This window comes from Pseudonocardia hierapolitana (genome assembly GCF_007994075.1).
Lineage (GTDB): Bacteria > Actinomycetota > Actinomycetes > Mycobacteriales > Pseudonocardiaceae > Pseudonocardia > Pseudonocardia hierapolitana.
This window is the reverse complement of the sequence record NZ_VIWU01000001.1, coordinates 8407369-8519291: the sequence shown is the minus strand read 5'-3', so window position 1 is coordinate 8519291 and position 111923 is coordinate 8407369. Positions and strand designations below refer to the sequence as shown.

The window sequence follows — 111923 nt, the reverse complement described above, 5'->3', positions numbered from 1 at the left end:
GGCGCTCACGAGGTGCGTCCGTGGTACACGCCTGTCGGTGGCTCCGCCGCCGTTGCGCAGTCGTGACGAACGATCGCGATCGGGCAATCGGCGTGATGCAGGACGGTCTGGCTGACCGAGCCGAGCACCGTCGCCAGGATGTGCCCCCGGCCCCGTGATCCGACGACGACGAGCGCAGCACCGCGCGATGCGGTGACGAGGGCCTGAGCCGGCTCGCCGCGCGCGAGTTCGGTGACGACGGGGACGTCGGTGTACTCGTCGCGCCACCGGGCGAGCCCCTTCTCGGTGCCCCGGCGGGCAAGAGCCTCGGCCATCGTCGCGCTGCCGGAGATCGCTTCGAGGTCCGCGGGTGGGTCCGGGGTCCAGGCGTGCAGGGCGGTGAGGGGAATTCCACGTTGACGTGCGGCCTGGAACGCGAACCCGATCGCCCGTGTGCAGGTCGACGCCAGGTCGACGCCCACGACGACACGGGCGGCGGCGCTGGCGGCGACGCTGGTGTTGTTCGCGGGGCGGACGACGACGACCGGGCAGGAGGCGTGCGCGGCGACGTGAATGGACGTCGATCCGGCCAGGAGGCCGCGCAGTCCGGATCGACCGTGGCTGCCCACGACGAGCAGCTGGGCGCCCTCGGCTTCGCGGAGCAGCGCCCATCGCGCTGACCCGAGTACCAGTCGTGTCGAGACGGCGAGGTCGGAGGCCACCGACCGGGCGCGACCCAACGCGTCCCGCAGCACCGACTCGGCCGCGGCATGCGCCGGGCCGAAGCTGTCGATCATCGGGGCGACCCCATGAGGGTCCGGGGGCAGTGGAGGGCGCAAGGCGTGCACCAGACGCAGCGGCAGCGTCGGGTTGCGGCCTCGGCGGCCGCCCAGTCCACCGCGTAGCGGGCGGAGCCGTTGTCGTCGACAGCGACGACGACGGCACCCTGCTTCCAGCCCCGGTTCATCGGCCGGCGACCGCGGGCACCGCCGATGCCGATGCCGGGACCGGCGCCGTGGGCGGTTGGCCGCTCATAGCGGGCATCTCACTCGCCCCGTCGTGCTGCCGGCCTTCGACCAGGCCGTCGGTCGAGGCGGGCGGCGATGCCGCGATTGCCTCGGGTGAGGGCGTCGCTGTGGCGGCCTCGCCGGGTGTTGCTCGTTCGAGGAAGCGCAGCAGCTCGACGGGGAAGGGCAGCACCAGGGTGGAGTTCTTCTCCGTGGCGACCTCGACGACGGTCTGCAGCAGGCGCAGCTGCAGTGCGGCCGGGTGCGCTGCCATCACCTCGGCGGCCTGCGCCAGCTTCTCCGAGGCCTGCAGCTCGCCTTCGGCGGTGATCACCCTGGAGCGTCGTTCGCGTTCGGCCTCGGCCTGGCGGGCGATCGACCGCTTCATCGACTCGGGCAGTGCGACGTCCTTGATCTCGACGCGGTCGATGTGCACGCCCCAGTCCAGCGCCGGGTTGTCGATCATGAGTTCCAGGCCCTGGTTGAGCCGTTCCCGGTTGGACAGCAGGTCGTCCAGGTCGCTCTTGCCGATGATCGAGCGCAGGGAGGCCTGCGCGACCTGGCCGATGGCGTGGTCGTAGTTCTGCAGGTCGACGACCACCTTCACCGGGTCGATGACGCGGTAGTAGACGACGGCGTCGACCTTGACCGTGACGTTGTCGCGGGTGATGCCCTCCTGGGCGGGGATGGGCAGCGTGACGATCTGCATGTTGACCTTGTGCAGGCGATCCGCGAACGGGGTGATCAGCGCGAGCCCGGGCCCGCGGATCGCCGAGCGCAGTCGGCCGAGGCGCAGAACGACGCCGCGCTCGAACTGGGTGATGACACGAACGCTCGACCCCAGCAGCAGCAGGCCCACTGCCAGTGCTGCGATCAGGACATACATGACGATCATCTCGTCCTCCGATGCTCGCGTGCGATTGGGTTGAGGTGAGCTGCTCGGCGTTCGACGTGCACGGCGAGGGTGGTCGTGGTTCGCGAACTGCTACGGGGTCTGTCGGTCGGTGCTGGTCGACCGGTGTCGCATCGCCCAGATGATCAGGCCGGTCCCGGCCGCGACCACTACTGAGCTTCCGAGCGACCCGGCGACCAGCAGGAACGTGGTGAGCAGGGCCGCGGCCACGACCGCGAGGGTGAGCCCCAGCTGGTGCGGATGGCCCGCCAAGCGGGTCTGACCGGCTTCGAAGGCGCGGGTGAAGTCCGGATCGTCGGCCATGCACTGGCGCTCGACCTCACGCAGCGTCTTCCGCTCGTGATCACTGAGCACGATCCACCTCCTCGAGATGGTCACCGCCCGGCCACATCCCCGTGCCCGGCAAATGTATCGTAACACGATATATTTGGCCGAGACCGCAACGAGAGGCACGAGACCGAGGGGCGTGGTGTCATGGTGGGTGTGACGGCCGAGGACGGGCGAGCGGGCTCGCGGCCGCTGACGAAGCAGGACTTCGAGGCGTTGGCCCGGTTCCGCTTCGGGATCCGCCGCTACCTGCGCTTCAGCGAGGAGACCGTGCGCACCCACGGCCAGACCCCGCAGCAGTACCAGCTGCTGCTTGCGCTGAAGGGGTTTCCGGACCGGGAGTGGGCCACCGTGCGGGAGCTGGCCGACGGGCTCCAGCTGCGCCACCACAGCGTGGTCGAGCTGGTCGACCGGGCACAGAAGCAAGGGCTCGTGGACCGGGCCGGCCACCCCGACGACGCGCGCGTAGTGCGGGTGCTGCTGACCGAGGACGGTGATCGGATCCTGGCTCGGCTCAGCGCCCTGCACCGCGACGAACTGCGCCGCATGGATCGGACCCTCATTCCTCCGATGTGGCACGACCAGCAGGACGAGCCTTCTCCGGATCGGTGAGGGCGTGAGCGGGAGTCACCGGTCGGTTCGGTCGCGATGCCCGCGACGGCCGCGATGACGCCCCACGAGCTGGTGGGGCGCAGCCGGGGCGCGCGGCTGCCCGGAGTCGGCAAACCTCGTCGGGCAAGTTGGCCGGCTGCAGACGGTGCCGCTGGGCGCGTGGGCGAGGCACGTTGGGGCTGTGCCTGAGCGGGCCCGGCGGGAGCGCTCCGAGGTGTGAGCGCAGTAGCCGCGTGGTCGGCGATGCCACCCCGGATTCGACCGGTGCCGGGTCGAGCGGGCCTTCGGAGGAGGTTTCGTCATGCTCAGTGATCAGGAGCGACAGACGCTGGACGAGGTCCAGCGCCGATTCGTCACCGAGGACCCGCGCTTCGCCGCGTCCTTCAACCGAGTCGGGCCGGGCGCGTCGAGTTACACCGTCCGATGGGTGCCGCGCTGGGCGTACACAACCGCGATGTTCGTCGCAGCGGCGTTCGGGGTGCTCATGCTGATCGCCGGGGCGCCGGGGACTGCGCTGGCAGTCGCGGCGCTGGCCACGGCGATCTCCCTGCTGCGCCCTCGCCGGAACCAGACCGGCCGGCGGGAGTCGTGAAATCGGTCGATCAGCCGGCGACTGCGTGGACAGCCGACGTCACCATCCGCTCCCACCCCTCGGATCAGAGGCCATCGTGACCGCCACCACCCCGCGCCCGGAGCCGGTCACCATCCACCCCTACTCGGTCCGTCGGGTGCCGAAGGGGTCGACCTTCCTGCGGATGCTGCGGACCACCGATCCCAAGGACATCGGGATCCTGTACCTGGTCACCTGCATCGGCTTCTTCCTGATCGGTGGCGCGATGGCGCTGCTGATGCGCGGCGAGCTGGCGGTGCCCGGGCAGCAGTTCCTGTCCAACGAGCAGTACAACCAGCTGTTCACCATGCACGGCACGATCATGCTGCTGCTGTACGCGACACCGATCCTGTTCGGCTTCGCCAACTACATCGTGCCGCTGCAGATCGGCGCCCCCGACGTGGCGTTCCCGCGGCTGAACGCCTTCTCCTACTGGCTGTTCCTGTTCGGCGCCCTGATAGTGCTGTCAGGCTTCCTGACTCCGGGCGGCGCCCCGGACTTCGGCTGGACCGGATACGCCCCGCTGTCCGGCGCACTCCACTCGCCCGGCGCAGGCGCCGACCTGTGGATCACCGGCCTCATCGTCGCCGGGTTGGGCACGATCCTGGGCGCCGTCAACTTCATCACCACGATCGTCTGCCTGCGGGCCCCCGGGATGACGATGTTCCGGATGCCGATCTTCACCTGGAACATCTTCGTGACCGCGATCCTCATCCTGCTCGCGTTCCCGGTGCTCACCGCCGCGCTGCTGGGCCTGCTCGCCGACCGACACCTCGGCGCCCACGTCTTCGACCCGGCCAACGGCGGGGCGATCGTCTGGCAGCACCTGTTCTGGTTCTTCGGACATCCCGAGGTCTACATCGTCGCCCTGCCGTTCTTCGGCATCGTCACCGAAGTGTTCCCGGTGTTCTCCCGCAAACCGCTGTTCGGCTACAAGGGCATGATATTCGCAACCCTGGCGATCGCGATGCTGTCCGCGGCGGTGTGGGCCCACCACATGTTCGCCACCGGCGCGGTGCTGCTGGCCTTCTTCTCCCTCACCAGCTTCCTGATCGCCGTGCCGACCGGGATCAAGTTCGTCAACTGGATCGGCACCATGTGGCGCGGCAACCTGACCTTCGAGACCCCGATGCTGTTCGCCGTGGGCTTCGCGGTCACCTTCCTGTTCGGCGGACTGACCGGCGTGATGCTGGCCTCCCCGCCACTGGACTTCCACATGACCGACACGTACTTCGTGGTCGCGCACTTCCACTACGTGCTGTTCGGCACGATCGTGTTCGCCACCTACTCCGGCATCTACTTCTGGTTCCCCAAGATGACCGGCCGCATGATGGACGAGACGCTGGGCAAGTTCCACTTCTGGCTCACGTTCGTCGGCTTCCACGGCACCTTCCTGGTGCAGCACTGGCTGGGCAACCAGGGCATGCCGCGCCGGTACGCCGACTACCTGCCGATCGACGGGTTCACCACGCTGAACGCGATCTCCTCCATCTTCGCGTTCGTACTCGGGGCGTCCACGCTGCCGTTCGTCTGGAACGTGTTCCGCAGCTACCGGTACGGCCGGGTGGTCACCGTGGACGACCCGTGGGGCTTCGGCAACTCCCTGGAGTGGGCCACGTCCTGCCCGCCGCCGCGGCACAACTTCACCGAGCTTCCGCGGATCCGCTCGGAGCGTCCGGCGTTCGAGCTGCACTACCCGCACCTGGTCGAACGGTTCCGCGAGGAGGCCCACATCGGGGGGCGGCCGGGCCGCACCCGGGCAGTTCCCTCGGAAATCGCGGCCCGAGCCGTGCAACACGACATCGAGGAGGATCCCCGTGCGCGGTGACATGAGCTTCGCCGAGCGTGTCTGGGAGAACGAAGGCGGACATCTACGGCGTCCGGAGAAAACGGCGACGGCGCCGCCGGGCCCTGCGAGTGTGCGGGTGCGCCGCATCTACGAGCCGGCGACCGAGCTGGACGGCATCCGCGTGCTGGTCGATCGCCTCTGGCCGCGCGGTATGAGCAAGTCCAGGGCCGAGATCGACGAATGGTGCCGCGACATCGCCCCGTCGACCGCGCTGCGCCGCTGGTACGCCCACGACCCGCAGCGCTTCACCGAGTTCCGCCGCCGCTACCGGCGCGAGCTCGCGACCGGTGAGCAGGCCGCCGCCCTGCTCCACCTGACCGAGCTGGCGGACGGGCGGACCCTGACGCTCCTGACCGCCAGCAGGGACCCCAAGATCAGCGAAGCCATGGTCCTCGCCGAACTCCTCGAGAATGGGCCGCGATCGCGCTGATCGGTAGTCACCTCGTCAGGACCGTGTCGGCACTGCAGACGCGGTTCGATCAGGAAAGATCTAGCTGGAACACTGCCTGCTCGCCCCGTTGTTGCCGGCGGCATTCCGTGTCCTCGTGCTGGTCGACGCTCGAACCTTGACCACACATTGCCGAGATTCGGCACGGCGTGGGTCCGAAGTATGCGAGCCGACGCCGATGTGTGTGTTGCCGCGACACGGCAGACTCGGCACAAGGGTGATACGGCAGGACGCGGGGTCCGATATTTGCACTGTCCCGGCAGCCCATGGTTGCCATCACCGCAGAAGCTTCCGCTGGCGAGAAAGAGATATCAATGATGGCCGAGGGAATGTACCCGGTGGCGACCCGCGAGATCGCCCTCCGACGCAAGCAGCTGGCCCCGGAGATCAACGAGGCCTTCGAGAACTTCAGTCGCGCCGTCTTCACCGACGGGGCCCTACCGGAGAAGGTCAAGCAGCTGATCGCCGTGGCGGTCGCGCACGTGACCCAATGCCCCTACTGCATCACCGGGCACACCCGACTCGCGCACCGCAAGGGGGCGACACCCGAGGAGGTCATGGAGGCGATCTGGGTCGCCGCCGAGATGCGGGCCGGCGGCGCCTACGCCCATTCCACGTTGGCGCTGCACGCCCTGGGTGATGGAGCGGCTGAACCTGCCACCGACCGGGCGAGCTCCTCGAGTCGGACACGCGGAGGTGACGGATCATGACTGCGGCGCCCGAGCGCGCGGCGGCGATCAGCGACCGGTCGCCTCGTCAGGTCGCTGACGTCGACCCGGCGGAGACGCAGGAATGGCGGGACTCACTGGACGGTGTGGTGGACCACGCGGGCCGCAATCGCGCGCGTCACCTCATGCGGAGCGTGCTGCAGCGAGCGCGGGAGCGGCAGGTCGACGTGCCGGGCCTGGGCAGCACCGACTACATCAACACGATCCCACCGCAGTTCGAGCCGAGCTTCCCTGGTGACGAGCGGATCGAGCGACGGATCCGGGCCTACATCCGCTGGAACGCCGCGATCATGGTGCACCGGGCGCAGCGGCCAGGGATCGGCGTCGGCGGGCACATCTCCACCTACGCCTCGTCCGCCTCGCTCTACGAAGTGGGGTTCAACCACTTCTTCCGCGGCCACGACGCCCCGGGCGGCGCGGACCAGATCTACGTCCAGGGCCACGCGTCCCCCGGTATCTACGCGCGGGCGTTCCTGGAGGGCCGGCTGTCGGAGGGCCGCCTGGACGGCTTCCGCCAGGAGCTCTCCCACTCCGGCGGCGGGCTGCCCTCCTACCCCCATCCCCGACTGATGCCGGACTTCTGGGAGTTCCCGACCGTCTCGATGGGCCTGGGCCCGCTCAACGCGATCTACCAGGCCCGGTTCAACCGCTACCTGCACGCCCGCGGCATCACCGACACCAGCGCGCAGCGGGTGTGGGCCTTCCTCGGGGACGGCGAGATGGACGAGCCGGAGTCCCTCGGCGCGATCGGTGTGGCGTCCCGCGAGGGGCTGGACAACCTCACCTTCGTCGTCAACTGCAACCTGCAGCGCCTCGACGGCCCCGTCCGCGGCAACGGCAAGATCATCCAGGAGCTGGAGGCGTTCTTCCGCGGCGCCGGCTGGAACGTGATCAAGGTGATCTGGGGGCGGGAATGGGACCCCCTGCTGGCCGCCGACCGCGACGGCGCCCTGGTCGAGTTGATGAACGCCACCGTCGACGGCGACTACCAGACCTTCAAGGCCAACGACGGCGCGTTCGTCCGCAAGCACTTCTTCGGCCGCGACCCCCGCACCGCCGCGATGGTCCGGCACCTGTCCGACGTGCAGATCTGGAACCTCAAGCGCGGCGGGCACGACTACCGCAAGCTCTACTCCGCCTACCGGGCCGCGACGGAGCACACCGGCGCACCGACGGTGATCCTGGCCAAGACCATCAAGGGCTGGACGCTGGGCTCGCATTTCGAGGGCCGCAACTCCACCCACCAGATGAAGAAGCTGACCCGCGAGAACCTGCGGGGCCTCCGGGACCGGCTCTACTTGGACATCCCCGATGACGCGCTCGACGATACGCTGCCCCCGTACCACCGACCGCGCCGCGGGTCGGAGGAGCTGGCCTACCTGCACGAACGCCGCCGCGCCCTGGGCGGCTACCTACCGGCCCGCTCCGTGACCAGCACACCCTTGATCCTGCCCGGCGACCCGGTCTACGCGGTGGCTCGACGCGGTTCTGGCGCCCAGCAGGTCGCCACCACGATGGCGTTCGTCCGGCTGCTCAAGGAGCTGATGAAGGACCCCGAGATCGGCCCGCGGTTCGTCCCGGTCATCCCGGACGAGGCCCGCACCTTCGGGCTGGACGCGTTGTTCCCGTCCAGGAAGATCTACAACCCGCACGGTCAGCACTACCTGTCGGTGGACCGCGACCAGTTGCTGAGCTACCAGGAGGACACCGCCGGTGTGCTGCTGCACGAGGGCATCACCGAGGCCGGTTCGGTGGCGTCCTGGACGGCGGCCGGAACCTCGTACGCCACCCATGGCGAACCGATGATCCCGGTTTACATCTTCTACTCGATGTTCGGCTTCCAGCGCACGGGCGACGGGCTGTGGGCCGCCGCGGACCAGATGACCCGCGGCTTCCTGCTCGGCGCCACCGCCGGACGGATCACCTTGAACGGGGAGGGCCTGCAGCACCAGGACGGACACTCGCTGCTCCTGGCCTCGACGAACCCCGCCTGTGTTGCCTACGACGCGGCGTACGGGTTCGAGCTCGGCCACATCGTGCGCGACGGGCTGCGGCGGATGTACGGAGAGCGCCACCCGGGGGAGGACCCGAACGTCTTCTACTACCTCACCCTCTACAACGAGCCGATCCTCCAGCCGCCCCAGCCCGACGACGTCGACATCGACGGCGTCCTCGCCGGGATGCACCGGATCTCCGCCGCGCCCGAGGGCGACGGGCCGAGCGTGCAGATCCTGGCCTCCGGCATCGCCGTACCGTGGGCGCTGGAAGCGCAGCGGCTCCTGGCGCGCGACTGGGGGGTGCGCGCCGACGTGTGGTCGGTGACCTCCTGGACCGAGCTGCGCCGCGAGGCCCTCGCCACCGACGAGTGGAACCTGCTGCACCCCGAAGGCCCCCGCCGGATCCCCTACGTCACCCGACGCCTGGGCGAACGGCCCGGACCAGCCGTGGCCGTGTCGGACTGGATGCGGGCGGTACCCGACCAGATCGCGCCGTTCGTGCCCGGCCCGTGGACCTCACTGGGCACCGACGGGTTCGGCAGCTCCGACACCCGACCCGCGCTGCGCCGACGCTTCCACGTCGACGCGCCCTCCATCGTGCTGCGAGCACTCCAGCAGCTGGTCGATCACGGGGAGCGCGACCGCTCGGTCCTGAGCCAGGCGATCGCGACCTACCGGCTCGACACCCTCGCCGCCCCGGCTGGACGGGTGAATGGAGGCACCGGATGAGCAGCGTCACCTTCACACCAAAGAGGTCACTGGTTCGATCCCGGCCGCCGAACAGCTCCCGGACCGTGACGGGCAACCGGACGATGCCGCCGACATCGTCCGCGGCGGGTGAGACGTCACTGCAGGACCGTCCGCACCTGACCGGGCGAAGCGGCAGTCGCGGCAGGGGCGCCCGCGGCGGGGCCGGGTTGCGTCGGTCATCTCGTTCGCAACGGGCGAGGCCGGATGCGCCGGATGCGGGGGAGGGTCGCGGTGCTCGCGACGAGGGAGCCCGAGGAGGAGAGTGCCGTGTCCGGTCCCATGGCCTCCGCGACGCCGGAGTCCGCCGCCGCGCCGTCGGCACCGCCGGTCGCAGATGGCGCCACCGCAGCGGTCGGAACGGCACAGCCTGAGGTCGCGAGGCAGTCGAGGTGGCGCACCGTCGGCGTGGTCGCGCTCGGTCTGCTGATCGTCTTCTACGGGATGCTGGTGATCAGTCTGCGCCCGGCCGCGCTCGCCGGGGTGGCCGTGCTCGCCGGGATCGCGCTGATCGCGGGCGGTGTCGCACAGATCGCGCTGGCGGGCGAGCTGGAGCGCCGGTGGCGGTGGCTGGGGTACCTCGGCGGCCTCGTCGGCGTCGCCGCCGGTGTGGCCGCGTTCGCCTGGCCCGCCCTCACACTCGCCGTGCTCGCCGTGCTCACGGCGTGGTCGCTGGTCGTCAACGGGGTCTTCCGGATCGTCGGCTCCGTGGCCGACCGCGACCGCGAGCTGTGGTGGGTCGGCCTGCTGGCGGGTGCCGTCGAACTGGTGCTCGGGTCGTGGGCAGTCGCCGCACCGGGGCGGGAGCTGTTGCTGATGGTCAACCTGATCGGGATCTACGTCATCATCGCCGGCCTGGACACGGCCGTTTCCGCGCTGCGCGATCGACGACTACCCGATCTGCGATGACCGCGACCGAGCGCGGCGAGCGGGCGATCCGCGATCCGTCGGTGGCCGATGCCGTCATCCCGCTGGTCGCGCTGGTCGTGCTGATCGGCGGGTCGCTCGCCCTGTTCGGCCTGGACGCGCTCGACGGTCCGATCCAGGTGGCGCTGGTGCTGTGCGCGATGATCGCCGCACTGGTGGTGCTGAAGAACGGGCACCGCTGGGAGGACGTCCAGGCCGCCGGCCAGCGCGCGGTCTCCTCGATCACCAGCGCGATCTTCATCCTGCTCGCCGTCGGCGCGCTGATCGGCACCTGGAACCTGTCGGGCACGATCCCGACGCTCGTCTACTACGGGATCCAGGTGCTGTCGCCCACCTGGTACTACGCCGCGACCGCGCTGATCTGCGGGATCATCGCGATGTCGATCGGCAGTTCGTGGACCACCGCGGGCACGATCGGCGTCGGGCTGGTCGGCATCGCGGCGATGCTCGGCATCTCACCGGGCATCACCGCCGGGGCGGTGATCTCGGGTGCCTACCTCGGCGACAAGCTCTCCCCGCTCTCGGAGACCACCGTCCTGACCGCCCAGCTCGTCAAGGTCAACGTCTACGAGCACATCAAGCGCCAGGCCTGGACCTCGGTGCCCGCCTTCGTGATCGGGTTCGTGCTGTTCCTGCTGATCGGGCTGTTCTGGGGGCCCGCGGCGACCGACGTCGGCGACACCGGCAGCGAGCTGAACGCCCTCGGCGACATCTACTGGATCACCCCGCTGAACCTGCTGCCGCTGCTGTTGTTGGTCGTGCTGTCGGTCCGCAAGACCCCCGCCTCGCTCGCACTGATGGCCGCGGCGCTCTTCGCCGGTGCCCTCGGGGTGTTCACCCAGTACCCGGTCGTGCGCGACTTCGTCGCCGATCCCGGTCTCAACCCGGTGCGCGCCGCAATCACGGCTGTGTGGCAGGCGATGGCGACCGGCTTCTCGATGGACTCGGGCATCGCCGACATCGACCAGTTGCTCTCGCGCGGCGGCATGGACAGCATGCTGCTCACACTGTGGCTGATCATCGGCGCGGTCACGTTCGGCACCCTGCTCGAGGAGTTCGGGCTGATCGGCCGGCTGATCGATCCGATGATCCGGGCCGCGAAGGGCACCGGCCGGCTGTTCCTGACCGTGTTCGCCACCGCGTTCGGGCTCAACGTCGTCGCAGGCGACCAGTACATCGCCCTCGTCATGCCGGCCAAGGTCTACCGGGCCGAGTTCGCCAAACGCGGCCTGGCCCCCACGAACCTGTCCCGGCTCACCGCCGACAGCGGCACCGTCACCTCGCCGCTGGTGCCATGGAACTCCTGCGGAGCGTTCATGGGCGCCGTGCTGGGCGTACCGACCCTGGTCTACCTGCCCTTCTGCTTCTTCAACATCGCCAGCCCACTGCTATCCGTCGTGTACGGCTTCACCGGCTTCCGGATCGAGAAGGTGGAACCGGCCGGCAGCGGACCGGCCGGCAGCGGACAGGCCGGCAGCGGACCGACCGACAGCGGACCGACCGACAGCGGATCGACTGACGGCGAACCGGCCGCGACGTGAACGGGATCCCACGATGACCACGACCGAGTCCAAGGCCGTACAGAAGCTGCCCCTGATGACCCTGACCGCGATCATCGCCATCGTCGGCGCCGAACTCGGCCGCGGCGGCGGGCACTGCATGCCCTGCCCGCTGATCCGCGACGCCGTCGACCACTGACTCGTGGGAGGCCCCGTGGCAGCACCTTCTCCCGCATTCGGGCCGGCCGAGTGGGTCGTCCTCACGTTCCCCGGCACGGCGTTGCCCGCCGCCCGGGTGCTGTTCAGCGATCAGGACCTCGTCTCGATCGCTGCCGAGACCGAACGCGACACGACCACCCTCGTGTTGGTCTGGGTGAACCGCTGGGCCGCCGAGTTCGCCGACACGACCCAACGCCACCAGGCGCCCGCTTGCCCGCCATGAACGTCGGCGCACCGCTCGACGCGTGCGGCCCGCGCACCCGCGTGGTCTGCGACTGGGTCTACGAACGCACCGACGGCAACGCGACCCTCGCAGCCCTCGCTGACTGGCTGGTAGGCCGGCCGTTGGCGATCGGCGCAGTACTCCTGGGCGCGTGGGTGCTGCGGTGGCTCATCCGTCGGATCGTCGCCCGCGCCGTGGCGCGCCTGCTGTCGGCACAGCCACTGATCCTGCGCACGAGCTCACCGGGGGATGGTGGGCCACCGACCGGTGTCCCGACCCGCGAGGAGGCACGACGTGGCGAGCGCGCACACGCGGTCGCCACCGCGGTCTCCAGCTTCCTCGCCGCACTCGTGTGGGTCGTCGCGCTCATCACCATCGCCGCCATCCTCGGGCTGGACCTCGGACCGCTCATCGCGAGCGCCGGACTCGCCGGCCTCGCCCTGGCGTTCGGCGCGCAGAGCCTCATCAAGGACATGCTCGCCGGCCTGTTCATCCTCCTCGAGGACCACTTCGCCATCGGCGACGAGATCGAGATCGGCGGCGCGACCGGCACCGTCGAGAAGATCACCCTGCGCGAGACAGTCCTGCGAGACCTCGACGGCACCGTCTGGCACGTCCGCAACGGCGAGATCGACCGCGTCGGCAACCACTCCCAGGTCTGGTCGGCCGCAATGATCGACATCGACGTCGCCCGCAGCACCGATCTCGCCCGAGCCCGCACCGTCCTCGATGCCGTCGCCGCACAGGTCTGCAACAGCCCGCCCTTCGACCGGGAAGTCCTCGAACCACCGGAGGTGCTCGGGGTCGAGGCACTGACCGCCGACGGCGTCGTCCTGCGGTTGCGCGTCAAAACCCTCGCCGGCCGACAGTTCGCCCTGCAACGGGTCCTCCTCGAGCGGATCGCGCGGGCCTTCGACAGCAACGGCCTCGCCTTGGCGACCCGCCAACTGATCGTCCGAACACCCGGCGTCGGGTCCCCGCCGGCCACCGCCCCGGCGGAACGGGCGTCGCCACCGCCCACGGCATGATGTCGGACCCAGCGGACACTCAGGGGACAGGCACGCCATCCCTCGGCCGACAGCCGGGTCAGCCGATCTTCCTCGCGAGCACGGCGATACCGACTGAGATCGACGAGCACAGGGCGACCAGGACGACCTGGCCAACCACGTTCGCCGTCTCCGCAGCCGAGTTCTGCTCGGCTCGCGAGTACTGCGGGACACGGCGCATCATGCTGATCTCTGATGTCTCATGGAGAACCGCGGCGGCTCTGGCGTAGCCGGGCGCCCACCAGGACACCGATGAGCAACGAGCCGATCATCGCCACCGCAACACCGATGCCCGGCTCAGAGCGTGCCGGACCTGCTGATGGTGCTGCGCTCGGAACCACGACCGGCGCCGAATCGGGTGCGGGCTCCTGGTTGCCTCGCACGGTGGCGGCCCACGCTGTCATGAAGAGTACGAACCGGGAGACGAGGTAGGCGAACACCAACAGCCCGAGCGACGTGCCGAAGATGGTCCCGCCCGGGGAGCCGGTGATTCCTCCCAGGTAGATCGTCAGCCCCTGCTTCAGCACCTCGAGGCCGATCGCACCGAGTAGGGCCGCCCGCGCTGCGCCCTGGATGTGTTGTCGCGTCCGGGGTAGGCGGGTGATGATCCAGAAGAAGATCAGCCAGTCGGTCACGAGGCTCAGGAGCAGGCCGAAGCCCGTACGGGTGAGCTGTGACCAGTCGGCGCCCTGCCACCCGAGCAATCCGAGAACGGTTTCTCCCAGTCCCGTGCCGACGGCGCTGATGGCAAGAGAGCCGATCACAGCGATCCACAGGCCTGCGAGAGCGGCGATGTCGGAGAGCAGACGCCGCGGCGACGCCGGATTGCGCGGTGGGATCGTCCACTGCGCGGACACTGCTTCGCGGAGGTTGAACATCCACCAGGTGCCGGCCCACAGAGCTGCGAGCAGACCGATGCCCGCGACGGTGTTGCGTTGCGCGATGGCGGCGTGGACGACCGGTTCGATGGTGTCGGACAGTTCGGGCGGCACAGCGCGGGCGATGCCCGCATCGAGAGCGGCGAGCAGCGAGGAGTTGAGGGCGAGCACGTATCCGGCCGTTGCGTAGGCGATCATCAGCAGTGGAACCGCGTTGAGGATGCTGAAGAACGTGATCGCGGCCGCGAAATGGTTCCCGTGCCGCTCGTGGTATCGGACGCCCGCACGCAGCAGGTGGTCGATCCACTCGTGCCGGGCTCGTAGCCCAACGACAGCTGCCTGAAGACGTGCCACGGACGAAGAGCGGCTCATCATGCTCCCCGCCTCCATCTCGTTCACGCCGATCGGTCGGCGCCGGATCGGGACGGAGCACACCGATCCGCCGCCCAGCCCCATGACCGGGGCTTCGCTGCCGAGTGGGCCTGGGCCGCGAGCTGGGCGTGCACCACGAGCGCGTGGTGGAGTGGTCTACGGGGCACTAGCTGGTTTCGACGGCATCGTGCGTTCGACGCCTGCGCCCGCGGAGGCGCCGCAGCAGGAGATAGCCCAATACGGTCACAGCGGAGGTGAGTCCGATGGCGAGCCCGCGGCGCTCCTGAACCGCTCCCTTCACCGCTGGGGCTTTGTCCGAGGCAATCTCCCGGGCGTGCGTGACACCGGCGTGGACCTTCTCGGTGGCGGCGGTGCGCCTGTCGCGCAGCGCGTCCTTCACCGCGGGTGCTTTCTGCGAGGCGGCCTCCCGGGCGTGCGTGACGCGGGCGTGGACTTTCTCGGTGGCGGCAGCGCCTTTCTCGCGCAGCCGAGTCGGCACGGTGCTGTGGCCGGGCGGCTTCTCGGCCGAGCCGGCGGCCCCGGCCGGCGTCGCAGCCGCGGGGGTATCGGGCGGGGTGTCCTGCTGTGCGGAGGTTGCGTTGCTGGAACGTGGGTCGGTCATCGGGACACCGCGCCTTTCGAGTTTCGTGAGTGCAAGGTCGGGAAACGGCCTACCCCGGCGATGTCGGAGTAACACCGGTTGCCCCGGTCGGGCGAAAGGCCTGTCACCTCGGGTGCCAGGACGCGGGAGGACCAGCCCAGTACGGGCGGCGCCTGCACGCGGGCACGCGGGTCCGGCCTTCGGAGAGTCTGGGAATCCGATGTGCCGATCAGAGCTCTGGTCGTCCGCACGGCGGCATCGACCGGACCTGGCTGCGGCACCTCTTTCTCCATGAAACCGACGTGGCCGATCCCCTTGATCACGGACGCTTTCATGTCCGCCTACCCTCCTCGAATGGTCGACGGGGTCACTGGCTGAAGGCGGGACGGTCGGTGAGGGTGAGCTGGGTCGTGCGTTCCTGGCCACCGGGTCCGCGGACGGTGATGTTGATCGTGTCGCCGGGGTTGCGGCGGCGCAGCGTGCCGAGGAAGTCCTCAGGCCGCCGGGTCGGTTCGGCGTCGACGGCGAGGATGAGATCGCCGGGTTGCAGGCCGGCGTTCGCGGCGGGCCCGCCGGCGACGATCGCAGCGACGATGACCCCGTCGGTTCCGGGGAGGTTGAGCTGGGCGGCGATCTGGGGGGTGATCTGGGTCGGTTCGAGCCCGGCGAAGGCGTGCCGGGCGCGTCCAGTGGTGAGCAACTGTTCGGCAACGTCGACGGCGGTGGCGGCAGGAATGGCGAAGCCGATGGACACCGCTCCGGCCTGTGGCGGAATGTAGGCCTCGCTGATCCCGATCACTTCGCCGCGGGCGTTGACGAGGGCGCCGCCGCTGTTGCCTGGGCTGATCGGGGCGTCGGTCTGGATCAGGTCGACCAGGGCCTGGGTCTCCGCGGCGGTGCCGGGGATCTCGCGGTGGAGCCCGGAAATGACGCCGGCGGTGACGCTGTTCTCGAAGCCCAGTGGGCTGCCGATCGCGATGGCGAGCTCGCCCACCACGGGTAGCTCGGTCCGGAATCGGGCCACCGGCAGATCGCGGCGGTCGGTCTGCACCAGAGCCAGGTCGGTGATGACATCGACCGCCTGGACCGTGCCGGGGTAGCGCCGGCCGTCGGCGAAGCCGAGCTGCACGGTCGACGCACCGCGCACGACGTGCTCGTTGGTGAGGATGAGCCCGTCGGCGGTGTAGACGACGCCGCTGCCGTTGCCGCCGCTCGTGAGGACCTTGACCACGCTCGGCAAGAGCTCTGCCGACACGGCGGGTACGTCGGCCAGGCTGCCGGCGGGCGCAGGAGCGGGCACGGCCGGAGGGGTCGGTGGGGGTGCCGTCGGTTGCGCCGGCGGAGCCGTGCAGGACGCGGCGAGGAACAGAGCCACCAGCCCGGCGGCCTTAGTAGTCGACTGCATCACGTTGCAGGGGGCAGGTCATGCAGTGTCCGCCTCCGCGGCCACGGCCGAGCTCGGCGCCGACGATCGTGATGACCTCGATGCCGGCCTTGCGCAGCTGGGAGTTGGTGTACGTGTTGCGGTCGTAGGCGACGACGACGCCGGGTTCGAGTGCGACGAGGTTGTTGCCGCTGTCCCACTGGCTGCGTTCGGCGGCGTAGGCGTCGCCGCCGGTCTCGACGACGCGCAGCTTCGTCAGGTTCAGGGCTTCGGCGACGACGTCGAGGAAGGAGATCTTCTCCTCGGTGACGTCCACCGGATCCTTGTCACCGGGTCGCAGGGAGAAGGTGTGGATCCCGTCGGTGATGTCCGGGTAGACGGTGACGCAGTCGCGGTCGGCGAAGGTGAACACGGTGTCCAGGTGCATTGCCGCGCGCAGCTTCGGCATACCGGCGATGATCACCCGCTCAGCGGCGCCCTCGGCGAACAACCGGGCGGCGAGCTGTGTGATCGCTTGCCGGGAGGAGCGCTCGCTCATCCCGATCAGGACGACCCCGTTGCCGACCGGCATGACGTCGCCGCCCTCGAGGGTGGCCAGGCCCCATTCCTGCTCGGGGTCGCCCCACCAGATCCGGGCGCCCGTGAAGTCGGGGTGGAAGGTGTAGATCGCCTTCATCAGCAGGGTCTCGTCGTGGCGGGCGGGCCAGTAGAGGGGGTTCAGCGTGACGCCGCCGTAGATCCAGCACGTCGTGTCGCGGGTGTAGAGCATGTTGGGCAGCGGCGGCATGAGGTACTCGGGAACGCCGGTGGACTCCCGGGCGAGTGCGACGTAGCCGGGCCGGAAGTCGTCCGGGAGGTCGGCGGTGGACAGCCCTCCGACGAGGTGTTCGGCCAGCTTCCGGTTGTCCATCTCGTCGAGGTAGGCCCGGGTGTCCTCGACGAGGCCGACGCCGACCTCGTTCGCCACGATCTTGCGGTCGAGCAGCCAGGTCTTCGCTTCCGGGATGGTGAGCATTTGGGTCAGGACGTTGTGCAGCTCGACGACCTCGCCCCCGCGTTCGCGGATCTTGCTCATGAAGTCGAAGTGGTCCCGGCGAGCGTTCTGCACCCACATCACGTCGTCGAACAGCAGCTTGTCGCAGTTGGTGGGGGTCAGGCGCATGTGGGAGAGCCCTGGCGCGCATACGAGGACCTTCCGCAGCGTGCCGACCTCGGAGTGCACGCCGTACGCTGCGGCCGGCCGCGGTGTGGTGGCGGTCATGGGCGGTTCCTCCTAGATGGTGATCAGGCCGGCGAGGGCGGTGAACTCGACACCGGTATCGCCCATGTCGGTCGCGGGCGGCCCCAGAACGAGCCGGGCGACGACACCAGCGCGAGCTGGAGCGGGCCGTCCAACGCGTCCAAGCCGAACAGCGCGAGTGAGCCGCCGATCAGGACGACCAGCGTGACGACGGGGATGACCGCGTCGACCACGGAGGGGTCGCGGACATCCTCGACCCTGGTCATCGCGCCCGGCCTGCGCCCGCCTGTGCACGTTCGCCGCTTCGCTCGGCGGTCAGTGCGACCACGATCGCGTCGACGCCGGCGATGATGACGTAGATCCCGATCAGGTTCACCAGCAGGAGCAGTTCCCGCCCGGGTGAGCTGATGGCCCACAGACCGAGTCCGAGCTCCACGACTCCGGCGAGCAGCCCGAACCACCACAGCTCCCGAGCCCGGGTGGCTACGGAGTCGACGATCCGGACGACGCCGTTGATGACCAGCGACCAGGCCGTGACCAGGGCGAGCACGAACAGCGTGAGGGTCGGCCAGAAGAACGCGGCGAGGCCCGCGGCGATCCCGACGACGCCGCCGAGGTACGCGAGCCACCGCCAACCCTTCTCGACCTCGGAGGCGAGCCCGAGCTGGACCACACCGCCCACGACCAGCGCGATCCCGGCGAGCACGGCCACGGACGCGAGCGCAGCAGGGCGCAGGCTCATCACCAGCAGCCCGTACACGACAGTGAGCAGCCCGAACACGACCAACCCCAGCCGACGCCACGGCAAGATCGGCCGCCGCGTCGGCCGCTCGCTCGGCGGCCCGATGGGCTGCGTTCGGGCCTGCTCGGCAGCCGGCGGCTGGACTCCGTCCGGGGCCGGCGGCTGCGAGGAAGCTGATGTGGGAGAGGTTTGCGGACCGGACACGGCGCACTCCTCCATCTGATCCACCGCGTGCAGCGCAATGAGCAGGAAGCCCACTGTCGTCCCTGCTCGGCGCGCCCGACGTCCTCCGCAAGGGGTGAATTCGCCCCGCGCCGCGCACCCAGCCGGGCCGGGGGGACGGTCGCCGGCCCGGCGGTCACGCCAGAGCAGTAGTCCCGACGGGCAGCCCGAACTCATCCCGCGCGGACGACCCCCGGCGCGCGCCGGACGGGCAGAGTGACCCTTACTGGGTCCGCTCCCGCTGCTCGTGGGGTGTCCGTCGACGTCGATTCCTGCGCGGCTGGGCCGAGGCGTTGCTGCGGACTACAGCGGGGCCCACACCGACTCTGCTGTGCCAGTGCCTGCGACCAGGTAGGTGACGATGGAGGCGGAACAACCCGATGACCCTGACATGGCGCAGGCCGAGATGGCGGATCAGGCGGCCTCCCAGAACGGCGTTCCAGTCGATACCGGCCGGGCCGCGGTGGCCGTCCTTGCTGGTCGCGGCCGTCGTCACGCTTGCTGGCTGCGGAACTGTCGATCCGCCCGAGTTCGTCAAGACCCGCGACAGCAACTACGGCCAGATCGGTGACGTGCGCCTGCTGCACGTGCACGTGGCCACTCCGCCGCGGGAGGGTTGGCAACCGGGGGGCACCGCGCCGCTGCACCTGACGGTCACCAACGACGGTTCCACGGGGGTCGCGTTGACCGGAATCAGCAGTCCCCGCGCGGCCCGCGTGGTGCACGAGGCCACCGGCGGAGCGACCGACGTGATCCGCATCCCCGTGGAGCCGGGCGACACGGTGTCGTTGCAGGAAAACGACACCGATCGGCTGGCGCTCGAGGGGCTTACCGAACGGCTCCTGGGCGGGCTCACCATGCCAGTCACGTTCACCCTCGACACCGGGGAAAGCGTGACGCTCGCGGTGCCGGCCCAGATCTCCGACAAGCCGGCGCGCTGATGCAACCCCTCCCGATCCGAAACGGCCAGACGACCGGGCTCGCCGCCGAACTCACCCCCTACGGACGATCCCGCAGCAGCATCCACTGGGCAGGGTGATCTCGCCCGATTTCGGCACCGAAAGACGCAGGCCCGGGGAAAGGAGTCGCGACGTGTTTCCACGACGCGTCTCCCCGACGCCACGAGTTCCGGGTGGCCGGGCGGCTGTCCGACGAGACTCGGGGGCGTTCCCGGACATGAAGGTGATTGACGTTCCCGGCGAGACACTCATCTGCGGCGACGTCGTCGACGAATCCCACCGGCTCGGGGTGTTGGCGCTGATCCAGAACCTCGGACTGCGCGTCGTGTCGATGAACCAGGTACAGGACTGGTCAGGGTGGAACCGCCGAGAGGATACCGCGCCGTTCTTCACCGTGTTCGCGCGCGCCGTTCGCCGTCTTCTGCTTCATGCGTCCGGCGCTGAGCCTGCTGCACGGAGTCACCGCAAGATCGAGGACGTCGAGCGGGTGGCGACCCACCAGTCACCAGGACGGGAGTGAGCTGACCATGGCCGACACGGTTCCCTCGGCTGCCGACACCTCGGTCGCGCCCACCACCTCGGGCGCCGACACCTCGGTTACCGCGCAGGGCAAGATGAGCCTGCCCACCCTGACCGGCATGGTGGTCGGCGGCATGGTCGGCGCGGGCGTGTTCTCGCTGCCGGCGCGCTTCGGCGTGGCGACCGGCATCCTCGGGTCGCTGATCGCCTGGGTGATCGCGGGGGCGGGGATGCTGATGCTCGCCTTCGTCTTCCAGAACCTCGCCATCCGCAAGCCCGATCTCGATTCCGGGGTCTTCATCTACGCAAAGGCCGGCTTCGGTGACTACGTCGGCTTCAACTCCGCGTTCGGCTTCTGGGCCAGCGCGGTCGTCGGGAACACCTTCTACTGGGTGTTCATCACCGCGACCCTCGGCGCGTTCTTCCCCGCCTTCGGTGACGGCGACACCGTCGTCGCGGTGGCGCTCTCCACCGTCGGTGTCTGGCTGTTCCACTACATGATCGCGCGGGGAGTCCGCGACGCAGCCGTGATCAACCGGATCGTGACGGTCTTCAAGATCCTTCCGATCCTCGTCTTCATCGTCGTGCTGTTCTTCGCCTTCGACGCCGGCATCTTCTCCGACAACTGGATCGCCACCGGCTACGGCGACCTCGGCTCGCTCGACGAGCAGGTTCGCAACACCATGATCATCACGACGTTCGTCTTCCTCGGTATCGAAGGCGCCAGCGTCTACTCCCGCTACGCCAAGAAGCGCCAGGACGTCGGCAAGGCGACCGTCCTGGGCTTCCTGAGCGTGCTGTCGATCTTCGCCCTGGTGACGCTGTCGAGCTACTCGGTGATGACGCAGCCACAGATCGCCGCGACCCGCCAACCCTCGATGATCGGCCTCTTCGAGCACGTCGTAGGAGACTGGGGCCGCTGGTTCATCAGCGCCGCCGTCATCGTCTCCGTCCTCGGCGCCTACCTCGCCTGGACCCTGATGGCCGCCGAAGTGATGTACATCCCGGCCCGCAACGAGGACTTCCCGGCCTTCCTCGGCAGGGAGAACGACAAGGCAACGCCGATCACCGCTCTCGTCGTCAGCTCGCTGGCGGTCCAGGCGCTCCTCGCCGTGACCGTCGTCCTGACCGACGCGCTGAACTTCATGCTCGATCTGTGCACCAGCCTTGCGCTGATCCCCTACTTCCTCGCCGCCTCGTACGCGCTGAAGCTCGGCCTCACGGGCGAGTCCTACGAGAACGTTGACGCTAGGACTCGCCGCAAGGAGGCGATCATCGCCGGGGTCGCGACCGCTTACACGGTGTTCCTCTTCGAAGCCGCCGGTTTGAAGTTCCTGCTGCTGTCGACCGTGATCCTCGCCCCGGCCACGCTGCTGTACATCAAGGCGCGCAGCGAGCGGGGCCGCCGGCTGTTCACCGCCACCGAGATGGCGCTCTGCGCCGTCATCGTAGCCGCCGGCATCACCGGGGTCGTCGGCCTGTGGACCGGCTTCATCACCATCTGAGCCAGCGTCGTGAGCCCACCGTGTCCAACTCGAGCCTGATTCGAGCGAGCCCGATCCTTGGAGTCGACATGAACCGCATCGGAGTCGTGGGGACGATCGTGCTCAGCCTGCTGGTGCTCGCCGGCTGCAGCTCGGGGCAGGCCGGCTCCCCGGCCCCCGACCGGGCGGGGATCGAGCTCGACGGCGTCGACGGGCAGGTGGGCCAGCTCCGGCTGCTCGGCGTCACCGTCGCATCCACCGGTGGACGAGGCAGCATGCACATCGCCGGGGACAGCGCCGCACTCCTCCTGACGATCGCGAACGATGGCAGGGCCGAGGACGCGCTCACCGGGACCAGGACCGATCTCGCCGACCAGGTTGTTCTCCTGAACGGCGATGCCTCGCCGGCTCCTCGCGTGGACGTGCCCGTGCCCCCCGGTTCGGTCGCGGTCCTCAGCGAGGTGACCGGACCGCACCTGGAGCTCTCCGGGCTGCGCGAGACCCTGCGCAGCGGCGTCAGCATCCCGGTCACCTTCGAGTTCCGCGACGCCGGCTCGGTCACCCTCGAGGTGCCGGTCCGCACCTACACCGACGTCCGACCGGACAAGTACCTGGAGCCTGCCTGACTCGTCGACCCGGGCGTGCGGTCGCTCACCGAGTGCCGCCTGCCGAGCCGCGTCCTGGTGCCGACCCCGCGCGACTCGCTCCGACCGGCTCACAACCGGGTGCCGAGCAGCCAGACCATGTACGCGACGTAGGTCGTCACGAACGCTGCTCCCTCGAGTCGACCCAGTCGTCGATGGGTGAGGAAGACAGGCACGCACACGACCGCGGCGGCCACCATGAGGACCAGATCCAGCGCCAGTACGTCCTCGGGTACCGGCACGGTCCCGGGTGCGACCAGCACGGTGGGCCCGAGGATGAGGGCGATGTTGAACACGCTGGAGCCGATGAGGTTCCCGAGGGCGATGGATCTGTCGCCTCGCACGGTGGAGACCAGGGTGGTGACGAGCTCCGGGGCCGAGGTGCCGACGGCCACGATGGTCAGGCCGATCACCGCGTCGCTGGCGCCGAGGTCGCGAGCGATCTCGACGGCGCCGTCGACCAGGTACTCCGATCCGATGACGACGACGGCAAGGCCGAGGACGAGCAGCAGCGCCCGGACCGCAACCGGCCGGGCCCGGGCTGGAGGAGTACTGGCCGTGTCGGGGTCGGGGCTCGGAGATGGGCCGTCGTCGGCGACGACGGCCGGCTGTCGTGACTCGCGGTGGGCGAGCGCGGCGAGTAGCGCCAGGTACGCGGCGCCGTAGAGGCACAGCCAGAGGCCGTCGGCGGTGGTGAGGTCACCGTCGACGGCCAGGACGAAGAGCAGCAGCGCCGCCCCGGTCATCGCGGGCAGGTCCAACCGCAGGGTCCGGGCCTCGAGCGCGATCGGCCGGATGAGCGCGCTCAGGCCCAGGATCAGCAGGATGTTGACCAGGTTGGTTCCCACGATGTTCCCCACGGCCAGGCCGGCGTTGCCCTGCTGAGCGGCGTTGAGGCCGATGGCCAGCTCGGGGAGGCTGGTGCCGAGCGAGACGATCGTCATGCCCACCACGAGCGGGCTGACGTTGAACCTGGCCGCCAGTGCGGATCCCTCACGCACCACCATCTCGGCGCCCACCACCAGAGCAGCGAGCCCGAGGATCAATGCCAGCACCGGGTTCACACCAGGCCCCTCCCGACGGCCGTGCTCCTCTCATCATCGGCGAGGAGCACCGCGAGCGTGCGCCGACCGCGGTGATGGCGACTCCCTCAGGATCGCTGGGGGGCCTGGTGACGGCACCTCATCCGCTCCGGGTGAAGTCGGGCATCCGACATCGAGCGAGCGTGGGCGGCAACCCGCGGCAGCTGCCCGTTGATCGTGAAACCGTCGCGTTCCGACCCGCTGGAGGCCGCATGACTCTCCACACCGACATCCCGACGCGATCCGAGATCGAGCGGCTGCTCGCCGTGCGTGGCCCCAGCTGCGTCTCGATCTACCTGCCGACGAGCGTGATCACGCAGGACGCCCAGGCCGACCGGATCGAGTTGAAGAACCTCGCGGCCACGGCGATCCGGCAGCTGGAGGCTTCCGGCGTCGCGCCGACCGCGATCGCGAGCGTGCGCGACGAGTTGGGCGATCTCGTCGACGACGACGACTTCTGGGCCGTGCAGGCGCGCAGCCTCGCCGTCTTCGCCGCGGCCGGGTGGGTCCGGACATTCCGCCTCCCGAACCGGTTGTCCAGCGTCGTCGAGGTAGCGGATCGCTTCTACCTCACGCCGCTGCTACGGGCCGTGACGTTCCCGCAGGCGGCGTTCGTCCTGGCCCTCGCAGCCGGCTCGGTCAGGCTGGTGGAGGTGACGCCCGAGGGACCGTCGTTCACCGTCGACGTCCCCGGACTGCCCACCGATGCGGCGAGCTCGGCGGGCAAGGCGTCGATCGCTGATCGTTCCCCGATCCGCCGGATCCAAGGCTCGGAGGGGCAGAAGATCAGGCTGCGCCAGTTCGCCAGGAAGGTCGACCAGGCCGTGCGTGGTGTCCTGTCCGGGCTCGAACTGCCGCTCATCCTCGCCGCGACCGAGCCGCTCGACTCGATCTACCGGTCGCTGAACAGCTACCCGCACCTGGTCGAGCGGGGCATCGGGGGGAATCCCGAGGGCGTGCCCGATGAGCGCCTCGCCGCGGCGGCGCGACCGCTGTTGGACGAGGTGTACGCGGGTCAGCTGGCCGCGGTCAGGGACCTGTTCGAGCTGCGGTTCGAGCAGGGGCGCGCGTCAACCGATGTGGCGACGTTGGCCCGGGCGGCGACCCGCGGCGCGATCGACACGCTGTTGGCCGACATCGACGTGAAGCTGCCCGGCTTCGTGGACGACGAGACGGGCGCGGTCACGTTCGCCCAGGACGATGCCGCCAGCTACGGCGTCGTCGACGAGATCGCTCGGCAGGTGCTGCTCTCCGGGGGCCGCGTGCTCGCGGTGCGTGCCGCGGACGTCCCCCACGGCGGACCGGTTGCAGCGATCCTGCGATACGCCCTGTGACCTGCTCAGGGCGCCCACGGGCTCCAGGCGCGGTGTGTCCGCTTGGCAACTGACGGCGGCTTCGCGCCCTGTCCCGCTTGCCTCGAGCACGTCGAAGACCAGGAAGGAAGCTGGCGCCTCGGTCGCCGCGTGTGGGGTTGCGAGCCGGCCCTGCGGCGCGGTGAAGTCGAGCCGACCGGCGCGGCACACCACTTGCTCGCCGTCGAGCACGACGTCGCGGAACGATGCGCGGAGCGCGTCAACCACCTCAGGGAAGAACCGGGTGAGCAGTCGCAGCTGCCTCGACTGCAGCCGCACACCATCCTCGGCGACGGAGGCGATAGCCCGAATAGTTGACTGAACTCCGACCCTTAGTCTGAGTCCGGTTCGGCGGTGATGATCACCGCCTGGTTGATGTTGCCGGGTGGGTGGCCTCGTTGGACGGCATGACCGATATCGGGACCGAAATCAGCGCAGGTCTCATCCGTCACCTGCTGCGGGACCAGCATCCGGACCTGGCCGAGCTGCCTCTCCGCGAGGTGGAGGGCGGCTGGGGCAATCAGATGTGGCGCCTCGGGGACGAGCTGGCCGTGCGGATCCAGCGCATGGAGACCGACCCCGATCGCCAGCTCAAGGAGCGCCGGTGGCTGCCCCTGCTCGCCCCACGCCTGCCGCTGCCGATCCCCGTCCCGGTGCGAAGTGGTGAGCCCTCCGAGCGTTTCCCCAAGCTGTGGACGGTCATGACGTGGGTGCCGGGGCTGCCGCTAGACCGCGGGTCGATTACCCGCGGCGAGCACGCGGCCGAGACGCTGGCGGCGTTCCTGCGGGCGCTGCACGTGACAGCGCCCGCCGACGCACCGGTCGATACGACGGGCCTTGGCGCGCATCCCAAAGACTCCACGAGCGGCTTCAAACAGTTCTTCGACTCCGTCGACGCTGGCACGATCGGCGCCGAGGCCGCCGACGTCTGGGCCGTCTGGGACGACGCCGTCGCGGCCCCCGCATGGGAGGGTCCGTCGGTGTGGGTGCACGGCGACTTGCATCCGGCGAACGTCGTCGTCGTGGACGGGACGTTGGCGGGCGTTGTCGACTTCGGCGAGCTGTTCGTCGGCGACCCGGCGTCGGACCTGGCGGCTGCCTGGGTGTTGCTGCCGGCGGGCGCGGCCGCCCGCTTCTTCGCCGCGTACGGGGAGGTTGACGAGGCGACGGTCCGGCGCGCCCGCGGGCTGGCCGTGCTGAAGAGCCTCTTCCTGATGCTGATGGGCCAGAACGGGGATCGCGGCCTGCCCGGCGGTAAGCCGGCGTGGGGTCCGGCGGGACGGGGGGCGCTCGACCGGGTTCTGAGCGAGCGTCTGACCCGATTCCACGAGTAGATCGGCGGCATGTGCCGGCGACTGGGCCTGCGGCTGCCGCCGCTCACTGAGCTGATCTGATCAGGGGAGCTGATCGGGATGGGGTGCGGCGTTGTGGAGGCGGGAACCGCTGAACTCCACCGTTGATCCGCGTTGACGGGACGGCACTGGCAGGCACCAGTAGTGGTGGCGAGGCAGTGGGAGGGCATTACGAGCGCTGACACGGCTCCCCTGCGTGGGGGAGCAGGCCGGGGAGTCGGGCGAGCTCGTGCCGCCACGCGGTGGCGGTGTTGAACTCTGCGCCGAGGTCTGGCAGCTCGGCCATGTCCGCCTCCGGTAGGTCGGTGAGGGTCCCTCCGGCACTGACCACCTTCAGTGACAACCGGGCGAGCTGATCGACGCTGATCGCCTGCAGGACGGCCTGCTCGATGGTCGCCGCCGCGCTGGTGAGACCGTGGGCGCGGAGCACGACGACCGGCCGGTCTCCCATGGAGGCGACCATCTCGACGGCGAGCCTGCGGTCCCGCAGGAGCACCCCGCGAGGGTGGACCGGCACACCACCGGCGGCGAGCCGGGTGCCCGGGATGTCGAACGCACCGATGATGGGGCGGATCCTGATGCCTGCGAGGTCCGCGGCGACGACCTCGGGCGGGTGCGCGTGCACCACCGCGGTGACGTCCGCTCGGGCGCGTAGGACCTCGACGTGCAGGGGCAGCTCGGTCGGCGGGGTGTACCCGCCGTCGAGCTCACCGCGCGCGCCTTCCCGGCCCTCGAGATCGACGAGCCGAACGTCCTCCGGGGTCGTGAACGCGAGCCCACGCTCCCGTGGCCCGCGGCATCGGACCAGGAGCCGCTGGTCATCCACGCGCACACTGATGTGCCCGAGGACGCCGTCGGCGAGCCCTCGTCCGGCGAGCACCCGGCACGCCGCGGCCACGAGCTCGCGCAGAGGTGCGAGCTCGTGGCCCAGCGGGGTGCCCGACCCACCGTCGCGGCTACTGACCCTCACGCGGGACTCCCTCCACTTCGGCCGGTCTTACACCGTGGGCGGCGGTGGCTCGCGCACTGCGCGCCGTCCAGCCGATGGCTCCGAGCCGCTCGGCCGGCCCCGCCCCAGCACATCGGCGGCTCGACGCCGTCCCGAGGGGCCGCGCCGCCGGACGGGATGCGAGCCGCATGCGGCAACAGGCGTGAGCTGCAGCTCTGTGAGATCGCGCCGGCCTTACTTCGGCTGGCAGACCACGTCGACCAGCGCCGGCCCGCCGGCCGCCTGCACGTGCGCGGCGGCGCGGCGAACCGCGGCCTCGACCGCTGCCGGGTCCATGATCGGGCCCTCGGCGTACCACCCGAAGCCCTTCGCCACGGCCGCGAAGTCCGGGGCCGGGTCGGAGATCGCCATACCGATGTGCGCGCGGTCGACCGGCGTGCCGCGCTGCGCCGCCAGCTTCTCCTGGTGCTCCCAGTCGTTGTAGTAGGCGCGGTTGTTGAACATGACCACGAGCAGTGGCAGCCGGTAGCGGCTCGCCACCCACAGCGCGCCGACGTCGAACATGAGGTCACCGTCGGGCTGCAGGTCCACGACGAGCCGGCCGGTGCCCTTGTGGGCGAGCGCCACCCCGAGCGAGATGCCGATCTGGGTGGCCGTGCCCAGCTGCTTGCCGGGGTGCCGGTGCGGGGCGTCGAAGTCCCAGAGGCGCAACGCCCACTCCGCGGCCGTGCCGGCGGTGAGCACCCAGTCGTGCTCCCGGACGACGTTCCACACCGCAGCCGCGAGCTGCGCGGTGGCCACCGGCGTCTCCCCGGCGACTTCGGCCGCGTGCTGGGTCCAGCCGGCCCGGGTGTTCTCGTGCACCTCGGTCAACCTGCGCGTCCACGCGGCGCGCTGGGCCGCACGCTGGGCGTCGTCCTCGGCCAGCAGGGCGCGGCACTCCTCGATCAGCAGCGGGAGCGCGACGGCCGTGTCGGCGACGACGGTGTGGTCGGCCGGGATGAGCTGGGCGTAGTCCTCGCTCCAGGACGAGATGCCCATGTCGCCGAAGCCGATCGAGAGCACGCGGCAGCCCGGCGCGAGACGGGAGACGTTCCGCCGCGCGAGCCGGTCGGTGCGGTGGGTGGGCTTGACCATGTCCTTCACGTCGACGAACAGCACGCAGTCGGCCTCGTCGACGATGTCGGTGTCGCTCACGCACAGCGGGTGGCGGGTGGGGAAGTTGAGCCGCCAGTGCGTGTCGAGCGCGCCGATCCCGACCAGCTCGGCAAGGTCGACGAGGTGCCCGAACGACGCCGGGTCCCGCCCCGGGTAGGCCAGCACCATCACCGGCCGCTCCGCCGCGCACAGCTGCTCCGCGAGCGCCCGCAGCGCTGCCGGGTCCGGCGCCACCGGGGACGGCGCGGCGGCGAGCGCGGCGACGTCGTCCACGGGCACCGGCTCGGTGACCCGGTCCTCCTGGAGCCCGGCATCCAGGGCGACGTACGTGGGGCCGGCCGGCCCGGTGGTCGCGATGCGGTGGGCGCGTGCGAGCACGCTCGGCACGGATTCGATCGAGCGGGGCTCGTGGTCCCACTTCGTGTACTCGCGGACCGCCTGGCCCTGCACGTTCGCGGAGTGGATCCAGTCGATGTAGGGCCGGCGCCGGTCGTGGTCGGCCGGCCCGGAACCGCCCAGGACCAGGACGGGCGCCCGGTCGATGTAGGCGTAGTAGATGCCCATCGTGCCCTGCAGGAGCCCGACCAGGTCGTGCAGCAGCACGCCCATCGGCCGTCCGGTCGCCTTCGCGTAGCCGTGTGCCAGCGCGACGGCGATCTTCTCGTGCGGGCACTCGATCATCTGCATCTCGTCGCCCGCGTAGTTGACGAGCGAGTCGTGCAGGCCGCGGAACGAGGAACCGGGGTTGAGCGCGATGTAGGGCAGGTGGAGCTCGCGGAGGGCGTCGACCATGACGTCGGAGCCCCAGACCGCCTTGTCGTACGGTGCCCAGGAAGGATGGGCGCTGCTCGTCGTCATCGACCGCTCCAGTCGGGGTCCTCGGGAGGCAGGGTGATCGTGATCGTCTTCTCGCGCGTGTAGGAGAGCAGCTCCTCGTGCGCGTTCTCCTTGCCCAGGCCGCTGTGCTTCCAGCCGCCGAAGGGCGAGCCGGGCGGACGGCGCCCGGTGCCGTTGACGTAGACGTAGCCGGCCTGCAGCCGGTCGGCCAGCCGGTGCGCGACGCCCAGGTCGCGCGTGTAGACGTTCGCCGTGAGCCCGTAGTCGGTGTCGTTGGCGCGACGGACGGCGTCGTCGAGATCGGAGAAGCCGAGCACCGCCATGACCGGCCCGAACACCTCCTCGCGCGCGATCGGCATGTCGTCGGTGACGTTCGTGAACACGGTCGGCTCCACGAAGTAGCCCCGGTCCAGCCCGGCCGGCCGGGAGCCGCCCGCGGCGAGCGTGGCGCCGGCGCCCTTCGCGCGGTCGACGTGGTCGAGCACGCGCGCGTGATGGGCGGCGAACGCGAGCGGGCCGACGTCGTTCGCCTCGTCGCACGGGTCGCCGACGCTCAGCGCGCCCACCCGCTCGAGCAACGCGTCCGTGAACTCCGCGCGGATGCTGTCGTGCACGTAGATCCGCGAGGTCGATCCGCAGGACTGCCCGTTGCTGCGCGCGATGTTCATGCTCGCGACGGCGTCGTGGGCGGCCTTGCGGACGTCGATGTCGGGACACACGATCAGCGGGTTCTTGCCGCCGAGTTCGAGGGTGACGTGCGCGAGGTTCTGCGCGGCGGCCGCCATGATCGCGCGTCCGGTGGGCACCGAGCCGGTGAACGCCACCCGCTGCACGCCCGGGTGCGCGACGAGCGCCTGGCCCAGCTCGGCGCCGGTGCCCGTGACGACCGTCAGCACGCCCGGCGGGAGCACCGCCTCGGCGACCTCGGCGAGCGCGATCGCCGACAGCGACGTCTGCTCGCCCGGCTTGACGACCACGCTGTTGCCGGAGGCGAGCGCGGCGGCCGCCTTGCCGCAGGCGAACTTGAAGGGGTGGTTGAACGGCACGATCCGCACGACGACGCCGTAGGGCTCGCGCTGGGTGGACGACACGGTCCCGGCGGCGGTCGGTGTGCTGGTCCCGTGCGTCTGTCCGGCGAGGCCTGCGAAGTAGTGCAGCTCCCGCACGGTCGACTCGAGGTCTCCGCGCATGCCGGCGATCGGGTTGCCGCTGTCGAGCGTGTCCAGGACGGCGAGCGGTTCGGCGACCTCGGCGACGGCGGCGGCGAGGTCGCGCAGCAGGGCCGCGCGCTTCGTCCAGCCCAGCGCTCGCCACGCCCCGGCCGCCTCCTGCGCGGCCTGGACGGCGAGGTCGGCGTCGGCAGCGCCGCCCGCCGGCACCGTGCCGAGCAGCTCCTCCGTGGTGGGATCGATGCAGTCGAGGCGGGCACCGGAGGCGGCGTCGCGCCACCGCCCGCCGATCGACATCTGCGCGTGCACCGGCGCGCGACCGCGTCCGACCCGGCCGAGGACGCTCATGCCGGCGCCGTCCGCACGTGGACGACCGCGAGCTGTCCGTCCTGCGCCGCGGCCAGCCCCTTCGCGAACGCGCCGGCGAGCTCGTCGGGCTCGGTGACCGTGCCGGCCGTCCAGCACCCGTACGAGGCGGCGAGGCCGTCGATGTCGACCGCGGGGTCTGCGATGCGCATCCCGATCCAGCTGTTCGTCTCCGGCCGGCCACGCTCGCGGGCGACGGCGGCCTGGTGCGGCTCGTCGTTGTAGAAGGAGCCGTTGTCGTTGACGACCAGCAGCCCCGGGATCCGGTAGTGCACGGCGGTCCAGAGCGCGCCGGCGGCCATGAGGAGGTCGCCGTCGCCGACGATCCCGACGCCGAGCAGGCCCCGGTCCCGGGCCGCGAGGGCCCCGCCGACGAACGCCCCGGGCCCGTATCCGACGCCACCGCCGCCGGAGTGGCCGAGGTAGCTCCCGGCGCCGGGCAGCTCCCAGATGCCCTCGGGCCAGCTGCGGGTGTTGCGCAGGCAGAGCAGGTGCGGCACGTCCCGCACGACGTCCCACAGCTCCGCGACCATGCGTGCCGGTGCGATCGGCCGGGCGTTCCACGTCGTCCGGCGCGCGGCCGCCGCCCGCTCGCGCCGGATGAGCACCTGCGCTCCGACCTCCTCGCGGCGAGCGGATGCGTCCGGCGCGCGGTCCCGCAGCGCGGCCAGCAGCTGGCGCGCCCCGGTGAGCGGGTCGGCGAGCAGCTGGGCGGCCCGCGGGAACGGGGTCTGGAACGCGTGCGACCAGGACCGCTGATCCAGGTGCCCGGTGGAGACGTCGACGATCGCCGGCTGGACGACCGGCCCGTCCGTGCGGCTCCGGTCGCGGCGGCGCAGCCGGCCGGGCACGTCGGGCAGCCCGATCGCGAGCACGACGTCGGCGCGCTCGAACCAGCTCGCGTCGCCCGTGCCGTTCAGCGGGTGCGCTGTGGGGAAGGAGACCGTGTTGCGGTCGTCGTGGTACGCGGCGCCGAGCAGTTCCACCAGCTCGACGAGCACGTCCGTGGCGGCGGGATCCCAGTCCAGCGCGCCCGCGGTGACGACCGGGCGCCGCGCGGCGAGCAGCACGTCCACGGCCCGCTCGACGCTCGCCGCGTCGGCGGCCGGAGGAGGCGCGGGGGCGTGCAGCTCCAGGTCGGGGAGCGGCACCGGCTCGGCGAGCGGAGCCTCCTGCACCCCGGCGTCCAGCGAGACGTACGCCGGGCCCCGCGGGACGCTCGCCGTCCGCCGGTGCGCGGCCAGCACGTCGGCGACGAACGCCGCGGGCGTGGCCGGTTCGGCGTCCCAGGTGACGAAGTCGCGCACGAGCTGCGCCTGGGTGGTGGCCGAGTGGATCCAGTCGATGGGACGGCGCAGCGCCGGGTCCACCGGCCCGCTGCCGCCCAGCACCAGCAGCGGCACCCGGTCGCAGAACGCGTCGTAGACGGCCATCGAGGCGTGCATGAGCCCGACGAGGTCGTGCACCGCCGCCACGCCCACCTGCCGCGAGCCCTTGGCGTAGCCGTGGGCCAGGGAGACCGCGATCTCCTCGTGCAGGCACAGCATCAGCTGCGGATCGGTGTTGCCGCCGTGGTTGACCAGTGAGTCGTGCAGGCCCCGGAACGACGAGCCGGGGTTCAGCGGGACGTAGCGGGTGCCGAGCGCCCGCAGCAGGTCCACCACCAGGTCGCTGCCGTACGCGGCGGGCGCCGGCGCGTTCTCGACCGGCCTCTCGACCGCACTCATCGATCAGGCCCGGGCGAGGTCGGCAGCCGCGGTCTCCGACCGGGGCGCGGGCTCGAGCACCTTCACGTTGTCGTAACCCAGGTGCTTGAACAACCGGTTCTGGAAGCTGAGCAGCCGCAGCGGCGTGCCGTCGGCCGCGAAGTGCTGGGCCACGGTGTTCTGCGGGACGTACAGGACGTCGCCCTGGGAGAACTCGTGGCGCGTCGGCTCCTTCGCGATGTGCGCGTAGTACCGCTCGGCGATCTCGGCCTGCACCTCCCAGTGCAGCGAGTAGCCGCCGCCGTGGAGGGCGTAGAGGACCTCGTCAGCCATCTTCCAGTAGCGGGCCGTGCGGCTGCCCGCGTCGACGGCCCACTCGAACGCGTCCACGCTGAACAGGCGCGCGTGGTCGGTCTGCGGGCTCGTCATCACGCGGATGCGGCCCAGCTCGGTGTCCTCCCAGACCGTGTCCTCGACGCCGATCACCTTGGTGCGGTCGAGCACGCCGGGCGTCCAGATCTGCGACCAGTCCTCGCGGGGGCCGAACTCGTCCGGCCGGTCGACCGGGCCGCCCCGCCCCTGCTGCAACAGGCCGAGGAACATCCAGCTGCTCTTGGCCTTCACGACGAGGGTCAGCGCCTTCTCGTCGTAGGGGTTGAAGTGCCGGTGCACCGAGTCGGTGTGGACGAAGACGAAGTCGCCTTCCTTCCAGTCGTAGCGCTGGTCGTCGTGGATCTCGTAGCCGGCGCCGGAGAGGATGTAGAACGCGGCTTCGTTCTGGTGGCCGTGGCCGCGGTTGCTGCCGTGCCCGTCGATCTCGACGAAGTGCACCTGCAGCGTCTGGGTCAGGAACTCCTCGTCGCCCGGGCCGATCCGCCACCACGTGCGCGACTGCTTGTTGCTGCCCGAGTGGGCCACGGCCTCGCCGTGGTCGGTGACGACGGTGTCGTCGCGGACCCGCGCCCGCGCCAGCTGCTCCCGGCGGAACGCCTCGAGCTCGTACTTGTCGGACTCCAGACCGCGCACGAACACGCGACCGTCTTCACCCACGGTGGCCTCCTCTGCGCGGCGTCGGCGCCGCCGCTCGGCGACTAAGGTCTACTGGTAAGACCATTGAGTGTCAAGGTTCTTTGACAGGTGACAGGAAGGGTCTTACGGTCTTACCAATTATTGCCGACAGGGAGGCCCGATGGCTAAGGACGCGCTCGTCACCGACGACCTGGCGGCGAAGTTCGCCACCGAGAAGGACTCGCCGTACACGCGGTGGGTGGCAGCGGAGGGCCTCGACATCATCGCTGCCCACTACGTGCCCGACCTGCGCACCGTCGAGCTCAAGCCGTGGGAGCGGCGTGGCGGCCGCGGCGTCTTCATCAACCACGAGGCCACCCGCACCTCCAACGACTGCTACGTCTGCGAGATCCCCGCGGGCGGGCAGCTCGCGCCGCACCGGCAGCTGTGCGAGGAGATGGTGCTGGTCCTGGACGGGCACGGGTCGACGCGCGTCTGGAACGACGCCGGCGCAGAGGTCACCTTCGAGTGGCAGCCCGGATCGCTGTTCGCGATCCCGCTGAACGCGAACCACCAGCACTTCAACGGATCCGGGCAGCGGGCAGCACGCTTCGTCGCCTCGACGAACCTGCCGCCCGTCCTGAACCTCTACGACGACGTCGACTTCGTGTTCGGCACGGCGCACGACTTCCCGAAGCGGTTCGCCGGCGAGCCCGACTACTTCGCCCCGAAGGGCGAGCAGAAGGGCCTGTTGCTCGACACCAACTTCGTCGCCGACGCCGCCAACCTGCCGCTCATCGAGGCCAAGGAGCGCGGCGCGGGCGGCGGGCACATCCGCTTCGCCATGGCCAAGGGATCGATGAACAGCCACATCTCGCAGTTCCCGACCGCGACGTACAAGAAGGGGCACCGGCACGGCCCCGGAGCACACGTGATCATCCTGTCCGGCGAGGGCTACAGCCTGATGTGGCCCGAAGGCGAGGAGCCGCGGCGCTACGAGTGGGGTCCCGGCAGCCTGATCGTCCCGCCGAACATGTGGTTCCACCAGCACTTCAACAGCGGCACCGAGCCAGCCCGCTACCTCGCGTTCAAGCACGAGGTCGTCTCGGTGCGCAACGCGCAGGGCGTGCCGAAGGCGTGGATCAGCCAGCGCGTCGGCGGCGACCAGATCGACTACGCCGACGAGTCGCCCTACGTCCGCGAGACGTTCCGCGCCGCGCTGGCCGAGCACGGGATGGAGCCGAAGATGGACGCCGCCTACGAGGCCGAGTTGGCGACGCTGCCGCCGAAGCCGCAGGAGACGGTCGCGGTCTGAGGTGGAAGCGCGCACGGTCCACTCCGCTCACGTCCCGGGGCACGACCACGACCACGACGACGAGCCGCTGAGCCCGATCGAGGACAACCCGATCTGGCAGCAGGACAACGTCGTGCTGGCCAGCGTCGGGATGGACATCGGCTCGTCCGGTACGCAGGTCGTGTTCTCCCAGCTGCACCTGCGGCGCATCGGCGAGGACCTGACCAGTCGCTACGTGGTGGTCCGACGCGAGACGCGGTACCGCTCACCCGTCGCGCTCACCCCGTACACGAGCGCCGAGCTCATCGACGCCGCTGCGCTCGGGTCGATCATCGACCGGGCGTACGGCGAGGCGCGCGTCGACCCGGCCGAGGTCGACACCGGGGTCGTCATCCTCACCGGCGAGGCGCTGCGCCGGCGCAACGCGGAGGCGATCGCGCGCATCCTCGCCGACCGCGGCGGCGCCCTGGTCACCGCGACGGCGGGGCACAACATGGAGGCGATGCTCGCCGCGTACGGCTCCGGCGCGGCCCAGACCTCCTACGACACCGGCTCGCGCATCCTCAACATCGACATCGGCGGCGGTACCACCAAACTCGCCGTGCTCGACCGCGGCCGGATCGTCGCGACGGCTGCGGTGCACGTCGGCGGGCGGCTGCAGGTCGTCGACGAGGACGGCACGATCGTCCGCCTCGACCCGGCCGGCGCCACCCACGCCGACCGGGCGGGCCATCACTGGCAGCTCGGGGGCACCGTGCGCGACGGCGAGTGCGATCGCGTGGCGGAGTCGATGGCGGACGTCGTGGTGGCGGCGGTCACGGGCCGGGCCGAGGCTGCGCCCTTCCTCCTCACCGACACCCTCGGCGACCTCGGACGCATCGACGGAGTCATGTTCTCCGGCGGTGTGGCGGAGTACGTCTACGACCGGGAGAACGCGCAGTTCGGCGACCTCGGCCGCCCGCTCGGGCAGGCCATGCGGCGGCGCATCGACGCGGGCGCGCTGCCGTGGCCGCTGCTCCCCGCCGGGGAGTGCATTCGCGCGACCGCGCTCGGCGCGTCGGAGTACAGCGTGCAGCTCAGCGGGAACACCTGCTGGATCTCCGACCCCGACGCCCTGCTGCCGCGCCGCAACCTGCAGGTCGTCCGGCCCGCGTGCGTGCTGGGCGAGACGGTGGACCCCACCGCGGTCGCGTCCGCCGTCCGCCGCCACCTCGTCGCCCTCGTCGCCGACGGCCCGGACGGCGACCTCGCACTGGCGATGTCCTGGACGGGGACGCCCAGCTATGCGCGGCTCCACGCATTCGCCCGCGGCCTGCGCGCCGGCCTCGCCGAGCGGATCGACCGCGGCAGGCCCGTCTACCTCGTCCTCGACGGCGATGTCGCCATGACGCTGGGAAGGCTGCTGACCGAGGAGCTCGACGTGACCGGCGAGCTGCTCGTCCTCGACGGGTTGCACCTGCGCGACTTCGACTACGTGGACATCGGCCGGCTGCGCTACCCGTCGAACACGGTTCCGGTGACGATCAAGTCGCTGGTGTTCGGGGACGGCCTCGCGCCGAGCTGAGCGGAACGGGCGGTCGGAGTCAGCGGACTGTCTGCTCCGCTCCCTCTGCACCGGCGACCCGGGAGGCGGTCCGGTTGAGGTGAACGCTCATCAGCTCGGTGGCGCGGGGGACGTCGCGCGCGGCGACGGCGTCGACCAGCGCGCGGTGCTCGTCGGCGCCGCGGCGCCCGTGCGTGGGCTCGGAGGAGCGGGCCTGCTGGAGGGAGCGGATCATCGGGTCGTGCAGTGACTCGGCGAGCAGGGTGATCGCGCGGTTGTGGGTGGCGCGCGCGAAGCGGGTGTGCCACTCCGCGGACAGGGCGAGCGGGTAGTCGTCGGCCTCGAGGGCGGCGCTGCTGCGGTCGCAGATCTCGTACAGCGCGGCGACGTCCTCGTCGGTGGCCCGCTCGCAGACGAGCGGCACGAGCCCGAGCTCGAAGACCATGCGCGCCTCGGTGACCTCCATGGCGCTGAGGCTGGAGAGCGAGATGAGGTCGGCGATGCCCTCGCCGACCATCCGGCTGCTGGGCGCGGTGACGAAGGCGCCGCCCCGCGCTCCGACGCGGATGTCGACCAGTCCGTTGGCCTCGAGCACCCGCAGCGCCTCGCGCACGGTGACCCGGCTGACGCCGAACCGCTCGCACAGCTCCCGCTCGGACGGGAGGCGGTCACCGGCGGTGAGCTGACCGGAGCGGATCAGCAACCGGATCTGGTCGACGATGACCTCGGAGATGCGACCGACGCTCACGCGGCTGAGCAGGTCGCCCTTGTTGGAGGTCGCACCGCCGTCTGTGGCGGGGGATGTCGTTCCGGGCCTCGGCACGCCCGCAGTGTATGCCCAATGGACAGTCCATCGAACGGTACGGGCGGCACCAAACGCCACGAACCTGACGCTGGCTCCGGGGAGACCCTCATGGTCTAATGGACAGACCATCTGCAGGAGAGGACGTCTCAACCGTGCCGAAGGTGATCTACGTCGGCAGCGACGGGCAGGGGCACGCCGTCGATGCCGTCATCGGGGAATCGGTGATGGCAGCGGCCGTGAAGAACGGCGTTCCGGGCATCGTCGGCGAGTGCGGCGGCAACGCGTCCTGTGCGACGTGCCACGTCTGGGTGCGGGCCGAGTTCGTGCCGCTCGTCGGCGAGCCGAACGACATGGAGGAGGACCTCCTCGATCTCGCGGTGTCCGAACGCCGCGACGGGAGCCGGCTCTCGTGCCAGGTCCCGGTGACGGCGGAGCTCGACGGGCTGACCGTCGACGTGCCGCCCGAGCAGCCCTGAGCGTCGCGGCGTTGACCGCGGCCAGCTATTTGGTATAACTGTTAGTCCGCCCCGGCGTTCCGTCCCGAGAGGGAGTCATCCGTGCTTCGTCCCGACATCAACGAACTGCTGACCCGCACCGGCCCGGGGACGCCCATGGGTGCGTTGTTCCGGCAGTACTGGATGCCGGCCTGCCTGGCCGAGGAGCTCCCGGAGGACGACTGCCCGCCGGTACGGCTCAAGCTGCTGTCCGAGCGGCTCATCGCCTTCCGCGACACCGACGGGCGCTACGGGCTGATCGACGAGTTCTGCGCTCACCGCGGCGCGTCGCTGTGGTTCGGCCGCAACGAGGAGCGCGGGCTGCGCTGCCCGTACCACGGGTGGAAGTACGACGTCACGGGCCAGTGCGTGGAGGTGCCGTCGGAGGCGGACAACTCGAGCTTCTGCCAGAACGTCAAGCTCACGGCGTATCCGCTGGTCAAGATCGGCGACATCCTCTGGACCTACATGGGGGACCCGGCGAAGCAGCCGCCGCTGCCGGAGTTCGAGTTCGCGCTCGTGCCGCCGGAGCAGACCTACACGTCGAAGCGGCTGCAGCAGTGCAACTGGCTGCAGGCCTTCGAGGGCGGCATCGACTCCAGCCACGTCACGTTCCTGCACTCGGGCGGGCTGAAGACCGATCCGCTGTTCAGGGGGGCCAAGGGCAACGAGTACAACCAGAACGACAAGAAGCCCTTCTTCGAGGTGGCCGACTCCGACGGCGGACTGTTCGTCGGAGCGCGTCGCAACGCCGAGGAGGGCAAGTACTACTGGCGGATCACGCCGTGGGTGATGCCGGCCTTCACGATGGTGCCGCCGCGCGGGGACCACCCCATCCACGGGCACTTCTGGATCCCCATCGACGACGAGAACTGCTGGACCTACAGCTTCGACTACCACCCGGTCCGCGCGCTGACGACGGCCGAGCGGCAGGCGATGATCGACGGCCACGGCGTGCACAGCGAGAACATCCCGGGCACCTACCGGCCGGTTGCGAACCGGGACAACGACTACCTGATGGACCGCGAGAAGCAGCGCAGCGGCGAGTACTACTCGGGGGTCAAGGGCATCGCGATGCAGGACGCGTCGCTGCAGGAGAGCATGGGCCCGATCGTCGACCGGTCCAAGGAACGGCTCGTCCCCGCCGACGCCGGGATCATCAAGGCCCGCCAGAAGCTGCGCAAGGCGGCCATCGCGCTGCGCGACCACGGCACGACTCCGCCCGGTGTGGATCCGGAGCACCACCGCGTGCGCTCGGCAGCCGTCGTGCTCCCGCACTCCGAGTCCTTCCTCGACGCCTGCCGCGACGACGTGCGCGTGAAGCCCGGCATGCCGATCGCGTCGGTGTGACCCGTGGCCCCCCGAGTGGTCGATCCCAGCATGCCCGGCAGCTGCGCCCGCGCGGCCACGGCCGCCGAGGCCCGGTTCCGCATCGACCGGCCGGTCGCTCCGGCGCGGGCGCCGCGGATCGTCGCACTCGACGACGGCGCGGCCGAGGTGGTCCGTCGGACCGCGGCGCTGCCGTGGGCGAACGCGCGGTTCTCGGTGTGCGAGGCGACCGACGGCGCGGACGCGGTCCTGCTGCGCGGCGTCGACGGCGGCACGGCGACGCTCGCCGACGAGCTGGCCAGCGCCGACGTCGTGGTCATGATCGCGACGAGCGACGCGGGCGCTGGCTGCGCGCACACGATCGGCAAGGCCTGCTGGCAGCGCGCGGTGCAGACCGCGGGGCTCGTCGTGTCGGACGGCCCCGGGTCCGCCCGGGCCGTCGCGGCGCTGCGCCCGCACGCGCGGGTGCTGCTGCCCGGCGCCGACGAGAGTGACGTCGTCGACCTGCTGACGGCGCTGCGCGCCTGACCGGAGAGGACGAGGACGGACGCCATGGCCGAGCACGAGAAGACCACCCTGCGAGCACTGCAGCGGTACAAGGACGAGGGCCGCAAGATCGTCGGCGTCGTCGCGTGGGACTACCAGATCGCGCGGCTGGCCGACCGGGCCGGCGCGGACCTCGTGTCCGTGGGCGACACGGTCGGGGTGAACCTCTGGGGCCACGCCAACCCCTTCGAGATCACGATGGACGAGATGCTCACCGTGGCGCGCGCGGTGCGCCGCGGCGTCTCGCGGGCCCTGGTCTGCGTCGACTTCCCGTACGGCCCCGTGCAGGAGGGCACGACCGAAGCCGTCCGCGCGGCGATCCGGTTCGTGAAGGAGGCCGGGGTCGACCTCGTCAAGGTCGACGGCGCTGCCGATCACCTCGACGCGGTCACCGCGATCACGCGCGCCGGGATCCCGGTCTTCGCGCAGTTCGGCATCACGCCCCAGACCGCGCTGCGCTACGGCGTGGAGTACCGCTCCACGCCCTCGGCCGCCGACCAGGTGCCGGTCGAGCTGACCGAGGAGCTGGTCGCCGAGGCGCGGCGGCTGGAGGCCGCGGGCGCGGTGCTGCTCAACTTCACGAACTCGGGGCCGGTGGTCGGTGCGGCGGTGGCCGCGGCCGTGTCGGTCCCGGTGCTCGGCGGCTTCGGCGGTGGGCCCTGGTTGGACGGGCGGATGCGCATGGCGCACGCCGCCATCGGCTACGCCGCGAGCGCCGTCGACGACGCGCCCGACACCTACGCCAACGTCGCCCGCACGACGCTGGACGCCCTGACCCGCTACGCCGACGACGTGCGGGCGGCCCGCCAGCTCCCCGGGGGTCTCCCCGTTCCCACGCCGTGACCTGAGACTCCGGGAGGACCCACCGTGCCCACCGCCGTCGCCGACGGGATCAGCACCCGCTACGAGGTGGCCGGCTCCGGCCCGCCACTGCTCATGTTCTCCCCGGGCGGCTTCGACTCGACGCTGGAGAGCTGGCGCACGGTGGGGATCTACCGCCGGCTCGCGCTGCTCGAGCAGCTCTCGGAGAACTACACGTGCATCACGTTCGACCGGCGCGAGTCCGGGCGCTCCGGCGGGCGGGTCGAGCGGCTCACGTGGTCCCACTACGTCGCGCAGGCGATCGGGCTGCTCGACCACCTCGGCATCGAGCGAGCCCACCTGATGGGCGGCTGCGTCGGTTGCTCGACCGCGGCGGCGATGGCCGTGGCGCACCCGGAGCGCGTCCGGTCGATGGTGCTGTTCTCCCCGGCCGGTGGCGTGAAGTACCGCATGAAGCAACACGCCCGCTTCGCCCAGCACCTGGCCCACGTCGAGGCGCACGGCCTCGCGGGCGTCGTCGCGCTGGTCGGCGAGACGGAGCAGGGTTTCGCGGCCGACCCGCGAGTCGGCCCGTGGAACAGCGTGGTGCGCACCGATCCCGCGTTCGCCGAGGCGTACGCGCGGCTCGACCCCGCGCGCTACGCCCTCGTCGTCAACGGCACGGCACGGCTGATGTTCGACCGCGACACCGTGCCCGGCGCCGAGCCGGAGGACCTGCTGCGGCTCGACGTCCCGGCGCTGATCGTGCCCGGCCAGGACGAGTCGCACGCGCCGTCGGCCGCGCGCTACCTGCAGGAGTGCCTGCCGCGCGCGGCGTACTGGGACGTCCCGGTCGCCGAGCAGACCGAGCAGACCGCGCCGGCCCGGGTCCTGGATTTCCTCGACGGCCGGTAGCCCTCCGGGCGCGGGCGCCCCCGAACCGCCCGTCGCACCGGCCCCGTAGCACCGGCATTGCAGCAAAGGAGCAGCAGATGTCCCCCACCACCACGCGCACCGTCGGCCGGGCGCTGACGGCCGCCGCGCTCGCGGCCCTCCTCGCCGCGTGCGGCTCGTCCGCAGGCAGCGGCGAGCCGGCCGGGCCGTTCTCCGGGGAGGACGTCGACCTGGTCGTCCCCTACGAGCCCGGCGGCGGCTACGACGCCTACGCCCGCGCGCTCGCGCCCTACCTCGAGGAGTGCCTGGGCGCGACGATCGTCGTGCGGAACGAGCCGGGTGCGGGCGGGCTGGTCGCGACGAACAAGACGGCCGCGGCCGGACCCGAGGACAACCGCTTCCAGATCGTGAACACGGTCGGCCTCGTCTCCGCGCAGATCGCGGCGGCCGCGGGAGCGAACTTCGACCTGAACGACCTGAACTGGATCGGGCGGGTCTCCGCACCGCCGAACGTCGTGGTCGTGGCGCAGGACAGCCCGGTCGGCAGCTTCGCCGACCTGGCGGCCGCACAGCAGCCGGTGCGGTTCGTCGCCCAGGGTCCGGGGGCGAACGACTTCATCGCCCCGAACCTCGTGGGCACCGCCTACGGCTTCCCGTTCGAGATCATCACCGGGTTCGCGGGCGCCCCGGAGGCCCGCACGGCGGTCGTCGCGGGCAACGCCGACGCGCACGTCCTGCCGGTCGACAGCCAGCTCCCGGCGATCGAGGCGGGTGACGTCCGGCCGCTGGTCACGATCGACCACGAGCCGGACCCGCTGCTGCCCGACACCCCGACGATCTTCGAGACCGCGCCCCCCGACGACCGCGCGAAGATGATCATCGACGAGCTGGTCGCGCTCGGGCAGACCGGGCGCGGGCTGATCGCCTCCCCGCAAATGCCGCAGGACCGCGTGGAAGCGCTCCGCCAGGGGTACGGCTGCGCGGCCGGGGACGCCGAGCTGCTCGCCGAGCTGGACGAGCAGCAGCGGCCGCTGGACCCGCTGGGCGGGCCGGAGACCGCGCAGCTGGTCGCCGACGTGCTGACGGCGCCGGAGGAGTTCCGGCAGCTCGTGGTCGCCAGCTACTGACCCTCGAACGCGGCGAGCCGCCCCCTACGGGAGCGGCTCGCCGCGTTCGAGCGCCGCGATCTGGTCGAGGCGCCGCTGGTGGACCCCGCCGTTGAACGCGGTGGTGAGCCAGGTGTCGACGATCTGCTCGGCCAGGTCGGGTGCGACGACCTTCGCGCCCAGCACGAGCACGTTCGCGTCGTTGTTGCCGCGGGAGATCCGCGCGTGGAAGAGGTCCGGGCACAACCCGGCCCGGATGCCGTGGATCTTGTTGCAGGCCACGGTCTCGCCGAGCCCGCTCCCGCCGACCACGATCCCGCGGTCGGCGGCGCCGTCGAGCACGCGCCGGCAGACCGCGAAGCACAGCGGTGGGTAGTCGACGAGCTCGCCTGCGTCGGCCGCGCCGAGGTCGGCGACGTCGTCACCGCGTTCCCGCAGGACGGCGACGAGCCGGGCCTTCAGCGCGACGCCGTTGTGGTCGGCCGCGATCGCGATGCGCACGTCGCTCCTCTCAGGCGATCAGGTCGTGCGTGCCGACGGCGAAGACGTCCTCGAGGGCCACCGGTCGGGTGAGGATCTGCTGGTCGACCGCGGCGCGCAGGAGCTGCTCCAGCACGGCGCGGTTCGGCCGCAGGCCGTAGGGCAGCGGGTCCGACGCGGTCAGGTCGAGCACGCGCCGGTAGGTCCGGTCCGCCCCGGTCGGGAAGGCGAGCGCACCGTTGCGCAGCCGGTCGACGTAGCGCTGCTTGGCCCGGGCGAACGCGTCGAAGACGTCGGTGGCGAGGCCGGGGTGCTCGCGGAGCAGGTCGTCGCGGACGACGACGAGGTGGTTGATCGGGTAGAGCCCGCGCCGCTGCAGCGCGGTGAACGCGGCCTCCGTCGGGTCCGGTATTAGCGGGACGACGTCGGGTGCGTCGATGCCCGCGCCGATGACGGCGGCGAGGTCGCCGCTGCGCAGCTGCTCCTCCATCGTCGAGCCGGGGTCGGCGGGAACGACGTTGTCCGGTGCGCGGTAGGCCTCGACGTGCTCGTCGCCCGACAGCACCCACGTGACCGCGTCGAGGTCGACGCCGTACTCGTCGCGCAGGACCGCGCGCGCCCACACGCCCGTCGTCACCGTGTAGCCGCGGTTCACCCCGACCCGGCGGCCCTCGAGGTCGGAGGGCTTCGTGATCCCGGAGCCGGCGGCCACCTGGATCGCCCCGTGGTGCAGCCCGCGGACGAGGAAGACCGGCACAGCGGTGAAGGGCACCCCGTGCTCGCGGGCGACGAGGTAGGTGGTCAGCGCCATCTCGCTGACGTCGAACTCCAGCCGGCGCACCATCCGTCGGAAGGCGCTGACGAGGACCGGCACCTCCTCGAAGTCGAAGCGGAACCCGCGCGGGGTGATGGACCCGTCCTTCAGCGCCTCGTTGGCGCCCTGGGTGCGGGTGACGGTGCGCAGGCGGAGGTCGGTCCCGGGCATGGCACTCCTCGACTCGATCGCCGTTGTCGTGGGAAGGTAGCATGGTAAGACCAATAGACCTTGGGGTGCGATGCTGCGCCCTCGGACGTGAGGACGGTGCATGGCCGAGCAGGTACTGGCGGCGGTCCGGACGGGACCGCGCACCACGGAGATGCGCGAGTTCCCCCTACCGGACGTCGACGATGACAGCGCCCTGCTCAAGGTCGAGGTCGCGGGCATCTGCGGGACCGACGTGAAGATGTACGCGAACCCGCCCTTCGCCGATCCGGTGATCATGGGGCACGAGAACGTGGGGGTCATCGCCCGCGCCGGGCGCGGCTTCACCCGCCGCAAGGGCCTCGCCGAGGGCGACCGCGTGTTCGTCGAGCACTACGTGGGCTGCTTCCACTGCGCGTGGTGCCACGCGGGGGAGTACCGCCACTGCGAGCTCACCGACTGGCGCACCAACCCCGACGCCCGGCGCTACGGCTACACCTCAGCAGAGAACCCGGGCCGGCTGTGGGGCGGCTTCGCGCAGTACATGTACCTGCCCTGGAACGCGGTGACGCACGAGGTGCCCGACGGCGTCACGCCCGAGCTGGCCGGGCTCGTCACGCCGCTGTCCAACGGCATCGAGTGGGCGCTGAACGCCGGACGGGTCGGTTACGCCTCCACGGTGCTCATCCAGGGGCCGGGGCAGCAGGGTCTCTCGCAGGTCGTCGCCTCGAAGCAGGCCGGGGCCTCGCTGATCATCGTCACCGGTACCACGCGGGACGCCGCGCGGCTCGACCTCGCGAAGGCGCTCGGAGCGGACGCGGTGATCGACGTACAGCGTGAGGACCCGCTGACGCGGATCCGGGAGCTCACCGGCGGCGTCGGTGTCGACACGGTGCTCGACTGCACGTCGGGCGCGGGCACGGCCCCCGTCCTGCTCGGGATCGACGCGCTCAAACGCCGCGGGGGCGTGATGGTCACGCAGGGCGAGCTCGCGGCGTTCCCGGACTTCCCGCTGAAGAAGATGACCGAGAAATCGATCACGCTCGCCAGTGCGCGGGGCCACGGCTACCGCGCCGTCGAGCTGGCGCTCGAGCAGCTCGCCTCGGGGCGCTTCCCGCTCGAACGACTCGCCACCCACAGCTTCGGCCTGCACGAGGTGGACCGTGCGATCCGGGCACTGGCCGGGGAGACCGGCGAGGACGCCCTGCACATCTCGCTGCTGCCGTGGGGGAAGACCGTATGAGCGTCGTGGTCCGCAACCCCGCCCGCACCGAGCGCGCCCTCGTGGACGGGCTGGGGCAGCTGGGCGTCTCCACCGTCCACGAGGCGCAGGGCCGCAGCCATCTGCTCGACCCCGCGCTGCGTCCGATCTGGCCGGGGGCCCGCGTGGCCGGGACGGCCGTGACCGTCAGCGTGCCGCCCGGCGACAACTGGATGCTCCACGTGGCCGTCGAGCAGTGCGCCGAGGGCGACCTGCTGGTGGTCGCCCCGACCACGCCGTCGTCGGCCGGGTACTTCGGCGAGCTGCTGGCCACGGCGGTGGCGCACCGCGGGGTGCGGGGCCTGGTCATCGACGCGGGCTGCCGCGACGTCGCCGAGCTGCGCGACATGGGCTTCCCGGTCTGGTCGCGGCACGTGTCGGCGTTCGGCACCGTGAAGGAGACCCTCGGCAGCGTCAACGTCGGGCTCGTGTGCGCGGGGCAGTGGGTGGAGCCCGGGGACGTCGTTCTCGCCGACGACGACGGCGTGGTCGTGGTCCCACGGGCCCGGGCCGCCGATGTCCTGCGGGCTTCGCGTGCGCGCGAGGAGAAGGAGGCGCGGTCGCGGGAGCGCTACGCGCGCGGGGAGCTCAGCCTCGACGTCAACGCGATGCGGGCCGCTCTCGCGGCCAAGGGCCTCACCTACGTGGACGCGGAGGATCAGTGATCATCGACTGCCACGGTCACTACACGACCGTGCCGGGAGCGCAGCAGGAGTTCCGGGACGCCCAGCTGGCCGCGCTGGCCGACCCGGCGCTGCCGGCGCCCTCGCCCGCGACCATCAGCGACGACGCGATCCGGGAGAGCGTGGAGGGCAACCAGCTGCGGATCCTGCGCGAGCGCGGCGGTGACCTCATGCTCTTCTCCCCGCGCGCCTCCTCGATGGGGCACCACGTCACCGACCCGGCCACCGCGCGGGCCTGGGCGGAGACGAGCAACGACCTCGTCGCCCGCGTCGTCGGCCTCTTCCCGCAGCACTTCGCCGCGGTCTGCCAGCTGCCCCAGATCCCGGGCGGGGCGCTCGACGACGCCGTCGCCGAGCTGCGCCGGTGCGTGGACGCGGGGTTCGTCGGCTGCAACCTCAACCCCGACCCGTCCGGCGGGTTCTGGACCTCGCCGCCGCTCACCGACCCGTACTGGTACCCGCTGTACGAGGCGATGGTGGAGCTCGACGTGCCGGCGATGGTGCACGTCTCCGGCTCGTGCAACCCCAGCTTCCACGCCCTCGGCGCGCACTACCTCAACGCCGACACCTCCGCGTTCATGCAGTTCGTCGAGGGCGAGTTGTTCACCCGGTTCCCGGCGCTGCGCGTCGTCATCCCGCACGGCGGCGGTGCCGTCCCCTACCACTGGGGCCGCTACCGGGGGCTCGCGATCCGGATGGGCAGGCCGGACCCGGGCACGCTGCTCTCCAACGTCTTCTTCGACACCTGCGTGTACCACCAGCCCGGCATCGACCTTCTCGCTCGCGTGGTGCCGGCCGAGAACATCCTGTTCGCCTCGGAGATGCTCGGCGCCGTCCGCGGCGCGGACCCCGAGACCGGCGTGGCGTGGGACGACACCAAGGCCTACGTCGACCGGCTCGAGCTCACGGCGGAGCAGCGGCAGAAGATCTTCGAGGGGAACGCGCGCCGCGTCTACCCCCGCCTGGACGCGCAGCTGCGGGCTGCGGGGAGGTAGTCGTCATGGGATCGCTGAGGCTCACGTTCGCGTGCGGCGACTACGACCGCACCCGCGCGCTGCACGAGGGGACGGTCCGGCCCGACGGGATCGAGCTCATTTCCCTGCGGCTCCCGGTCGAGGAGACGTTCTTCCGGATGATGCGCCACCACGAGTTCGAGGTGGCCGAGCTGTCGCTGTCGTCCTACGTGAAGTCGCTGGACCAGGACCCGTCGCCGTTCGTCGCGCTGCCGGTCTACCCCTCCCGGCAGTTCCGGCACGGCGGCATCTTCGTGAACGCGGCCGCGGGCATCGAGGAGCCGGCGGACCTGCGGGGCCGGGTGGTCGGTACGCCGGAGTGGCAGCTCACGGCCGGCGTGTGGATCCGCGGCATCCTCGCCGACCGGCACGGCGTGCCCGTCGACTCCGTCGAGTACCGCACCGGCGGGCAGGAGACGCCCGGCCGCATCGAGAAGGCCGCCGTCGACCTCGGCGAACAGATCCGGATCGCGCCGATCCCCGAGGACGCGACGCTCTCGGAGATGCTCGCCGACGGCCGGATCGACGCGCTCCAGAGCCCGCGGGTGCCGTCCACGTTCCGTCCCGGCGGGGGCGTCCGGCGGTTGTTCGCCGACCCCGTGGCCGCCGAGAAGGAGTACTTCACCGCCACCGGAATCTTCCCGATCATGCACGTCGTCGTCGTGCGGCGGGACGTCTACGAGCGGTACCCGTGGGTGGCCCAGACCCTCACCAAGGCCCTGCACCTGGCGAAGCGGGAGGCGATGGCGAACCTCTACGACTCCTCGGCCCTGCGGTTCTCCCTGCCGTGGCTCATCCCCGGCCTCGAGGAGGCCAGGGCGCTGATGGGGGAGGACTTCTGGTCCTACGGCCTGGAGGCGAACCGGAACGCGCTGGCGACGTTCCTGCGCTACCACCACGAGCAGGGGCTGTCCCGGCGGCAGTACGCGCCGGAGGAGTTGTTCGCGCCGGAGGCGACGGAGGCGTTCGTGATCTGACGGCCGGGCCCGGGAAGCCCCTACCCGGCGAGCAGGGTCTTCAGCGGGATGCCCGCGTCGGCGGCCTTGTCGGCCGGGAGGGTCTTGCCCTGGGTGAGCGCCTTGCGGACGACGAGGTAGTCGGCGGGGGCGTTGACGGCGTCGACGGCGAGGAGCTCGCCGTCGCGGTAGTAGAGGACGGCGAACTTCTCGCTGTCGGGCTCGCCGCGCACGTCGCAGCGGTCGAAGCCGGCGGACAGGCCGGCGATCTGCAGCCGCAGGTCGCCCTGGTTCGACCAGAACCACGGAACGGTGCGGGCGGCCGCCGGGCGGCCCAGCAGCGCGGCCGCGGCCGCGCTCGCCTGGGCGACCGCTGCGGGCACCGACTCGAGCCGGACGCGGCCCTCGCCGGTCATCGGGTGCGGGGCGACCGTGCAGTCGCCGGCCGCCACGACCGCCGGGTGGCTGGTGCGGGCGGCGGCGTCCACGACGATCCCCCCGTCGCACTCGAGCCCGATCTGCTCCGCGAGCTCGGTGCGGGGGACCGCGCCGACACCGACCAGGACGAGGTCGGCGGGCAGCGCCCGCCCGTCCGCGAGCTGCACGGCCTCGACAGTGCCCCCGGCGCCCGCGCGGATCGCCACGACCTCGGCGGACAGCAGCACGCCGGTGCCGCGGCGCTGGTGGGCGCGGCGGAGGAACTCCGAGACGACCGGGGCCACCGACCGCCCGACCAGTCGCTCCGCCGCCTCGACGACCGTGACCTGCTTGCCCTGGGCCCGGGCGGCCGCGGCGGCCTCGAGGCCGATGAAGCCGCCGCCGACCACCACCACCCGCGCGGCGTCGGCGAGCTGCCGTCGCAGCCGGACGGCGTCGTCGAGCCCCCGCAGTGACAGGACGCCCTCGAGGTCGGCGCCGGGGACGTCCAGACGGCGCGGTCGCGCGCCGACGGTGAGGGCGAGCCGCGTGAACGGGAGGCTCCGCCCGCGGTCGGTCCGGGCGCGGCCGGGTCGGCCGCCGGCCGGGAGGGCGAGCTCGACGACCCGTTCCCCGCAGATCAGCTCGACCCCGTTCTCGGCGTACCAGGTGGGGGTGCGGAAGGCCAGGGACGCGGCGTCGGCGGTACCGGCGAGGAACTCCTTCGACAGCGGCGGGCGTTGGTAGGGCGGGTGCGGCTCGGCACCGACGAGCGTGATCGGGTCCGGGTCCCCGAGCTGCCGCAGCGAGACGGCGAGCTGCACGCCTGCCTGGCTGGCGCCGACGACCAGGGTGCCGGCGGGAGTGGTCTGCGGCATCCGCGTCCTCCTGGGCCATTGGACTTACCATTATTCCATACGCGTCGGTCCGCGAGAAGTCCCGCGCTTGCGGAGCGCGAGGGCCGGGAGCGTCATCCCCGCGCCGACGACCGCGATCGCGGGCGTCAGCGGGACGACGACCACCATCCCGGCGACCGCCAGCGGCGCGGTGAGCAGTGCCGCGGCACGGAACGTCCCCGTGACGGCGATGGCCTCGCCGCGCTCCTGCGGGTGCACCGACTCGGCCGCCAGCGCCGGCCCCAGCACCTGTACGGCGCCGGCCGCCATCCCGCTGACGACGAGCACGAGCGCAGCGAGCGGCGGACTCCCGGCGACCGCGGCGGTGAAGGCGGTCGCGACGCCGGTGGCGAGGATCCCGACCAGCAACGCGGGCACCGTCAGGTGCGCCCGGATTCGGCCGGCGAGCGCTGTGCCGAGCAGCTGGGCGCCGTTCGCCGCCGCGACCAGCACGCCGATGGTCGTGGCGGACTGGCGAGCGGCGTCCAGCGCCACCGGGACGTAGGAGGTGAGCAGCGCGCGCCAGGCGCCCGCGGTCATCCCGGCCCAGCACCCGACGTCGACACCGGGTCGGCGCCACATCCGGCCCGGCGGCCGGTCGGCCGGGGGCGCGAACGGCGGCAGCCGGTCGAGCAGGAGCGTCGGGGCCAGGCCGGTCAGGGCGATTCCCGCGGCCACGGTCAGTGCCAGGACGGGGGTCGTCTCGGACAGGACGCCGGCGACCAGTGGACCGGCGAGCAGGCCGACCGACGCCACCAGGTTCACCTGGGCCAGTGCGCCCGCCGCGCGGCCGGACCCGCGGACGACGTGGGTCTGGCTCCCGGTCCAGAAGCAGGCCCGCGACACGCCCTGCAGCAGCTGGGCCAGGACGAACGGCACCAGGGTGGTGGACAGGGTGACGACCGCGCAGCTCGCAGCGAGCGCGATCTCGGCGCCGGCGATGAGCGTCCAGTCCGGCCAGCGGCGCATCGCCCATCCGAGGGCCAGGCGGATCAGCATCTGCGAGACGGCCGACGCGGCGGTCAGGGCGCCGATCTCGAAGGCGGAGTAGCCGGCCTGGAGTGCGAGCAGGGGTAGGGCGACGCTGGCGGCGCCGAGCGACACGGAGTAGATCCCGGCGCCGGTGGCGGAGGCGACGGCGTCGCGACGAGGACGAGGCGATCGCACCGGCGGTGCTCCGTTCGGACGCAGCAAAGGTCTTATAATTGTGCCAAACTACTGCACGCTCACCGGAGACCCCGGGAGCGGCCGGTCCGCCGACCGGGGACACGGCGCACGACGCCGGATAACGAAAACGTAACAAAGGGTCCGATCATTGGCCCCTTCGCAGCGCTCGGTGTTTGGTCTCCCTAGTTCTGCCGTGGACCACCGCACCGTCGCCACGCGGCCGAGAGGACGTACATGCTCACCGACGCGCTCAGCGGCCTCGCGCAGGTCTTCCAGCCGGTACCGCTGATGCTGATGCTCCTCGGCGTCGCCATCGGGTTCGTGGTCGGCATCCTCCCCGGGCTGGGTGGCGCCGTGACGCTGGCGCTGATGCTGCCCTTCACGTTCGACATGCAGCCGGTCGAGGCCTTCGCCTTCCTGCTGGGGATGTGGGTCGTCACCTCGACCACCGGGGACATCACCTCGGTGCTCTTCGGCGTCCCGGGCGAGGCCACCTCCGCGGCGACGGTGCTCGACGGCCACCCGATGACCAAGCGGGGCGAGGGCGGCCGGGCGCTGGGTGCCGTGCTGCTCAGCTCCGCGCTCGGTGCCGTCTTCGGGGCACTGGTGCTCGCGCTGTCGATCCCGGTGATCCGCCCGATCGTGCTGGCGTTCGGTCCGCCCGAGTTCTTCGCGCTGACCCTGCTCGGACTGACCTTCGTGGTCGCGCTGTCCGGTCAGCGCCTGCTCAAGGGTTTCGTCATGGCCGGGCTCGGCCTGATGGTCGCGCTCGTCGGGCTCGACCCGCAGGAGGGCGTGCCCCGCTACACCTTCGACCAGCTCTACCTGTGGGACGGGATCGGCATCGTCCCGCTGGTCGTGGGGCTCTTCGGCGGGGCCGAGGTGCTCCAGCTGATGCTCAGCAGGCGCAGCATCGCCCGCGCCGAGCCGGGAGCCGCGCCGGACACCTCGCTGGCGGGTGTCGGGCAGGGCGTCCGTGACGTGTTCCAGCACTGGGGTCTGGTGATCCGCTCCAGCGCGATCGGCACCGGCGTGGGCATCGTGCCCGGTCTGGGCGGGTCGGTCGCCCAGTTCATGGCCTACGGCGCCGCACAGCAGAGCTCGAAGACCCCGGAGCTGTTCGGCAAGGGTGCCGTCGAGGGCGTGATCGCCTCCGGAGCGGTGAACAACGCCAAGGACAGTGGTTCGCTGATCCCCACGATCGGCTTCGGCATCCCGGGCGGCGCCGGCAGTGCCGTGCTGCTGAGCGCCTTCCTCATCGTGGGCCTCAACCCCGGCGAGGAGATGCTGACGACGTCGCTGGACGTCACGTTCTCGATGATCTGGGTGACGGTCCTGGCGAACTTCATCGCCGTGGCCGCCGCGTTCCTGCTGCTCAAGCCGCTCACCCGGATCACGTTCATCTCCGGGCCGCTGCTCGTGCCGTTCCTGCTGCTGCTCCTCGCGCTCGGCGCGTACACGGCCAACAACTCCTTCGCCGACGTGCTGGTCATGATCGGCGCGGCTGCCATCGGAGTGGCCTGCATCCGCTACGACTGGCCGCGGGTGCCGTTCCTGCTCGCGGTCGTGCTCGGCTCGCTCGCCGAGCGCTACCTGTTCCTGTCCCACTCCCTGTTCGGGTGGTCGTGGCTGGCGCGGCCGATCGTGCTGGCGATCGGCGTGGTCATGGTGCTGGCGGTCGTGACCCCCGTCGTCCGGCGGGTGCGGGCCCGCGACCGCGGGATGCGGGACCAGAAGATCGAGGAGACGGCATGACGACCCGCGAGTCGACCGACGCGAGCGCAGCCGTGCCGACGCCGGCCCCGCGCCGCGCCCCTTCCGGTGCCGTGGCCGACGTCGTCCTCACGGTGCTGCTGCTGGCTCTGTTCGGCTGGGGATTCCTGGAGGCCGCCCAGTGGTCGTTCCAGGCAGCCCTGTTCCCCCGCATCGTGACGGGCAGCGCCTTCGTGCTCGCCGCACTGCACCTCGTGCACGCGCTGCTGCGGCTGCGGCGGCGCGCCGCCCTGACGTCCGACGGTTCCGCCGACACCCTCGCCGCGGAGGCGGAGGCGGAGGCGGACGCGGACGCCGACGACGCCGTGCAGCTGTTCCGGACCGCCGGCCCGCAGCGCTGGGCCGCCGCGCTCGGCTGGGTCGTGGGGTTCTTCGTCCTGCTCTTCGTCGGCGGCCTGTTCGTCACCGCGCCGGTGTTCTCGCTTCTGTACCTGCGCTTCGCCGGCGGGCGGACGTGGGTCTTCAGCGCGGTCTACGCCGTCGTGACCGGGGTGGTGCTGTACCTGGCGTTCGAGGTCGCGCTCGGCGTGCCGACCCCGCCCGGGCTGTTCCTGAACTGATCAACGACTGATCAACGGAGTGTGCGATGACTGCAACGGCGCCGCTGCGGCGGGCCCTGTCCTCCGTGGCCGCGCTCGCTGGGGCCGCCGGCGTCCTTGCCGGTTGCTCCAGCGGCGCCGACGCGGCCGCGGGGACGACCCCGGCGTGCGCGGGTCTCGCGGGTGAGACCGTCTCGCTGGTCGTGCCGTACGAGCCGGGCGGCGGCTACGACGCCTACGCGCGGCTCATCGGGCCGTACCTGGAGGACGCGACCGGAGCCACGATCGCCGTCGAGAACCGGCCGGGCGCCGGCGGCCTGCTCGCGCTGAACAACCTGCTCACCGAGGAGCCGGACGGCACCACGATCGCGATCATGAACGGGGTCGGTGCCGGCGGGTCGTCCATCGCGGGCGCGGACGGGGCCACGTTCGCCCTCGACGACTTCACCTACATCGGCCGGGTGGCGAGCGAGCCGCCGCTCGTCGTCACCAGTGCCACCGGCAATTACCAGACCTTCGACGCCGTGCGCGCCGCGCGGGGCTTCCGGTGGGGCTCCACCGGCCCGGGCGCCGAGGACTACGTCACGGCGTCGGTGCTGAGCGCGGTGTTCGACATCGACGCGCAGGTGGTGACCGGCTTCCCGGGGTCGGGGGAGACCGAGCTGGCCGTCCTCCAGGGATCGATCGACGGCATGTCCGGCAACCCGGGCAGCCGACGGCAGGCGGTCGAGGAAGGCACGCAGACGGCGGTGCTGCTGATGGGAGAGGAGAAGCCCGGGTGGCTCGCCGGGGACGTGCCGTCCGTTGCCGACGTCCCGATGAGCCAGGAGCAGGCGAGCATCGTCGACGCCCACCTCGCGCTGATCGAGATCGGGCGCCCGCTCGTCGGGCCGCCCGGGATGGACGAGGAGATCACCACCTGCTGGCGGGAGGGGATGGCCGCCGCCATGGCGAACCCCGACCTGCAGGCGGAAGCCCAGGAGCAGGAGCGCGAGCTGGGCTTCCTGGCCGGGGCCGAGCTGGACGCACTGGTCCAGCGGCTCGTGGACGCCCCTCCGGCGTACCGCGAGCTGCTGGCGACCCTCTACTGAGGACGAAAGGGAACGAGTGGGCGACGAGCACGAGGCGACCGGCGCGGAGCCGGCGCCGCACCTGTACCACAGCCAGAAGAACCGGACCTTCGTCCGCGCCATCCAGGGCGACTACGGCCTCTCCGCGGAGCTGGAGCGGCTGCGCTCGATGCCGCGGGTGCAGAAGGCCAGCGAGATCAAGTTCGTGGACGGCCCGCAGGCCTACAGCCGTCACTACGTCGAGCCGAAGGACGGGATCACGCAGACCTTCCACCTGCACCTGGAGGAGTACGGGCCGGGCGGGAAGTCGCAGAAGCACGGCCACGTCAACGAGGCGGCGTTCTACATCCTCGACGGGCGCGGCTACGAGGTCCACGACGGCGTCCGCTACGACTGGGAGGCGGGAGACGTCGCGATCGTGCACAACAACTGCGTGCACCAGCACTTCAACGCCGACCCGGAGAAGCCGGCCCGGGCGCTGGTCATCAAGACCAAACCGATGTACCTCTTCATGAACATGCTGTTCCAGAAGCAGGTGGAGCCGCGCCAGACCACGCCGACCCCGGAGGGTGTCGGGTTCGAGGTCCGCGAAGAGGAAGAGGACTTCAACCACCCGGCGGAGGGGTACTGATGGCCTGGGGCGAGACGACCGCGTGGGTGGCGGGCACGGACAACGCGCCGCTCTACGCGAACCTGCTGCAGGACGCCACCGAGGCACCCGAGCGCAACGCCGGGCGCCGCAAGGTCCTCAAGCCCACGGACATGCCGTGGGAGATGTCACGGCAGGGGCTGCTGAAGCACCTGATCAACGAGGACCTCAACACGCGCATGGAGACGGTCGACGCCTACATGCAGATCATCCCGGCCGGCAGCCGGTCGGGGAAGCACCGCCACCTCGCCGAGGAGTGCCTCTACGTCCTGGAGGGGCGCGGCTACGACCTGCACCAGGACTGCGACGTCGAGATCACCGACACCTACTTCTGGAAGCCCCAGGACGAGGTCAAGCGCTTCGAGTGGGAGGCGGGCGACGTCATCTACGTGCCGCCGAACACGATCCACCAGCACGTCAACGCCGATCCGAACCGGCCGGCCCGGCTGATCTCGGCGATCAACCGGATCTACAAGCACAGCGGGCTCAACGACCTCGAGCAGATCGAGGACGCCCCGGAGTACGACCCGTCGGTGGTGCTCGACGCGGAGCGGATCCGCGAGTACCTCCGCACCCGTGACTGAGGGCTCCCGTTGGGAGGGCCACCGTCGGGAGGGCCACCGTCGGGAGGGCCGCCGTCGGGAGGGCCACTGCTGGGACGACGTCCTCGGAGAGGACGAACGGCTGGTCGCGAGCCGCTACGACCGGCGGCCCGACCTGGGCCGCCAGCCTGCGCTGCTGATGGTCGACTGCTACCGGAAGGTCTTCGGCGACGGCCCGCTGCCGGTCGCCGACGCCATCGCGCGGTTCCCGTCGACGTGCGGCACCGCGGCCTGGGCGGCGCTGCCGCACCTGGAGGAGCTGCTCGCCGCCGCGCGCCGGGCGGGTGTCCCCGTCGTGCACACCACCGGCGACCCGACCGGCGTCGGCCCGGTCACCCGGCGGCGCCGCACGCCGGGTGAGGAGGAGGCGGCCGGCCTGGAGTTCGTCGGTCCGCTCGCACCGCGCGAGGGCGAGACCGCCCTGCGCAAGGGCCGCGCGAGCGCGTTCTTCGGCACCCCGTTGTCGACCTGGCTGCGCGGGCTCGACGTCGACACCGTCGTCCTGGCCGGGGAGACGACGAGCGGTTGCGTGCGGGCGAGCGCGGTGGACGCCTACTCGCACGGCTTCCGCGTCGTCGTGGTGGAGGAGGCGGTGTTCGACCGCAGCCCCCTCTCGCACAAGGTCGCGCTGTTCGACCTGAGCCTGAAGTACGCATCGGTGCTCCACGTCGACGAGGCGGTGGAGTACCTCGGCGAAGGCGTCAGCGCCCGGTGACCCGCCGCAGGAGGGCGGCCGGGTGGGCCGGCGCGGCGTCGCCGGTCCAGGCCACGAATTGGTCGGGCCGTACGAGCACCAGCCGGGAGCCGTAGGCCTCCCGGCCGCCGCCGAGGGTGTCGCGGATGACGGTGAGGGGCACGCCGGTCGAGCGGGCCGCCTGTGCGAACGGTTCCGCCTCCGCGTCGAAGGCGAGCAGGGTGAACCCGGGGCCGAGCTCGTCGAACACGCCCCGCCCGGACGAGAGCGGCTGCGGTGGCAGGTGGTGCCCGGCACGCGCGGTGAACGTGTGCTCGCCGTGCGCGCTGATCACCGCCCCGGGCGGACCGGCCACGACGGGCGACCCCTCGTAGTGCGGCTCGAAGTCGCGTAGCCGGCGGCCGAAGCCCGCGGCGGCCTCGGCGAAGCGGCGCTCGAACTCGGCCCGGTCGGCCTTCGGGTCGTAGGTGCGCAGGAACTCGCGGTCGTCGGAGATCCAGCCGCCGATGATGTCCTCCCCGACGTCGCGGAAGACGGCCTGCCGCTCCAGGCTGTAGGACTCCAGCAGCGCCTCCCCGCCCCAGCCCTGCAGCGCGGCAGCGAGCTTCCAGCCCAGGTTGACCGCGTCCTCGAGCCCGTTGTTGAGCCCGAACCCGCCGTAGGGCGGGTGGGTGTGCGCCGCGTCCCCCGCGATGAAGGCCCGGCCCGCGCGGTAGGTGTGCGCCACCTGCACCCGCAGGTCCCAGTACCCGACGTGCTCGATCTCGGCGTCGAAGGCGAACCCGGCGGCGTGGTGCAGCAGCGCCGGGAGGTCGTGGTCGGCGTCGCGCGCCTCCCGCGGTACGGGGGCGTGGAAGAAGAACTGCTCGCCCACGTCGACCCGCCCGAAGAACATCCAGTAGCCCTCCAGTGCGGGGTGGAGCACCCGGTAGGTCGAGCGGTCGGGGAAGCGGGCCAGCGCCCGGTGCAGCTCGGGGGAGCGGAACACCACCAGCGCCACGAGTTCGTCCCAGTCGGTGCCGCTGCGGGGGATGTCGGACTGCTCGCGCACCAGCGAGCGACCGCCGTCGCACCCGACGACGTAGTCGCCGGTGAGGATCTCGCGCACACCGTTCCGCTCGATCGTGACGTGCGCGCCGTCGCCGTCCTGCGTGACGGCGGCGGCGCGCCAACCGAACCGCGTCTCGACCTCGGGGAGGCCGGCGACGCGGCGGCGCAGCACCTGCTCGGTGCGGTACTGGGGAAGGCGCTCGTTCGCCTGCGCGTAGTAGGGCGCCACGAGCTCGCGGGCCGGCGGCGCCGCCCAGAACTCGCTCATCAGGTTCTCGTAGGCGGTGACCTGGCCGATGGCGTGCCCGGGCGGCATCGTGCGGGCGGCGCGGATGTCCTCCGCCACGCCCCAGCGCCACATGTGCTCCATGGTCCGCTGCGACAGGCCCTGCCCCTTGGGAACCGAGGAGAGCTCGGTGCGCTGCTCGACGACGACGCAGCGGATGCCGCGCAGGCCCAGGTCCAGGGCGAGCCCGACGCCGACCGGTCCGCCGCCGACGATGACGACCTGGTGCCGCCGTTCCATGATCACCTCTGGCTTCGTGGCATAATGATTAGACCAAGACTAGCGGCGTGGCTCCGGGAGGACCAGTGGCGCGTTCCCGGGCGGTGGGCGTCGTCGGACTCGGGCGGATGGGTGGCCCCGTGGCCGGGCACCTCGCCACCGCAGGGCACGGAGTGGCGGCGTTCGACCCCGACCCCCGCGCCGAGCTCGCGCCCGGGGTGCGCCGGGTGAGCGGCTACGTCGACCTCGCCGGGTGCGACACCGTGCTCGTGCTGGCGGGCGGCCGTGCCGTTCCGGAGATCCTGCTCGCCGACGGGCGACTGCGCCCGGAGTGGCGCGACCGGGACGTGCTGGTGTGCGCCACCGTCGACCCGGGGGAGATGCGCCGCCTGCACGAGACCGCTGGCCGGGACGGCGGCCGGCTGCTGGACGCGCCGCTGTGCCGCGGAGACCACGGGGCTCGCCGCGGTGACCTCCTGGCCCTCGTCGGCGGGGCCGAGGACGTGCTCACGCGCTGCGCGGACGTCCTGGAGGCGTTCTGCTCCGACGTCGTCCACGTCGGCGGACCGGGTGCGGGCCAGGTCGCCAAGCTCGTGAACAACATGCTGCTCTGGACCGGAATCGCCGCCGTCGCCGAAGGCCTGCGGCTGGGCGAGGAGCTCGGTGTCCGGCGCGGGCCGCTCGTCGACGGGCTGCGCCGCAGCAGCGCGGCCTCCTGGGTGCTCGAGACGTGGGACCGGCCGCGGGAGCTGCCGTGGGCAGACGAGGACATGCGCATGGTCCGCGCGGCCGCCGGTGCGACGGGCCTGGACGTCCCGGTGGCCGAGGTCGTCGAGCGCGCCGTCGCCGCCGTGCGGGACGCCGGGATGCTGTCCGGCGGCGGGTTCGGGGCGGCGGGCTGGCGGCTGCCCGCGCACCCCGACTCCTGACCGGGCTCAGCCCGGCTCGCGCGCCGGCGCGGGCGCGCTGATGCCCGTGTAGTCACGCACGCAGTTCGGTCGTGTGAACAGCGCGATCCCGGCCAGCACCGGGATCGTCGCGCCGGCCGAGAGCGCGACGACCGGGCCGAGCACACCCGCGGCCACGCCGACGACGACGTCGCCGAGCGCGGGCCCGCCGCGCGAGGTGATCTGGTAGAGCGACTGCACGCGGCCGCGCAGTTCGTCCGGGGTCTCCAACTGCACGGCGGCGTGGCGGATGGTGGTGGCGGTGGCGTCGAAGACCCCCAGCAGCAGCGCGAGAACGAGGATCACGGCCATGGCCGCCATGAGTGCGGTGACCTGGGCGAAGGCGATGGCCACCAGCCCGTAGGCGACGGTCGCGACGAGCAGGGCGCGGCCGAGCCGGCGCGACCGGGAGACCAGTTGGACGATGCCGTAGGTCGCGAGCAGCGCGCCCAGCGACGGCGCGGCGGACAGCAGCCCGTAGCCCGTGGGGCCGATGTCGAGCCGGTCGGCGAACGCGGGGAGCAGCACGCGGTACGCGCCGAAGACGGTGAGCAGCAGGTCCAGCCCGCACAGCGACCAGATGATCGGGCGCCGGCGCACGTACCGGACGCCCTCGGCCATCTCCGTGCGGATCGACGGTGGGGGAGCGTCGGCAGGCTTGCGCAGCGGCGGGACCCGCACGGCGAGCAGCACGAGCACCAGAGCCGCGTACGTGATCCCGTCGAGCAGGTAGACCAGCCCCGGCCCGGAGACGGCGATGAGCACCCCGCCGATCGCCGGCCCGGTGAGGACGGCGACCTCGCGCGAGGGGTTGAGCAGCGCGATCGCGGCGGGCAGCACGTCGCGCGGCACCAGTGCCGGGACGAGCGCCTGCCGGCACGGCTGGTCGAACGTCGCCGCGGCGGTGGTGACCAGCACGCCGGCGACGACGTGCCAGGCCGCCACCGATCCCGAGAACGTCACCGCGGCCATGCCGAGGGCGGCGAGCATCGCCACGGCCTGCGTGGCCTGCAGCAGCCGTCGCCGGTCCCAGCGGTCGGCCAGCACCCCGCCGAGGGGGCTGAGCACGACCAGCGCCACGGCCTGCGCGCCCCCGACGAGGCCCGTGGCCGCGATGGAGCCCGTCAGTTCGTAGACCTGCCACAGGCTCGCCGCGACGGTCGCCCGGCTGCCGATCTGCGACAGCACGACCCCGGACCAGAACAGCAGGAAGTCCCGGTTGCGCAGCAGCGGTGCCCAGCGCATCAGCCCACCGGCACGAGCGTGACCTTGGCCGGGTCGGTGGCCAGGTGCACCTCGGTGCCTGGCTCGATGGAGATGGCGGGGTTTCCGCGCACGCGGATGCTGCCCTGGCCGACGCGGACGATGTGGTCGACGGCGTCGCCGAGGAACGCGCGGTTGGTGACGGTGCCCGACCACTCGTTGGGCCGGTTTCCCCAGCCGGTGCGGCTGATCTCGAAGCACTCCGGGCGCACCGCCGCGATGACCTCCTCGCCCACCGGCACGCGCACCGGCGACTCCAGGCGGATGCGCCCCGCGTCTGTGTCGACGTCGACGAGGTCACCCTCACGGGACGCGACCGTTCCGCGCAGGAAGTTCGACGTGCCGATGAACTCGGCGACGAACCGGCAGTTCGGGCGCTCGTAGACCTCGCGCGGGCGCCCGGTCTGCAGGACGTTGCCCTCCTTCATCACGGCGATCGTGGTGGAGAGGGCGAGCGCCTCGATCTGGTCGTGGGTGACGTAGATCGAGGTGATGCCCAGCTCACGCTGCAGGCGCTTGAGCTCGTAGCGCAGCGATTCGCGCAGCTTGGCGTCGAGGTTGGACAGCGGCTCGTCGAGCAGCATCAGCGGTGGCTCGATGACGATCGCGCGGGCCAGCGCCAGGCGCTGCTGCTGGCCGCCGGAGAGCTTGGTGGCCTGGCGGTCAGCGAGGTGGCCGAGCTCCATGGTCTCCAGCACCTTGGCCACGCGCTCCTGGATCTCGCGCTTGCCGGGCCGAGCCGAGCGCTTGCGCACCTGCAGCGGGAACGCCACGTTGTCGAACACGGTCATGTGCGGCCAGATCGCGTACGACTGGAACACCATGCCCAGCCCGCGCTGGTTGGCGGGCACGTTCGTGGTGCGGGAGCCGTCCCCGTCGAAGAGGATCCGCTCGCCGACCGCGATCCGGCCGGAGTCGGGCCGTTCCAGGCCGGCCACCGAGCGCAGCGTGGTGGTCTTGCCGCAGCCGGAAGGGCCGAGCAACGTGAACATCTCGCCGTCGCCCACCTCCAGGCTGACGTCGTTGACCGCGAAGACCCGCGCCGGCGCGGCGTTCGCGACCGCCGTGCGGTCGGTGCCGCTGCGGCTCTTCGCGCGCCTGCTCGCCTCGCCCGCGTAGGTCTTCACGAGGTTGTCGATGGTCAGCATGGTCACGGCCGTGGCCTCCGGTGGGTCGAGGGGTCAGTCGGACTTGAGGCCGACGCGGGCGCCGACCTTGTAGGCGACCGCCACCAGCACGGCGAGGATGAGCACCATGATCACGCCGAGGGCGGACAGCTCCCCGAAGCGCGCGTTGGCGTACAGCTCCCAGATCGAGATCGAGAGCACTTCGTTGCCCGGGGTGTAGAGCAAGATGGAGGAGGAGAGCTCGCGGAAGCTCACCACGAAGATGTAGACCCAGCCCGCCACGAGCGCCGGCGCGATCAGCGGCAGCAGCACGCGGCGGAACGTCGCCCACCAACCGGCCCCGCTGACCTGCGCCGACTCCTCCAGCTCGGCTGAGACCGTCTGCATCCCGCTCACCGCGTAGCGCATGCCGTAGGGCAGGTAGCGGGTGCAGTAGGCGATCAGCAGGATGAGCAGCGTGCCGTAGATCGGCAGCGGGCTGCGCAGGTAGACGAACGCGATCCCGACACCGAGGACCAGCCCCGGGATGACCAGCGGTGAGAACGCGATGTGGTCGAGCACCTGCCGGCCCGGGATGCCCGAGCGCACGACGACCCACGCGGCCACGGCCATCAGCGCCATGACGATCGTGGCCGCCCCGCCGCCGAGCAGCAGCGAGTTGCGCAGGGCCGTGGGCACCGTCGGCAGGTTGAACACCGCGACGAAGTTGTCGAGGCTCATCGACGCGAACGCCTCGGCGGACGGGGGCCGGTAGTAGGGCAGCAGCGCCGTGTAGAGCAGCACCAGCAGCGGGGCCAGCACCGTGACGAAGAAGTAGAGCAGGATGCCGCCGCCGACGGCCGGCTTCCAGCGGCCGAGGTCGATCGGGCGCGGGCGGAAGCCCTTGCCGGTGATCGTCCCGCCCCCGTGGTCGCGCGAGAGCACGTTCGACAGCCAGATCCCCAGCGCCGCCACCGCGAGCAGGCCCACGGCCAGTGCTCCGGCCCCGGCGAAGTCGACCGGGAAGCTGCGCAACACCTGGTAGATGCGGCTGGTGAACACGTAGATCCCGTTCTGAAGGCCGAGCAGCGCCGGCACCTCGAAGCTCTCCAGGCTACGCACCAGCATGATCAGCGCGGCCGACAGCAGGGCCGGCCGGACCAGCGGCAGGGTGACCCGTCGGAACGTCTGCACGCGGGTGGCACCGCTCATCAGCGCCGACTCCTCCAGCGAGGGGTCGGTCGAACGAAAGGCGGCCACCATGAACAGGAAGGCGATGGGCGAGAGGTGCAGGCCCTCGACCCAGATCATCCCCCAGACCGTGAAGACGTCGAACGTCCCCGGGCCGAACACCGGCTCCAGCAGGCTGTTGAGCAGCCCGATCGTCGGGCTGGCCAGGAAGATCCAGGCGATCGTGTAGAGGATGCCCGGGATGATCAGCGGGATGATCGAGGCGGCGAAGAACAAGGCCTTGAACGGCACGTCCGTGCGGACGTTGAAGTAGGCGAGCGCCGTGCCGACCGCGAGCGACAGCAGCGCCGACCCCACCGCGAACCACAACGAGTTGCCGATCAGCTCCCCGATGCGCGGGTCGCCGTAGGCGCGCGCGAAGCCGCCGAGGCTGAACCCGTCGGCATCGGTGAAGGTGGTCAGCAGCAGGTAACCCAGCGGTACGAGCGCCAGGTAACCGACGACGACGGTCACCGCCACCGCGACGAGCGTGCGGGGGCGCAGCAGTGTGTCGCGCCAGCGTGCGATGCTCGCCCGGCCACCCCCGGCGGAGGTGCCTGCCGGAGACGGGGTACCGGAACGGGGCGGCGTGGTCACCGTCGCCATGGATGTGGGCTCCTCGGGCTCGTCGGGTCGGGCTCGCCGGGTCGGTCAGTTCTCGGGGAGCTGCTCGCCGCCGCGGACGACCTCGTCGTAGCGGGCGGACCACTCGTTGCCCTCGTCGAGGAGCTTCTGCACGTCGACCGGCAGCACCTCGTGCCCGGCGAGCGGATCGGTGCCGTCGGGCATCACGGCCGGCGTCAGGCCGTTCTCGAGGATCACGCCCTGCCCGTCGGCGAGCATCCAGTCCATGAACAGCACCGCGGTGGCCGGGTGCTCGCTGCTGCGCATCAGGCCGCCGCCGTTCGCGCGGGCGACGACCGGCTCGACGAAGGGCTGGTCGTCCACCGGGGCGCCGGCGGCCCGGGCCTTCTCGGTCAGGTACGTGTACGAGGCGGCGACCACCCCGAACTCCCCGGCCGAGAGCAGCTCGACCTGGCCGGAGTGGCCCTTGGCCACCTTGGAGCCCTGCACCATGTCCGCGAAGAGCCGGTCGATGTCCGCGTCGGCCATGCCCTGTTCCTGGTAGTGCGTGTACAGGGTCATGTACCAGTCGTAGTCGCTGACCTCGAGCGACAGGATGCCGTCGTACTTCGGGTCGGCGAGGTCCTCCCACGTGCGCGGGACCAGGTCGGCGCCGACGAGGCCGGTGTTCCAGGCAGGCGCGAAGATGTTGAAGCGAGTAGGCGTCCAGCCGTCGTAGCGGAACTGTTCGTTGATCTTGTCTCGCTGCTCGCCCGCGTAGTCCCCGGTGAGCCCCTCCGAGGCGATGATCGCCATCTCGGTCGCGTTGGTCTCGACGACGTCGGCCCCCGCGAAGTTCGCCGACGCCTCCTGGAGGGTGCGCTGCAGGATCGTCTCGGAGTCGGCGCGGTAGAGCTCGACGTCGATGCCGAACTCCTGCTCGAACCGCGGCACGACGATGTCGGCGATGTCCGCGTTCATCGAGGTGTAGATCGACAGCCGGTTGCCCTCCTCGGCCGCCAGCTGCACGAGGCGGTCGCGGCGCTCCGTGCCGGTGAGCGCCGTGACCTCGGTGTAGACGGCCTCGGCAGCGGACGGTTCGCCGGACGCCGGGCCGCCGGAGGTCGGGGCGCCGCCGCAGCCGGAGAGCACCAGCAGGCCGGCGGCGCCGAGGCCGATGAGCGCCGATCGTCGTGACATGTCTTCTCCAGGGAGGTGCGGCGGTGCAGCTCGGGGTGGCCGGTCCGGATCTACGGACTAACGGACTGACCATTTGTTCGCGAGAAGGTAACCCGTCTCACAGTCGCCTGTAAAGCCCCGGGTCTTCCCCGGCCAGGAGGCGTTTCGCAGTCGTGATGTCGAACGTCCGCATGAAGCTCAGCGCTGTCCGTGCCATGGACAGGTCCGCGCCCGTTCCCGCGGCCATCGCCTCGGCGTTGGCGATGTCCTTCTCGAACCAGGTGAAGCGCATCTGGTCCATCTCGCGCAGCGTCCGGCTGTCGGTCGGGCTGTCCTGCAGGGCCCGACGCAGTGCCGGCACGTCGCCGCCCAGGCGTCGGCCCAGCTCCAGGGCCTGTCCCAGCGCGGAGATCTGCGCCCAGTGCACGAGGTTGTTGACCGTCTTGCCCACTTGTCCCGCGCCGACGCCGCCCAGCAGGTGCACGGCCGCCGTCCAGGGCGGGAGGACGGGCCGGGCGGCGTCCAGCGCGTCTGCATCGCCGCCGACCAGCAGTGTCACGCGCCCCGCCTCGGCGGCGCGCACGCCGCCGGTGAGCGCGGCGTCGAGCACGTCGACACCATCCGGGGCGGCGGCGGCGAGCTCACGGCAGGTCTGCGGCAGCGCGGAGCTCGACAGCAGCACGACCGAACCCGGGCGGGCGCGGGTGAACACGCCGCGAGGGCCGGTGAGGACGTCGCAGAGCTGCTCGTCGGTCGCGACCGCCACGATCACCACCCCGGCGGCCGCCGCGACGCCCGCCGGGTCGGCCGCCGGTACCGCACCATGGGCCGCGGCGGCGGCCACTGCGGTCGCGTCCAGATCGGTGACGACCGTGGCGATCCCGGCGGCGGCCAGGTGGCGGGCGATCGGGCCGCCCATCGCCCCGAGGCCGATCACGCCGGCGCCGGCGGGAACGGGCGGGCGGGTCGTCGCGACGGTCATGGAAGCCTCCCGGATGCAGCGATGCAGGTCACGTTCATAATGGACTAGTGTCAGACCTATGAGCGAGCGGCGCGGATTCGCGGCCCGCGCGGCCCGCTCGCTGCGGCATCCGAACTACCGCCGTTACATCGGCGGGCACGCCGTGAGCATCGTCGGCACCTGGATGCAGCGGGTCGCGCAGGACTGGCTGGTGCTGGAGCTGAGCGGCAGTCCGGTGGCCGTCGGCACGGCGATGGCCCTGCAGTTCCTGCCGATGCTGCTGTTCGGCATGTGGGGCGGGGTGCTGGTCGACCGGTTCGACCGGTGGCGGCTGCTGGTCGCCACGCAGGCCGCCAGCGCGGTGCTGGCCGCGGTGCTCGCGGCGACGACACTGATGGGCGCCACCACGCTCGGGCTGGTGTACGTGATGGCCGCGCTGCTCGGCCTCGTCACGGTCGTGGACTCGCCCGGCCGGCACACGTTCGTCACCGATCTGGTGCCGCCCGCGGACTACGTCAACGCACAGGCCCTCAACTCGACGATCCACAACACCGGGCGTCTCGTCGGACCCGCGGTCGCCGGCCTGGTGATCGCCGCGGCCGGGGCCGGCCCGGCCTTCGCCGTCAACGCCTTCTCGTTCGTCGCCGTCCTCGCCGGCCTGGCCCGGATCGACCGCTCGGCGCTGCACCGCACGGTGAAGGCGGGCCGCGGAAGGGGACAGGTCCGGGCCGGGCTGCGCTACGCGTGGCGACACCGGGAGCTGCGTGCCTGCCTGTTCCTGGTGGCGGTGTGCGGGGTGTTCACCCAGAACTACCGCGTCGTCCTGCCGATCACCGCCGTCGACGTGCTCGGCGGAGATGCGGCGGTCTACGGCTGGTTGACCTCCGCGCTCGGGCTCGGCGCAGTGCTCGGTGCGATCGGGGCGTCGGCGAGCGAGACCGTCACGGGGCGCCGGGTGCTCGCGTGGACGGTCGCGCTCGGCGCGACGAACCTGCTGATGGCCCTGGCTGCGCAGTTCGCCGCCGCGATAGCGGGCCTGGTCGCTGTCGGCATCGCGAACATCGTGTTCAACACCCTCGTCCGCAGCCTGCTGCAGCTGCGCAGCGCCCCGGAGATGCAGGGACGGGTGATGGCCCTGCACGGGCTGCTCTTCCTGGGCACGACACCGTTCGGCGGCCCGTTCCTGGGCTGGATCTGCGCGGTCGCGGGCGCACGGTGGGCGTTCGTCGTCGCGGGCGGGGCCGCGTTGCTCGCGGTGGCTGTCGTGGTTCGGCAGCTGCTGGCCCGACCGGAGGTCGCCGCCTGACTCCCGACCGCGCAGCGGCCCGACCAGTGGTCACCCGCGTGCTCGATCTCGACGAGGTGGCGGAGGCGCACCGGCTCCGGCATGACAGATGTGGATTGCGATGATCCACCAGCGCTGAACCCGATGACTGCGCAGCGATGAGTTCCTGGCCGCGCCCGAGTCTGACTGTCTGGATGGGGGCGGACCGAGGACGGGCCAGCTCCACATCATCGACACGAGTCGGACGAGCAGGGGGCACCGGTGAGCGGTATCAGGGTGTTGGTGGCGGGGGCGAGCATCGCGGGGCCCGCGCTGGCCCACTGGCTGCGTCGACGGGGGGCCGAGGTGACCGTGGTGGAGCGGGCCCCCGAGCTGCGTCCCGGTGGGCAGGCGGTGGACGCGCGCGGGGTGGCCAAGGAGGTCATCCGCCGCATGGGGCTGGACGCGGCGGTGCGTGCAGCCTGCACCGACACCGCCGGCGCGTACACGGTGGACGCGGACGGGACCGTGCTGGAGACCTACCGCGCGGACGACCACGGCGGCGACGGGTACATCGCGGAGATCGAGATCCTGCGCGGGGACCTGTCCCGGGTGCTCCACGACGACACCCGCGACGGTGTCGAGTACGTCTTCGGCGACCGGATCGCCGAGCTCACCCAGGACGCGGACGGGGTCGACGTGACCTTCGCGGGCGGCGACCGGCGCCGCTTCGACCTGGTGATCGGCGCGGACGGGCTGCACTCGGCGCTGCGGGGGATGGTCTTCGGGCCGCGCGAGCGGTTCATCCGCCACCTCGGGCTCGTACTGGCCTTCTACAGCGTGCCCAACGAGTTCGGGGTGGACCGCTGGCTGATCGACTACCAGGAGTCCGGGCGCTCCGCCGGCCTGCGGCCCCTCCCGGACGCCACCCGGGCGATGGCCATGCTCTCGTTCAGTGCCGCCGACTTCGACGTCGACCACCGCGACGTCGCGGCCCAGAAGTGCCTGCTGCGCGAGCGGATGGCCGGCTTCGGCTGGCTGACCCCGCGCATCCTCGAGCACCTGGACGACACCCCGGACTTCTACCTCGACCAGGTCGCCCAGGTCGTGATGGATCGCTGGTCGAGCGGACGGGTGGGGCTGCTCGGGGACGCGGCGTTCAGCTCGTCGCCGATGTCCGGGGGTGGCACCGGGCTGGCCCTGGTCGGCGCCTACCTATTGGCCGGAGAGCTCGCCGCCGCCGGGTGGGACCCGGAGGCCGGGTTCGCCGGATACGAGGCGCGGATGCGCTCGTTCGTCGAGGCCAACCAGGAGATCGGCCGGATGCACGTACAGAGCCTCCAGGCCCCGGCGCCGGACGCGGAGCCGAGCCCGGAGCCCGACATGGAGGCGCTCATGGAGCTGGTCGAGCGCGCGATCAACGGCGTCGAGATGCCCGACTACGCCGGGGTGCCGGACTCCGGGGCCCCGGCCGGGTCGACGATCACCTCGTCGGCCAGGCCGTAGGCCACCGCCTCGGGCGCGGTGAACCAGCGGTCCCGGCCGAAATCGGTGATCTGCTCCACCGACTGCCCGGTGTGCTCGGCGGCGAGTTCGGGGATACGCCGCTAGAGCCGCCCTGGCGGTCCAGCCGCAGTTCGTGATCTTCACGGCGTGGCGGTCCCGGGCGTGGGACGGCCACCGCGTGATGCTCATCCGTTGTGTCGACAGTCGATGAAGCTGCTGGCGCTCGGCTAGGAGATGCGCGATGAACGCCGACCGGTCGAGTGTGTCAGTGGCTACGGTGCGCGAGTTGCTGGATCGGCAGTTCCCGCGGTGGGCTGACCGACCTATCACGGAGGGCCCTTCCGGTGGGGCCGGCAACGCGTTGTTCCGCCTGGGTGATGACTTGGTGGTGCGTCTTCCGCTCCATCCCGGGTCAGCGGCGGCAGTCGACGTGGAACTGACTTGGCTGCCGTGGCTGGCCTCGCAGCTGCCGTTGACCGTACCGATCCCCGTCGCCGCTGGCGCCCCAGATGAAGTATTTCCCCGGCAGTGGGCTGTATTTCGGTGGATTCGTGGGGTAGGTTTGGACACCCGTCAAGACGTTGATCTTGTGGATGTCGCGGTGCGCCTTGGCCGGTTTGTGGGTGCACTCCGGAGTATCGAGGTCACGGGTGCGCCGGCTTCGTTACGCCCCCACCCTTTACAAGGCGACGGGAGCGATGTTCGCTCCGACATCCGTGCGCTTGGCGCGGAGGGCATCGTGGACGAAGCGTCGGCGACTGCTGTGTGGGATAGTGCCCGAGCAGCGCCGTCAAACCATCTCCCCGTATGGATCCACGGGGACTTGTTTCCGATGAATCTCTTGGCCGAGCGGGGCAAATTGTCTGCGGTGATTGATTTCGACTTGATGGGGGCGGGCGATTCGGCCGTCGACATGGTGTCGGCGTGGACATTGCTCACGGCAGAGACGCGACCGTTGTTCCGTGAAGCATCCGGTGTCGACGACGACACCTGGGTCCGCGGCCGCGGATGGGCATTGAAGGCCGGGCTCGGCGCGGTACGCAGATACGGCGTGGGCGGCCACCCCCGAGCGGCCGTGGGGCGATACGCATTGTCGCAAATAATCGCCGACCATCGGCGAACTTCTTGACACGGTCGCGCGACAACTCCCGCGGCGGCGCTCCCAAGCGGGCGGGCGAGCATGCTCGGCAAGCCACTGGATGTAATGTCGAGGCATGATCGTGTTCCGGCCCTCCGCGCGGGCACTGATCACCGATCCTGACGGCCGGGTACTGCTACTGCGCGTGCGAGACGCCGTTGCGCTGGACGCGTCTGATCCCGTCACCGATTACTGGATCACCGTCGGCGGCGGCGTCGAGCCCGGGGAGACCTTCCGGACCGCGGTCGTGCGCGAGATCTTCGAAGAGACCGGACACGTCGTTGACGACCCCGGACCGTGCATCTGGCGACGTCGGAAGAGCGTCACCGATGCAGCCGGCGTGACCCACGCTTCCGACGAGCGGTACTTCTGGTGCTCAGTTCCCTCGAGCGACCTGAGCCAGGACAACCTGATTCCGAGTGAACGCACCTACTTCCAGGAGTACCGCTGGTGGGACATCGACGACCCCGCCCTGCGGACCATTCGGGTCTTCCCAGCGGACTTCGGCGCTGCCGCATGCAGGGTGCTGCTCCACGGCCGGCCACCGATTCCGCGCTGGCTGCGCTAGCAGGGGGATCTCGACGTGGAACAGGTGAGGGTCCGCATCGGCGACGACGAGATCCTGGTGTCGTGGCATCCTCCTGACCTGCCGCCGGACGGCCAGCGTCACGGCGCGGAAGGCATCTGCGTCACGGACGGCGGCGAGGTCGTCGTCATCAGCCGCGACGGGCAACGCTGGGAGTTCCCCGCCGGTCGACGCGAGGGCGACGAGACATGGGAACAGACCTTACGCCGAGAGGTTCGTGAGGAGGCGTGCGCGACCGTCGTCCGAGCCCGCCTCTTGGGGTTCTCCCGCGGTGAGTACATCGCGGGACGACAGGCGGGTTGCGTGCTGGTTCGTTCGCTCTGGCGGGCTGACGTCACGCTCGATCCGTGGGATCCACGGCACGAGATCCCGTTTCGCCGGGTGGTGGCAGCCGCCGACGTCGCGCGGCAGCTCGACATCGCAAGGCATCCCTTTGCGCCAATCGTTCGTCGCGCGATGCGTGAGGCCCGAATCTGACTGTTGAGCAGCAGCGTCTCGCCGGCACAGCCGCCACCCCTAGGAGTCCACGAGCCGTTGGAGGACGTCCACGTCGCACCCGCGGGCCGTCACCCGCAGCCGTGGTCCCTCGCGTCCGATCCGCGCCGCACGTGTCAGTGCGGCGTCAGCTGCCTCGATCAGGTTGCGGGCGTCGCGGCTGAGCGCCCGGCCGGCCTCGGTGAGCTCGGTTCCCTGTGGTGTACGGATGAACAGGGCCGTCTCGAGCTCACGTTCCAGCGCGCGGATCGCCCGGGACGGGGCGGGCTGGGTCATGCCCAAGTGCTCGGCGGCTGCGGTGAAGGTGCCCTCGTCGGCGACGGCGAGGAAGTAGCGAAGATGCTTGAGATCGACGTCCGTCGCCACGGGCCCAGGGTGCCACGCCGGTGCGAGCACGCCGTTCGCCCTGCGTGTCACCCATCCTCTTCTCGGGCCATGACCGATGCCCGTGCGTCACAGGGCGGGGCTCCCCGATGGCGCGAGCACGATCCTGCCGAACACGTCGCCGGCTTCCATCTCCCGGTGAGCCGGCACCGCCTCCTCCAGGGGCAGCACGTCGTGGACGACTGCGTCCCACTCGCCGCGACTCGCGGCAGCGAACAGATCTGCGGTCACGGCACGTCGGTCGGGTTGTGCCACGGTGTCGGCGCTGAAGGTCGCGAAGGACATCGACTTCCGGAACGCCGCGATCATCTCCATGGCGAAGCCCGCCGGCGGGGGGCCGCCGACCGCGCCGACGGCCACCATGCGGCCGTTCGGGTTGAGCTTGGCGAAGAAGGACGGCAGGTGCGCGCCTGCGACGACGTCGATGATGACGTCGTAGCCCGCGGGAGCGTCCTCGTCCCCCTCCCCGGCGCGGTCCAGCACGTGGGTGGCGCCGAGCTTGCGCAGGCGATCGCCGCGCTCGGGCGACGACGTCGTGACCGCGACCGCACCGGCGTCACCGCGAGCCGCGAGCTGGACCGTCATGATCCCGATGCCGCCGGCCGCGCCGCGCACCAGCACCGACTCACCCGGAGCGAAGCGGGCGTGGCGAAGGCCGAAGTGGGCAACGATTCCGGAGCTCCCGAGCGTCACCGCGTCGACGGCCGACAAGGCCGCCGGGAGGGGGACGAGTGTCGCGGCCGGAGCGACCGCCTGCTCGGCATAGCCGCCGCCCATGCCGGTGAACGCCCAGACACGTCGACCGACCCACGACGTGTCGACGCCGCTGCCGACCGCGGTGACGGTGCCCGCGATCTCGCCGCCGAGGACGTGGCCTTCGGAGAAGCCGTAGGCGGCAAGAGCACCGCGCCGGATCAAGACATCGACTGAGCCGACGCCGATCGCCTCGGTGGCGACCAGCACCTGCCCGTCGGCGGGAGTCGGGTCGGGGAGGTCGATGACCACAAGGCCCTCGGGGCTTCCGAACGCCTGGATCGCGACTGCCTTCACTGTCGTCTCCGTGTTCTGGGATCGATGGGACTGACGCGGCGGACGTTAACGGACGCCTGTGTCCGTTTAGCTAAAGTGAGAGCGGTGACGGACCGTTTGCCTCACGCGTTGCGCTCCGATGCCCGGGACAACCGCGAACGCATCCTCGATGCGGCCCGCGCGGTGTTCGCCGCCGAGGGTCTGAACGTGCCGATGCGGGAGATCGCCCGGCGGGCCGGGGTCGGTCCCGCCACCCTCTACCGCCGCTTCCCGACCAAGGAGGTGCTGGTCACCGAGGCGTTCCGGGACCAGATGTGCGCGTGCCTCGCCGTTGTCGACGAGGGGCTCGCCGACCCGGATCCATGGCACGGCTTCTGCCGCGTGATCGAGCGGATCTGCGAGCTGCACGCCCTGGACCGGGGCTTCACAGCGGCCTTCATGTCGACCTTCCCCCACGCGATGGACTTCGCCGCATTGCGGGCGTCCTCGCTCGACCGCGTCGCCGAACTGGCCCGTCGCGCCAAGGACGTCGGCCGCCTGCGCCCGGACTTCGTTCTGGACGACGTGATCCTCGTGCTCATGGCCAACAGCGGTATCCGCGCCGCCTCACCGGCTGCCCGGGTCGCGGCGTCCCGACGCTTCGCCGCGCTCGCGATCCAGGCGTTCCAGGCCTCGCCGGTGGCCTCGCCGCTGCCGCCGGTGGCACGGTTGGCGCCCGCCTCGGCGCCGACGACGTCAGCCTCGTGATCGGGAGTGGCTTCGTCCGGTTCATGGGGAAGCCGACCGACGAGGCCCCGCGCCAGGACGGGCTGTGCACCTGCAATATGTGCTCACCCGCCCAGCAAACTTCATCGACTTCGGCGCGGTCAGGGGTTCAGGAGCCGGTGGAACTGCTTGTCGAACTCCCGCGGGTCCTCGCTCAGGGACGCCTTGACCATCTCGGTGAACTCGTCGACGACCACCTCGACGGCGTCGGCCTCGACACCGTCGAGGGTGATACGAGCGACAGCGGCTGGGTCCATCTTGGGCACGTCGTCGCCCTTCATCATGTCGGTGTCGGCCGCCCCGAGATGCACCGAGGCGACGAGCGTGCCCTGACCGGCCAGTTCCTGGCGCAGCGCTCGACTCATGCTCCAGACGGCCGCCTTCGAGACCGCGTAGGCGCTGCTGCCGGGGAAGACGAACCAGGACGCCGAAGAGGCCATGTTCACGATCGAGCCCCCGCCGTTCGCTGCGAGGACCGGTGCGAAGGCGCGGGCCATCGACAGAGTGCCCCAGAAGTTCACGTCCAGCGCAGCGCGGACCGCCTGCAGGTCGCCGAGCAGGGTGCCCCCTCCGACGCCGGCATTGTTGACCAGCAGGTTCACGTCGCCCGCCACGCGGGCTGCGGCCGCGACGGCGTCCGGGTCGGAGATGTCCAGGGCGAGGAGCGCGGAGCGCGAGGCCGTCGTTGTTGCCGACGCCCGGGCGCAGGCGGGTCGTGTCGGCGTCGATCCCGAGTGGGTGGCCCGCGTGGTCCTCGACCAGATCGCGGCCAGCACCCAGGTGCAAACCGATCTGCTCCGGCAGTGGGACGAACATCCGCATACCCGGCCCGCAGAGCGTCCGGACCTCGCGCAGGTCCGGCCCGAGATCACCCGGATCAGCAATGAGCTGGTCGCCGCGCTGAAGGCCGCTGAACCGGCTCGCGCACCGGAGAGCTGCTCGACCTCGTTGGCCGCGGCGGTGAGGGAGCGGGCCGGCGAGATGGATGCCATCCACAAGGCTGCATTGGACCGGGCCTTGAGGTCCGTCTGCGGTGAGGCTCCGAACTGACTCGTCGGGCCGGGAGCCGGCGGGCGCGACCGGTGGTCGGCCGACGACCGGGATTCCTGGGCCTCGGCTCGGCGTGCTTGCCCATCCGAATTCGGCGTGGCGGCAGGACCCTCGCCGACCCGGGAGCACCCCAGGTGGCGGCAGTGACCAAGGGCTGATGGTCGCTCCCAGAGATCAACTGGCGACCATCAGCCCTTGTTCGACGACCGGCGGGCGGTAACCGGGCCGACGCACCCAGCATCAGGCTCGCAGCCGCTCGCCCTCATCGGCAGGATCCGGCTTGCGCTGAGAACGGAGCGGCTTCGCCGGCCGCCGTTCTCCATCGCCGGCCGACCGTCACCCGACGGTCGCGTCCACGGTGACCGCGATGTTGCCGCGGGTGGCGTTCGAGTAGGGGCAGACCGCGTGAGCCGCCTGCACCAGCTGGTCGGCGGTGGCCTGGTCCAGCCCGCCGAACTCCACGTGCAGCGCCGCGGTCAGCACGAACCCGCCTTCGGGCGTCGCGTGCACCTGCACCTCGGCGACGACCGCGGAGTCGGTGAACGTGACCTTCTGCTGCGCGGCGACCACCTTGAGTGCGGAGTGGAAGCAGGAGGCCCAGCCGGCGGCGAAGAGCTGTTCGGGGTTGGTGGCTCCGCCGGGGCCGCCCATGGACTTCGGGATCGCCAGCGTGATGTCGAGGAGTCCGTCGTCGGTGAAGGCGCGGCCTCCCGCCCTGCCGTCGCCGGTGGAGGTGGCCACGGCCGTGTACAGCGAATGACTCATGTTCTGCTCCCTGGATCTCTCGGGTGAGGTAGACGAACTAGTACGTCTGACAGTAGCACGACCGATCGCCACGGCAGGCCAACAGCTACCGCGACGAGAGGCAGCGGGCGGAGAGCGCGCACGTTGCGGCCGCGGACGGGGATGGCCGAGGGTGGCTCGGCTCGGAGTCGATCAGGAGGCGCGTGGTCCGGCTGGGGACTCACTCGGCGCCGAGTCGGACCGTGGTCAGCCGAGTGGGGCGAAGAGTGCAGGCCGCGCTGCTTCTCTCGACAGCCGGGCGGCCGGCACTGCTGAGCTCGAACGGCTCACGCTGGACGACCTGCTCGTCGCAGAGCCGTCGCCGGCTCGACCACGGGTCTGAGCTGCCCCGTCAGCGTTCCCGCAGCGTGCTGAGCACCGGGGCGCCGCCAAGGGCGCGGGACAACGCGAGTGCGGCGGTGCGGACGGCGGGAGCGACTCGTCTCGTGTCCAGCCGGTTGGACCACCCCGTGATCGATATCGCGGCGACGGCCACGCCGCTCGGGTCCATGACCGGGGCGGCGACGCAGGCGACGCCGGGGGCCGATTCCTCGTGTTCCTCGGCGAGGCCCTGCTGGCGGATGGCGGTGAGCTGCTTGCCGAGCATGCCGGGGAGCACGATCGTGCGGGGCGTTCGCCGGGTGAGCCCCGCAGTCAGGACGGCGGTCAGTCGCTCCGGCGGGCCGAAGGCGAGGAGGGCCTTGCCCACCCCCGTGCAGTGGGCGGGCATCCGCCCTCCGAGGCGAGAGGGGATGTCCGGCCCATCGGGCGCGGCGAGCTTCTGGACGTAGACGACCTCGGCCCCGTCCGGGACCGCCAGGTGCACGGTCTCCCTGGTCGCCTCGTAGAGGTCGGCCAGGAACGGGGTGGCCGTCTCCTGCAGGTCGCGTTGGCGCGGAACGACCTGACCGAGTTCGAACAGGCGAAGTCCCAGCCGGTAGCCGCGGCCGGTCCGCTCGACGAGCATCCAGGCCTCGAGCTCGGCGAGGAGCCGGTGTGCGGTGGGCTTCGCGACGCCGCTGCGGCGTGCGAGCTCAGCGAGGCCGACCTCGCGCTCGCCGGGTCGGAACTCGGACAGCAGCGCCAGTGCTCTGCCCAGCATCGAGGGCTTCACACTGTTCCGCCCAGTGGAACGCACGGCTCGATGATCCGCTCGACGTGCGCGATCGTCCAGTCATGGCCGGCACTTCTCTCAGCTCTGAGGTCCACGCAGCCGCGGACAGGCTGCTGCGCGCCGCGGACGAACGCACGCCCTGTGCGCCTGTCCGCGAGATCCTCCCCGGGTCCTCGGTATCCGTCGGGTACGCGGTGCAGTCGTTGCTCACCCGCGCCCGGCTCGACCAGGGGCGGCGCGTCGTCGGCCGGAAGATCGGCCTAACGTCGCCCGCTGTGCAGGCGCAGCTCGGGGTCGATCAGCCGGACTTCGGTGTGCTGTTCGACGACATGGCGTGTCCGCAGGACGAGCCCGTGGTGATGCGGCGCCTGCTGCAACCGCGCATCGAGGCGGAGATCGCGTTCGTCCTCGGTGCGGACCTCGCCGAGGGAGATCTCGACGAGAGGGCCGCCCGTGCCGCCGTGGCCGAGGTCGTCCCGGCGCTGGAGATCGTCGACAGCCGGGTGGCCGGGTGGGACATCACGATCGTCGACACCATCGCCGACAACGCATCGAGCGGCCTGTACGTCCTCGGGGAGCCCCGACGGCCCCTGGGCGAGCTGGACCTGCGGGGCGTCGAGATGACCCTGGTCGACGAGGAGGGTGAGACCGTCAGCTCCGGATCCGGCTCCGCCTGCCTCGGCGACCCCGTGAACGCGCTCCTCTGGCTGGCCAGGACGACACGCGAGCTCGGCGACCCGTTGCGCGCAGGCGAGGTGGTCCTCTCCGGTGCCCTCGGCCCGATGGTGCCCGTGCGGGCCGGCGCCCGCTACACCGCGACCCTGACCGGCTTGGGCACGGTGCGCGCCGCGTTCACCGACGACACCGCAGGAGGCGCGGCATGACAGCCACCCGCACGACCGACGACACCGCACGGGGGACGAAGGCGCGGGTCGCGATCATCGGCTCCGGCAACATCGGCTCCGACCTCATGATGAAGGTCATCCGGCTCTCGGAGACCCTCGAGATGGGCGCGATGGTCGGTATCGATCCCGACTCCGACGGGCTCGCCCGGGCCCGGCGCCTGGGCATCCCCACCACCGCCGAAGGCGTCGACGGGCTCGTCGCACTGCCGGACTTCGACGAGATCGACGTCGTCTTCGACGCCACCTCGGCCCGTGCGCACGTCCTGAACGCGACGAAACTCGAGCCGTACGACAAGATCCTCATCGACCTGACCCCGGCGGCGATCGGCCCGTTCGTCGTGCCCGCGGTGAACCTCGAGCAGCACGTCGGGGCCCGCAACGTCAACATGGTCACCTGCGGCGGCCAGGCCACCATCCCCATGGTCGCCGCCGTCGCGCGGGTCGCGCCGGTCCGCTACGCGGAGATCGTCGCCTCCATCGCCTCGAAGTCGGCCGGCCCCGGGACCCGGGCCAACATCGACGAGTTCACCGAGACCACGGCGAAGGCCCTCGAGGTCGTCGGCGGAGCCGACCGCGGCAAGGCGATCATCGTGCTCAACCCCGCCGAGCCGCCGATGATCATGCGGGACACCGTTCTCTGCCTCGCCGACGACGGCGACCCCGAGGCGATCACGGCCGGTGTCGCCGCCATGGTCGAACAGGTCGCCCGCTACGTCCCCGGCTACCGGCTCAAGCAGCAGGTCCAGGTCACACCGATCGCCGACGACGAGCCGCTCGGCACCCTCATCGGCGCCGGCACGCCGCGGCCGCGGTGGAAGGTCTCGGTCTTCCTCGAGGTCGAGGGCGCCGCGCACTACCTGCCCGCCTACGCCGGCAACCTCGACATCATGACCTCGGCCGCCCTGCGCACCGCCGAGCTCCTCGCCGCACGGGCCCGTACCAGCGAGCCGGCGGAGGCCCTGCGATGACCACCACGACAGCGCCGACCCTCTACATCCAGGACGTCACCCTGCGGGACGGCATGCACGCCATCCGGCACCGCTTGGACCCCGCCGACCTGCGCCGCATCGCCGCAGCCCTGGATGCCGCAGGTGTCGACGCCATCGAGGTCGCGCACGGCGACGGCCTCGCCGGCGCGAGCCTCACCTACGGCCCCGGCAGCAACACCGACTGGGAGTGGATCTCCGCTGCGGCCGAGGTCGTGCAGAACGCGGTGCTCACGACCCTGCTGCTGCCCGGCATCGGCACCCTGCACGAGCTGCAGAAAGCCTACGACCTCGGCGTGCGGTCGGTCCGGGTGGCCACCCACGCCACCGAGGCGGACATCGCCGTCCAGCACATCGGCAAGGCCCGCGAGCTGGGCATGGACGTGGCCGGCTTCCTGATGATGTCGCACATGGCCCCAGCCGCCGATCTGGCCGTGCAGGCGAAGATCATGGAGGACGCGGGCGCGCACTGCGTGTACGTCACCGACTCGGGCGGCCGGCTCACCATGGGCGACGTCCGCGACCGGGTGCGCGCCTACCGCGACGTCCTCGACCCCGGCACCCAGATCGGGATGCACGCCCACGAGAACCTCTCGCTGTCCGTGGCCAACTCGGTGATCGCGGTCGAGGAGGGCGTCACACGGGTGGACGCCTCGTTGGCGGGGCAGGGTGCCGGCGCCGGGAACTGCCCGATCGAGGCGTTCATCGCCGTCGCGAACCTGCACGGCTGGAAGCACAACTGCGACCTGTTCGCGCTGCAGGACGCCGCGGAGGACATCGTCCGCCCGCTGCAGGACCGGCCGGTGCGCGTGGACCGGGAGACCCTGACGCTCGGCTACGCCGGTGTGTACTCCAGCTTCCTGCGCCACGCCGAGCGAGCTGCTGCGGAGCACGGCCTGGACACCCGCGACATCCTCGTCGAGGTCGGCCACCGCCGCCTCGTCGGCGGACAGGAGGACATGATCGTCGACATCGCCCTCGACCTCGCGCGGTAGTGCGGTCCGGCCTCACACTGTCCGGTCGGTCGCAGCACGGTGATGCGAAGCGGTCCGGCCGCGGTCGCTGCGTGGTCCACGGCCGTGTTCGAAGGGTGCCCGGAGTTCGACGACTGGTGGCAGCGCCACGAGGTCCGGCGCCCAGGACCCGGTCGCAAGACGCTGCACCACCCGGAGAAGGGCGTGATCGCCTTCGATCACGCGAGCTTCCAGACTCATGACGATCCGGACGTCAGGCTGGTGATCTACTCGCCGGTCGCCGGCCGAGCCCGGACGTCGTCACGACGATGTGTCGCTCGGCGGGGCGGTGCTCGCTCTCGCGTCGTTGATCACGGCTCGCCCGGCTCTGATGAGCGTGTCGGTGAGGGTGGCCGGGTCGGGCCCGAGGTAGCCGGTGACCATCGCGCCGTCGCGCAGGATGATCAGTTGGTCGGCCACCGTCTCGCGGTCGTGGATGGCCATCTCCCCGAGCAGGTCCTTCAGGAACGTCGCGAACCAGGCCCGGTGGGCGGCGATGGCCCTTCTCGCGGGGTGGGCGGGGTCGGCGAACTCGGCCGCGGCGTTGATGAACGGACATCCGCGGAACCCGGGGGAGCAGCTGATGTCCGCGATGCCCCGCGCGATGGCCAGGAGGGTGTCACAGGCATCGCCTGCCTGGTCGCGGAATTGTTCCAGCGCCTGGCGCTCGACTGCCGCGCGGCCCTCGAGGTAGGCCAGGACCAGGTCGTCCTTCGAGGGGAAGTGCCGGTAGAAGGTCACCTTGCTGACGCCGGCCGCGGCGATCAGCCGGTCGGCGCTGACGGCCCGGATCCCCTCGGCGTAGAAGTGCTCGTTCGCCGCTGCGAGGATCCGCTCCCGTACCGGTGACGACTGCTGCGGGCCGGCATCTCGGGTGCGGCCGGCTGTCTCTGTCATCGGTGCTCCACCTCGTCTCGGCACTGCCCTCGGCCTTCCCACGCTAGCTCCTCCGGTCATCGGAGCGAGGTGCTGTCGCGAGGGAAAGACGTACTAGTCAGTATACGTCAGGGCCTGCGCGATCATCGTCGTTCACCGGGAAGAACTGGCTGATCATCGTGCCCGACGCCTGGGTGCCGCGGTCGGGTTGGGTGAGGCCGTTCAGTGCCACAGCGGCGCGCTACTCGGCCTCGGCCTCACCCGTGCCCGGGAGAAGGGACGGTGGCCGAACGTGTCACGCGGGCCGCCTTCGGATACCTCGGCGGTGCCGACCGCTCAGGCCCGAACCGGTGCGGACCAGTCCAAGATCTGTTCCGGCAGTGGACCGGGCGGGGGCTGGCGCAGATCCATCCCGTAGACGTCGGCGATGAACTCCCGGAACCACACATCGAACGGGTCTTGCGAGGTGCCTAGTTCCATGAACATCCGGGCCGGGTCATCGACCTCCATGACCAGCAGCTCCAGCGGCCCACCTGGGCCCTCCTGCAGCCAGACCTTGCTGCTCGCGACACCTTGCCGCTGCCGCGAGGCATCGAACTCCGCGCGGCGGGGGCCGGCGATCTCGCGCATGCCACTTCGCCAGGTCTCGAGCTTCTCCGGTGGGATCGGAAAAGCCATCGCGATCGTGGGCACTCAGACCACCTCCTCGAGGAGGGGCCCACCCAACTCCCCGAACGAGCGTGAGTCACCGGCCGTTCAGGTGTGCACCTTTTCGTAGTGGACGATCGCCGCTGACCGGGTCCCACGACACGATCAGGTCCGAGATCTCCAGCACGCGGGCCACCTGCCGAGCCGGCCCTGGCATGGCCAAGGCCTACTCGGGGCTGGGGAGGCAGTCGGGAGCAGGGGGCCTTGATGTGGTGGGTGGATGGAGGGTGGTGATGCCGGTGAGGACGAGGTCGATGCCGGTGAGGAACTGTTCGCGGTCGTCGTGCTCGCGCATCTGGTCTGCGATGGACCGGATGAACGGGTAGTCGTCGGGGTCGAGACCGTCCCATGCCCTGGATGCCGTGTTGAGGAACTCGGCGCGATCCGCTTCGGAGCCGGGGATGCTGTCGTCGCCCGTGTTCTGAGAGGTCTGGGCGGTGGCGCCGAGGATGTAGTGGACCAGCGTCGAGGTCGTCGTGAACCACTCGCCTTGCGGCACACCCAGCGTGCGGACCGGCCGGCCGATGTTCTCGAAGATCCGCAATGTCACCGGCCCCCAGGGGTTGCGGGTGAGCTGAACCGCGAGCTGGGTGGCGAGCCACGGGTGTTCGGTGACCGCGTCGAACAGGCCGAGTGCCACGGCGCGGATCTCGTCCTGGGGCGTGCCCGCGGCCTCGGCGAGCTGGGTACGCGTGGCCAGGGCGGTGGCGACGACGGCGTCGGTCGCGGCCTCCAGCAGCTCGTCCATGTTGCCGATGTGCCAGTAGATCGCGCCGGGACCGGTGGCCATGCGGCCGGTCAGCGCCCGCACCGTCAGTGCGCCCACTCCTGCCGCGTCCAGCAGCTCGACAGCCGTCTCCACGATGTGCTCCCGGGTGAGCACCTGCCTGCGTCGCTGTGATCGACGTGTCCGTGCGGCCATGCCGGACATCCTGGCAGGTTTGGAGCACCGATCCAACATGGAGTATCGTTCCAGTGTTGGAGCGATGCTCCATTCCGGAGGGGGTTCACGTGCATGACGTGCTGGTCGTGGGTGCCGGCCCGGTGGGCCTGTTCCTCGCCGGTGAGCTCGCACTGGCGGACTGCTCGGTCCTGGTGTTGGAGCGGGACCAGGAGCAGACCTCGCCGTGGAAGGCGCTCCCGCTGGGGATGCGGGGCCTGAACGCCGGATCGGTCGAGACGTTCTACCGCCGCGGGATGCTGGCAGAGCTGCTGGAAGCGTCAGGCGTCGACGGGGAGCAGATCGGCGCGGATCCCGACGCTCACGAGCCGCCGGCTCCTCGTGGCGTGAGCCACTTCGCGGGCATGCGGCTCGACCCGGCCGACATCGATGCCGCCGCCCTCCCGTTCCGGCTGCCCGGTCCGGCGATGGAGGGCATCGTGACCAGCCTCGACGCGGTCGGGACGGTGCTGGCCGAGCGGGCGGCCAGGCTCGGCGTGCAGATCCTGCGGGGCGCTCCCGTCGAGGCCGTGACCCACGACGGCGACACCGTCGTCGCACGAGCCGGCGGGCGCGACCACCAGGCGCGCTGGCTCGTGGGATGCGACGGCGGACGCAGCACGGTGCGCGAACTGGCGGGCTTCGACTTCGTCGGCACCGAACCGCTGTTCACCGGCTACGCCGCCCGTGTCACCTTCGCGGATCCGGAGAAGCTGGACCTGGGCTTCAACCTGACGCCGACGGGCATGTACCTGCGGACGCCCTTCGAGGGACACCTCGGGATGATGGACTTCGACGGCGGCGCCTTCGACCGCTCACGGCCCCTGACGCGCGAGCACCTCCAGACGGTCCTGCGCCGGGTCTCCGGCACCGATGCGACACTCACCGCGGTCCATCTCGCCTCCAGCTTCACCGACCGCGCGATGCAGACGACGACCCACCGGAACGGCCGCATCCTGCTCGCAGGCGACGCCGCCCACATCCACTCCCCGCTCGGCGGTCAGGGCCTCAACCTCGGCATCGGCGACGCCATGAACCTCGGCTGGAAGCTCGCCGCCACCATCCACGGCACGGCACCGGACGGCCTGCTCGACACCTACACCGCCGAACGCCACCCCGTCGGCGCGGCGATCCTCGACTGGTCACGCGCCCAGGTCGCGACGATGAACCCCGGCCCCAACACCCCAGCTCTGCAGCGGCTGGTCCACGACCTGCTCGACACCCGCGACGGGACCACCCACGTGTTCCGCAGCACCTCGGGACTGTCCCACCGCTACGACCTGGGCAGCGACCAGCCGCTCGTCGGCCGGACCGCCCCGGACTTCCGGCTCGCCGACGGCACCCGTCTCGGCGACCTCCTGCGGGATGGACCCGGCGTCGCACTCGACTTCACCGCCGACCAGCGCCTGCACGACGCGGCGACGAGCTGGAAGGGCCGGATCCCTACGCGGCCGGGCCGGTGAGCGACGACCTCGGGTTCGGCGCGCTGCTGATCCGACCCGACGGCATCGTCGCCTGGACCGACGACCACGACCCCGATCGCGAGGCGTTCCGGCGCGCCGCGACCCACTGGTTCGGCGACCCGACACCCTGACGGGACGTCTCGAAGCCGACCAGCTCACGGCAAGTGGCGGACCATGGCGACGCCGAGCGGACCGCGGCCCTTCCCCGCGACGACGAAGCCGGTCCGACAGTAGAGCCGGACTGCGGGGTTGAGAACGTGGACGTTGAGGGCGAGCCGGTCGTAGCCGTGTCGCGCAGCGCGGGTGATGAGTGCGTCGAGCAGGTGACGACCGACCCCGTGGCCGCGCTCGGCGGGCGTCACCGCGATGACCAGCTCGGGGACCGGCGCGCCGTCGGGTGTCACGACCAGCAGGGGTTCCCGGAAGTGCCACCAGGCTGCACCGACCGGACGGCCATCGTGGTCGAGCGCCAGCACGCTCGTGTCCGGTGACGGGGGAAGGCCTTGCGCCAGCACGGGATCGTCGGCCGGGGGCAGCGGGCGGCCCTCGATCGACGAGGCGAGTCGGGCCATCTCGACGATGAACGCGGCGTCGGATCGGTCGCCCGTTCGGGTCCGCACGTCGATGACGGTACAACCGGCACATCTCGAATACGGCGTCGCGGCCTGCCGGTCCCCCTGCAGCCGGGGCCGGTATTAATATACCGACACGGTGCGGTATAACAATACCGTTCGCTGGCCTCGTTGTTCCCGGGAGAGACGCGCATGATCGAGCTGAAGACGCCTACGGAGATCAAGAAGATGCACATCGCGGGCCAGTTCGTGGCCCAGGTGCTGAGCGAGCTGCAGGGTCTCGCGGAGGTGGGTGTCAACCTCCTCGACCTGGAGCACCACGTCCGCCGCCGCATCGACGAGCGCGGGGCCGAGTCCTGCTACTGGGACTACGCGCCGTCCTTCGGCCGCGGCCCGTTCCGCAACGTCGTCTGCCTGTCGGTCAACGATGCGGTCCTGCACGGGCTGCCGCACGACTGCCGGCTGCGTGACGGCGACGTCCTGAGCATGGATCTCGCCGTGGGGATCGACGGCTGGGTGGCGGACTCGGCGGTCACGGTGATCGTCGGGACCGCTGCGGAGGACGACGAGCGACTGGTCCGCGCAACCCGGCTGGCCCTCGAGGCCGCCATCGAGGCGGCCCAGCCGGGGAACCGGTTGGGCGATGTCTCGGCGGCGATCGGAGCCGTCGCCGGCGCGCACGGATACCCGGTGAACCTCGAGTTCGGTGGCCATGGACTCGGCCGCACCATGCACGAGGACCCCCATGTCTCCAACGACGGCCGCCCGGGCCGTGGTCTCGTCCTCCGGCCGGGCCTCACGATCGCGCTCGAACCGTGGTTCGCCGCCACGACGGACCGGATCGTCTTCGACGAGGACGGGTGGACGATCCGCTCGGCCGACGGTTCGCGAACGGCGCACTCCGAGCACACGATCGCGATCACCGAGGACGGCCCGCTCGTACTCACCCGGCGGGACGACGAGCCCGTGACCGCTTGAACTGGAGGGGCACGGCGGCGCTGCGCGTCGACGAGCAGGTCCCCCGCCTGCCCGGTCTCGTCGCGGCCGGTCACAGCGGCTCCCCCTCGACCACCTCGTACCGGTAGCCGCCCGCCGGGTCGGTCACGACCCGGCCCGGCGCCGACTGCGGGAAGTGCGCCGGGAACAGCAGGACGTCCTGGTCGGCGATGTCGCGCAGCAGCTCCCGCCGGGCCTCGCTCGCGCCGCAGGCGTCGACGCAGAAGTCCGTGCTGCGCTCGGGGAAGGCGAGCTGCAGGGCGTGGTGCACCATGTCGCCCGCGAACACGGCGCGCCCGCCGTGCGAGGAGACCTCGACGCAGACGTTGCCCGGGGTGTGTCCCGGCGCGGGCCGGAGCCGCACCTCCTCGCAGATCCTCAGGTCCGGCTCGACGAGGTCCAGCACGCCCGCGTCGCGCAGCGGGAGCACGCTGTCGGTGAGGTAATCGCCGAGCCGGGCGCGGTCCCCGGCCGCCGCCGCACCCGTCCAGTGGGCGAGCTCGGCCGCGGTCGTGAGGTACCGGGCGTTCGGGAAGGCCGGTACCCAGGCGGCGCCGTCGAACCGCGTGGCGAAACCGACGTGGTCGACGTGCAGGTGCGTGAAGACGACGGTGTCGATCTCCTCCGGCGTGACGCCTGCCCGGTGCAGCGCGGCGAGCCAGTCGTCGTCGCGGTCGTCGAAAAGGGGGTTCGGCCGCCGCTTGCCGTTCCCGATCCCGGCGTCGACGAGCAGCGTCCGCCCCGGCGTGCGCACCAGGAAGGCGCCCATGTCGATGACGAGCATCCCGTCCTCGCAGTAGGGCGGGCGCCAGAACCACGCGTCCTCGTCGATCGCCGCGAGGTCGAGGTCCGGGAAGAACCGCAGCGGATCGACGCGGTAGTGGAGCTGCACGACGGGGGTGACGGTGACCGTGCCGATGTGCACCCGTCGTTCGGTGGTGTGGTGGTCGCGGGTTCGGGCTCGGGGTGGTTTCGCTGTCATGGGGTGGTGACCTTGCGGATGCCGATGCGGTGCAGCAGTTTGGTGGCGAGCAGGTATTTGAGGTGCGCGCCGGGCCATTGGGTGATGTTGGCCCCGCCGGGGGCGTGGTAGTAGTTGCGGCAGCCCGATTCCATGGCGTTGGCCTTCTTGGCGATCTGGGTGTCGATCCAGGCGAGGTAGCGTTGCTGGATGCGCGGGTCGGTGTCGAGGTAGCCGGGCCCGGTGTGTTCGAGTCGGCGTACCGCGGCGGCGGCGACCTCGGCCTGGCGTTCCAGCTGGGCGATGATGGAGAAGCCGCCGTTGGTGTTGGGGCCGTAGAGGATGAAGAAGTTGGGGAACCCGGCCACCGTGACCCCGAGGAACGCCGAGGCGCGTTCGGCCCACGCGTCGTGGATGCTCTGCTTGTCCAGCCCGCGGACCTCCAGGCTCGCCAGGAACTTCGTCGGCTGGAACCCGGTGCTCATGACCAGCACGTCGATCTCGTGGTGGGTGCCGCGGGCGTCGAGCAGCCCGGTCTCGGTCACCGAGGTGACCGGGTGCGGCACCAGTTGCACGTGGGGCCGGTTCAGCGCCTGGTAGAAGGTCGAGGCCAGCACCGGGCGCTTGCAGCCCCACGGGTAGTCCGGGGTGACCGCCTGCCGGGTGGCCGGGTCGGCGACGGTGCGGCGGATGTAGTCCAGGCAGGCCTGGCGCTTGCGGTGCTGGGCGCGGCTGGTGGCGTCATAGGCCTTGAACCGGGCGATCGACCGGTAGAACAACCAGCCGCGGTGCAGCCGCTGCGCCCCGGGCACGTGCCGGTAGAGCCACCGCTCCCGCGGGGTGAACGCCCGTTCCTGCTTGGGCTCGACCCAACCCGGCTCGCGCTGGAACACCAGCAGCGACGCGACCCGCTCGGCGATGCCGGGCACGACCTGCGCGGCGGTGGACCCGGTGCCCACCACGGCCACCCGCTCGCCGGTCAGGTCCACGTCCTGGCGCCACCGCGAGGTGTGGAACGCGATCCCGCCGAAGGTGTCCAGCCCCGGCCAGTCCGGGTGGTTGGGCACGTTGAGCAACCCGAGCGCGGAGATCACCACGTCGAACACGTGGCTCTCCCCGTCGGCGGTGGTGAGCACCCAGTGGTGTTCGGCCTCGTCCCAGACGACCTCGGTGACCGGGGTGGACAGGCGCAGGTGCGGGCGCAGCCCGAAGGTGTCGATGACCTCGTTGGCGTAGCGGAGCAGTTCCGGTTGCCGGGCGTGGGTGTGGGACCAGTCGTAGCGCAGGAAGGAGAAGCTGTAGGCGTGGGACGGGATGTCGACCTCGCAGCCGGGGTAGCGGTTGTCGTACCAGGTGCCGCCCACCTGCGGGGACTGTTCGAAGATGACGAACGAGGCCGAGGTGCGCTGCCGCAGCTTGACCGCGGCGGCGATCCCGCCGAACCCGGCCCCGATGATGCCCACCCGCACCGTGCGGCGGGGGATCCGGCGCCGCACCCTCACGACCCAGCCCCGTCCCCAGCCTCGGCCATGGTCGAGGGGGTCGGCGGTGCGAGCGCGCCGGCCTCGGCGAGTACCGGTTCGGCCTGCCGGAACGCCGCCAGCACCGCGGGGGCACCGCAGTAGGGCGCGGTGTGCAGCAGCAGCTCCTGGATGTCGGTGACCGTGCAGCCGTTGGCCAGCGCCCCGCGCAGGTGCGTCGCGAACTCCACCGGCCGGTTCAACGCGGTCAACATCGCCAACGTCACCAGGCTGCGGGTGCGCCGGTCCAACCCCTCGCGGGTCCACACGTCCGCCCACACCGCCCCGGCGATCCAGTCCTGCACCGGCCGCTGGAACTCGTTGGCCTCCAGGTAGTTGCGCTCCACCAACTCCGGGCCGAACACCGCCCGGCGCACCTCCAGCCCCTCGGCGATGCCCTCGTCGTCCCGCGGCCGCATCAGTCGCGCCCCCTGGCCGTCCGCGCCTGCGCATCGTCGAGATCGGGGTCGAGCAGGATCTCCTGCGACCGGGTCATCGTGCTGTCCTCTCGGTGTTCGCGGCGCGCCGCGCGGGGGAGTGGGTCGGGTCGAACCGGAAGTCCTACTGCGCGCGCACCTCCTCGACGACGCTCGAGTCGATCAGCACGGCCAGCTCCCCCCGGCTGCGCGGCGCGCGGCCGTCCTTCTCCGCGAGCCACCGCTCCTCCGCGACGAGCACGTCGAGCAGGTCCGCAGGCAGCGCGCACGGGAAGCGGTGGTGGTGCCAGGATTCGGCGATGAGCGCCCGGTCCTGGCCGGTCCGCTCCGCCAGCAGCGCCTGCATCTGTCCGGGGTCGTCCTCCGCGGCGCGGCACCCGTCGGTGACCTCGCGCAGGAAGTCGACGATCCGGCCCCGCATCACCGGGTCGGCGAGGTCGCCCGCCTTCGCGTTGAGGCTGTAGATCTCGCGGTAGCTGCCCTCCGGCCGGAAGGTCACGACGTCCGCGCCCAGTGCCTTGACGGCCCGCTCGGAGTCGGGCTCCCAGATCGAGATCGCGTCCACCTCGCCGTTGATCAGGGCGTCGGCGCTGGCCGGCGCGGTGAGCGAGGTGATCGCGACGTCGGCCTCGCTCAGCCCCGCGGACGTCAGCACGTGGTTGAGGAAGACGGCGGCCGAGGTGTTCGCGAAGGTCGCGACGCGCTTGCCCTTCAGGTCGGCGATCGAGCTGATCCCGGCCGACGGCCGCGCGACCATCCGGTACAGCCCCTCGGTGACCGTCATGACGATCCGGGCGTCGGGGTGGGTGAGCGACATGCGCAGGGTCTGGGTGCCTGCGTTGCCTGCCAGATCCGCGATGCCGGGGCTGACGGGCGGCGCGTCGCCGGCCGGGCGCCCGCTGACCCCGCTGGACAGCTGGGGGTCGGCGGCGTCCCACAGGTTCGGCACCCCGCCGCTCGCGGTGACCACGGTCCCCTCCGGGACCTTCGTCGACGCGAGCAACACGGGGCCGAACTCCAGCACCGAGCTGTGCCCGACCACGGTGAGCGGCTCCGGGGGAGGTGTCGGTGCCGCAAGTGGGGTGGGCGGGGTGGCGGCGCAGGCGGCGAGCGCGAGCACTGCGACGGGGGTGAGCAGCAACGCCTTGCGCATGACCGGTCTCCTCGTTGATCGGGTACTCACGCGGCTCGTTCCACGACGAAGGCCTGGGAGGGCACGTCCCACGCGGCACGGACGTCGTCGCCGACCCGCACCCGGACGGCATCCGTCGACGGCAGGACGGCGGCGCCGGTGGTGCCGTCGGGTAGGGCCAGGTCGATCCGGGACGACGGGCCGAGGCGGGACACGTCGGTGACGACGGCCCCGACCGAGTTCCAGCCGGCCGGCACCTCGTCGGGGCCGAACACCCGCACGCGTTCCGGGCGGACGACGAGAACCGCCTCGTCCGGGCGGGCGCCGGTCGTCGTGCGCCACTTCTCGCCGTTCCAGGCGTAGGTCTGCGCGTCGACCGAGCGGCCGGCGAACGTGTTGGCCTCGCCCAGGAAGTTCGCCACGAAGAGCGTCCCCGGGTCGTCGTACAGCTCGGCGGGCCTGCCGACCCGGTCGATCCGGCCCTCGTTGAAGACCGCGATCCGGTCGGACAGGAACATGGCCTCGTCCTGGTCGTGCGTGACGAACACGAAGGTCAGGCCGACGTCCTGGTGCAGCTTCTTCAGCTCCGCCTGCAGCGACTGGCGGAGCTTGCGGTCGAGCGCTCCCAGCGGTTCGTCGAGCAGCAGGACCGACGGCGAGAACACCAGCGCCCGGGCCAGCGCCACGCGCTGCTGCTGGCCACCGGACAGCTGGGCCGGGCGCCGGTGCTCCATCCCGGCCATCCCGAACCGCCCGAGGATGTCGAGCACGAGCCGGCGGATCCCGGCCTTGTCCAGCTTCCGCTGCCGCAGCGGGTAGGCGACGTTGTCGAAGACCGTCATGTGCGGGAACAGGGCGTAGTTCTGGAACACCATCCCGAAGCCGCGCTTGTGCGGCTGCAGCTCGGTCAGGTCCACGCCGTTCAAGTGGATCGACCCGGCGCTGGGCTGCACGAACCCGGCGATCATGTTCAACGTCGTCGTCTTGCCCGAGCCGCTGGGCCCGAGCAGGGTGAGGAACTCGCCGGAGTCGACGGTGAGGTCGATCCCGTCGACGGCGGCGGCGCCGTCGGCCCCGTACCGCTTCACCAGGTCCCGGATCTCGAGACGTCCCGCTCGTGCGTTCATGCGCCGCTTCCACTTCTCTGTTCCGACCGGCGCGTCCAGCCGATCTGCACCACGAGGACCACCGCGCTCACCACGACCACCAGGACCGTCGACGCGGCCGAGATCGTCGGGTCGGCCGCCTCGACGACGGCGTTGAACATCTGCACGGGCAGCGTCACGTTGCCGGGGCCCTGCAGGAGCAGCGCGATCACCAGCTCGTCGAACGAGGCGACGAACGCGAACACCGCCCCGGCGACGATGCCCGGCAGGATCAGGGGGAAGGTCACCGTCCGGAACGCCGTGGCCGGCGAGGCCCCGAGGCTCAGCGCAGCCGTGGTGAGCGACCGGTCGTAACCCTGCAGCCGGGCCAGCACCGCGATCAGCACGAACGGGATCGCGAGCGCCGTCTGCCCGAGCACGAGCCCCAGCAGGGTGCCGCTGAGCCCCAGCCGCAGGAACGTCCCGTAGAGCGCCAGCGCGACCAGGATGTTGGGGATCACGAGCGGTGCGGACAGGGCCGCGGCGCCTGCGATGCGCAGGCGCTCGCCGAGCCGCATCAGCCCGAACGCGGCGCAGGTTCCGATGACGACCGCGAGCGGCGTGGAGAATGCCGCCACCTGCAGGGACACGAGCACGGCCTCGCGCCACTCCGGCGCCTCGACGAGGTTGCGGTACCACTGCAGGGACCAGCTCGGGGGCGGGAACTGGAACGTCGAGCCGCCCGAGAGGCTCATCGGGACGAGGAACAGCGTGGGGACCGTGAGGAAGCCGGCCACGGCCCACACCGCGATCGACAGGTACGGGGCTCGTCTCATCGGGCGGACTCCGTGCGCGCGGGCTCCTCGCGTGCGGGAGAGGCGTGCCGGGAGACCAGCCGGCTGAGCAGCAGCATCGCGATCGTGACGAGCAGCAGGAAGATGCCGATCGCGTTCGCCCCGGCGAAGTCGAGGACCTGCTCGACCCGGGCCATGATCAGCTGGGCGATCAGCGTCTGCTGCGGCGAGCCGAGCAGGGCCGGGGTGATGTAGAAGCCGAGGGCGAGGATGAACGTGAGCGCCCCGGCGGCGACCAGTCCCGGCGCCGACAGCGGGAGGTAGACCTGCCGGAACGCGCGCGCCCGGCCGGCGCCCAGGCCCTGGGCGGCGTCGAGCAGCCGCCGGTCGATCTGGTCGAGCCGGGCGTAGAGCGGGAGCACCGCGAACGGCAGCAGCACCTGCGACATCGCGATGAGCACCGCGGGTGTCGTGCCGAGGAGCGGGTGGTCGATGCCCAGCGTGGCCTGCAGGAACCGGTCCACGAGGCCGCCGCGCTGGAAGAGGATCATCCAGCCGAAGTTCTTCGCCAGCGCGCTGGTCCAGAACGGGATGAGCACGATCGTGAACAGCACCGCCCGGGTGCGCGGCTTGCACACTGTCATGGCGTAGGCGAACGGGAACGCCATGAGCAGGTCGAGCACGGCGACGGCGAGGGCCACCCACAGGGTGCGGATCAGGACCCGCAGCGTGTAGCCGTCGGTGAACAGCTCCAGGTAGTTGCCGAGTCCGATCGTCGGCTCGGTGACGCTGACGACGACGATGCGCGTCAGCGGGTAGACGAAGAGCAGGAGCGACGCGACGACCGCCGGGAGCAGCAGGAGCAGGGTCGCGGTCCGGGAGCGCGTCTCCCGCTCGGCCGCGCGGGGCCGGGCCGGTCGGCCGACCTCGAGGACGGCTGTCGTGGTCATCGTCGGATCCCCTTCCGGGGTGCTGTCGGGTTCTCCGGGGACGGTGAGCCGGCCGGGCGAGCAGGGCTCGCCGGCGTCGTCGGGGTCGGAGGGGTGGAGCGGGTCAGTCCACGGCGATGCGGGAGACGGCGGCCACGAGCTGCTCGGTGACCGCGTCGTCCTCGTCCTCGGGCATGAAGACGGCCAGGCCGATGACGGCGAGCGTCGCGACGATGGCCCCGTCGGCGGTGAGGATCGGGGCGGCGATGGTCTTGAAGCCGCCGCCCGCGTAGACCTGGCGCGCGGTGAGCAGCTCACCGACCGGCCGGAGCTGCTCGTCGTCGACGGCGCGGAGCCGGCCGGCGGAGCCCGCACCGCCCCTGGCCCGCTTGTGGTACGCGGCGAAGACGCGGGACTGCGCGGCGTCGGCCGGCAGTGAGCGCCCGACCTCCACCGAGATCGTGGTGATCCGGCTGGTGTCGGGCACCACCCGCGCGATGACGGGCGCGCGGCCACCCCACACGCTCAGGACGACGGTGTTGCGGACCTCCCGGGACAGCTCCTGCATGACCGGCCCGGCGGCCTCCAGCACACCGAGCCGCGACAGGGCCAGCGTGCCGATCCGGCAGAGGACCGGGCCGAGCTCGTAGGTCGTGGCGTCGCGCCGCTGCAGGAGGCCGCGCTTCTCCAGGGACACGAGGTACCGGTGCGCCGTGGAGCGCCCGACGCCGAGGGCCTTGGCGGTGGTCTGGGTGTCGAGCGAGGGGGAGTCGGGGTCCACGCACTCGAGCAGGGTGGCGATCCGGGCGATGACCTGGATGTCGCCGCCGGAACCCTCGCCGTCGGCCTGAGCCGGATCCGACTTCCCCACACCGACCTCCCAACGTCGCGCATTCCGGGATGCAGATCGCGCGATGCGCGACGCAGCAGGACGTTAGCTGAGCACATCATCGGCGTCAATGCTCCTCAGGCATGGTTTGTCTGACAGTCCGACCACATGGGTACGGTGGGCGCGCAGCACCCGACGCGGGACGGACAGGAGGACCGGATGAGGAACGAGCGGGAACGGGTCGCGCTGGTGACCGGCGGCAGGCGGGGTGGGCGGTGCGCTGGTCGAGGTGCTCACCGCGCGCGGGTACGCGGTGGTCGCCACCGACATCTCGCCCGACGTCGGCAGGCCGGCCGACGGCACGGTCGTACCGCTGGTCGCCGACGTCGCCGACAGCGCATCCGCCGAGCGGGCGGTGGCAACGGCGGAGCGCGAGTTCGGGCGGCTCGACCTGCTCGTCAACAACGCCGCGCGGTTCCTGCGCAAGCCGATCGGGCAGGCCACCGACGAGGACTTCGACCGGCTGTTCGCCACGAACGTCCGCGGCGCGTTCGTCCACTCCCGCGCCGCGGTGGAGCCCTTGGCGCGCACCCGGGGTGCGATCGTGAACGTCACGTCGATCTCCGGCCTCGTCGGGATGCCGAACCAGTCGGTCTACGCGATGACGAAGGGTGCGCTGGTCCAGCTGACCCGCCAGCTCGCCGTCGAGCTGGCGCCGAGGGGGATCCGGGTGAACGCCGTCGCCCCCGGCGCGATCGAGACCGACTTCATCGCCGAGGCGCGGGCCGCCGACCCGGAACCCGAGGCCACCGCGGCCGCCGTCCTGAGCCGGCACCCGCTCGGCCGGATCTCCACGCCGCTGGACGTGGCCGCGGCGATCGCATTCCTCGCCTCGCCGGAGGCCGGCGGGATCACCGGCACGATCCTCAGCGTCGACGGCGGGTACGTGGCCCAGTAGTGCGGGTCCCGTCAGCGAGGGCTCTGTCGGTGAGGGCTCTGTCGGTGAGGCGGCTCAGCCGACCTGCCAGGCCGTCCACTTCTCGGCCACCGCGTTGTAGTTCCGGGCCCAGTACTCGGGGTCCTGCAGGACCACATCGCCGCGATCGCCGCCGAGGAAGGGGTTGAACAGCTTCCCCGACTCGGTGTACTCCACGCTGCTCGGATCGACGTCGCTGCGCACCGGCGTCAGCCCGCTCAGCGCGGAGTAGGTCCGCAGCTGCTCCGGCTGCAGTGCGAACTCGAGCGACTCCTTCGCCGCCGCCGCGTTCGGTGCCCCCTTCGGCACGACGAACGCGTCGAAGTCCCAGCTGGTGAAGTCCCACACCGGCACGAGGTCGCTGCCGCTGTCGCGGATGATCCCCAGCCGGCCGCTCAGGGTGATCGTCATCGTCGCCTGCTTGTTCACGAGGTTCTGCTGCAGGGCGGTGAACGACGGCGCGAAGATGATGTCGGACTTGATCGTGCCGAGCTTCGCCAGCGCCCGGTCGACGTCGAGCGGGTAGAGCGCCTCGGGCGGCACGCCGTCGGCGACCAGCGCGGCTTCGATGATCCCCTTGGGGGAGCCGGCGAACACCACGCGCTTGCCCGGGAACCGGGCCGTGTCGAAGAAGTCGCCGATCGTCGTGGGCGCGTCGCCCTGGTAGGCCGCGGCGTCGTAGGCGAAGCCCGCCGCGTACTTCGTGGCCGGGACCGAGCACTCCGTCGTCGTGCCCTCGGGCACCAGGTCAGCGGGGAACCGGCTCAGGTCCACCGGCTCGAACAGCGTGCCGCAGTACTGTTTGACCAGGTAGGACCCGGTGTGAACGACGTCCCAGACGGTCTGGCCCTGCTCGACCATCGTGAGCAGCTGGCTGATGTAGTTCAGCGACGTCACGTTCTCGAACCGCGCGCCGGTCCGGGCGGTGAACGGTTCCTGGAACGCCTGCTTCTCGTACTCGGTGTTGTCGCCGCCGGTGCTCTGCCAGGTGATCGTCGTGTCCGGGCCTGCGGGCGCGGCCGGGTCCGCGGCGGGGGCCGATCCGCACGCCGCGGTCGCCAGGACGGTGCCCGCGACAGCCGCTGCCATCAGGTGCGTGGTCCTCATGCACCTCTCCTCTTCGTCGAGTCATGGGTGGAGGCCCGGTCCAACGGGGCGGGGTTCGTCCGATGTCCCTCTTGCGCGATCGGACGACGGGATGACACTCTGCATCGCGAACAGCCTGTTCGCAACCCGAACATGCCGGTGATGTCCTGATCGCCACGAGTCGGCGGCGTCGGGGCCCCGACGTCATCAGCCGATGTCCTCGGTTGTCGTCTTCAGGGTCGAAGGAGACCTGCCATGTGCGAGAGCCCCTCGGCTCCGACCGGTGCGCCGGACCCCGCCTTCCGCACGCAGCGGAAGCGGGCGATCCTCTCCGCCTGGGCGGGCTTCGCCGTCGACTCGTACTCGATCTACATCGTGTCGACGGTGCTGTTGCCCGCGCTCGTCTACTTCCAGGGCGACATGTCCGCAGAGGCGAAGTCGATCTTCGCGGGCCTGACGCTCGCCGCGACCCTGCTCGGGCGCCCGCTCGGCGGCGTGATCTTCGGGCACTACGCGGACCGGCTGGGACGGCGGCGCATCGGGTCGATCACGATCTTCGGGTTCGGGGCGATCTCGCTGCTCATCGCCTGCCTCCCCGGCGCCGAGCTGATCGGCGCGATCCCCGCGATGTCGCTCCTTCTCGCGCTCCGGTTCGTGGAGGGCATCTTCCTGGGCGGGGAGTACACCGCTGCCACCCCGATGGCGCTGGAGTACGCCCCGCCGCACCGGCGGGGCCTGATCGGTGCGTTGATCCAGTGCTCCGCGAGCGGCGGCCCGCTGCTCGTGGCGGTCGCGATGGCGCTGACCCTGCTCGTGGCACCCACCGGCGGGCCGGACTCGCCCTACGTGCAGTGGGGCTGGCGCCTGCCGTTCGTCCTCGGCTTCGTCCTGTCCTTCCTGGTCGCGTGGTTCCTGCGGCGCAAGGTCGAGGAGTCGGAGATCCAGAAGGAGGCGGTCGCCGAGGCGGGGGACCGGGTGGGCTCGCCGCTGCGGCAGGTGCTCAAGGGCGCGTCCGGCCGCGCGTTCGTCCAGGCCTACGTGATCATGACCGGTGTCTTCTTCGTCGTGAACCTCACCGGCAGCGTGCTCAACCAGTTCCTGCTCGGCAACGAGGGGTTCACGGCGACCGACCTGGCCAACACCCAGCTCGTCGTCTCGCTCGCGATGGGCTCGTACATCTTCTTCGGGTGGCTCTCCGACCACATCGGCCGCAAGCGCGCGCTGTACATCGCCACCTCGCTCTCGCTGGCGCTCTACCCCGTGGTGATCTCGCTCGTGGGGTCCGGCACCGTCCGCGGCTGGCTCAACCTGACCCTGCTCGCGCTCGCGGCGCACGTCCTCACCGTGGCGCCGCTGGGTGTGCTGCCCGCCTACATCAACGAGCGTTTCGCGACCACCGTCCGGTCGACCGGATGGGGCGTGGCCTACAGCACGGCGGTGATCATCCCGTCGTTCTTCTCGTACTACATGATCTGGCTCAGCGCCCTCGTCCCGTTCGCCTGGACCGCGGGCGTCCTGGCCGCCTTCGGCGCCGTCCTCATCCTCGTCGCCACGGCGTTCGGTCCCGAGACGCGGGGCATCGACCTGCGCAAGGCCGGTGAGGACGCCGATCGCGAGGAGGCCGCCCACGAGGGGGCCGCACCGCGGCCGCTCGGTGCCGAGTCGTCCGTCGCGAGCAGTTCATGACCAGCGGCCCGGCGAGTGCGGAGGAGCACCAGATGACGTCCCGAACCCGGACCACCGTTCCCGCCTACGAGGAGCTGGCGCGGCGGGCCGACGCCCCGCCGGGGTCGTCGTGGGGGGTGTTCGGGCCGGGCGATCAGCTCGGCATGCTCAACTTCCTCACCCCGGAGCGCACCGCGGCCGCCGCCGCGCTCGTCCGCCGGGGCGCGACGTTCGACCTCGACTACCCGCTCAACACGTTCGTGCCCAGCCTCGCCGGCACCCGGCCGCCCACCGAGCACCACATCTTCGCCAACAACTCCAACCACCGCGACGACTGGGTGGACTCGTTCTACCTGCAGTCGACGTCGCAGGTGGACGGCCTGCGCCACATCCGCCACCCCCGCCACGGCTTCTACGGCGGGGTGCCGGACGACGCGATCCAGGTCGGAACGCCGGACCTGGGCATCCAGCTCCTGGCCGAGAAGGGCATCGCCGGGCGCGGGGTCCTGCTCGACGCGGTCCGCTACTACGAGTCCGCCGGCCGCCCGCTCGAGTTCGGGACGATCACCCGGATCACCCCGGCCGACCTGGACGCGATCGCCGAGTTCTGCGGCGTGACGCTGCGGCCCGGCGACATCGTGCTCCTGCACACCGGCTTCGCCGAGGGCTGGATCGCCCGCACGCCCGAGGAGCGCGCCGCGCGCGGCGGTGGCACCGGCCTGGACCAGTCCGACGAGATGCTCGCGTGGCTGTGGGACCACCAGGTCGCGCTGATGGCGTCCGACAACGGCGGCCTGGAGTCGTGGCCGGTCAACCCGGACTCCGGCTGGGTCGATCCGGACGAGCCGCCGCCCCCGCGCGGCCCGTCGCACAACGGCATGATGCACCGCCCGCTGATCGGGCTGCTCGGCATGATCATCGGTGAGCTGTGGAAGCTCGACGGGCTCGCCGCGGACTGCGCCGCCGACGGCGTCCACGAGTTCTTCCTCACCGTCAAGCCCTTGAACCTCGTCGGCGGCGTCGGGTCCCCGCCCAACGCCATCGCGATCAAGTGATCCAGAACGCACGTCGAAAGGGCAGTTCCTGATGACCCAGACAGTCAGCGGCCTGTGGGACGAGACGCTCGACGCGGACCGGTTCGTCCCGGACGCGGAGGTCGACGGGTTGCTCGTCGGCGCGGTCGATCTGCACACCCATCCCGGGCCGAGCCCGTTCCCGCGGCGGATGTCGATCCTGGATGCCGCGGTGGATGCGGCCTCGGTCGGGTTCCGGGCGTTGGTCGCGAAGTCCCACCACCACAGCATGCAGACCGACGTCCTCGCGTTGGGGCCGGTCGGGCTGGCCGAGACCGGGGTGCGGGTGTTCGGGGGTGTCGCGCTGAACCGCACGGTGGGCGGGCTCAACCCGTATGCGGTGGAGCTCGCGCTGGGGTTGGGTGGGCGGGTGGTGTGGTTCCCGACGATCTCCTCGACCGCGCATGTCGAGTTCCATCGCCACCACCATCACAGCGGCTTCCCGGTCGCGGGGATCCCGTTGCGGGACAACGAGCCGATCAGCGTGGTGGGCGGGGACGGTGCGCTGGTCGCGGAGGCGCGGGACATCCTGTCGGTCATCGCGGGGGAGTCGGCGATCCTCAATTGCGGGCACCTGCCGGCCGACGAGATCGACGTGCTGGTGCCTGCGGCGGTCGCGGCGGGTGTGGAGCGGATCGTCGTCAGCCACCCCGACTTCATCGTCGGTGCGGACCCGGAGCGGATCGGCGCCTGGTGCCGGCAGGGCGCCTACGTCGAGCACTGCCTGGCCATGGTGGTTGGGCGCAGCGCCACCGAGCCGCCAGTGGAGAAGGTCGCCGGTTTCCTCCGCGAGGCCGGCGTCGGGCACACCGTCTTCTCCTCCGACCTCGGCCAGAAGGGCAACCCGCTTCCGGTCACGGCGTACCGGCGGATGGTGCGCGCCCTGCTGGACGCGGGCACCGCGGAGGACGACATCCGGGCCATGGTCGGGGGCAACGCCGGGCAGCTGCTGCTGCCGTGAGCACCCGGCCCGGCCGGGGCGAGGCCTCGGGCGGCGCGCTGACATCCAGGCGGTGAGCGGGTCGGCCGTCGACGAGCGACCGGTCGGGCGTCCCGATCCGATCCTGCTCCTGCGTGCCTGCGGACCTTGACACGATCCGGGCGCTCGGGCAACGTCCATTCCCGTCCGCTCAGCGGACATGTGTCCATTCTCGAAGCGGGCAGCGTTGCCGGAAGGACCTGGACATGACCACGAGCGTCTCCGTCCCCAGCTATGGGGCGGACATCTACACCGACCAGGCGCTCCTCGAGCCCTACGAGCACTACCGCACCCTGCGCGAACTGGGGCCGGCCGTCTGGCTGGAGCAGCACGGGGCGTTCGCGGTGTCCCGCTACGCCGACGTCCGGGCCGTCCTGCTGGACAGCGACACCTTCCGGTCGGCCAACGGGATCGCGCTGAACGAGCCTGCGAACCAGGCGATCCTCGGCTGCACGCTCGCCAGCGACGGGGAGCTGCACGCGCACCTGCGCAAGGTCGTCGCCCACCGGCTGACGCCCCGGTCGCTGCGGCCCATGCGCGACCTCGTGACCGAGCGGGCCGACGAGCTCGTCTCCGAACTGGTGGCCCGCGGCTCGTTCGACGCCGTGGCCGACCTCGCCCGTGCACTGCCGCTGTCGATCGTGCCGGACTTCATCGGCTGGCCGCAGGAGGGGCGCGAGCACCTGCTCGAGTGGGCAGGGGCCAACTTCGACTCCTTCGGGCCCATGAACGCCCGTGCCGAGCGGGCGATGCCCAAGTGCGGCGAGATGGCCGCGTTCGGCGCGGAGCTCGTCCGCACCGGCAACGTGCTGCCCGGGAGCCTCGGCGCCGGCGTGCTCGAGGCCCGCGACCGCGGCGAGGTCACCACCGAGCAGTGCATGATGCTGATGCTCGACTACCTCGCACCCTCGCTCGACACCACGATCAGCGCTGTCGGGAGCGCGATCTGGCTGTTCGCGCAGCACCCCGAGCAGTGGGACCGTGTCCGGGCCGACCCGGGCCTCGTCCCGAACGCGGTCAACGAGGTCGTCCGGTACGAGTCCCCGATCCGGGCGTTCGGCCGGCTCGCCGAGACCGACACCGAGATCGGCGGCGTGGCGATCCCGGCGGGGTCCCGGGTTCTGGTGATCTACGCGTCGGCCAACCGGGACGAGCGCAAGTTCGAGCGCGCCGACGAGTTCGACGTCACCCGCCGCGACGCGGTGCAGCAGCTCGGGTTCGGCTTCGGCGAGCACGGCTGCGCCGGGCAGGCCCTCGCCCGCATGGAGACCGAGTCGCTGCTCACCGCGCTCGCCCGGTCCGTCACCCGGTTCCGCCTCGCCGGCCCGTCCGAGCGCGCCCTCAACAACCTGATCCGCGCGTTCGGGACGGTCCCGGTCACCGTGGAGACGGAGGCCTGAAGTGCGGATCGTGGTCGACTACGACCGGTGCGAGGGCCACGGCCTGTGCGAGGAGCAGGCGCCCGAGGTGTTCCGGCTGGACGACGCGGGGGACCTCGTCCACCGGTTCGACGGCCGAGACGTCCCGGAGGAGCTCGCCGAGGCCGCCGCACGCGGGGCCGGGGTCTGCCCCGTGGCCGCCCTCCGGGTCGCCGGGTGACCGCGGCGCCCAGAACCCCGGCGCCCAGAACCGCAGCACCCGCAGCCGCGGCACCCACAACTGCAGTACCCGAAGAGGAGCGAGCGATGACGACGACCAGGACCGTGCTGCACGGCGACCTCGTGGCCGCCGCCCGCGAGCTGCAACCCCTGCTGCGCGACAACGCCGCGGTGGGCGAGGCCGCGGGCCGGCTCACCGAGCCGGTCGTCGACGCCCTGCACGACGCGGGGCTGTTCGGCATGTGGGTGCCCGCACCGCTCGGGGGCGCCGAGCTCGACCCGGTGTCCTCACTGGAGGTCGTCCAGTCCCTCGCGGAGGCCGACCCGTCGGCCGCGTGGGTCCTCATGGCGGCGGCCCTGGCCACCGGCACCGGCGGGGCCTACCTGGGCGACGAGGCCGTGGCCGCGATGTTCACCGGCTCGCGCTTCCCCGTCGTCGCAGGCCAGGGCACCCGGCCCGGCCGCGCGGTGCGCGACGGCGACGGCTACCGGCTGTCGGGCTCCTGGTCATTCGCCTCCGGCATCAAGCACGCCCAGTGGATCCACACGCTCGGGATCGTGGAGGAGACGGGGGAGCCGCTCATCTTCGTGCTCCCCGTCGAGCAGGCCGAGCTCGTCGACAACTGGGACGTCATGGGCCTGCGGGCCACCGGCAGCATCGACTACACGATCGAGGACGTGCACGTCCCGGCGGCGTTCACCCACCCCGGGCCCACCGAGACCCCGCTGCGCGGCGGGGACCTGTTCCGGCTCGGCATCATGCACTTCGCGCTGGCCGGGCACTCCGGGTGGGCGCTGGGCGTCTCGCGCCGCATGCTCGACGACCTGGCGGCCCTGGTCCGCGCGAAGGCGGGCCGCCCCGGCACGATGGCCGACAACCCGCACTTCCAGGCGGTCTACGGCGAGGCCGAGGCCCGCTGGCACGCGGCCAGGGCGTTCGTCCACGAGACGTGGCGCGGCGCGAGCGGGACGATCCTCTCCGGCACGCCGCTCGACGTCCGGCAGAAGACGCTGCTGCGGCTGGCGTTGTACAACGCCACGTGGGCCGCCGAGGAGATCAGCGTCGCGGTCTACCGCGCAGGCGGCACCACCGCGCTGCGGGCCGGGACGATCCAGCAGTACTTCCGGGACATGCACGCGGGCACGCAGCACGTCACGTCCGCCCCCGGGGTGATCGAGGCCTGCGGACGCCACCTCGGAGGGCTCGCACCCGGACACGACTGGCTCTACATGAACCTGGTGCCGCCGAAGGGCTGAGTGGTGCTCGGCGCCGGCCGGATCCGCCGTACGTGCCCGGGAGTGGAGTCGCGGACATCGAGGCCCGGCAGTTCATCGGGAAGAGCCTGCTGCTGATCTGAGGCCGGCTGCCCTCAGCGGGCCGCAGGCTCCGGCGCCGTGAGGAACCCGATCACCTCGTCGGCCACGGCGTCCGGTCGCTCCTGGTAGAGCGCGTGCCCGCAGCGCGGGACGACGTGCAGCTCCGCGCCGCCGATCGCCGCCGCGTACGCGTCGCTGTGCGCGCGCGGGATGATCTCGTCGACCTCCGCGGCCAGCACGAGCGTCCGGGCCGTGATCGACGGCAGCCGCGCGGGCAGCTCGGGGTCGTGCAGGAACGGGTGGCGGGCGAAGCGCTCGAAGGCCGCGGCGTCGCGCGCGGCCTGCGCGGCCGCGTCGGGCGTCGGTGGCACGGCGAGCGCCGCGTCGGCGACGGCCCGGTCGAGGAACAGCGCCCGCACGATCGCCTCCGGCGCCATCGTGAACAGGTCGGCAGGTGGCGCGTCCGGGACGTGCAGGCCTGCGGGCGCCATCAGCACGAGGCGCTCGACCCGGTCCGGGACCGCCGAGGCCAGCTCCGCGGCGATCCAGCCCCCGAACGAGGCCCCGACGACGTCGACCCGCTCGATCCCCAGCGCGTCCAGCAGCCGCACGTAGTGCTGCGCGAGCTGCGGCACCGTGCGGATCTCGGGCAGCTCGTCGCTCCGCCCGAACCCGGGGTGATCGGGCGCCAGCACGTCGAAGTGCTCCGACAGCCGCTCCAGGTACGGGTTCCACGCCCCGGCCCCGCCCGCCGCGTGCAGGACCAGGACCGACCGCCCTGACCCGCGCCGGAACAAGTTGATCTCGCCCGAGCCCATGGCGGTCCTCGTCGGCTCCGGCCCGTCGGCGGGAACGCTCACGCCCACTCCTCCTCGAGTCTGTGCCGGACATCTGTCCGTCCCGGCCGACAGTGGTCGACTGCTCGGGTCGTGTCAATCCGCCGGGTACGAGGTCGGCCGGCAGATCGGCCGGATGACGGACGCCTGTCCGGCGCTACCGAGAAGCACTCCAGGGTTGTCAGGGGAACGCGGACGTGCTGCTCACGTCGATCTCTCGCTCGTGGTCGATCGCCGAGCGCAGTCATTGCGGGTTTCGTATGACGGTCGGGCAAATCGCGGGACACCGGCTTGACACCGCGGCGGATCGCGCAGGATTGTATGACCATCCGACACGATGGAGTGAGGGTGCGAGCCGCTGTACTTCCCGCGTTCGACGCGCCGCTTGCCGTCGAGGAGCTCGAGTTGCTGCCGCCCGGACCGCGGGACGTGGTCGTGCGCGCTCGGGCCGTCGAGGTGTGCGTCACCGACTCCTACGCCGTCCGCCCTGGCCCGTTGGCGCACCCGCCTGCGATCCTCGGCCACTCAGCGGCGGGGGTCGTGGAGGCCGTCGGATCCGCCGTCACGGCGGTCCGGCCGGGAGACCGGGTCGTGGTGGCCGGCACCCCGGCCTGCGGCGCGTGCTTCTGGTGCGATCGCGGCGAGGGCCACCAGTGCCGGGAGATCTTCGAGGGCGAGGTCCGGCACGTGGCCCGCCGGGAGGACGGCGCACCGGTCAGCGCGGCCGGCGGGGTCGGCACCTACGCGGAGCTGCTGCTGGTACGCGAGTTCGGGCTCGTGCGGGTCGACACCACCTTGCCCGACGAGCACCTGTGCCTGCTCAGCTGCGGGGCGGCGAGCGCGATGGGTGCGGTGTTCGGGATCGCCCGGGTCGGCCTCGGCCACAGCGTCGCCGTGTTCGGGGCCGGGCGGATCGGGAGCTGGCTCGTGCAGAGCGCCCGGCTGGCAGGCGCCGTGCGCGTCGTGGCCGTCGAGCCGCTCGCCGACCGCCGGGAGCGCGTGCGCGCGCTCGGCGCCACCGACGTGCTCGACCCCGCCGACGGCGACGTGGTCGAGCAGGTCCGCGACCTCACCGGCGGCCGCGGCGTCGACGCCGCGTTCGAGGCGGCCGGGGACGCGGCGGTGGTGGTCCAGGCATTCTCCGCCACCCGCCGCGGCGGCGTGCTCGTGCCGCTGGGCATGACCGACTGGGCGGCCACCGTCGACCTGCCCGCCAACGCCCTCGCCATGCGCGGGCGCGAGATCCGCAGCTGCCAGTACGGCAACGTCGACATCCGCCACGACCTCCCGCGCTTCGCCCGCGTGCTGGAAGCGGGCCTGCTCGACCCGGCCGCCGTCGTCGACCGCACGTACCCGCTCGCCGAGGCCGGGAAGGCGCTGGCCGCCGCGGCGGACCGCGAGCTGCTCACCGCCGTCCTGCTGCCCACCACCTGACCGACACCCGGGGGAGTCATGACCACGACCGTCACCGCGGCGTCGCGTGCCGGCGCGCAGCCGGAACCGACGCCCGCCCAGCTCGTCGAGGCGGTGATCGACCTGCGCCCGCAGCTGGTGGCGGCGCAGGCCGAGACCGAGGAGCGCACCTACTACTCCGAGCAGCTCCACGAGGCGTTCGTCGCCGCACGCCTCTACCGGGTGCTGCAGCCGCGCCGCTACGGCGGGCTCGAGTTCGACTTCCCCACCTTCGCCCGCCTGCAGATCGAGATGGCGCGCGGCTGCGTGTCCACGGCGTGGTGCTGGGCGCTGTCGACGAGCCACGCCCTGCAGATCGGCTCCTACTTCCCGGAGGCGGCGCAGGATCGGATCTTCGGCGACGGCGACTTCCGCTGTGCGTCGGTGGCGGCGCCGGATGCGAGGGCGCAGCGGGTCGACGGCGGCTGGCGGCTCGACGGCACCGTCCGCTACTGCTCGGGCATCCCGTACTCCACGCACTTCATGGGCCAGGCGCTGCCCGCCGACCTGCCGCCGCAGGAAGCCGCGCAGCACCTGATGCTCTACGTCGCGCCGCGCAGCGAGTGGACGATGCTGGACGACTGGGGCGACACGCTGGGCCTGCGCGGCAGCGGCTCGCACAGCATCCGGCTGGACGACGCGCGGATCCCCGTGGACTTCGCGCTCACCGACGTCAACATGGTGAACGTCGACGTCAGCGGCGGCACCCCCGGTCTCGCGCTGCACGGCAACCCGATGTACGTCGGGCGCGCCCTGGCGCCGTTCACGATCTCGCTGGCCGCGCTGGCCGTCGGGGCCGGCTACAACGCGCTCGACGAGTTCGAGCACCAGATGCGGACCCGCAAGACGAGCATCCCACCGATGGTGCCGCGCCTGGGCGACCCCGAGCACCAGCGCTGGTACGGCACCGCCCTGGGCAAGCTGGCGACGGCCGAGGCGCTGGCGATCCGCTGCGCCGAGGAGCACGTGGAGGTGTGCGAGCGCACGGCAGCGGGCGGGCCGCCCTACAGCGAGGAGGAGGAACAGCGCATCGGCGTCATCGCGCGTGAGGCGATGGTGCAGGTGTGGGAGGCGGTGGACGAGAGCCTGGTCCGCAACGTCGGGTCCAGCGCGTTCAAGGCGGGGCAGCGCTTCGAGCGGGTGTGGCGCGACCTCACGATGATCGCGAGCCACCGCAACACCGGGTTCCGCGAGACGACGTTCCGCAAGCTCGCGCAGCTGCACCTCGGCCTGCCCGTCACCGACGGGGCCAGGTGAACGAGCTCGTCACCTCCCGCCGCGGGTTCTTCTGGGTCGGGACGGAGCGCGTGGCGCACGCGGCCGGCACGGTGCCGCGCGGGCCCATGTTCGTGGCGTGGGAGGAGCCCGAGCACGTCACCGCACCCCACCCGCTGGTGCTGGTGCACGGCGGCGGCGGGCAGGGCACCGACTGGATGGGCACGCCGGACGGGCGGCCCGGCTGGTCGAGCATGCTGGTGCGTGGCGGGCACCGGGTGTACGTGGTGGACCGGCCAGGGCATGGGCGCTCCCCGCACCATCCCGACGTGCTCGGACCGATGGGTCCGCCGTTCTCCTACGAGCGCGCGCTGGAGCTGTTCGCGCCACCGGCGGCCGCGGATCGGCACACCCGGTGGCCCGGGTCGCGGGACCTCGCCGACCCGCTGTTCGACCAGGTCGCCGCCCCGACCGGACCGATGCTCGCCGACCTCGCCGCGAGCCAGCGGCTGGACGCCGACCGGCTCGTCAGGCTGCTGGAGCGCATCGGGCCCGCGGTGCTCGTCACGCACTCCGCGGGCGCGCCGGGCGGGTGGCTCGCCGCGGACGCGCGGCCGGACCTGGTGGTCGCGCTGCTCGCGCTGGAGCCGATGGGCCCGCCGTTCCTGACGCTCCCGGACGGGACGGTGCTGCTGCCCTGGGGGCTGACCGCCGCCCCACCGGCGTTCGACCCGCCCGCCGACGACCCCACCGCGTTCGCACCGGGGGAGCGGCGGCTGCCCGGCCTCGCGCGGGTGCCGATCGGGGTGTTCTCCGCGGAGGCGTCGGCGTTCGACGCGTTCGCAGGCGAGGTCGCCGCCTTCCTCCGCGCCGCCGGTTGTCGGGTCGAGCACGTGCGCCTGGCCGACCACGGCGTGCGCGGCAACGGCCACGCGGTGATGTTCGAGCGCAACTCCGCTGAGGCGCTCGCCGTGCTCACCGGCTGGCTCGACGGCGTCGTGAACCGGTCCACCTCGACAACCCCTCGATGACCCCTCAATGACGAGGAGCCTCGCATGAGCAGCACCGAACCGCCCTCTCGCACCGTCTCCACCTGGCGGGTGGCGTCCGCGAGCTTCGCGGGCACCACGGTCGAGTACTACGACTTCGCGATCTACGGCACGGCGGCCGCGCTGGTGTTCCCGCGGCTGTTCTTCCCGGCGGCCGACCCGTTCGTCGGCAGCCTGGCGGCCTTCGGCACGTTCGCGGCGGGCTTCCTCGCGCGCCCGGTCGGCGGGCTCGTGTTCGGGCACTTCGGCGACCGCATCGGCCGCAAGCGGATGCTGGTGACCACGCTCGTGCTGATGGGCGTGGCGACCACGCTGATCGGCCTGCTGCCCGGCTACGCGAGCGCAGGCGCGATCGCCCCCGTGCTGCTGGTCCTGTTGCGGCTGGTGCAGGGCTTCGCGTTCGGCGGCGAGTGGGGCGGCGCGGTCCTGCTCGCGTACGAGTACGCCCCACCGCACCGGCGCGGGTTCTTCGCGAGCCTGCCGCAGACGGGCCCGGCCGCAGGCGTGTTGCTGGGCAACCTGGTCTTCCTGCCGGTCGCGGCGCTGCCCGACGAGGCGCTGCTGTCGTGGGGCTGGCGGGTGCCGTTCCTGGTGAGCATCGTGCTGGTCGGCATCGGGATCGTGGTGCGGCTGCGGATCGCGGAGTCGCCGGAGTTCGTCGCGGTGCAGCGCGCGGGCGCCGCGGCCAAGGTGCCGCTGTGGGAGGTCCTGCGCCACTACCCGCGGCAGGTGCTGCTGGTGTGCGGCGGCTTCCTCGGGTTCGGCGCCCTGTCGATCGTGGCCGCCACGTTCCTGCTCGGCCACGCGACGACCACGCTGGGCGTCGACCGTTCGTCGGTGATCACGGCGATCCTGCTGGGCAACGTCGTGCAGCTGGTCGTGGTGCCGCTCTCGGGGGCGATGGCGGACCGCTTCGGGCCGCGGCCGGTGGTGCTCACCGGATCGGTCACGGCGATCGCCGCCATCTTCCTCCTGGTCGCGGCCGTCGAGACCACGAACGTGGGGATGATCGTCGCCGGGTACGTGCTCGGGTTCGGGCTGCTCTACTGCATCGGCTACGGCGCCCAGCCCGCGATCTACGCGGGCGCGTTCGACGCCCGGGTCCGCTACACCGGGATGTCGCTGGGCTTCCAGCTCAGCAACGTGCTCGGCAGCGCGCTCGGGCCCGGCATCGCGACCATCGTCCTGCAGGTCACCGGGCAACCGCTCATGGTCGCCGGCTACGTCGCCGCGATGTTGCTGATCTCGATGGCCTGCCTCGCCGTGCTCACGAGTCCGGCCCGTTCCGTCGCGCCCGTCCCGGCGCTGCCCGCGGACCAGACCGCCTGACGAGAGGAACCGCATGACGCAGACCCGGCCCGCCCGCACGGCCGCCCTCGCCCCGCCCGAGCCGGACCTCACACCGGAGGCGATGATCGCGCGCGCCGTCGCGATGCGCGACGAGCTGATCGCCGAGGCACCGGCGGGGGAGGAGCGCGGCGGGTACTCCGAGCGGTTGCACGAGCGGTTCACCGAGGCCGGCTTCTACCGGGTGCTGCAGCCGCGCCGCTACGGCGGCTACGAGTTCGGGCTCGACACGTTCTTCCGGCTGATCACCGAGCTCTCGCACGGCGACCCGGCCACCGGCTGGTCGGTGTGCCTGGCATCGGACCACATCTTCCACATCGCGTCCTTCTTCTCAGAGCAGGCCCAGGAGGAGCTGTTCGGCCCCGACGGGCACTTCTGCGCGCCGCACCGCGCGGCCCCGAGCGGCACGGCAGAACGCGTGCCGGGCGGGTACCGCGTCACCGGCACCTGGGACTACTGCTCGGGCATCACCCACGCCAGCCACTTCATCGCCACCGCGATGGGCCCGGTCCCCGGCGGCGACGGACCGCTGGTGCCGCTGGCCTGCGTGCTGCCGCGCGCCGACTGCACGGTGCTCGACGACTGGGGCGGCGGCGCCACGCTGGGCCTGCAGGGCACCGGCTCGAACTCGGTGCGCGTCGACGGCACGTTCGTGCCAGAGCACCTCGCCGAGCCCTACGACTGGAAGGGCTTCGAGCTGCCCCCCGGTGGGACCCCCGGCTACCGGCTGCACCGCAACCCGCTCTACCTCGGTCGATCGCTCACCATCTACTACGGCGGGCTCGCCGCGCCCGTGGTCGGCGCAGCGTTCGCGGCGCTCGACGAGTACGAGCAGATCCTGCGCACCCGCCCGACGACCGTGCCGCCCAAGGTCCTGCGCTGCGAGTCACCGGACTACCAGCGCTGGTTCGGGGAGGCGCAGAGCCTGGCCGACTCGGCACTCGCGGTGCTCGTCGCCGCGGGCGCGGACTACACGGCCGCGGGCCGGGAGTGGGAGCGGACGGGCTCGTTCGGCGTGGTCGAGGACGTGCGGTCCCGGGGCATGGCCCAGCAGGCGGCGCGGCTCGGCGCGGAGGCGGTCGACCGGCTCTTCGCCACCGGCGGGACGTCCGCGGCCAAGCGCGGCTCGCGGCTGCAGCGCTGCTTCCGCGACGTCGCCATGTACCGCACGCACATCGGCGCGCAGGCCGACCTGCACTTCGCCGCGAACGCGCGGGTCCACTTCGGCATCCCCACGCCGCTGTAGCGCGGCGCAATGTATGACGAGCATCCAGTAAGGTGACGCCGTGGACGATCCCACCCCCGAGCTGCCGTCCCTGGCGTCCCAGATCGGCCGGGTCGCCGCGCCCCTGCGCACCCAGGTGCTCGACGTGCTGCGCGAGGCGATCCTCACCATGCGCTTCGCGCCCGGCCAGCGGCTCGTCGAGCGCGAGCTCATCGACATGACGGGGGTCTCGCGCACCACCATCCGCGAGGTACTGCGCGAGCTCGCCGCCGAGGGGCTGGTGCGCACGATCCCGCAGAAGGGCGCGGTCGTCGTCGCGCTCTCGCCGGAGGAGGCCGAGGAGCTCTACGAGCTGCGCGAGGTGCTCGAGCGGCACCTCGTCGAGCGGTTCGTCGAGCGGGCGCCCGACGCGCAGCTGGTGGCGCTGCGCCGGGCCTTCACCCGGCTCGAGGACGTCGTCGAGGAGGGCGGCGGCACCCTGGACGTCCTGCGTGGGAAGGACGCGCTCTACGACGTGCTGCTCGCCGGGGCGGGCAACTCCGCCCTGCGCACGTCGCTCTTCCAGCTGCACGCGCGGGTGAGCCTGCTGCGGGCCGGATCGCTGTCGTCGGACGCGGGCCGCCCTGCCGAGTCCGTGCGCGAGCTGCGCGCGCTGGTGGAGGCCGTGGAGGCACGTGACGCCCGCGGGGCGGGCGCGGCGATGGTCGCCCACATCCGCGCCGCCGCCCGCCTGGGCATCGCGGCGATGCGCGCGTCCGGCGACGTGCCGGCACCCGCCCACTGACGGGCTTTGACTGATTGTATGACGGGCGTACATTGCCCTCGTTCGCTCGGCGCTGAGGAGGACAGATGGCACACGTCAACGGCAGCCACCACGTCACGCTGTCGGTGGGACCGGCCCAGGAGGACGTGGACTTCCACGTCGACACGCTCGGCATGCGGTTCATCAAGCGCACCGTGCTCTTCGACGGCTCGCTGCCGATCTACCACCTCTACTACAGCAACGCGAACGGCGACCCGAGCGCCGTCGTCACCACCTTCCCGTTCCGGCAGGCCGGGCTGCGCGGCAGGCGGGGCACCAACCAGGCCCGCGAGGTGCACCTCGCGGTGCCGTCCGGCTCGCTCGACTACTGGCAGCAGCGCCTGACCTCCCGCGGGGTGGAGGTCGAGAGCGCCGACGTGCTCGACCGGCGGCGGCTGCTGTTCCACCACCCCTGCGGGATCGAGTACGCGATGGTCGGGGTGGACGACGACCCCCGCGAGGGCTACACCGGCGGCGGGGTGCCGGCCGAGTACGCCATCCACGGCATCCACGGCGTCGGCGTGCACGTGGCGAACCCGGAGAACATGGTCGAGTTCCTCAGCGACTCCTTCTACGGCAAGGGGCTCGTCGAGGAGGGCGACCGGGTCGTGCACCAGGTGGGGCGCCCCGGCGAGGGCGGACAGGTGGAGCTCGTCGTCAACCGCACCGACGACCCGGGCACCTGGCGCTACGGCGAGGGCACCATCCACCACTTCGCCTGGAACGCCGAGACCCTCGAGAACCAGGACGCGCTCAAGTTCGAGATCGAGGGCGTCGGCTACACCGACATCTCCGAGCTCAAGGACCGCAAGTACTTCAAGTCCGTGTACGTGCGCACCCCCGGCGGTGCGCTGTTCGAGCTGGCCGTCACCCACGCCGAGGGCGGCTGGACCTGCGACGAGTCGCCGAAGGAGCTCGGCAGCGCCTTCCAGCTGCCCGAGCAGTTCGAGGACCGGCGCACCGAGCTGCTCGACCAGCTGGAGCCGATCCGCGTGTCGGGCGAGGGCTGACGCGCCGGCCGGGACTCAGGAGGCCCTGGCGGCGGTTCTCAGCTGCCGGGGCCGGGCGGCGTGGTCCTGCACCACCCGCACGGCAGCGGCCAGGTCGGCGCGCTCCAGGGCCTCCACGAGCCTGCGGTGGTCCTCGACCAGCACTGGGTGGGCGCGGGTGGCCGCGTCCATCGCGCGCGGCTCGAGCCGGTGCACCTCCAGGGCGCGGTGCAGCTGCAGGAGGGCGGGCGAGCCGGCCAGCCCGACCACGTGCTCGTGGAACACCCGGTTGGCGCGCAACCAGCCCGCCACGTCGGTGAACCGGTCGCCGTCGACGAACGCGGCGGCGGCGGCCGCCAGCGAGCGCAGCTCGGCCAGTTGTGCAGGCGTGATCCGGCCGACCGCCTGGGCCACCGCGCCGACCTCGATCGCCGCCCGGGCGCGGTACGCGTCGTGCAGTGCGTCGAGGTCGACCGGTTCGGCGGCGCGCGGCAGCGGCAGCATCCGGGCGAACGAGCCGCGGAAGTAGGCCAGCGGAGGACCGGCACGCCCGCCTGCGCGCTCGACGACCCCGAGGAACACCAGGTGCGTCCCGCCGGTCACGACGCTCTCCAGCCGGCAGACGAGGTGCGCGATCGCCTCGTCGAGCAGCGGCGGGCCGAGCGGGTCCGGCGTGACCGCGACGCCGGCGAACTTGTCCGGGCCCTTCGCGGCGAAGCGGGCGGCGAGCGCGTCCTGGTCCTCGCCGAGGACGTTGACCGCGAACGTCCCCGACGCGCGCACCGCTTGCGCGGTGGCGGACGCCCGGTTCAGGCACACCAGGACCATCGGCGGCGCGTCGGACAGGGACGTGAACGCGCTCGCCGTCCCGCCGCGCGGGACGCCGTCGTGGCGGGTGGTGACGACCGTGACGCCGCTGGCGAAGCGTCCGACCACCTCGCGGAACCGGGCGGACGTGAGGGGCGCGGGCTCGGGCACGTCCACGAATGTATGACAATCTCGAGCGGCTCGACCAGGCTTGAGTGCTTTGAATTATCGTCATACGATCCGCGTCGTGGTGGAGCCGGTGGTGGCACGCGTCGAGCGCTGGGGTGACCCTCCTGCCGAGGCCGGTCTCGCGGTGCTCGCCGTGCACGGCCGCGGCCAGGAGCCGGTCTACCTGTGGGAGGTTGCGCAGCGGGTCGCTGCGGGGGGCACCGCCTGGTACGCGCCTGCCGCGCCGGGGCGCACCTGGTACCCGCAGCGGTTCACCGAGCCGCTGGAGGCCAACGAGCCTGACCTGTCGGCGGCCCTGGGCGCCGTCGACGCCGTGCTGGACACCCTCGCCCGCGACGGGTTCGGGGTGGAACGGGTGGTGTTGCTCGGGTTCTCCCAGGGCGCCTGCCTGCTCGCCGAGCACCTGCTGCGCCACCCGCGCCGCTACGCGGGGGCGGCACTGCTCACCGGCGGGTTCGCCGGCCCGCCCGGGTCCACCCGCACGGTGGCCGGCGACCTCGCCGGCACCCCGGTGCTGCTCGCCACCAGCTCGCGGGACGCGTGGGTGCCCGTCGAGCGGGTCCGGGAGACGGCCGCGCTGCTCGGCGGCGCCGGCGCCGAGATCACCCTCCGCATCGACGACGACCCCGAGCACCACGTCAACGACGACACGGTCGCCGCCGTGCGGGCCTTGCTCGCCCGGGCGCTCGGCGCGAGCCAGAGCGCGTGCTGACCGACGTCCGCGACGGCGACGCGACCGTGTCCCGAGCGAGCCGGACCGCGACCCGGAGGGGCCCGTGGCCGACGCGGAGGCGACGGCGCGGCTGCGCGCCGGGCGCCGTGAGGAGGGGGCGATGAGGGCAGCGGTGATGACCGGGCCGGGCCGGCTCGACGTGCAGGAGGTGGAGCTGCTCCCGCTCGCCCCGGGCCGGATCCGCGTGCGGACCGGCGCGACCCCGTTCTGCGCGACCGACGTGATGAACGCCGACGGGGTGTTCGGCAAGGAGCCCCCGACGATCCTCGGGCACGCCTCGATGGGCGTCGTCGAGGAGCTGGGTCCGGACGTCATGGGGGTCCGGGTCGGCGACCGCGTGGTCGTGCACGGCACGGCCGAGTGCGGCCGGTGCTTCTACTGCGCGCGCGGCCGCACCGACCAGTGCTCGGTGATCTTCGACCGGCCGGACGGCCCGCCGCCGGTGGCGCGGCTCGCCGACGGGTCGATCGCGACGGCGGCGGGCAACGTCGGCGGCTACGCCGAGGTGATGTCGGTGGACGCCCGCCAGGTGGTCGCACTCGACTCGAGGCTGTCGGACGTCGAGCTGGGGTTGCTCGGCTGCGGGGTCACCACCGGGCTCGGCTCGGTGTTCAACGTGGCGGCCGTGGTGCCGGGCTCGGACGTGGCCGTGGTGGGGTGCGGCCAGCTGGGGCTCTGGATGATCCAGGGTGCGCGGCTGGCCGGGGCCGGGCAGATCATCGCGCTCGACCCGGACGCCGGCCGCCGGGACCGGGCGGTGAAGGCCGGCGCGACCGCCGTCCTCGACCCGGACGAGGCCGACCCGGTCGAGCAGGTGCGCGCCCTCACCGGCGGGTACGGCGTGACCTACGCGCTGGAGGCGGCCGGGCCCGCGCTCGCGCAGCGGCAGGCGGTGCTCATGACGCACCGGGGCGGCACGACGGTGCTCACCGGGTGCGAGCCGCTCGGCGCGAAGCTGTCGTTGCCGCAGGTGCCGGTCGCGCTGCACGGGCGGACCGTGGTGAGCAGCCAGAACGGCCGGGTGCGGATGCACCACGACATCCCCCGCTACGTGCGGATGCTCGAGGACGGGCGGCTCGACGCCTCGCTCGTGGTCAGCGCCGAGTTCGCGCTGGACCGGGTGGAGGATGCGATGGAGGCGGCGCGCACGCACCGGACCGTGATCGGCGTGATCGTGCCGCGGTGATCGCGGTGACCGCGGGGGGTCACGGGGCGGCGCCGAGCTGCTTGAGCCCGGCGTCGGTGGAGTTGCGGCGGTGCCGGTCGCAGGCGGCGACGGCGGCGTCGGCGTCGCGGGCCGCCAGCGCCCGTTGGATGGCGCGCAGCTCCTCCACGATCTCGGCGGGCCGCCCCGGTCCGGCCACCGCGAGCGACATCACCAGGCCGGCGTACGACCGCAGGGTGCGCAGCAGGTCCCGCGTGGCGAGCCCACCGGCGCGCAGCAGGACGACGAAGAACCAGTCGCGGGCGCGGACGAGCCGCTCGAGCGGCGGGTCGGGCTCCGCCGCGACCCGCTCGACGTCCTCGACGGCCCGGCGCAGCGCGGCCACCTGCGACTCGGTGGCGTGCCGGACGAACCGGCGGACCGCCACCTCCTCCAGGATGTGCCGGACCTCGTCGGTGTCGGCCATGGTCGTGGCCATCGGGTCGGCGACGACGATCTCGCGGCCGTCCCTGCGCGCGACGCCGAGCTCCACGAGCGCCCGCAGCGCCTCGATGACGGTGTCGGGCGACGCGGTGGTGCGCGCGACGAGGGTGTCGACCGAGAGGACGTCACCCGGGCGCAGCGACCCGTGCGCGATCGAGCGGAGCACCGCGTCCCGGACGGACGCCGGTGGGGGAGCCGAACCGTCGTTGGCGGGCACGGGGCCACGGTAGCAGGACGGCGTCCCGATCAAGATCGACTGCGGGTCGCTCCTGTGACTCAGCCCACCTTCCGTGGCGGAGGATTGTCTGACAGCCTGACGGTCCGTCCAGCTCGTCGAAGAAGGAGTGCGATGAAGCACGGTGTGCAGGACGGCGCGGCCCGCCGGGTGGCCGCGCTGGCGACGGGGGTCGGCAACTTCACGGAGTGGTTCGACTTCGCGATCTACGGCTTCCTGGCGGCCACGTTGGGCCGGCTGTTCTTCCCCGGGGCGAGTCCGGCAGCGTCGCTGCTGGCGTCGCTGGCGGTGTTCGGGGTGGCGTTCTTCATGCGCCCGCTGGGCGGGTTCGTGCTCGGGGCGGTCGGCGACCGGTGGGGACGCCGGGCCCTGCTGACGCTCTCGATCGGCCTCATGGGCCTCGCGACCACGCTGATCGGGGTGCTGCCCACGTTCGAGAGCGCCGGGCTGCTCGCCCCGGTCCTGCTGGTGCTGCTGCGCTGCCTGCAGGGCTTCTCCGCAGGGGCGGA

The 111923-nt window shown here is 71.7% G+C and carries 113 protein-coding genes and 2 pseudogenes (1 of these 115 running past the window's edge); 67 read left to right on the top strand and 48 right to left on the bottom strand.

Going from position 1 to position 111923, the window contains the following annotated elements:
- Window positions 1-5: 5 nt before the first annotated feature.
- The 3 genes from FHX44_RS40195 to FHX44_RS42555 all read right to left on the bottom strand — a co-directional run bounded on the left by FHX44_RS40195 (window position 6) and on the right by FHX44_RS42555 (window position 2253).
- Window positions 6-842 carry a universal stress protein gene (locus FHX44_RS40195; RefSeq protein ID WP_425469214.1) on the bottom strand — a complete coding sequence of 279 codons (837 nt, stop codon included), beginning with the start codon at window positions 840-842 and terminating at the stop codon, window positions 6-8.
- 100 nt (window positions 843-942) lie between these two features.
- A complete protein-coding gene (locus FHX44_RS40190) occupies window positions 943-1881 on the bottom strand; it encodes a slipin family protein (RefSeq protein ID WP_147260550.1) in 939 nt (312 codons plus the stop codon).
- Between the two features lie 90 nt (window positions 1882-1971).
- Complete coding sequence (locus FHX44_RS42555) at window positions 1972-2253, bottom strand: DUF3040 domain-containing protein (RefSeq protein WP_170309238.1); 282 nt, start codon at window positions 2251-2253, stop codon at window positions 1972-1974.
- Window positions 2254-2373: 120 nt separating this feature from the next.
- Here FHX44_RS42555 and FHX44_RS40180 point away from each other — a divergent pair, with 120 nt between their 5' ends.
- The 11 genes from FHX44_RS40180 (at window position 2374) to FHX44_RS40135 (ending at window position 13113) form a co-directional block, all read left to right on the top strand.
- On the top strand, window positions 2374-2838 hold the full coding sequence (locus FHX44_RS40180) for a MarR family winged helix-turn-helix transcriptional regulator (RefSeq protein ID WP_147260548.1): 465 nt from the start codon (window positions 2374-2376) through the stop codon (window positions 2836-2838).
- Window positions 2839-3139: 301 nt separating this feature from the next.
- Window positions 3140-3430, top strand: a complete 291-nt coding sequence (locus FHX44_RS40175) for a DUF3040 domain-containing protein (RefSeq protein WP_147260547.1) — start codon at window positions 3140-3142, stop codon at window positions 3428-3430.
- 76 nt (window positions 3431-3506) lie between these two features.
- Window positions 3507-5276, top strand: coding sequence for a cytochrome c oxidase subunit I (gene ctaD, locus FHX44_RS40170; RefSeq protein ID WP_484291890.1), 1770 nt, complete (start codon window positions 3507-3509; stop codon window positions 5274-5276).
- A complete protein-coding gene (locus tag FHX44_RS40165; protein ID WP_246170849.1) occupies window positions 5266-5727 on the top strand; it encodes a DUF488 domain-containing protein in 462 nt (153 codons plus the stop codon). Before ctaD ends, FHX44_RS40165 begins: the two co-directional genes overlap by 11 nt.
- A 284-nt stretch (window positions 5728-6011) precedes the next feature.
- Window positions 6012-6455, top strand: coding sequence for a carboxymuconolactone decarboxylase family protein (locus tag FHX44_RS40160; protein ID WP_212612874.1), 444 nt, complete (start codon window positions 6012-6014; stop codon window positions 6453-6455).
- Window positions 6452-9199, top strand: coding sequence for a pyruvate dehydrogenase (acetyl-transferring), homodimeric type (aceE, locus tag FHX44_RS40155; RefSeq protein WP_147260546.1), 2748 nt, complete (start codon window positions 6452-6454; stop codon window positions 9197-9199). Before FHX44_RS40160 ends, aceE begins: the two co-directional genes overlap by 4 nt.
- A gap of 288 nt (window positions 9200-9487) precedes the next feature.
- Window positions 9488-10126: a DUF308 domain-containing protein gene (locus FHX44_RS40150; protein ID WP_170309237.1), complete on the top strand. Its 639-nt coding sequence runs from the start codon at window positions 9488-9490 to the stop codon at window positions 10124-10126.
- Window positions 10123-11685, top strand: a complete 1563-nt coding sequence (gene nhaC / locus FHX44_RS40145) for a Na+/H+ antiporter NhaC (RefSeq protein WP_147260544.1) — start codon at window positions 10123-10125, stop codon at window positions 11683-11685. Before FHX44_RS40150 ends, nhaC begins: the two co-directional genes overlap by 4 nt.
- Window positions 11686-11698: 13 nt before the next feature.
- On the top strand, window positions 11699-11842 hold the full coding sequence (locus FHX44_RS42550) for a hypothetical protein (RefSeq protein WP_170308692.1): 144 nt from the start codon (window positions 11699-11701) through the stop codon (window positions 11840-11842).
- A 15-nt stretch (window positions 11843-11857) separates the two neighbouring features.
- Window positions 11858-12085: a hypothetical protein gene (locus FHX44_RS40140; RefSeq protein WP_147260543.1), complete on the top strand. Its 228-nt coding sequence runs from the start codon at window positions 11858-11860 to the stop codon at window positions 12083-12085.
- The gene (locus FHX44_RS40135; RefSeq protein ID WP_147260542.1) at window positions 12082-13113 is read left to right on the top strand and encodes a mechanosensitive ion channel family protein; all 1032 of its coding nucleotides are present in this window, start codon (window positions 12082-12084) and stop codon (window positions 13111-13113) included. The genes FHX44_RS40140 and FHX44_RS40135 overlap by 4 nt, the downstream gene beginning before the upstream one ends.
- A 218-nt stretch (window positions 13114-13331) precedes the next feature.
- Here the strand turns inward: FHX44_RS40135 and FHX44_RS40130 are convergent, their stop codons facing one another.
- From FHX44_RS40130 to FHX44_RS40100, 6 genes are all read right to left on the bottom strand, one after another.
- Window positions 13332-14363 carry a YhjD/YihY/BrkB family envelope integrity protein gene (locus FHX44_RS40130; protein WP_170309235.1) on the bottom strand — a complete coding sequence of 344 codons (1032 nt, stop codon included), beginning with the start codon at window positions 14361-14363 and terminating at the stop codon, window positions 13332-13334.
- Window positions 14364-14547: 184 nt separating this feature from the next.
- Complete coding sequence (locus tag FHX44_RS40125; protein ID WP_147260540.1) at window positions 14548-15003, bottom strand: hypothetical protein; 456 nt, start codon at window positions 15001-15003, stop codon at window positions 14548-14550.
- Window positions 15004-15349: 346 nt separating this feature from the next.
- Window positions 15350-16387, bottom strand: coding sequence for a S1C family serine protease (locus FHX44_RS40115; RefSeq protein ID WP_147260539.1), 1038 nt, complete (start codon window positions 16385-16387; stop codon window positions 15350-15352).
- Window positions 16371-17627 (bottom strand): arginine deiminase, encoded by a 1257-nt coding sequence (locus FHX44_RS40110; protein WP_147260538.1) that lies wholly within the window; start codon window positions 17625-17627, stop codon window positions 16371-16373. The genes FHX44_RS40115 and FHX44_RS40110 overlap by 17 nt, the downstream gene beginning before the upstream one ends.
- Window positions 17628-17650: 23 nt before the next feature.
- The gene (locus FHX44_RS40105; protein ID WP_147260537.1) at window positions 17651-17872 is read right to left on the bottom strand and encodes a hypothetical protein; all 222 of its coding nucleotides are present in this window, start codon (window positions 17870-17872) and stop codon (window positions 17651-17653) included.
- Window positions 17869-18387: an HdeD family acid-resistance protein gene (locus FHX44_RS40100; protein WP_147260536.1), complete on the bottom strand. Its 519-nt coding sequence runs from the start codon at window positions 18385-18387 to the stop codon at window positions 17869-17871. Before FHX44_RS40100 ends, FHX44_RS40105 begins: the two co-directional genes overlap by 4 nt.
- A 656-nt stretch (window positions 18388-19043) precedes the next feature.
- Here FHX44_RS40100 and FHX44_RS40095 point away from each other — a divergent pair.
- The 4 genes from FHX44_RS40095 (at window position 19044) to FHX44_RS40080 (ending at window position 22158) form a co-directional block, all read left to right on the top strand.
- A complete protein-coding gene (locus FHX44_RS40095) occupies window positions 19044-19511 on the top strand; it encodes a copper chaperone PCu(A)C (protein WP_170309234.1) in 468 nt (155 codons plus the stop codon).
- A 235-nt stretch (window positions 19512-19746) separates the two neighbouring features.
- The gene (locus FHX44_RS40090; protein WP_147260534.1) at window positions 19747-20049 is read left to right on the top strand and encodes a hypothetical protein; all 303 of its coding nucleotides are present in this window, start codon (window positions 19747-19749) and stop codon (window positions 20047-20049) included.
- A gap of 7 nt (window positions 20050-20056) precedes the next feature.
- Window positions 20057-21553: a basic amino acid/polyamine antiporter gene (locus FHX44_RS40085; protein ID WP_147260533.1), complete on the top strand. Its 1497-nt coding sequence runs from the start codon at window positions 20057-20059 to the stop codon at window positions 21551-21553.
- A gap of 68 nt (window positions 21554-21621) precedes the next feature.
- A complete protein-coding gene (locus tag FHX44_RS40080; RefSeq protein ID WP_147260532.1) occupies window positions 21622-22158 on the top strand; it encodes a copper chaperone PCu(A)C in 537 nt (178 codons plus the stop codon).
- A gap of 89 nt (window positions 22159-22247) precedes the next feature.
- Here the strand turns inward: FHX44_RS40080 and FHX44_RS40075 are convergent, their stop codons facing one another.
- A complete protein-coding gene (locus FHX44_RS40075; protein WP_147260531.1) occupies window positions 22248-23240 on the bottom strand; it encodes a calcium/sodium antiporter in 993 nt (330 codons plus the stop codon).
- Between the two features lie 230 nt (window positions 23241-23470).
- Between FHX44_RS40075 and FHX44_RS40070 the strand changes: the two genes are divergently transcribed.
- Window positions 23471-24592: a baeRF11 domain-containing protein gene (locus FHX44_RS40070; RefSeq protein ID WP_147260530.1), complete on the top strand. Its 1122-nt coding sequence runs from the start codon at window positions 23471-23473 to the stop codon at window positions 24590-24592.
- Window positions 24593-24676: 84 nt separating this feature from the next.
- On the opposite strand, the pseudogene FHX44_RS44375 reads toward FHX44_RS40070, so the two are convergent.
- Window positions 24677-24913 (bottom strand): annotated as a pseudogene (locus tag FHX44_RS44375) (ATP-dependent DNA ligase); the annotation flags it as partial.
- A gap of 104 nt (window positions 24914-25017) precedes the next feature.
- Here FHX44_RS44375 and FHX44_RS40060 point away from each other — a divergent pair.
- Window positions 25018-25944 (top strand): phosphotransferase, encoded by a 927-nt coding sequence (locus FHX44_RS40060; RefSeq protein WP_147261867.1) that lies wholly within the window; start codon window positions 25018-25020, stop codon window positions 25942-25944.
- A gap of 187 nt (window positions 25945-26131) precedes the next feature.
- On the opposite strand, the gene phtC is transcribed toward FHX44_RS40060, so the two are convergent.
- From phtC to FHX44_RS40035, 5 genes are all read right to left on the bottom strand, one after another.
- Window positions 26132-26932: a 3,4-dihydroxyphthalate decarboxylase gene (phtC, locus tag FHX44_RS40055; protein WP_246170848.1), complete on the bottom strand. Its 801-nt coding sequence runs from the start codon at window positions 26930-26932 to the stop codon at window positions 26132-26134.
- Window positions 26933-27145: 213 nt separating this feature from the next.
- A complete protein-coding gene (locus tag FHX44_RS40050; protein ID WP_147260529.1) occupies window positions 27146-28927 on the bottom strand; it encodes a thiamine pyrophosphate-binding protein in 1782 nt (593 codons plus the stop codon).
- On the bottom strand, window positions 28924-30423 hold the full coding sequence (locus tag FHX44_RS40045; RefSeq protein WP_212612873.1) for an aldehyde dehydrogenase family protein: 1500 nt from the start codon (window positions 30421-30423) through the stop codon (window positions 28924-28926). The genes FHX44_RS40050 and FHX44_RS40045 overlap by 4 nt, the downstream gene beginning before the upstream one ends.
- The gene (locus tag FHX44_RS40040) at window positions 30420-32168 is read right to left on the bottom strand and encodes a thiamine pyrophosphate-binding protein (RefSeq protein WP_147260528.1); all 1749 of its coding nucleotides are present in this window, start codon (window positions 32166-32168) and stop codon (window positions 30420-30422) included. The genes FHX44_RS40045 and FHX44_RS40040 overlap by 4 nt, the downstream gene beginning before the upstream one ends.
- A gap of 3 nt (window positions 32169-32171) precedes the next feature.
- Window positions 32172-33197, bottom strand: coding sequence for a cupin domain-containing protein (locus FHX44_RS40035; RefSeq protein WP_147260527.1), 1026 nt, complete (start codon window positions 33195-33197; stop codon window positions 32172-32174).
- A gap of 139 nt (window positions 33198-33336) precedes the next feature.
- Here FHX44_RS40035 and FHX44_RS40030 point away from each other — a divergent pair, with 139 nt between their 5' ends.
- Together FHX44_RS40030 and FHX44_RS40025 are read left to right on the top strand one after the other, a co-directional pair.
- Entirely contained in the window at window positions 33337-34470 is a 1134-nt protein-coding gene (locus FHX44_RS40030) for a cupin domain-containing protein (protein ID WP_147260526.1), read from the top strand.
- A gap of 1 nt (window position 34471) precedes the next feature.
- Complete coding sequence (locus FHX44_RS40025) at window positions 34472-36013, top strand: ethanolamine ammonia-lyase reactivating factor EutA (protein ID WP_147260525.1); 1542 nt, start codon at window positions 34472-34474, stop codon at window positions 36011-36013.
- Between the two features lie 19 nt (window positions 36014-36032).
- On the opposite strand, the gene FHX44_RS40020 is transcribed toward FHX44_RS40025, so the two are convergent.
- On the bottom strand, window positions 36033-36815 hold the full coding sequence (locus tag FHX44_RS40020) for a FadR/GntR family transcriptional regulator (protein WP_246170847.1): 783 nt from the start codon (window positions 36813-36815) through the stop codon (window positions 36033-36035).
- A gap of 134 nt (window positions 36816-36949) precedes the next feature.
- Here FHX44_RS40020 and FHX44_RS40015 point away from each other — a divergent pair, with 134 nt between their 5' ends.
- The 6 genes from FHX44_RS40015 to FHX44_RS39990 all read left to right on the top strand — a co-directional run bounded on the left by FHX44_RS40015 (window position 36950) and on the right by FHX44_RS39990 (window position 41988).
- A complete protein-coding gene (locus FHX44_RS40015; RefSeq protein ID WP_147260523.1) occupies window positions 36950-37273 on the top strand; it encodes a 2Fe-2S iron-sulfur cluster-binding protein in 324 nt (107 codons plus the stop codon).
- An 81-nt stretch (window positions 37274-37354) separates the two neighbouring features.
- Entirely contained in the window at window positions 37355-38641 is a 1287-nt protein-coding gene (locus FHX44_RS40010; RefSeq protein WP_147260522.1) for an aromatic ring-hydroxylating dioxygenase subunit alpha, read from the top strand.
- Window positions 38642-38644: 3 nt separating this feature from the next.
- Complete coding sequence (locus FHX44_RS40005) at window positions 38645-39148, top strand: hypothetical protein (protein ID WP_212612872.1); 504 nt, start codon at window positions 38645-38647, stop codon at window positions 39146-39148.
- 24 nt (window positions 39149-39172) lie between these two features.
- Entirely contained in the window at window positions 39173-40009 is an 837-nt protein-coding gene (locus FHX44_RS40000) for a 3-methyl-2-oxobutanoate hydroxymethyltransferase (RefSeq protein WP_147260521.1), read from the top strand.
- Between the two features lie 24 nt (window positions 40010-40033).
- Window positions 40034-40882: an alpha/beta fold hydrolase gene (locus FHX44_RS39995; RefSeq protein ID WP_147260520.1), complete on the top strand. Its 849-nt coding sequence runs from the start codon at window positions 40034-40036 to the stop codon at window positions 40880-40882.
- Between the two features lie 77 nt (window positions 40883-40959).
- Window positions 40960-41988, top strand: coding sequence for a tripartite tricarboxylate transporter substrate-binding protein (locus FHX44_RS39990; protein ID WP_147260519.1), 1029 nt, complete (start codon window positions 40960-40962; stop codon window positions 41986-41988).
- Window positions 41989-42012: 24 nt separating this feature from the next.
- Here the strand turns inward: FHX44_RS39990 and FHX44_RS39985 are convergent, their stop codons facing one another.
- Together FHX44_RS39985 and FHX44_RS39980 are read right to left on the bottom strand one after the other, a co-directional pair.
- Window positions 42013-42468, bottom strand: coding sequence for an RpiB/LacA/LacB family sugar-phosphate isomerase (locus FHX44_RS39985; protein WP_212612871.1), 456 nt, complete (start codon window positions 42466-42468; stop codon window positions 42013-42015).
- Between the two features lie 10 nt (window positions 42469-42478).
- Window positions 42479-43432 carry an ABC transporter substrate-binding protein gene (locus FHX44_RS39980; RefSeq protein ID WP_147260518.1) on the bottom strand — a complete coding sequence of 318 codons (954 nt, stop codon included), beginning with the start codon at window positions 43430-43432 and terminating at the stop codon, window positions 42479-42481.
- Window positions 43433-43532: 100 nt separating this feature from the next.
- Here FHX44_RS39980 and FHX44_RS39975 point away from each other — a divergent pair, with 100 nt between their 5' ends.
- The 4 genes from FHX44_RS39975 to FHX44_RS39960 are packed head-to-tail and all read left to right on the top strand — an operon-like array spanning window position 43533 to window position 47342.
- Complete coding sequence (locus FHX44_RS39975; RefSeq protein ID WP_147260517.1) at window positions 43533-44651, top strand: zinc-dependent alcohol dehydrogenase; 1119 nt, start codon at window positions 43533-43535, stop codon at window positions 44649-44651.
- Window positions 44648-45334 carry a 4-carboxy-4-hydroxy-2-oxoadipate aldolase/oxaloacetate decarboxylase gene (locus FHX44_RS39970; protein ID WP_147260516.1) on the top strand — a complete coding sequence of 229 codons (687 nt, stop codon included), beginning with the start codon at window positions 44648-44650 and terminating at the stop codon, window positions 45332-45334. The genes FHX44_RS39975 and FHX44_RS39970 overlap by 4 nt, the downstream gene beginning before the upstream one ends.
- On the top strand, window positions 45331-46347 hold the full coding sequence (locus tag FHX44_RS39965) for an amidohydrolase family protein (RefSeq protein ID WP_147260515.1): 1017 nt from the start codon (window positions 45331-45333) through the stop codon (window positions 46345-46347). Before FHX44_RS39970 ends, FHX44_RS39965 begins: the two co-directional genes overlap by 4 nt.
- A gap of 5 nt (window positions 46348-46352) precedes the next feature.
- Entirely contained in the window at window positions 46353-47342 is a 990-nt protein-coding gene (locus FHX44_RS39960) for a type 2 periplasmic-binding domain-containing protein (protein WP_147260514.1), read from the top strand.
- Between the two features lie 20 nt (window positions 47343-47362).
- Here the strand turns inward: FHX44_RS39960 and FHX44_RS39955 are convergent, their stop codons facing one another.
- A complete protein-coding gene (locus FHX44_RS39955) occupies window positions 47363-48616 on the bottom strand; it encodes an NAD(P)/FAD-dependent oxidoreductase (protein ID WP_147260513.1) in 1254 nt (417 codons plus the stop codon).
- Between the two features lie 30 nt (window positions 48617-48646).
- Complete coding sequence (locus FHX44_RS39950) at window positions 48647-49801, bottom strand: MFS transporter (protein ID WP_147260512.1); 1155 nt, start codon at window positions 49799-49801, stop codon at window positions 48647-48649.
- A 234-nt stretch (window positions 49802-50035) separates the two neighbouring features.
- Here FHX44_RS39950 and FHX44_RS39945 point away from each other — a divergent pair, with 234 nt between their 5' ends.
- The 6 genes from FHX44_RS39945 to FHX44_RS39920 are packed head-to-tail and all read left to right on the top strand — an operon-like array spanning window position 50036 to window position 55149.
- A complete protein-coding gene (locus tag FHX44_RS39945; RefSeq protein WP_147260511.1) occupies window positions 50036-51556 on the top strand; it encodes a tripartite tricarboxylate transporter permease in 1521 nt (506 codons plus the stop codon).
- Window positions 51553-52134 carry a tripartite tricarboxylate transporter TctB family protein gene (locus tag FHX44_RS39940; protein WP_147260510.1) on the top strand — a complete coding sequence of 194 codons (582 nt, stop codon included), beginning with the start codon at window positions 51553-51555 and terminating at the stop codon, window positions 52132-52134. Before FHX44_RS39945 ends, FHX44_RS39940 begins: the two co-directional genes overlap by 4 nt.
- Before the next feature lie 26 nt (window positions 52135-52160).
- Window positions 52161-53204: a Bug family tripartite tricarboxylate transporter substrate binding protein gene (locus FHX44_RS39935; RefSeq protein WP_147260509.1), complete on the top strand. Its 1044-nt coding sequence runs from the start codon at window positions 52161-52163 to the stop codon at window positions 53202-53204.
- A 16-nt stretch (window positions 53205-53220) separates the two neighbouring features.
- The gene (locus tag FHX44_RS39930; RefSeq protein WP_147260508.1) at window positions 53221-53814 is read left to right on the top strand and encodes a cupin domain-containing protein; all 594 of its coding nucleotides are present in this window, start codon (window positions 53221-53223) and stop codon (window positions 53812-53814) included.
- Entirely contained in the window at window positions 53814-54416 is a 603-nt protein-coding gene (locus FHX44_RS39925; RefSeq protein ID WP_147260507.1) for a cupin domain-containing protein, read from the top strand. Before FHX44_RS39930 ends, FHX44_RS39925 begins: the two co-directional genes overlap by 1 nt.
- Window positions 54409-55149, top strand: a complete 741-nt coding sequence (locus FHX44_RS39920) for an isochorismatase family protein (protein WP_147260506.1) — start codon at window positions 54409-54411, stop codon at window positions 55147-55149. The genes FHX44_RS39925 and FHX44_RS39920 overlap by 8 nt, the downstream gene beginning before the upstream one ends.
- Here FHX44_RS39920 and FHX44_RS39915 read toward each other — a convergent pair.
- Window positions 55136-56704: an FAD-dependent monooxygenase gene (locus FHX44_RS39915; RefSeq protein ID WP_147260505.1), complete on the bottom strand. Its 1569-nt coding sequence runs from the start codon at window positions 56702-56704 to the stop codon at window positions 55136-55138. The two genes, FHX44_RS39920 and FHX44_RS39915, sit on opposite strands and share 14 nt — an antisense overlap.
- 65 nt (window positions 56705-56769) lie before the next feature.
- On the opposite strand from FHX44_RS39915, the gene FHX44_RS39910 reads away from it, so the two are divergent.
- Entirely contained in the window at window positions 56770-57612 is an 843-nt protein-coding gene (locus FHX44_RS39910; protein ID WP_147260504.1) for an NAD(P)-dependent oxidoreductase, read from the top strand.
- Window positions 57613-57618: 6 nt separating this feature from the next.
- Here FHX44_RS39910 and FHX44_RS39905 read toward each other — a convergent pair whose 3' ends face one another.
- The 5 genes from FHX44_RS39905 to FHX44_RS39885 form a co-directional block, all read right to left on the bottom strand.
- Window positions 57619-58875 (bottom strand): MFS transporter, encoded by a 1257-nt coding sequence (locus FHX44_RS39905; protein WP_147260503.1) that lies wholly within the window; start codon window positions 58873-58875, stop codon window positions 57619-57621.
- A complete protein-coding gene (locus FHX44_RS39900; RefSeq protein WP_147261862.1) occupies window positions 58875-60041 on the bottom strand; it encodes an ABC transporter ATP-binding protein in 1167 nt (388 codons plus the stop codon). The genes FHX44_RS39905 and FHX44_RS39900 overlap by 1 nt, the downstream gene beginning before the upstream one ends.
- A 33-nt stretch (window positions 60042-60074) precedes the next feature.
- Window positions 60075-61835, bottom strand: coding sequence for an ABC transporter permease (locus FHX44_RS39895; RefSeq protein ID WP_147260502.1), 1761 nt, complete (start codon window positions 61833-61835; stop codon window positions 60075-60077).
- A 45-nt stretch (window positions 61836-61880) separates the two neighbouring features.
- On the bottom strand, window positions 61881-62993 hold the full coding sequence (locus FHX44_RS39890; RefSeq protein ID WP_147260501.1) for an ABC transporter substrate-binding protein: 1113 nt from the start codon (window positions 62991-62993) through the stop codon (window positions 61881-61883).
- Between the two features lie 97 nt (window positions 62994-63090).
- Window positions 63091-63954, bottom strand: a complete 864-nt coding sequence (locus FHX44_RS39885) for an NAD(P)-dependent oxidoreductase (RefSeq protein WP_147260500.1) — start codon at window positions 63952-63954, stop codon at window positions 63091-63093.
- A gap of 58 nt (window positions 63955-64012) precedes the next feature.
- On the opposite strand from FHX44_RS39885, the gene FHX44_RS39880 reads away from it, so the two are divergent.
- From FHX44_RS39880 to FHX44_RS39855, 5 genes are all read left to right on the top strand, one after another.
- Complete coding sequence (locus tag FHX44_RS39880) at window positions 64013-65239, top strand: MFS transporter (RefSeq protein ID WP_147260499.1); 1227 nt, start codon at window positions 64013-64015, stop codon at window positions 65237-65239.
- Window positions 65240-65479: 240 nt separating this feature from the next.
- Entirely contained in the window at window positions 65480-66703 is a 1224-nt protein-coding gene (locus tag FHX44_RS39875; protein ID WP_212612869.1) for an FAD-dependent monooxygenase, read from the top strand.
- Window positions 66704-66944: 241 nt separating this feature from the next.
- Window positions 66945-67832 carry an aminoglycoside phosphotransferase family protein gene (locus tag FHX44_RS39865; RefSeq protein ID WP_147260498.1) on the top strand — a complete coding sequence of 296 codons (888 nt, stop codon included), beginning with the start codon at window positions 66945-66947 and terminating at the stop codon, window positions 67830-67832.
- 85 nt (window positions 67833-67917) lie between these two features.
- Window positions 67918-68409, top strand: coding sequence for an NUDIX hydrolase (locus tag FHX44_RS39860; RefSeq protein WP_147260497.1), 492 nt, complete (start codon window positions 67918-67920; stop codon window positions 68407-68409).
- A gap of 15 nt (window positions 68410-68424) precedes the next feature.
- Window positions 68425-68904 (top strand): NUDIX hydrolase, encoded by a 480-nt coding sequence (locus tag FHX44_RS39855; RefSeq protein ID WP_147260496.1) that lies wholly within the window; start codon window positions 68425-68427, stop codon window positions 68902-68904.
- 39 nt (window positions 68905-68943) lie between these two features.
- On the opposite strand, the gene FHX44_RS39850 is transcribed toward FHX44_RS39855, so the two are convergent.
- Together FHX44_RS39850 and FHX44_RS39845 are read right to left on the bottom strand one after the other, a co-directional pair.
- Window positions 68944-69288 (bottom strand): LysR family transcriptional regulator, encoded by a 345-nt coding sequence (locus FHX44_RS39850; RefSeq protein WP_147260495.1) that lies wholly within the window; start codon window positions 69286-69288, stop codon window positions 68944-68946.
- Between the two features lie 87 nt (window positions 69289-69375).
- Entirely contained in the window at window positions 69376-70356 is a 981-nt protein-coding gene (locus FHX44_RS39845) for a zinc-binding dehydrogenase (protein ID WP_147260494.1), read from the bottom strand.
- Window positions 70357-70440: 84 nt separating this feature from the next.
- Here FHX44_RS39845 and FHX44_RS39840 point away from each other — a divergent pair, with 84 nt between their 5' ends.
- Window positions 70441-71082: a TetR/AcrR family transcriptional regulator gene (locus FHX44_RS39840; protein WP_147261859.1), complete on the top strand. Its 642-nt coding sequence runs from the start codon at window positions 70441-70443 to the stop codon at window positions 71080-71082.
- Window positions 71083-71201: 119 nt separating this feature from the next.
- On the opposite strand, the gene FHX44_RS39835 is transcribed toward FHX44_RS39840, so the two are convergent.
- Window positions 71202-71750 (bottom strand): SDR family NAD(P)-dependent oxidoreductase, encoded by a 549-nt coding sequence (locus FHX44_RS39835; protein WP_246171053.1) that lies wholly within the window; start codon window positions 71748-71750, stop codon window positions 71202-71204.
- Between FHX44_RS39835 and FHX44_RS42960 the strand changes: the two genes are divergently transcribed.
- Complete coding sequence (locus FHX44_RS42960; protein WP_246171071.1) at window positions 71749-72150, top strand: chorismate mutase family protein; 402 nt, start codon at window positions 71749-71751, stop codon at window positions 72148-72150. The genes FHX44_RS39835 and FHX44_RS42960 overlap by 2 nt on opposite strands.
- Window positions 72151-72486: 336 nt before the next feature.
- On the opposite strand, the gene FHX44_RS39830 is transcribed toward FHX44_RS42960, so the two are convergent.
- Window positions 72487-72915 (bottom strand): organic hydroperoxide resistance protein, encoded by a 429-nt coding sequence (locus FHX44_RS39830; protein ID WP_147260492.1) that lies wholly within the window; start codon window positions 72913-72915, stop codon window positions 72487-72489.
- A gap of 370 nt (window positions 72916-73285) precedes the next feature.
- Complete coding sequence (locus tag FHX44_RS39825) at window positions 73286-74035, bottom strand: IclR family transcriptional regulator (protein WP_147260491.1); 750 nt, start codon at window positions 74033-74035, stop codon at window positions 73286-73288.
- 74 nt (window positions 74036-74109) lie between these two features.
- Here FHX44_RS39825 and FHX44_RS39820 point away from each other — a divergent pair, with 74 nt between their 5' ends.
- The 4 genes and pseudogenes from FHX44_RS39820 to FHX44_RS44370 form a co-directional block, all read left to right on the top strand.
- The gene (locus FHX44_RS39820) at window positions 74110-74931 is read left to right on the top strand and encodes a 2-keto-4-pentenoate hydratase (protein ID WP_147260490.1); all 822 of its coding nucleotides are present in this window, start codon (window positions 74110-74112) and stop codon (window positions 74929-74931) included.
- Window positions 74928-75920 (top strand): acetaldehyde dehydrogenase (acetylating), encoded by a 993-nt coding sequence (locus tag FHX44_RS39815; RefSeq protein ID WP_147260489.1) that lies wholly within the window; start codon window positions 74928-74930, stop codon window positions 75918-75920. Before FHX44_RS39820 ends, FHX44_RS39815 begins: the two co-directional genes overlap by 4 nt.
- Entirely contained in the window at window positions 75917-76933 is a 1017-nt protein-coding gene (gene dmpG, locus FHX44_RS39810; protein WP_147260488.1) for a 4-hydroxy-2-oxovalerate aldolase, read from the top strand. The genes FHX44_RS39815 and dmpG overlap by 4 nt, the downstream gene beginning before the upstream one ends.
- A 42-nt stretch (window positions 76934-76975) precedes the next feature.
- Window positions 76976-77200 (top strand): annotated as a pseudogene (locus FHX44_RS44370) (MmyB family transcriptional regulator); the annotation flags it as partial.
- Window positions 77201-77212: 12 nt separating this feature from the next.
- Here FHX44_RS44370 and FHX44_RS39805 read toward each other — a convergent pair.
- From FHX44_RS39805 to FHX44_RS39795, 3 genes are all read right to left on the bottom strand, one after another.
- The gene (locus FHX44_RS39805; protein WP_147260487.1) at window positions 77213-77848 is read right to left on the bottom strand and encodes a TetR/AcrR family transcriptional regulator; all 636 of its coding nucleotides are present in this window, start codon (window positions 77846-77848) and stop codon (window positions 77213-77215) included.
- Window positions 77849-78163: 315 nt separating this feature from the next.
- Window positions 78164-78520 (bottom strand): hypothetical protein, encoded by a 357-nt coding sequence (locus FHX44_RS39800; protein WP_147260486.1) that lies wholly within the window; start codon window positions 78518-78520, stop codon window positions 78164-78166.
- A gap of 181 nt (window positions 78521-78701) precedes the next feature.
- On the bottom strand, window positions 78702-79457 hold the full coding sequence (locus FHX44_RS39795) for a TetR/AcrR family transcriptional regulator (protein WP_147260485.1): 756 nt from the start codon (window positions 79455-79457) through the stop codon (window positions 78702-78704).
- Window positions 79458-79546: 89 nt separating this feature from the next.
- On the opposite strand from FHX44_RS39795, the gene FHX44_RS39790 reads away from it, so the two are divergent.
- On the top strand, window positions 79547-80938 hold the full coding sequence (locus FHX44_RS39790; RefSeq protein ID WP_246170846.1) for an FAD-dependent oxidoreductase: 1392 nt from the start codon (window positions 79547-79549) through the stop codon (window positions 80936-80938).
- The gene (locus FHX44_RS43980; RefSeq protein WP_281287942.1) at window positions 80935-81069 is read left to right on the top strand and encodes an aromatic-ring hydroxylase C-terminal domain-containing protein; all 135 of its coding nucleotides are present in this window, start codon (window positions 80935-80937) and stop codon (window positions 81067-81069) included. The genes FHX44_RS39790 and FHX44_RS43980 overlap by 4 nt, the downstream gene beginning before the upstream one ends.
- A gap of 24 nt (window positions 81070-81093) precedes the next feature.
- Here FHX44_RS43980 and FHX44_RS39785 read toward each other — a convergent pair whose 3' ends face one another.
- A complete protein-coding gene (locus tag FHX44_RS39785) occupies window positions 81094-81558 on the bottom strand; it encodes a GNAT family N-acetyltransferase (protein WP_147260484.1) in 465 nt (154 codons plus the stop codon).
- A 144-nt stretch (window positions 81559-81702) separates the two neighbouring features.
- On the opposite strand from FHX44_RS39785, the gene map reads away from it, so the two are divergent.
- Window positions 81703-82488, top strand: coding sequence for a type I methionyl aminopeptidase (gene map, locus FHX44_RS39780; protein WP_147260483.1), 786 nt, complete (start codon window positions 81703-81705; stop codon window positions 82486-82488).
- 70 nt (window positions 82489-82558) lie between these two features.
- Here the strand turns inward: map and FHX44_RS39775 are convergent, their stop codons facing one another.
- The 8 genes from FHX44_RS39775 to FHX44_RS39740 form a co-directional block, all read right to left on the bottom strand.
- Window positions 82559-83488: an MBL fold metallo-hydrolase gene (locus tag FHX44_RS39775; RefSeq protein ID WP_147260482.1), complete on the bottom strand. Its 930-nt coding sequence runs from the start codon at window positions 83486-83488 to the stop codon at window positions 82559-82561.
- Window positions 83485-84969 carry a flavin-containing monooxygenase gene (locus FHX44_RS39770; protein WP_170309233.1) on the bottom strand — a complete coding sequence of 495 codons (1485 nt, stop codon included), beginning with the start codon at window positions 84967-84969 and terminating at the stop codon, window positions 83485-83487. The genes FHX44_RS39775 and FHX44_RS39770 overlap by 4 nt, the downstream gene beginning before the upstream one ends.
- A complete protein-coding gene (locus FHX44_RS39765; protein ID WP_147260480.1) occupies window positions 84966-85406 on the bottom strand; it encodes a carboxymuconolactone decarboxylase family protein in 441 nt (146 codons plus the stop codon). The genes FHX44_RS39770 and FHX44_RS39765 overlap by 4 nt, the downstream gene beginning before the upstream one ends.
- Window positions 85407-85548: 142 nt before the next feature.
- Window positions 85549-86577, bottom strand: a complete 1029-nt coding sequence (locus tag FHX44_RS39760; protein WP_147260479.1) for an ABC transporter substrate-binding protein — start codon at window positions 86575-86577, stop codon at window positions 85549-85551.
- A gap of 26 nt (window positions 86578-86603) precedes the next feature.
- Entirely contained in the window at window positions 86604-87683 is a 1080-nt protein-coding gene (locus tag FHX44_RS39755; protein ID WP_147260478.1) for an ABC transporter ATP-binding protein, read from the bottom strand.
- A complete protein-coding gene (locus FHX44_RS39750; RefSeq protein ID WP_147260477.1) occupies window positions 87680-88477 on the bottom strand; it encodes an ABC transporter permease in 798 nt (265 codons plus the stop codon). Before FHX44_RS39750 ends, FHX44_RS39755 begins: the two co-directional genes overlap by 4 nt.
- Complete coding sequence (locus FHX44_RS39745; protein WP_147260476.1) at window positions 88474-89385, bottom strand: ABC transporter permease; 912 nt, start codon at window positions 89383-89385, stop codon at window positions 88474-88476. Before FHX44_RS39745 ends, FHX44_RS39750 begins: the two co-directional genes overlap by 4 nt.
- 103 nt (window positions 89386-89488) lie before the next feature.
- Window positions 89489-90235, bottom strand: coding sequence for an IclR family transcriptional regulator (locus FHX44_RS39740; RefSeq protein ID WP_170309232.1), 747 nt, complete (start codon window positions 90233-90235; stop codon window positions 89489-89491).
- Window positions 90236-90461: 226 nt separating this feature from the next.
- Between FHX44_RS39740 and FHX44_RS39735 the strand changes: the two genes are divergently transcribed.
- Window positions 90462-91151, top strand: a complete 690-nt coding sequence (locus tag FHX44_RS39735; RefSeq protein WP_147260474.1) for an SDR family NAD(P)-dependent oxidoreductase — start codon at window positions 90462-90464, stop codon at window positions 91149-91151.
- Between the two features lie 54 nt (window positions 91152-91205).
- Here FHX44_RS39735 and FHX44_RS39730 read toward each other — a convergent pair whose 3' ends face one another.
- Complete coding sequence (locus FHX44_RS39730; protein ID WP_147260473.1) at window positions 91206-92276, bottom strand: extracellular solute-binding protein; 1071 nt, start codon at window positions 92274-92276, stop codon at window positions 91206-91208.
- Between the two features lie 234 nt (window positions 92277-92510).
- On the opposite strand from FHX44_RS39730, the gene FHX44_RS39725 reads away from it, so the two are divergent.
- The 6 genes from FHX44_RS39725 to FHX44_RS39700 all read left to right on the top strand — a co-directional run bounded on the left by FHX44_RS39725 (window position 92511) and on the right by FHX44_RS39700 (window position 98827).
- Complete coding sequence (locus FHX44_RS39725) at window positions 92511-93941, top strand: MFS transporter (protein ID WP_147260472.1); 1431 nt, start codon at window positions 92511-92513, stop codon at window positions 93939-93941.
- Window positions 93942-93973: 32 nt separating this feature from the next.
- Complete coding sequence (locus tag FHX44_RS39720; RefSeq protein WP_170309231.1) at window positions 93974-94975, top strand: cyclase family protein; 1002 nt, start codon at window positions 93974-93976, stop codon at window positions 94973-94975.
- A gap of 31 nt (window positions 94976-95006) precedes the next feature.
- Complete coding sequence (locus tag FHX44_RS39715; protein ID WP_147260470.1) at window positions 95007-95954, top strand: DUF6282 family protein; 948 nt, start codon at window positions 95007-95009, stop codon at window positions 95952-95954.
- Between the two features lie 224 nt (window positions 95955-96178).
- Complete coding sequence (locus FHX44_RS39710; protein WP_147260469.1) at window positions 96179-97372, top strand: cytochrome P450; 1194 nt, start codon at window positions 96179-96181, stop codon at window positions 97370-97372.
- A 1-nt stretch (window position 97373) separates the two neighbouring features.
- Window positions 97374-97571 carry a ferredoxin gene (locus tag FHX44_RS39705; protein ID WP_147260468.1) on the top strand — a complete coding sequence of 66 codons (198 nt, stop codon included), beginning with the start codon at window positions 97374-97376 and terminating at the stop codon, window positions 97569-97571.
- Between the two features lie 86 nt (window positions 97572-97657).
- Window positions 97658-98827: an acyl-CoA dehydrogenase family protein gene (locus FHX44_RS39700; protein ID WP_147260467.1), complete on the top strand. Its 1170-nt coding sequence runs from the start codon at window positions 97658-97660 to the stop codon at window positions 98825-98827.
- A gap of 113 nt (window positions 98828-98940) precedes the next feature.
- Here the strand turns inward: FHX44_RS39700 and FHX44_RS39695 are convergent, their stop codons facing one another.
- Entirely contained in the window at window positions 98941-99747 is an 807-nt protein-coding gene (locus FHX44_RS39695) for an alpha/beta fold hydrolase (protein WP_147260466.1), read from the bottom strand.
- Window positions 99748-100071: 324 nt separating this feature from the next.
- On the opposite strand from FHX44_RS39695, the gene FHX44_RS39690 reads away from it, so the two are divergent.
- The 7 genes from FHX44_RS39690 to FHX44_RS39660 all read left to right on the top strand — a co-directional run bounded on the left by FHX44_RS39690 (window position 100072) and on the right by FHX44_RS39660 (window position 107823).
- Window positions 100072-101157 (top strand): zinc-binding dehydrogenase, encoded by a 1086-nt coding sequence (locus tag FHX44_RS39690; protein WP_170309230.1) that lies wholly within the window; start codon window positions 100072-100074, stop codon window positions 101155-101157.
- An 18-nt stretch (window positions 101158-101175) separates the two neighbouring features.
- Window positions 101176-102432, top strand: a complete 1257-nt coding sequence (locus tag FHX44_RS39685; RefSeq protein WP_147260464.1) for an acyl-CoA dehydrogenase family protein — start codon at window positions 101176-101178, stop codon at window positions 102430-102432.
- Window positions 102429-103421, top strand: a complete 993-nt coding sequence (locus FHX44_RS39680) for an alpha/beta hydrolase (protein ID WP_147260463.1) — start codon at window positions 102429-102431, stop codon at window positions 103419-103421. The genes FHX44_RS39685 and FHX44_RS39680 overlap by 4 nt, the downstream gene beginning before the upstream one ends.
- Before the next feature lie 24 nt (window positions 103422-103445).
- Window positions 103446-104768 carry an MFS transporter gene (locus tag FHX44_RS39675; RefSeq protein WP_147260462.1) on the top strand — a complete coding sequence of 441 codons (1323 nt, stop codon included), beginning with the start codon at window positions 103446-103448 and terminating at the stop codon, window positions 104766-104768.
- A gap of 13 nt (window positions 104769-104781) precedes the next feature.
- Window positions 104782-106032, top strand: coding sequence for an acyl-CoA dehydrogenase family protein (locus FHX44_RS39670; RefSeq protein WP_147260461.1), 1251 nt, complete (start codon window positions 104782-104784; stop codon window positions 106030-106032).
- Window positions 106033-106072: 40 nt separating this feature from the next.
- Window positions 106073-106795 carry a GntR family transcriptional regulator gene (locus tag FHX44_RS39665; RefSeq protein ID WP_212612865.1) on the top strand — a complete coding sequence of 241 codons (723 nt, stop codon included), beginning with the start codon at window positions 106073-106075 and terminating at the stop codon, window positions 106793-106795.
- A 65-nt stretch (window positions 106796-106860) separates the two neighbouring features.
- Window positions 106861-107823, top strand: a complete 963-nt coding sequence (locus FHX44_RS39660; RefSeq protein WP_147260460.1) for a VOC family protein — start codon at window positions 106861-106863, stop codon at window positions 107821-107823.
- 15 nt (window positions 107824-107838) lie between these two features.
- Here FHX44_RS39660 and FHX44_RS39655 read toward each other — a convergent pair whose 3' ends face one another.
- Window positions 107839-108780, bottom strand: a complete 942-nt coding sequence (locus FHX44_RS39655) for a flavin reductase (protein ID WP_212612864.1) — start codon at window positions 108778-108780, stop codon at window positions 107839-107841.
- Between the two features lie 76 nt (window positions 108781-108856).
- On the opposite strand from FHX44_RS39655, the gene FHX44_RS39650 reads away from it, so the two are divergent.
- Window positions 108857-109510, top strand: coding sequence for an alpha/beta hydrolase (locus FHX44_RS39650; protein ID WP_212612863.1), 654 nt, complete (start codon window positions 108857-108859; stop codon window positions 109508-109510).
- A gap of 64 nt (window positions 109511-109574) precedes the next feature.
- Window positions 109575-110717 carry a zinc-binding dehydrogenase gene (locus FHX44_RS39645; protein ID WP_212612862.1) on the top strand — a complete coding sequence of 381 codons (1143 nt, stop codon included), beginning with the start codon at window positions 109575-109577 and terminating at the stop codon, window positions 110715-110717.
- Window positions 110718-110736: 19 nt separating this feature from the next.
- Here the strand turns inward: FHX44_RS39645 and FHX44_RS39640 are convergent, their stop codons facing one another.
- Window positions 110737-111396, bottom strand: coding sequence for an FCD domain-containing protein (locus tag FHX44_RS39640; protein ID WP_170309229.1), 660 nt, complete (start codon window positions 111394-111396; stop codon window positions 110737-110739).
- A gap of 132 nt (window positions 111397-111528) precedes the next feature.
- On the opposite strand from FHX44_RS39640, the gene FHX44_RS39630 reads away from it, so the two are divergent.
- Window positions 111529-111923: the 5' portion of an MFS transporter gene (locus FHX44_RS39630; RefSeq protein WP_147260458.1), read on the top strand. The gene runs 922 nt beyond the window's last position; only the first 395 of its 1317 coding nucleotides appear in the window; the start codon lies at window positions 111529-111531; its stop codon lies beyond the right edge, outside the window.

Coding starts and splice junctions, on each gene's coding strand:
- FHX44_RS39675 (WP_147260462.1), top strand. CDS start 103,446: ATGAGCAGCACCGAACCGCCCTCTCGCACCGTCTCCACCTGGCGGGTG.
- FHX44_RS40060 (WP_147261867.1), top strand. CDS start 25,018: ATGACCGATATCGGGACCGAAATCAGCGCAGGTCTCATCCGTCACCTG.
- FHX44_RS39880 (WP_147260499.1), top strand. CDS start 64,013: ATGAGCGAGCGGCGCGGATTCGCGGCCCGCGCGGCCCGCTCGCTGCGG.
- FHX44_RS42550 (WP_170308692.1), top strand. CDS start 11,699: ATGACCACGACCGAGTCCAAGGCCGTACAGAAGCTGCCCCTGATGACC.
- FHX44_RS40190 (WP_147260550.1), bottom strand. CDS start 1,881: ATGATCGTCATGTATGTCCTGATCGCAGCACTGGCAGTGGGCCTGCTG.
- FHX44_RS39660 (WP_147260460.1), top strand. CDS start 106,861: ATGGCACACGTCAACGGCAGCCACCACGTCACGCTGTCGGTGGGACCG.
- dmpG (WP_147260488.1), top strand. CDS start 75,917: ATGACCACCACGACAGCGCCGACCCTCTACATCCAGGACGTCACCCTG.
- FHX44_RS39945 (WP_147260511.1), top strand. CDS start 50,036: ATGCTCACCGACGCGCTCAGCGGCCTCGCGCAGGTCTTCCAGCCGGTA.
- FHX44_RS39975 (WP_147260517.1), top strand. CDS start 43,533: ATGGCCGAGCAGGTACTGGCGGCGGTCCGGACGGGACCGCGCACCACG.
- FHX44_RS40040 (WP_147260528.1), bottom strand. CDS start 32,168: ATGAGTGCGGTCGAGAGGCCGGTCGAGAACGCGCCGGCGCCCGCCGCG.
- FHX44_RS40000 (WP_147260521.1), top strand. CDS start 39,173: ATGGCCGAGCACGAGAAGACCACCCTGCGAGCACTGCAGCGGTACAAG.
- FHX44_RS39970 (WP_147260516.1), top strand. CDS start 44,648: ATGAGCGTCGTGGTCCGCAACCCCGCCCGCACCGAGCGCGCCCTCGTG.
- FHX44_RS40115 (WP_147260539.1), bottom strand. CDS start 16,387: ATGCAGTCGACTACTAAGGCCGCCGGGCTGGTGGCTCTGTTCCTCGCC.
- FHX44_RS39860 (WP_147260497.1), top strand. CDS start 67,918: ATGATCGTGTTCCGGCCCTCCGCGCGGGCACTGATCACCGATCCTGAC.
- FHX44_RS39670 (WP_147260461.1), top strand. CDS start 104,782: ATGACGCAGACCCGGCCCGCCCGCACGGCCGCCCTCGCCCCGCCCGAG.
- FHX44_RS39815 (WP_147260489.1), top strand. CDS start 74,928: ATGACAGCCACCCGCACGACCGACGACACCGCACGGGGGACGAAGGCG.
- FHX44_RS40110 (WP_147260538.1), bottom strand. CDS start 17,627: ATGACCGCCACCACACCGCGGCCGGCCGCAGCGTACGGCGTGCACTCC.
- FHX44_RS39820 (WP_147260490.1), top strand. CDS start 74,110: ATGGCCGGCACTTCTCTCAGCTCTGAGGTCCACGCAGCCGCGGACAGG.
- FHX44_RS39960 (WP_147260514.1), top strand. CDS start 46,353: ATGGGATCGCTGAGGCTCACGTTCGCGTGCGGCGACTACGACCGCACC.
- nhaC (WP_147260544.1), top strand. CDS start 10,123: ATGACCGCGACCGAGCGCGGCGAGCGGGCGATCCGCGATCCGTCGGTG.
- FHX44_RS39865 (WP_147260498.1), top strand. CDS start 66,945: ATGAACGCCGACCGGTCGAGTGTGTCAGTGGCTACGGTGCGCGAGTTG.
- FHX44_RS40125 (WP_147260540.1), bottom strand. CDS start 15,003: ATGACCGACCCACGTTCCAGCAACGCAACCTCCGCACAGCAGGACACC.
- FHX44_RS40050 (WP_147260529.1), bottom strand. CDS start 28,927: ATGACGACGAGCAGCGCCCATCCTTCCTGGGCACCGTACGACAAGGCG.
- FHX44_RS40105 (WP_147260537.1), bottom strand. CDS start 17,872: ATGACCAGGGTCGAGGATGTCCGCGACCCCTCCGTGGTCGACGCGGTC.
- FHX44_RS39980 (WP_147260518.1), bottom strand. CDS start 43,432: ATGCCCGGGACCGACCTCCGCCTGCGCACCGTCACCCGCACCCAGGGC.
- FHX44_RS39830 (WP_147260492.1), bottom strand. CDS start 72,915: ATGAGTCATTCGCTGTACACGGCCGTGGCCACCTCCACCGGCGACGGC.
- FHX44_RS40180 (WP_147260548.1), top strand. CDS start 2,374: ATGGTGGGTGTGACGGCCGAGGACGGGCGAGCGGGCTCGCGGCCGCTG.
- FHX44_RS40135 (WP_147260542.1), top strand. CDS start 12,082: ATGAACGTCGGCGCACCGCTCGACGCGTGCGGCCCGCGCACCCGCGTG.
- FHX44_RS40090 (WP_147260534.1), top strand. CDS start 19,747: ATGAAGGTGATTGACGTTCCCGGCGAGACACTCATCTGCGGCGACGTC.
- FHX44_RS42960 (WP_246171071.1), top strand. CDS start 71,749: ATGTCCAGGGCGAGGAGCGCGGAGCGCGAGGCCGTCGTTGTTGCCGAC.
- FHX44_RS39890 (WP_147260501.1), bottom strand. CDS start 62,993: ATGTCACGACGATCGGCGCTCATCGGCCTCGGCGCCGCCGGCCTGCTG.
- FHX44_RS39935 (WP_147260509.1), top strand. CDS start 52,161: ATGACTGCAACGGCGCCGCTGCGGCGGGCCCTGTCCTCCGTGGCCGCG.
- FHX44_RS40030 (WP_147260526.1), top strand. CDS start 33,337: ATGGCTAAGGACGCGCTCGTCACCGACGACCTGGCGGCGAAGTTCGCC.
- FHX44_RS39725 (WP_147260472.1), top strand. CDS start 92,511: ATGTGCGAGAGCCCCTCGGCTCCGACCGGTGCGCCGGACCCCGCCTTC.
- FHX44_RS40080 (WP_147260532.1), top strand. CDS start 21,622: ATGAACCGCATCGGAGTCGTGGGGACGATCGTGCTCAGCCTGCTGGTG.
- FHX44_RS39940 (WP_147260510.1), top strand. CDS start 51,553: ATGACGACCCGCGAGTCGACCGACGCGAGCGCAGCCGTGCCGACGCCG.
- FHX44_RS39895 (WP_147260502.1), bottom strand. CDS start 61,835: ATGGCGACGGTGACCACGCCGCCCCGTTCCGGTACCCCGTCTCCGGCA.
- aceE (WP_147260546.1), top strand. CDS start 6,452: ATGACTGCGGCGCCCGAGCGCGCGGCGGCGATCAGCGACCGGTCGCCT.
- FHX44_RS40070 (WP_147260530.1), top strand. CDS start 23,471: ATGACTCTCCACACCGACATCCCGACGCGATCCGAGATCGAGCGGCTG.
- FHX44_RS40160 (WP_212612874.1), top strand. CDS start 6,012: ATGGTTGCCATCACCGCAGAAGCTTCCGCTGGCGAGAAAGAGATATCA.
- FHX44_RS39765 (WP_147260480.1), bottom strand. CDS start 85,406: ATGCGGCCGCGGGACGACGAGGGCATCGCCGAGGGGCTGGAGGTGCGC.
- FHX44_RS39750 (WP_147260477.1), bottom strand. CDS start 88,477: ATGAGACGAGCCCCGTACCTGTCGATCGCGGTGTGGGCCGTGGCCGGC.
- FHX44_RS39755 (WP_147260478.1), bottom strand. CDS start 87,683: ATGAACGCACGAGCGGGACGTCTCGAGATCCGGGACCTGGTGAAGCGG.
- FHX44_RS40085 (WP_147260533.1), top strand. CDS start 20,057: ATGGCCGACACGGTTCCCTCGGCTGCCGACACCTCGGTCGCGCCCACC.
- FHX44_RS39715 (WP_147260470.1), top strand. CDS start 95,007: ATGACCCAGACAGTCAGCGGCCTGTGGGACGAGACGCTCGACGCGGAC.
- FHX44_RS39730 (WP_147260473.1), bottom strand. CDS start 92,276: ATGAGGACCACGCACCTGATGGCAGCGGCTGTCGCGGGCACCGTCCTG.
- FHX44_RS39760 (WP_147260479.1), bottom strand. CDS start 86,577: ATGCGCAAGGCGTTGCTGCTCACCCCCGTCGCAGTGCTCGCGCTCGCC.
- FHX44_RS39710 (WP_147260469.1), top strand. CDS start 96,179: ATGACCACGAGCGTCTCCGTCCCCAGCTATGGGGCGGACATCTACACC.
- FHX44_RS39825 (WP_147260491.1), bottom strand. CDS start 74,035: ATGCTGGGCAGAGCACTGGCGCTGCTGTCCGAGTTCCGACCCGGCGAG.
- FHX44_RS39745 (WP_147260476.1), bottom strand. CDS start 89,385: ATGACCACGACAGCCGTCCTCGAGGTCGGCCGACCGGCCCGGCCCCGC.
- FHX44_RS39905 (WP_147260503.1), bottom strand. CDS start 58,875: ATGCGCTGGGCACCGCTGCTGCGCAACCGGGACTTCCTGCTGTTCTGG.
- FHX44_RS39915 (WP_147260505.1), bottom strand. CDS start 56,704: ATGGAACGGCGGCACCAGGTCGTCATCGTCGGCGGCGGACCGGTCGGC.
- FHX44_RS39795 (WP_147260485.1), bottom strand. CDS start 79,457: ATGGCCGCACGGACACGTCGATCACAGCGACGCAGGCAGGTGCTCACC.
- FHX44_RS39685 (WP_147260464.1), top strand. CDS start 101,176: ATGACCACGACCGTCACCGCGGCGTCGCGTGCCGGCGCGCAGCCGGAA.
- FHX44_RS39990 (WP_147260519.1), top strand. CDS start 40,960: ATGTCCCCCACCACCACGCGCACCGTCGGCCGGGCGCTGACGGCCGCC.
- FHX44_RS39885 (WP_147260500.1), bottom strand. CDS start 63,954: ATGACCGTCGCGACGACCCGCCCGCCCGTTCCCGCCGGCGCCGGCGTG.
- map (WP_147260483.1), top strand. CDS start 81,703: ATGATCGAGCTGAAGACGCCTACGGAGATCAAGAAGATGCACATCGCG.
- FHX44_RS39775 (WP_147260482.1), bottom strand. CDS start 83,488: ATGACAGCGAAACCACCCCGAGCCCGAACCCGCGACCACCACACCACC.
- FHX44_RS39900 (WP_147261862.1), bottom strand. CDS start 60,041: ATGCTGACCATCGACAACCTCGTGAAGACCTACGCGGGCGAGGCGAGC.
- FHX44_RS40175 (WP_147260547.1), top strand. CDS start 3,140: ATGCTCAGTGATCAGGAGCGACAGACGCTGGACGAGGTCCAGCGCCGA.
- FHX44_RS39955 (WP_147260513.1), bottom strand. CDS start 48,616: ATGCCGCAGACCACTCCCGCCGGCACCCTGGTCGTCGGCGCCAGCCAG.
- FHX44_RS39720 (WP_170309231.1), top strand. CDS start 93,974: ATGACGTCCCGAACCCGGACCACCGTTCCCGCCTACGAGGAGCTGGCG.
- FHX44_RS39700 (WP_147260467.1), top strand. CDS start 97,658: ATGACGACGACCAGGACCGTGCTGCACGGCGACCTCGTGGCCGCCGCC.
- FHX44_RS39925 (WP_147260507.1), top strand. CDS start 53,814: ATGGCCTGGGGCGAGACGACCGCGTGGGTGGCGGGCACGGACAACGCG.
- FHX44_RS39805 (WP_147260487.1), bottom strand. CDS start 77,848: ATGACAGAGACAGCCGGCCGCACCCGAGATGCCGGCCCGCAGCAGTCG.
- FHX44_RS40045 (WP_212612873.1), bottom strand. CDS start 30,423: ATGAGCGTCCTCGGCCGGGTCGGACGCGGTCGCGCGCCGGTGCACGCG.